Raw genomic sequence first — 110815 nt, forward strand, 5'->3', positions numbered from 1 at the left:
ACCGACGGGCTCGATGGCCTCGCGACGATGCCGGTCATCATCGCCAGCGTCGCGCTGATGGTTATCGTCTATCTGGCCGGTAACGCGAGATTCGCGGATTATCTCGGCATCCAGCATGTGCCGGGTGCGGGTGAACTGGCGATCTTCTGCGGCGCGGTCGTGGGGGCGGGACTCGCCTTCCTGTGGTTCAATGCGCCCCCGGCTGCGGTGTTCATGGGCGACACCGGCAGCCTCGCGCTCGGCGGCGCGCTCGGTACCATCGCAGTGGTCGCGCATCACGAGATCGTGCTGGGCATCATCGGCGGCCTGTTCGTGGTCGAGGCGCTGAGCGTCATCATCCAGGTGTTCTTCTACAAGCGCACCGGTCGCCGCGTGTTCCGCATGGCGCCGATCCACCATCATTTCGAACAGCTCGGCTGGTCGGAACCCACTGTGGTGATCCGCTTCTGGATCATCGCCTTCGTGCTGGCGCTGGCCGGCCTGTCGACGTTGAAGCTGCGGTGATCGTCGCAGGAGAATGGGCGGGCCGTCGCTATGCGGTGCTGGGGCTGGCAAGGTCCGGCGCGGCGACGGTCGCCGCCCTCGAAGCAGGCGGGGCCGAGGTGACGGCGTGGGATGCCGACGAGGCGCGACGCCAGCCGTTCCTGCGTGAGACGGTGGACGCGGGCACGCTGACGCTTGCCCCGCTCGATGACCTGACGGGTTTCGACGCGCTGGTGGTATCGCCCGGGGTGCCGCTCAATACGCATCCGCTGGCGGACAAGGCGCGTGCGGCAGGGGTGCCGATCATCGGCGATATCGAACTGTTCGCGCAGGCCCGCGCGGATCTGCCGCCGCACAAGGTCGTCGGCATCACCGGCACCAACGGCAAGTCGACCACCACCGCGCTGGTGAAGCATCTGTGCGACACTGCCGGCATCCCGGCGCTGATGGGCGGCAATATCGGACTGCCGATCCTCGAACAGGCGCCGCTGCCGGCGGGTGGCGTCTATGTGCTGGAACTGTCCAGCTACCAGATCGACCTGACGCAGACGCTGGACTGCGATGTCGCGGTGCTGCTCAACGTCACGCCCGACCATCTCGACCGCTATGACGGGTTCGACGCCTATGCGGCATCTAAGGCGCGCCTGTTTTCCATGCAGTCGCCCGGCCACGATGCGGTGATCGGGATCGGCGACGCGCCCTCCGCCGCCATCGCCCGCTCGCTGTTTGCACGCGGGGAGCATCTGACGAAGATTGCGCCGGGCGTCTGCATGGACCAGCGCGGCTGGCCGTCGTTGCAGGGGCCGCACAACGCGCAGAACGCGCTCGCCGCCATCGCGGTCGCGCGCGTTCTGGGAATCGCGGAGGCGGATATCGATCGCGGCCTCGCCAGCTTCGCCGGGCTGCCGCACCGGATGGAGCGGGTCGCGACGATCGGCGGGGTCGCCTTCGTCAACGATTCCAAGGCGACCAACCCCGATAGCGTCGCTCCCGCGCTCGCGGCGTTCCCCCGCATCCACTGGATCGTAGGCGGCAAGCCCAAGGGCGACGACCTGAGCGCCTGCGCGCCACATTTCGATCATGTCATCCATACCTATACGATCGGGGAGGCGGGACCGCGCTTCGCCGAGATACTGGCCCCCCACATGCCCGTCGACACCCTCGATACGCTGGATGCCGCCGTGGCGGCGGCGGCGGCGGCGGCGAAGCCCGGAGAGGTGGTGCTGCTGTCCCCGGCCTGCGCCAGTTTCGACCAGTTCCGCGATTATGAGGAGCGTGGCGCCGCGTTCGTGCGCGCGGTGGAGGCGCTGGCATGACCGACATTCGCGCAGGTGCCGGACCGGCATCGGGCGGCAAGGGCGCCCGCCTGATCGCACAGGTGAAGAAGCGCGGCGGGCGCGGCGATCGCTCGCCACTCGGCACGTGGTTCTGGGATATCGACCGGATGCTGCTGCTGCTTACGCTGTTCCTGATCGCGATCGGGCTGATCGCGGTCGCGGCGGCCAGCCCGGCCTCGGCTGTCCGTTATTCGGGCGACAAGCACAAGATCGCACCGCTCTATTATTTCTGGCGGCAGCTGATGTGGGTCGGCGTGTCGTTGCCGGTGATGATCGGGGTGTCGATGCTGCCGGTCACCATGGCGCGGCGGCTGGCGGTGTCCGGCGCGATCTTCTTCCTCGGGCTGCTGGCACTGACGCCGCTGATCGGGGTGGAGAAGAACGGCGCGAAACGCTGGCTGGAATTCGGCATCTCGCAGGTGCAGCCGTCGGAGTTCCTGAAACCGCTGTTCATCGTGACGGTGGCATGGCTGTTGTCGCTGAAGGTCAAGGATCGCGAGCTGCCGACCGTTCTCATCACCGGCACGCTGACCGCGCTGATCGCGGTGATCCTGATGGCGCAGCCCGATTTCGGGCAGACGGTGGTGTTCTGCGCGGTGTGGATGGCGCTGCTGATGATCGCGGGCACGCCAACGAAGGTGCTGGTCGGGCTCGCCTCGCTTGCCCCCGCCGGGCTGATCGCGGGCTATCTGTTCTACAGCACCGCCCGCCAGCGAATCGACGCGTTCCTGTTTCCCGGTACCGATGGCGAGGGCGCGGCCGACCATTTCCAGGTCGATGCCGCGCACCGCACGCTGACCGCTGGCGGCTGGACCGGCACCGGGCCCGGCGCGGGCGCCGCGAAATTCGGCCTGCCGGAGGCGCATACCGATTACATCTTCTCCGTGATCGGCGAGGAATTCGGGCTGATCGCCTGCGCGGTGATCGCGGTGGTGTTTCTGGCGATCGTCGTGCGCGTGTTCGTCAAGTTGCTGGACGAACAGGACGAATTCAAGCTGCTCGCCGCCTCCGGTCTCGCCACCCAGTTCGGGATGCAGGCGTTCATCTCGATGGCGGTCAATACCGGCATGGCGCCGTCCAAGGGGATGACGCTGCCGTTCATCAGCTATGGCGGATCGTCGATGATCGCGCTGTCGATCGGCATGGGCTTGCTGCTGGCGTTCACCCGGCGCAATCCGTTCCTGACGCGGTCGCCTTATGTGGTCCGCTGGAGCGGCGAATGACGAAGCATTACGTATTGGCGGCGGGCGGCACCGGCGGACACATGGTCCCCGCCGCGGCGCTGGCGACGGAACTGACCCGGCGCGGCCATCATGTCGCGTTGGTGTCGGACGCGCGCGGGGTGCGCTTTCCCGGCCTGTTCGACGGCATCCAGACGCATGTCCTGCCCGCCGGGCGGTTCGCGGGCGGACCCCTCGGTTATGCCAAGGCGCTGCGCGAGATGTGGCGCGGGCGGGCGATGGCGCGGCAACTGTACCGCGACGCGCGTCCGGCGGCGGTGATCGGTTTCGGTGGCTATCCGGCGATGCCCGCACTGCTGGCGGCATTCGCGGCGGGCATCCCGACGGCGGTTCACGAGCAGAATGCGGTGCTGGGCCGGGTCAACCGCCTCGTCGCGCGCCGGGTCGATGCGATCGCGACCTCCTACGACCGGACCGAGCGCCTGCCCGAGCGGCTGATGGGCAAGACCCACCTCGTCGGCAATCCGGTGCGCGAGGCGGTGCTGGCGTTGCGCAGCCGCCCCTATCCGCTGCTGGAGGAGGACGGCATTTTCCGCGTCCTCGTCACCGGCGGCAGCCAGGGGGCGAGCATCCTGAGCAAGGTGGTGCCCGCCGGGCTCGCGATGCTGCCGCCCGCGTTCCGCCGCCGGTTGCAGGTGACGCATCAGGCGCGGATCGAGGATATCGATGCCGCCCGCGCGCTTTATGCCGAACACCAGATCGCCGCCGATCTTGCCACCTATCTGCCCGACATGCCCGAACAACTGGCTTGGGCGCATGTCGTGATCGGTCGCGCCGGCGCATCGACCATCGCCGAACTGACGGCGGCGGGCCGCCCCGCCATCCTCGTTCCCCTCGCCACCGCGACCGACGATCACCAGACCGCCAATGCGCGCGAGATGACCGCGATCGGCGGTGCGCGTACCATCCCGCAATCCCGCTTCACCGCGGTCGAACTGGCCAAGCAGATGCAGAAACTCGGGCTTGATCCCGTCGCCCTCGAAAACGCCGCCGGCCGCGCGCGCAGCATCGGCCGGCCCGATGCGGTCAGCGACCTCGCCGATCTGGTCGAAAGCCTCGATGCGCCGCCCGCCCGCCTGCCGGTACCGCGGCGCCAGCAGAAGGCGGCGTTCGCATGAAGGGGATGGGCGCATGAGGGGTGTGGCAACCGACATCGGCACGATCCACTTCGTCGGGATCGGCGGCATCGGCATGTCCGGGATCGCGGAGGTGATGAAGAACCTCGGCTACCGCGTGCAGGGGTCCGACGTGGCGGAGGGCTATGTCGTGCAGGGCCTGCGCGACAAGGGCATCCCGGTGGCGATCGGCCATGCCGCCGCGAACATCGGCGATGCCGCCGTGGTCGTCACCTCCACCGCGATCGTCCGCTCCAACCCGGAGGTGGAGGCCGCGCTGGAGCGGCGCGTCCCCGTCGTCCGCCGGGCGGAGATGCTGGCCGAACTGATGCGGCTGAAATCGACCGTCGCGGTGGCGGGCACCCATGGCAAGACGACGACGACCTCGATGATCGCCGCGCTGCTCGATGCCGGCGGGGTCGACCCCACCGTCATCAACGGCGGCATCATCAACAGCTATGGCTCCAACGCCCGGCTCGGCGCGTCCGACTGGATGGTGGTGGAGGCGGACGAGAGCGACGGCAGCTTCCTGCGCCTCGACGGCACGATCGCGGTCGTGACCAACATCGATCCCGAGCATCTCGATCATTACGGATCGTTCGACGCGGTGAAGGACGCCTTCGTCGAATTCGTCGAGAATGTGCCCTTCTACGGCGCGGCGCTGCTGTGCCTCGATCACCCCGAGGTGCAGAACATCCTGCCGCGCGTGCGCGACCGCCGCGTGGTCACCTATGGCTTTTCCGCGCAGGCGGACGTGCGCGGCGTGAACGTCACGCCGGTACCGGGCGGCAACCGTTTCGAATGCATCGTCCGTGCCCGTGACGGCGCGACCCGGTCGATCGAGGGGATCGAACTGCCGATGCCAGGACGGCACAACGTTCAGAACGCGCTCGCCGCGATCGGCGTGGCGCTGGAGATGGGCATCCCCGATGCGGTGATCCAGCAGGGTTTCGGTCAGTTCGGCGGGGTCAAGCGTCGCTTCACCAACGTCGGCACCGTCGCGGTGGACGGCGGCCATGCCACGGTGATCGACGATTACGGCCACCACCCGGTCGAGATCCGCGCGGTGCTGGCCGCCGCGCGCGAGGGGGTGGAGAACCGGGTGATCGCGGTCGTCCAGCCGCATCGCTATTCGCGGCTCGGCAACCTGATGGAGGAGTTCCAGACCGCGTTCAACGATGCCGATCGCGTGCTGGTGACCCCGGTCTATGCGGCGGGCGAAACGCCCGTCGAGGGCGTCGATGCCGAGGCGCTGGTCGCCGGATTGAAGCGGCGCGGCCATCGCCATGCCGGCGTCGTCGCCGATGCCGATGCGCTGGCCGACGAACTGGCCGGCACGATCGCGGCGGGCGACATGATCGTCTGCCTCGGCGCGGGCGATATCACCAGATGGGCCGCCGGCCTCGCGCAGGCGATCGCAGACAGACGGCAAGAGGGAGCATCATTATGAGCGACTGGTTCAAGGCGTCGATCGACCTTCAGAAGCAGATGCTCGATGCGCAGAAGCAGGCGCTCGATTTCGGCAGTCAGGCGACCAAGGCCGGCGATGCGATGGTGCAGGCGCAGGAGGCATCGCGCAAGGCGGCGGAGGCCAACCTCGCCGCGTGGCAGGCATGGACGCGACTATGGGGCGTCGGTCCTTGGTGAGCGGGGGCGATGCGCCAATGCCGCCGGTCCGCGGCCGGCTGACCCGATCCGCGCCGCTTGCACCGCTGGTGTGGTTCAAGGCGGGTGGCCCGGCGGAATGGCTGTTCGAACCGGCGGATGCGGACGACCTGTCGGCGTTCCTCGCGGCGCTCGACCCGGCGGTGCCGGTGATGGCGCTGGGCCTCGGCTCCAACCTGATCGTGCGCGACGGCGGCGTGGCGGGGGTGGTGATCCGCCTCGGCAAGCCGTTCGCCTTCGCCCGCGCGGATGGCGACACGATGACCTGCGGCGGCGGCACCTCCGGTATCCTCGCCGCCTCCACCGCGCGCGACGCCGGGGTCGCGGGGATCGAGTTCCTGCGCAGCATCCCCGGCACCGTCGGCGGTTTCGTGCGGATGAACGGCGGCGCCTATGGCCGTGAGGTCGCCGACATCCTCGTCTCCTGCACCGTCGTCGGGCGCGACGGCACCGTCACGCGGATGGCGGCGGCCGATCTCGACTACACCTATCGCCACTCCGCCTTACCGGACGGCGCGATCGTGATCGAGGCGACGGTCCGGGGCACCCCCGGCGATCCCGCCGCGATCCAGGCGGAGATGGATCGCATCGCCGCCGCGCGCGAGGCATCGCAGCCGCTGCGCGCGAAGACCGGCGGCTCGACCTACAAGAACCCGCCCGGCCACAAGGCATGGGCGCTGATCGACGCCGCCGGCTGTCGCGGTCTGACCCGTGGCGATGCGCAGGTGTCGGAGAAGCATTGCAATTTCCTGCTGAATCTCGGTCACGCGACCAGCGCCGATATTGAGGCGCTGGGCGAGGATGTGCGGGCGCGGGTGAAGGCGGACAGCGGCGTGACGCTGGAATGGGAAATCCGGCGGGTGGGCATGGCATGACGGAGTTTGGTGTGGCTGACGCGGTGTCCTCTCCCCTTCACATCGTGGTGCTGATGGGCGGCTGGTCCGCCGAGCGGTCGGTCTCGCTGCAATCGGGCGCGGGCGTCGCCGACGCGCTGGAGTCGCGTGGCCACCGCGTCACCCGGATCGACATGGACCGCGACGTCGCCGCGCGGCTGGCGACGGCACAGCCCGACCTCGTCTTCAACGCGCTGCACGGCACGCCGGGGGAAGATGGCAGCGTGCAGGGCATGATGGACCTGATGGGCCTGCGCTATACGCATAGCGGCCTCGCCACCTCGGTCATCGCGATCGACAAGGTGCTGACCAAGCAGGCGCTGGTGCCGCACGGCGTGCCGATGCCCGGCGGCCGCATCGTCCGCTCCGCCCACCTGTTCGATCGCGATCCGCTGCCGCGCCCTTATGTGCTGAAACCCGTCAACGAGGGCTCGTCGGTCGGCGTCGCGATCGTGACGGCGGACGGTAACCTGGGCGACCCCATCTCCCCCGATGCCGCCGGCCCCTGGCAGGAGTTCGACGAGCTGCTCGCCGAACCGTACATCCGTGGCCGCGAGTTGACGACGGCGGTGCTGGGCAACCGCGCACTGGGCGTCACCGAGTTGATCCCGAAGAACGGCTGGTACGATTTCGACGCGAAATATACCGATGGCCTGACCGAACATGTTTGCCCTGCGCGCATCCCGGACGAGATCGCCGATGCGTGCAAGGCGCTGGCGCTGGAGGCGCATCGTCTGCTCGGGTGTCAGGGCGCCAGCCGGTCCGACTTCCGCTGGGACGACGAGCGCGGCGTCGACGGGCTGTTCCTGCTGGAGGTGAATACCCAGCCCGGCATGACCCCGCTCAGCCTCGTGCCCGAACAGGCGCGTCATGTCGGCATGGATTACGCCACACTGGTACAGGCGATCGTCGACGAGGCGATGGCGGGTGTCGAGGTGGGCGCGGGATGAGCCGCACGATCAAGCGCGGCGCCCCGCCCAAGCGCCCCGCGCCGCGCCGCAAGCAGCCGGTGAAAAAGGTGCCGCTGCTCGACCGGATCGTCGCACGCCTGCCGGTCAGCGAACAGACGCTGCGCCGCGTCGTCACCTGGGCGATCACCGGCACCACCGGCGCGGTCGTGGTCGCGGCGGCGGTGTGGATCGGCATCCCCGGCATGGTCGGCGCCGCGCTGGCCGAGACGGCGGGGCAGGCGGGCTTCCGCGTCGAGCAGATCGAGATCACCGGTCTGCGCCGGATGGACCGGATGACCGTCTATGCCGTCGCGCTCGACCAGCGCAGCCGGGCGATGCCGCTGGTCGATCTGGAAGGGGTGCGGCAGAACCTGCTGCGGTACGGCTGGATCGCGGACGCGCATGTCTCGCGCCGGCTGCCCGATACGCTGCTGGTCGACATCGTCGAGCGGACGCCGGCGGCGGTGTGGCAGGATCGCGGACAGCTGATGCTGATCGATGCACAGGGCGTGATGCTGGAACCGGTGCGGCCCGATGCCGTGCCGGCATTGCCGCTGGTGATCGGGCCGGGGGCGGACCGGCAGGAGGCGAGCTATCAGGCACTGTTGGCCGCCGCACCCTCGCTAAAACCCCGTATCCGCGCCGCCACCTGGATCGGCAACCGCCGCTGGGACCTGACCTTCGACAGCGGCGAGGTGCTGGCCCTGCCGGAGGATGACGCCGCCCGCGCGCTGGTCCGTTTCGCCGATCTCGACGGGGCCCGGCCATTGCTGGGGCGCGGCTGGCTGCGCTTCGACATGCGCGACCCCGCGAAGCTGGTTGCGCGAAAGCCCGGGATGAATCAGAACCATGCGCTGGCCGAACCGGCCCGGATCGGCGGTGGGGCCGATCCGGGTGCCGGCAACGGGGCCATGCCCGCCCCGGCTGGCGGCGCGGCCGAAATGGATGGCGACACGGACGGCGACACGGGCGGCGTTGGGGGCTAGGGTGTCGATACGGTTGGGGGTTTGAGGCAATGGCGAAGGTGGCACCGGACGGACTGATAACCGCACTCGACATCGGATCGTCGAAGGTGTCGGCGATGATCGCGAAAAAGGGCGATGGCGGCGAACTGATCGTGCTCGGCACCGGCCAGCGTGAAAGCCGCGGCGTGAAGCGCGGCTACATCGCCGACATGGCCGCGACCGAGGCGGCGGTGCGCGAGGCGGTGGAGCAGGCGGAGCGGATCGCCGGCCTCAATATCGAGGATGTCTGGGTCGGCTTCTCCGCCGGTGGTCTCGTGTCCGACGTGGCGGAGGTGGAGTTCGAGCTGGGCGGCCACCGCGTCGAACAGGGCGATATCGATGCGCTGCTGACCGCGGGCCGCCAGTCGATCGATCCGCAAGGGCGGATGGTGCTGCATGCGCAGCCCGCGCTCTATACGTTGGACGGGCTGACCGGGGTGAAGAAGCCGCTCGGCCTCCATGCCGACCGGCTGGGCGTGCATATCCATGTCGTCGCCGCCGACGGATCGCCGGTCCGCAACCTAGACCTGTGCGTGCGCTCGGCGCATCTGGAGGTGCGCTCGATCATCGCCGCGCCCGTCGCCACCGGCCTCGCCTGCCTGTCCGAAGAGGAGCGCGAACTGGGCGTCGCGCTGGTCGAGATGGGGGCGGGGATCACCAACGTGTCGCTGTTCGCCGGCGGAATGTTGGTCGGGCTGCATTCGCTGCCGATGGGCGCGAACGACATCACCGACGATATCGCCTCCGCCTTCGGAACTCGCCGGCAGCAGGCGGAGCGGATGAAATGCTTCCACGGCTCCGCCAACGCATCCCCGCGCGACAATCACGACATGATCCCGGTCATGCCGATCGCGGCGGAGGACGACGAACATGCCGGGGTGCAGATCACCAAGGCGCAGTTGATCGGCGTGATCCGCCAGCGGCTGGATTACCAGATGGGCGAGGTGCGCAAGGCGCTGACCCAGTTGAAGTTCGAGGGGCCGGTCGGCCGGCAGGTGGTGTTGACCGGCGGCGGCGCGGAACTGAAGGGTATCGCGGATTACGCGCAGCAGGCGCTTGGCCGGTCGGTGCGGCTGGGTCGGCCGCGCGGGCTGACGGGCCTGCCCGAAGCGCATGGCGGCCCGGCCTTCGCGACGCTGGCGGGCCTCGCTTTCTATGCAGCGGCCGATCCGGTCGATCTGCGGACTGTCGCTCCGGCGGGGCAGACCGTCCACCGGCCCAGCGGCATGGGGCTGTTCCGCAAACTGATACAAGCGGCGCGTGCCAATTATTGACCTTTTGTGGTGGCGGGCCGTGTCACATTTCGGCTAATGAAAGAGTTCAATTCCCGTTTTGGCGCATCTGTGGCGGGAGTGGCGGAGATATTTTGGCGATGAGCATCGAATTCCTGGCCCCAGAAGTGGACGAACTGACGCCGCGCATCGCGGTGATCGGGGTCGGCGGCGCGGGCGGCAACGCTATCGCGAACATGATGCGCGCCGATGTGCAGGGGGTCGATTTCCTCGTCGCCAACACCGATGCGCAGGCGCTGAAGTCGTCGGTTGCGCCGCAGCGTATCCAGCTGGGTGCGAAGATCACCCAGGGGCTGGGCGCCGGCAGCCGGCCCGAGATCGGCCGCGCCGCCGCGGAAGAGACGATCGACGATCTCGCCAAGCTGCTCGAAGGTGCGCACATGTGCTTCATCGCCGCCGGCATGGGCGGTGGCACCGGCACCGGCGCCGCGCCCGTCATCGCCAAGGCCGCGCGCGACATGGGCATCCTGACCGTAGGTGTCGTCACCAAGCCATTCAGTTTCGAGGGTAATCGCCGCGCCAAGGCCGCCGATGGCGGGATCGAGGAACTGCAGAAATACGTCGATACGCTGATCGTCATCCCCAACCAGAACCTGTTCCTGATCGCCAACGCCAACACGACCTTCAAGGAAGCGTTCGAGATGGCGGACGAGGTGCTGCAACAGGGCGTGCGCGGCATCACCGACCTGATGGTGATGCCCGGCCTCATCAACCTCGACTTCGCCGACGTGCGTTCGGTGATGCAGGAGATGGGCAAGGCGATGATGGGCACCGGCGAAGCGTCGGGCGACAACCGCGCGCTGGAAGCCGCGCAGAAGGCGATCGCCAACCCGCTGCTCGACGGCGTGTCGATGCAGGGCGCCAAGGGCGTCATCATCTCGATCACCGGTGGTGACGACATGCGTCTGCTGGAAGTGGACGAGGCCGCGAATCACATCCGCGATCTGGTCGATCCCGATGCGAACATCATCTGGGGTTCCGCATTCAATCCCGAACTGGAAGGCAAGATTCGCGTCTCCGTGGTCGCCACCGGGATCGAGGCAGTGGAGCGTCCCGTCGCCCCCGCGGCGCCGGCGGCCTCCACCTCGTTCAGCTTCGGCGGCACCCGTCGCAGCGACGAGACGCCGTCGTTCCGCCCCAGCGCCGATCAGGCCCCGCGCGCGACTGCCCCGGCTGCTGCCGCGCCGACGGCATCGATCCCGGCCGCACCGCCTGCACCGGCACCGGCCCCCGTCGCCGCTGCGACGCCACCGGCCGAAAGCGACGAACTGGTGCTGGGCGCGGATGCCGTGGTGACGCCGCCGGCGCCGCGCGCCGCGCCGGTGCAGCAGCCCGCACCCGCGCCGCAGCCGGTCGCCCCGCGTATGGCGCCCCCCACCGCCGTCACGCAACCCGGCGTGCCGACCCCCGCCGCCGACGAGGGCGGGATGCGCCGTCGCTGGATCGCTCCCGGTGCAGAGGCGGCCAGCCCGGTCGAGCCGACCCCCGGTCCCCGGGTGAAGCTGGGTGGCACCCTGTTCGAGCGCATGTCCAACGCCGCTCGCGGCGCACCGCGTGACGAGGAAGAGAAGCCTGCCGAGCCGCTGGATATTCCGCGCTTCCTCCATCGCCAGAACAACCAGTAAGCCGGTTCTCCCCGCGTCCGGATCAACCGGACGCGGGGGTCCGCCCCGTGATGCGTTCGCCGCCGGTCCGCCCCGCTTCGTCGTACTCGGGAAAAAGGACCATTGCCGGTTGATCCGTGCTGGTCTGTAGCGAGCATCGTTCCATGACCCGCTTCATTCCCCTTACCGTCGCCGCCCCGCTTGCGCTGGCTGCCCTGTCCTTGCCGGTCATGTCCATGCCGGCCGGCGCGCAGCAGATGGTGCAGTCGCTGGCATCCACCGATGCCGATCTGCTTGCCGCGCAGATGCGCCAGCTTGCCGCCAATCCCCGCGATGTGAACGCACTGGCGACCGCCGGCGAATTGTCGCTGAAGCTCGGCGATCTCAGCGCCGCCGCCTCATTGTTCGCGCGCGCCGACAAGGTCGATTCGGGCAATGGTCGGGTGAAGGCGGGCATGGCGGCGATCCTCGTCCGCTCGGAACGCCCGGGTGAGGCGCTGCGATTCTACGAACAGGCGGAGCGATCCGGACTGCCGACGGTCCGCTACGCCGCGGATCGTGGCCTCGCCTATGATCTGGTCGGCGAGCAGGAGCGGGCGCAGCGGGATTACCGCGCCGCACTCGCCGTATCGCGCGATGACGAGACGGTGCGCCGCTACGCGCTGTCGCTGGGTATTTCGGGGCGGCAGGCGCAGGCCTTGGAGCAGCTCGACCCCCTGATCCGCCGTCAGGACCGGGCGGGCTGGCGCGCGCAGGCATTCGTGCTGGCGATGAACGGCGATACCGCGGCGGCGACGAAGATCGTCACGGCGATGATGCCCGGCAATCTGGCGCAGGGGCTTGCCGCCTTTTTCCAGCGCTTGCCGTCGCTGTCGCCGGTCGATCGCGCCTTCGCGGTGCATTTCGGTGAGATCCAGCCCACGCCCGAACGGATCGCCGATGCCCGGCTGACCCCGAAACTGCCGCCGCTCGCCGGCAGTCCGCCGGTGCAGGTTGCCGCCGTAGCACCGGCCACGGTCACCCGGCCGGTCGCACGCGATACGCGCCGGACCCGGACCGCCGCCCCCATCCAGACCCCGCCAGCCCGGAACGTGCCGGTGCAGCGCACCCCGGTTCAGAACCTGCCGACCCAGGCCCCGCCGGTGCAGGTCGCTGCGGTGCCGACCCCGGCGGCATCGTCGCCCCCGGTCGTCTGGGCCGCACCCCGCGCGGTGGTACAGCCGCTGCCACCCACACCCGAGGTCGCGGCGCCGGTCGCGGTCGCCGCCGCACCGGTCGCGCCGGTCCAGTCGAGCGCGGCGACGCAGCGCGCCGATTCGGTCCTCGCGCGTATCGTCGCCAACCTGTCGATCCCGGCCGAGGAGCTGGGGGTCGTCGAACCCACGCCGGCCGCGTCGCGCGCGCCGCTGCCGGTCAAGCTGGCCGCCGCCCCGGCCTCGGCCGCCGGTCGCCGGGTGGTGGCGGAGGCATCGGCCAAGGAGGCGCGCGACACCGCCGTTCGCCGCGTCGTCGCCGCCCGCCTGACCGGCAACGCCGCCGCCGACGATGCCGCCATACCCCTGACCCGCGCCCAGCAGCGTGCCGCCGACCGCAAGGCCGCCATGGTGGATGCGAAGGGCAAGCCGCTGACCGCCGCGCAACGTCGCGCCGCTGCGCGCAAGCCAGCCATCGAAGACGCCACCGCCGTCGCGGCCGTCGAGGACGAAAAACCGCTGACCCCGGCGCAAAAGCGTGCCGCCGCCCGCAAGGCCGCCGCCGAGGAAAAGGCGATGACCCCCGCCGAAAAGCGCGCCGCCGCGCGTAAGGAAGCGGCCGAGACAAAGAAAGCTACCGATCGCAAGGCACTGGCCGACAAGGCCGCCGCCGACAAGAAGGCGGCGCGCAGCAACCCGGCGCGCATCTGGGTGCAGGTCGCCAGCGGTGCGAACGACGCCTATCTCGGTCAGGCCTGGAAGACGATCACGGCCAAGGCGCCACAGGCGTTTCGCGGCAAGGCGGGTTATACCCAGTCGGTCCGGGCCACCAACCGGGTGATGACCGGCCCGTTCAAGACGGATGCGGAGGCGCGCGCCTTCGTGAACCAGTTGGCGAAACAGGGTGTGCCGGCCTATTCGGTCAGCACCGACGCCGGTGAACCGGTCGCGAAGCTGCCCGCCAGGTGACGATCATCCCGCGCGCGCCCTATGCGGCGGACCCGGCGGCCAGTCGTGGCCGGCTGCACGACGAAAGCGGCGGCGGCGTGCGGGGGCCGCGCGACGCATTCCAGCGCGACCGCGACCGGGTAATCCATTCGATCAGCTTCCGTCGCCTCCGTCACAAGACGCAGGTGTTCATGGCGCCGGATGGCGACCATTTTCGCGTTCGCCTGACCCACAGCATCGAGGTCGCGCAGATCGGCCGGGCGATCGCGCGCGCGCTGGGCCTGAACGAGGACCTGACCGAGGCATTGTGCCTGGCGCACGATATCGGCCACCCGCCCTTCGGCCATGCCGGCGAGGATGCGCTGAAGGCGGCGATGAAGGGGGCGGGCGGCTTCGATCACAACGGCCACACGCTGCGCACCCTGACCGAGATCGAACGGCCCTATCCGCTGTGGAACGGGTTGAACCTGACCTGGGAGACGCTGGAGGGGCTGGCCAAGCATAACGGCCCCGTTCGCCACCCCGGCTGGGCGCTGCAGGCCGCCGATGCGGCGTTTCCGCTCGATCTGGGCGAGTGGCCGACGCTGGAGGCGCAGGTCGCCGCGCTGGCGGACGATATAGCCTATGACAATCACGACATCGACGATGGCCTGCGCGCCGGGTTGCTGACGCTCGACCAGTTGATGGCCGAACCGCTGGTGGCGCGGACATGGGCCACCGTGCGCGCGCGCTATCCTGATACCGGCGAGACGCGGCTGGCGCGGGAACTGGTACGCAGCCAGATCGGCGAGATGGTGACCGACCTGATCGACGAGACGCGGGCACGGATCGCCGACAGCGGCGTCGCCAGCGTGGCGGATGTCCGCGCGGCGGGGCGGGCGCTGGTCGGTTTCTCGGATCGGTTGCGGATCGAGGAGCGCGACCTGAAACGATTCATGTACGCCAACCTCTACCACCATCCCCGTCAGCTGGAGGCGGCGGCGGCGGCGCATGGCGTGGTCGACGGCTTGTTCGCCGCCTACAGCGCGGACCCGGCAACGATCCCGCCCGAATGGCGGGAACGCCTACCATCGACGGAACCAGACCGCAGCCGGCACATCGCCGATTTCATCGCGGGGATGACCGATCGCTATGCGATCGCCCGTTACCGCGAACTGGTCGGGCCGATCGATCTGCCCGAAGGCTTCTGATCGGCCCGAACGGGTATCAGCGGCTGATCGCGGTCATGCCGCCGGCGGCGCCGCGGGCCTGCGCGGTGTCGAACGCGACGTTCGCATTGCCCGACGTACCCGTGACCCGGTGGCCCTTCACGACCAGATTGAATGGTGCGCGATCCGGCAGGCGATGGCCCGAAATCAGCTTGGCGCCCTTGGCGGTCTCGGTCGTCTTGTAGACATAGGTGTAGCCGTCATGCTGGAAGCTCTGCTCGCCTTCGGCCGCCGTGGCGGGGGCGGCGATGGTGAACCAGGCGGCGGCGGCGACGAGAAAAATGGCAGTGCGCATGATCGTGTTCCTCGCGAAAGAGCGTGGCGCTCGATCAGGTCCTCTTTATGTTGTATGTCGCAAGGATATTGCGGTGCAGCATGGGCGGCAACTGCAAAGGCCCCGACTGCGATTGCGCGGGACGCAATCACGTGACGGCGATGGTTTGAGCTGGCGCGGTTTTCCGCTAGACGAACCCCATCTCGATCATCGGACCAGTCATGACGCTTTACACCCGCTTCGCCACCCATCTCGATGCGGCGCTTGATACGCTGACGGCGAATGGCGTCCTGCCGGCGGGGCTGGACCGGCGCAACGTCACCGTGGAACCGCCGCGCGACACCACGCACGGTGATCTCGCCACTAATGCGGCGATGGTGCTCGCCAAGCCGGCGGGGGTGAAGCCGCGCGACCTGGCCGTCGCGCTCGCCGCCGAGCTGGAGAAGATCGCCGATGTCGCGCGGGTCGACGTGGCCGGGCCGGGTTTCATCAACATGATGCTGACCGACGACAGCTGGCGCAGCGAACTGACCGGCATTCACGCCGCCGCCGACGATTACGGCCGGTCGACGACGGGAGAGGGGATCACCGTCAACATCGAATATGTCTCGGCCAACCCGACCGGGCCGATGCATATGGGCCATTGCCGCGGCGCGGTGGTGGGCGATGCACTAGCCAGCCTGCTCGAATTCGCCGGACACAAGGTCATCCGCGAATATTACGTCAACGATGCCGGCGGGCAGGTCGACGTGCTGGGCCGCTCGGTCCACCTGCGTTACCGCGAGGCGCTGGGCGAGAGCGTGACGATCCCGGAAGGGCTGTATCCCGGCGACTATCTGGTCCCGATCGGGCAGGAACTCGCCGCCGAATTCGGCGACCGCTATGTCGCCGCGCCGGAGGAGGAATGGCTGGCGTTGTTCCGCACCCGTGCGGTCGCCGCGATGCTGGTCCTCATCAAGGCCGATCTGGCGCTGCTCGGTATCCATCACGACCTGTTCGCCTCCGAGGCGGAATTGCAGGCCGCCGGCAAGCCCGAGGCGGCCGAGGCGGAACTGCGGTCGCGCGACCTAGTCTATGACGGCGTGCTGGAGGCGCCGAAGGGCGAGACGCCGGATGACTGGGAGCCGGTGGTCCTGCCGTTGTTCCGCTCCACGCAGTTCGGCGACGATCAGGATCGCCCGATCCGCAAGTCGACCGGACAATGGACCTATTTCGGCGCGGATCTCGCCTATCACTATCAGAAGGCGCAATCCGCCGACCAGTTGATCGACATCTGGGGTGCCGACCATGCCGGCACCGTCAAACGGATCGTCGCCGCCGTCGCGGCGCTGACCGGCGGCAAGACCCGGTTCGACGTGAAGCTGATCCAGATGGTCCGCCTGCTGCGCGGTGGCGAGCCGGTGAAGATGTCGAAGCGCGCGGGCAATTTCGTGACGCTGGCCGATGTGGTGCGCGAGGTCGGGCGCGACGTGGTGCGCTTCACGATGCTGACCCGCCGCGCCGACGCGCAGATGGACTTCGACTTCGCCAGGGTGGTGGAGGCGTCGAAGGACAATCCGGTCTTCTACGTGCAATATGCCCATGCCCGTATCGCCTCGCTCCACCGTCGCGCGGACGAGGCGGGGATCGCGGCCGGCACCGCCGATCTGTCGCGGCTCGATGCGGACGAACTGGCGCTGGTCAAGCTGCTGGCGCAGTTCCCGCGCACCGTCGAGACGGCGGCGGCGACGCGTGAGCCGCATCGCATCGCCTTCTATCTCGGTGATGTCGCCGCCGCGTTCCACGCGCTGTGGAACGTCGGCAACGACCGGCCCGACCGCCGCTTCCTGATCGTCGACGATGCGGCGGCGACGCGGGCGCGGCTTTACCTGGCTGATGGCGCGGCGCAGATCATCCGCAACGGTCTGGCGATCATGGGCGTAGAGGCCGTGACGGAGATGAACTGATGATCGACGATCGGTATCGGCGCGACGAGGACCGGCTGCCCTGGCTGGAGACGATCGGTCCCGATGAGGATCGCGATCCGCCGTCGTTCATCCGCTTCCTGGCACTGACGCTGGTCGCGCTCGCCGTGCTGGCGGTGGTAGCGTTCGCGGTGTTGAAATACCGGTCGTCTGACCCGTCGGGCACCGGGCAGCTGATCCCCGCCCCGGCCGAGCCGTACAAGGTCCGTCCCGAAGAGCCGGGCGGCCTGAAGGTGGAGGGGGAGGGCGATGCCGCGATCGCCACCAGCGACGGCAAGGCCCCCGGCACCGGCGCGATCGACCTGACCGCGGTGCCCGAGGCACCCGTCGATACCAGCCGCGCCCCCGCCGCCGGCCCGACCCCCGACGCCGCCGGCCGCAGCGCCGTCGCCGATGTGCCTGCCGCGCGTGGTCGTCTGGTCGCCGCGGCGCCGATCGCGTCCGGCCGGCCGGCGCCGGGCAACGCCACTGGCAGTGGCGCGCTGGTCCAGCTGGGCGCCTATCCCAGCGAGGCTGGTGCCAATGCCGCCTGGGTGCGCTTCACCAAACGCTTCGCCTATCTCGCGTCGCTGGAGAAACTGGTCCAGCCGGTCGCGCGTGAGGGCAAGACGCTGTTCCGCCTGCGCGTGAACGCCGGCAGCGCCGCCGCCGCGGCCGATCTGTGCGGTCGCCTGCGCGTGGCGGGCGAGGAATGTTTCCTCGCGAGTTGACGGGCGGATGACACCGATCGTCGCCGGCATCGCCGGCCCCGTGCTGACCGCCGACGAGGCGGATGTGCTGGCGCGGATCGGGCCGGCGGGGATCATCCTGTTCACCCGCAACGTCGTTGATCCGGTGCAACTCCATGCGCTCACCGATTCGCTGCGCGACTGCACCGGCCGTGCCGACCTTGCGATACTGATCGATCAGGAAGGCGGCCCCGTCGCCCGGCTGCGTCCGCCGCACTGGCCCGATTTCCCCGCCGCCGCCCGTTTCGCCGCCGCCTATGATGTCGCACCGGCGACGGCGATCCGGGCGATGCACGCGCAGGGGCAGGCGATCGGACACATCTTGGCGGTCGCCGGCATCACGATGAACTGTGCGCCGCTGCTCGATATCGGCCATGCCGACACCGATCCCGCGCTGCTCCCCAGACTGGCGGGGCACGACCCGTTCCGTGTCGCGGCATTGGGCCGGGCCATGCTGGACGGTATGGCGGGGGCGGGGGTGACGGGCATCGTCAAGCATCTGCCGGGGCTTGGGCGTGCGACGGTCGATCCACATCATGCTCTGCCGGTCGTGAAGGTCGGCGCCGAGGCGCTGGCGATCGACGCGCAACCGTTCCGCGCGCTCGCCCATGCCCGCGCCGGTATGACCGCGCATGTCGTCTATGCCGCCTGGGATGCCGCCCGGCCCGCCACGCTGTCGCCGGTGGTGATCGACCGCGTGATCCGCGGCATGATCGGATTCGAGGGGCTGCTCGTCACCGACGATCTCCACATGGGGGCATTGTCGGGCGATCTGGTCGGCCGGGCGATCGCGGCGATCGCGGCGGGATGCGATCTGGCCCTGTGCTGTCACGCCACGTCCGCCGAATTGCTGGCCTTGGCGACCGCGCTGCCAGCCCTGTCGATCGCGGGGCATGACCGGCTGGCACGGGCGTATCCGGTTGCGCCGGCATCGTCCGGCGACGTCGCTGCGTCCCTTTCGCGTCGCGATGCGTATCTGGCAGCGACGGGCGCGGTTCGGCTGGCAATATCCGGCAAGACCGACTAGATCACGGCCCAGTCTCAGGAGTAAGCGCCATGGGCAGTTTCAGCCCGATTCACCTGCTCGTCCTCGCCGTCGTCGCCATCCTGCTGCTGGGTGGCGGGCGTTTCTCCAGCCTGATGGGCGATGTCGCCAAGGGTGTGAAGAACTTCAAGAAGGGCATGGCCGAGGAGGATTCGTCGCCCAAGCCATCGAAGCAGATCGAGGCGCAGACCCGTGCCGAGCCGGCGTTCGACCGTGACGGCGACCGCGTCGGCGACCGCGTGCGCGACGACCGCTGATTTTCCCCTCCCGCTGAGGCGCGGCCCGCATGTTCGATATCGCGCCGACCGAGCTGTTGCTGGTCGCGTTCGTGGCGCTCGTCGTCATCGGCCCCAAGGATCTGCCGAAGGCGATGCGCGTCGTCGGCTATTGGGTCGGCCGCGCCCGCGGTGTCGCGCGCCAGTTCCGCTCCGGCTTCGACACGATGGTGCGCGAGGCCGAACTGGAGGAGATGGAGAAGCGTTGGGCCGCCGAGAACGAGCGGATCATGCGTGAGCACCCCGCCCCTACGGCCGAGACGACCGACGCCAGCCATACCCGTCCCCCTCATGATTCCATTACCTATGGATCCGAGGACACGACGCAGGCCGCGGTGATGGTCGAGCGCCCGCATGTCGATCCTGCGCCAGCGGTCGAATCGGTACCCGTCGACCCTGAGCCAATCGACCCCAAGCCAGCTGAGCCCGAACCGGTCGGATCGGCCCATGCCCATGGCGATGCCACCCCGCCGCTCGATCGTCCCGGCCGGACGGAAGGAGCGGCATCGTGAGCGAGATCGACGAAAGCCGCGCGCCCCTGCTCGATCACCTGATCGAGCTGCGCCGTCGCCTGCTCTACTGCATCGCCGCGCTCCTGCTGGCGTTCGCGGTCGCCTTTTACTTCTCCGAGACGATCTTCGCCTTTCTGGTCCAGCCCTTGCTCAGGGCCGGGCAGGGAACGGTGATCTATACCGAGATATTCGAGGCGTTCTTCGTCCAGGTGAAGGTCGCGTTCTTCGCGGCGATGATGATCGCGTTCCCGGTGATCGCCAACCAGTTGTGGCAGTTCGTCGCCCCCGGCCTGTACCGCAAGGAGAAGAAGGCGCTGTTGCCCTTCCTGCTCGCGACGCCGCTGCTGTTCCTGCTCGGCGCGGCGATGGCCTATTACGTCGCGATCCCGATGGCGTTGCACTTCCTGCTCGGTTTCGACGGCGTGGTGGGCGGAGTAAAGCGAGAGGCATTGCCGGCGATCGGCAACTACCTGTCGTTCATCATGCAGTTCCTGTTCGGGTTCGGGCTGGCCTTCCTGCTGCCGGTGCTGCTCATGCTGCTCGAACGTGCCGGTATCGTCACCCGCCAGCAGTTGAAGAGCGCGCGACGCTACGCCATCGTCGGCGCCTTCGCGATCGCCGCGGTACTGACCCCGCCAGACGTGGGCTCGCAACTGCTGCTCGCGATCCCGCTGTGCATCCTCTACGAATTCGCGTTGATCGGTATCTGGTTCACCGAACGTCGCCGTGCCCGCGAGGCGGAGGCCAACGAGGAACCGGCCTGATTGCCGGCATATGAGTCACGACGTCTGCTCCACCATCATTGCGAGCATAGCGAAGCGATCAAGGGTCCGGTCACGGGATGCGCTGGATCGCCGTGCGAAACGCCCGATCAGGAATAGGCCAAGCCAGTCTTATCATGCCCTGGTGATCGGTCTGGCCGCCGACGATACTCGTTTCCGTGGGACGCAGCATGATCCACGGGATGACAGAAAAAAGCCCCCGGTTCGCCCGGCACCTTAATCATCATGAACCACAAGCCGATCAAACGAAAACGGCCGGCGCGAGGTATACCCGCACCGGCCGTTCGTTCGTTGGGACGACGTGCTTACTTGATGTCGTTCGCGGTCTTGGAGACGGCTTTCCCCGCAGAGCTCACATCGCGGCCGGCACCTTCGACGGTGTTGCAAGCCGACACCAGCAACGCACTGGCCACGAACGCGAGACCAACCAACTTACGCATGGGATACCTCCTCAAGGCTGAACTGCCGAACAGGCAATGTTCCTGTGGGGGGATCGTTCCCGATTTGCATCGATTGCAGCCCGAAAACGTTAAAGGCCCGAAATCATCACCAGGGGGGGGAGGGTGATGGTTCCGGGCCTATGTCGTGGACCGCGATAGCGGGGGGGGCACAAGGTCGCGATCCGAAATGGAAAACGGGCAAGGGGACGGCTGGTTCCCGGCGTCGTTTCAAAAATCGAAGAAAAAGCGAAGGCCCTCCAAAAAGGTCATCAACACCGGATCAGTCGCGACCCAGCACCGCGATCGCGATCTCATACGCCCCCGCCAATGGGTCGTGATGCAGCTTGGAACGCAGCTGACGCGACAGTCCCTCCATCACCCGGCCATAACGATGCGTGGCGAGATCGCGCAACGTATCGCCATCGACCAATGCGCGGGACACGACACGCAGCACGGCGCGCTCGGCCACGTCGGCGGCCTTCAGCGATACCTTTATCTGGGCGGCGCCGTCGCACCCGCCGGCCAGTTCGACGATCTCGGTGACCAGGAACGCGACCGCGACCGCGACGTCCTGGTTCACCAGAAAGGCATCGACGTCCAGCGTGATGCCCACCGCCTGCGACCGTTCTGATGCGGTGGCCCGGATGTTGGACGCCAGTTCGCCGATCATCGTCCGCATGTTCAGCCCGCGATGTTCCTCCAGCTCGGCGAAATGGTGGCGATGTACCACCGCCAGCGCATCGACGCGCCGCTGGATCGAGGCATAGGCCGCGGTGGCATCGGCGCTGCGTGCGCTGCGGGCATGGAACGCGATCAGGCTGGCGATCACCTGCAGATTGTTCTTCACCCGGTGATGCACCTCGCGCGTCAGCTTGGTCTGACGGCGCAGGCCCTCTTCCAGTCCTGCCTCATGCGTCGCCACCGTCTGGCTGATGGTGCGGAACGTCTCGCCCAGTTCGCGAATCTCTTGCGCGGGCAGGCTGGTCGCGTGCGAATCGATCACCTCGCCCGGCGTATAGGCAGCAACACTCGCGCGCAGCTGGCGTAAGGGGCGAAGCAGCAGCCGGTCGACCACGAACCACGCGATCCCCGCTGCCGCCACCCACATCAGCAGCGGCAGCATCATCGCGATCACCAGCGACGACGTGATCGGCGCGCTGCTGACCGCGGTGGCGAGTACCAGCCCACCGATCCCCAATTCGGTGCGCAGCGACTCCATCCGGCGCAATATCCCGTCTCCGGGTACCGGTTCCAGTTCCAGTTGCTGGTCGTCGAGCAACAGGACGCTGGAGAAGGTGTTGGCGCGGCTGCTGGGCCGGCCCAACCGGCGCAGGAAATCCTCGGGGAAAAAGGCACGGGCGGTAATGTCGGACCGCGCCTCGGCGATCGACAGGACCACGCCCTGATCGGGCACGATCGCCGCCGCAATCGGTGCATCCGAATCCGCAGGCGTCGCACTCGGCAACGGCACGCCGCACAACAGGCGGCCGCGCCGGTCGGTGATCGCGAACCGCGCACCGGCGGAGGCTTGCTGCGCGAACACGCCTTGCGCACGGGCGCAACTGGGGGCGTCGGCGGCGTCGCTGCCCAGCGCCTGCACCGCCACGCGCAACGCGGTCATGTCGCCGACCAGTTCGATGGCGATCGCCCGCGCGCTCTCGGTGGCGGCGATGCGCAGCCGCGCACGGGATTCCGCGTCGGCCAGCCGCGTGGTCTGGAGGGTGGCGAACACCGCGATGATCGCCAGTGGCAATAGCGCTGCGCTCAGGATCAGGAACAGCTTGGCGCCCGTCGTCAATCGCGACAGCGAGAAGGAACGTGTCGTGAGGGTAGCAGGCGTAGAAGGCGGGGGAGCCGGGGTGTCGGACGCCGGGGTATCGGGCATGGTGCCCGCGATCAGGTAAGTTTGCCGAGGAGGTCGAGCAGATCGTCGGGAACCTGCTCGCTCACCGTGTTCTCATAGACCGAGCGCAGTGCCGAACCCATGTCGCGATCACGATTGGCGGCATCCCGGGCCGGGCGCATGTCGCCATCGGCCTTGAGAGCCCCAGTGACCTGCGCCGTATCGTTCTTATCCTGACCCAAGCTGAACGTCTTTCCCCCTGATGCCGCGCCAACGTCGCGGCCCGCAGTGAACCACGAATATAGCGCGGTCCGATTGTGGCGATGAAACCAAAAATCGTCTCGATGGTTCCCGCCATGGCACGAAAAACACGGACTCGCCTTGCGGGAGCCCGATACCGTCGTTTCGCGTTGGATCAATACCGGCCTTAGCGCGTAAGCGGGGCGGATCGTTTTCAGGGAGTTTTCATCGCACATGTCGCTCGGACAGCAACTCGCCCCGCATCTTCCTTTCCTGCGGCGCTACGGCCGGGCACTTACCGGTAGCCAGGTGCATGGGGACAAGTATGTCCGTGCCACGCTGGAGGCGATCGTCGCCGCACCGGACCAGTTCCCCCGTGACGTCGATCCGCGTCTCGGCCTGTACCGGATGTTCCAGGGCATCTGGAATTCCGCCAATTACGACGAGATGGAAGACAGTCTCGGCAGCGAACTCGCGGGGGCGGAGGCGGTCACGCGCGCCCGGTTGTCACGGATGACGCCGCTGTCGCGTCAGGCGCTGCTGCTGACCGCGATGGAGGGCTTCACCCCCGAAGACGCCGGTTACCTGATCGACGTCGACGCCGACGAGGTCGACCGGCTGGTCGCCGAGGCCCTGTCCGAGATCGAGAACCAGACCCGCGCCCGCGTGCTCATCATCGAGGACGAGCCGATCATCGCGATGGATATCGAGACGATCGTTCGCGATCTGGGTCACGACGTCACCGGCGTCGCCGTCACCCGCGACGAGGCGGTCGGGCTGGCGATGGAGGATCGGCCCGGTCTGGTGCTCGCCGATATCCAGCTGGCCGACGACAGTTCGGGGATCGATGCGGTGAAGGATATCCTCGCCCGGTTCGAGGTGCCGGTGATCTTCATCACCGCCTTCCCGGAACGCCTGCTGACCGGCGAGCGGCCCGAGCCGACCTTCCTCATCACCAAGCCGTTCCAGCGGTCGACGGTGAAGGCGGCGATCAGCCAGGCGCTGTTCTTCGACCAGAGCACCGTGCCGGGCGAATGATCGGACGCGGCAGGATGTTGCGGACCCAAAACGAACCCCGGAGGTTTACCCGTCATGGACAGTCCCGAAAAACCCACCCGCCTGTCGGGTGAAGAGGCCCGTGCCGGGGCGACCCCGCACATGACGCGCTACATCCTGCCGATCTCGCTGACGCTCATCATCGTGATCTTCGCCATCATGGTCTTTCGCTGAACGGCGGTCCATGGAACGGCCCGTTACCAACGGGTTGGAATAGGGCGCGTCCGCGCCTATCTTGGGGCGGCGCGACACACGCGTCGCCCCTCACGATCGGATAAGAATGACCCAGCCCGTGCTGCGTGACGACGACGTCGAGGAGCAGGCCGATGCTCCCGTTGAACATGTCTCGTTGTCTGATCCAGAGTTCAAGACACAGCTGGCACAGGTGATTCCGCACCTGCGCGCCTTTGGTCGTTCACTGTCCGGCAGCCGCGATCTGGCGGATGATCTGGTGCAGGAAACGCTGCTGAAGGCATGGGCTGCCCGCAAGCGTTTCCAGGCCGGCACCAACATGCGTGCATGGACCTTCATCATCCTGCGCAACCTCTATCTGTCGCAGATGCGTCGTGCCCGGTTCAAGGGCGAGTGGGACGATCTGGTGGCCGACCGTATCCTCGCGGCTCCCGCCAGTCAGGACCGTCACGTCGAACTGGGCGATATGCAGCGTGCCCTGATGCACCTGCCGCAACCGCAGCGCGAGGCGTTGATCCTCGTCGGCGCGGGCGGGTTTGCCTATGAGGAAGCAGCGGAAATCTGTCAGGTCGCCGTCGGTACGATCAAGAGCCGGGTCGCCCGGGGTCGTGTCGCGCTGGAGGCGCTGCTGACCGACGGTGCCGCGCTGCCCTCACGTCGCGATCACGAAGTCGACACCAGCAAGACCGCGCTCGATTCGATCATGGGCGACGTGGATATGCTCAGCCGCGGCCGTTGATGCCGCGGTCGGTGTCGCGTTCGTCCCGATCAGTGATGGCGGCGCGATACTTGGTCGATATCACGCAACAACGACTCCCATTGGGGCGGGATACCGGCACCTTCGCCGTAAACGCTCCGCAGTGAGTGACCGATTGCGTCGGTCGCACGGGGCATGCGAACGACCTGCTCGCCATTGTCGCGCTGGATCACAAGGCTGGTGGCGAAGGTCATAATCGGTAAAACGTTCGGATCGGCCATTCGTTTCGTTTGGCTGGCATGGATGTGACGGGATGATGACGGTGCCCTCTGCGACCAGCGATCTGGTCGATGCGCTCGACCGTGCGATCCGCTGGTCGCCGTTCCTCGCAATGGTGGCCGCGCGTGAGCCAGGTATCGTCGCCGCGGTGGAGGCGGGACGGCTCGACCTGTCGCCCGTGATTGATCCCGACCTGCCCGTCGCTACCCGCCTGCGCCGGCAGCGCCGTGCCCTCGCGCTCACCGTTGCGCTGGGCGACCTGTCGGGGCGGCTCGACCTTACCGCCGTCACCGCCGCGCTGACCGGCTTTGCCGATCAGGCGCTCGACACCGCGATCCGCACCGCCATCGCCGAACGGTATCCGGGCGAGGAACCGCGCGGTTTCACCGCCATCGCGCTGGGCAAGCAGGGCTCGTTCGAACTCAACTACTCCTCCGACATCGATCCCATCCTGCTGTTCGATCCCGCCACCCTGCCGCGGCGCGCCAGAGAGGAGCCAGAGGAGGCGGCGGTCCGCATCGCCCGCCGCGTCGTCGAGTTGCTGCAGGCGCGCGACGGCGACGGTTATGTCCTGCGCGTCGATCTGCGGCTGCGTCCCTCGGCGGAGGTCACGCCGATCGCGCTGCCGGTGGATGGCGCCATCGCCTATTATGAAAGCCAGGCACTGGCATGGGAGCGCGCCGCCTTCATCCGCGCCCGCGCCGCTGCTGGCGACATCGCGCTGGGGCAGCGGTTCCTTGCCGCAATCCGGCCGTTCGTGTGGCGGCGCACGCTCGATTTCGGGGCGGTCGGGGAGATCAGGGCGCTGTCGGTGCGTATCCGCGATCATCATGCGCAGGGGCAGGCGTTCGGCCCGGGCTACGACCTGAAGCGGGGGCGGGGCGGCATCCGCGAGGTCGAGTTCTTCGCGCAGATCCACCAGTTGATCCACGGCGGTCGTGATGCGGTGGTGCGGGCGCCCGCCACCCGCGATGCCCTGGTCGAACTGGCGATCGGCAGCTGGATCGACGTCGGCGACGCCGCCGCGCTGGGTGACGCCTATACGCTGCTGCGCACGATCGAGCACCGGGTGCAGATGATCGACGATCGTCAGACGCACGCCTTGCCCGCCATCGCCGATGCGCTCGACCGGGTGGCGCGGTTGCACGGGCTGGGCGAGGGGGCGGACCTGCTCGCACTGTTGCGGCCGCACGTCGCGCGGGTCGGCGAAGTCTATGATGCGCTGGACGATCGCCGTCGCCCGGCGTTGTCGCGCGATCCGGAAACGCTGGCGGCAACGCTGGCGGCGGGCGGGTTCGACCCCGACTTCGCGGTCCGCCGCATCGCCGCGTGGCGCACCGGCACCTATCCCGCATTGCGCAGTCCCGCCGCGCGCGACGCGCTGGAGGCTGTGCTGCCGACGCTGGTCGAGGCGCTGGGCACCGCCCCCGACCGCGATCAGGCGCTGCGTCGGCTCGACGCGATGCTCGAATCGATGCCCAGCGCGATCAACATCTTTCGCCTGCTGGAGGCGCGACCGGGGTTGGCCGACCTGCTCGTCCGCCTGCTCGCCCATGCGCCGGTGCTGGCGGACGAGCTGGCCCGGCGGCCGGCGTTGCTCGACGGGCTGATCGATGCGACCGCGCTCGACGGCGTCGGCGATCTGCCCATGCTGGTCGCGGCGATGCGCGGCGGCGATGCCGGGGATTACGGCGCGCGCCTCGATCACGTCCGCCGGCTGGTGGGCGAGGCGCGGTTCGCGCTGGGGGCGCAGATCGTCGCCGGCACCGCCGATCCGCTGGCCGTCGCCGCCGGCTATGCCCGTGTCGCCGAAGCCGCGGTCACCGTGCTGACCGATGCCACCGTCGCCGAATTCGCCGCCGCGCATGGCCGGGTGCCGGACAGCGAACTGGTGATCCTGGCACTCGGCCGGTTCGGCGGCGGTGCGCTGACCCACGCCTCCGACCTCGATCTCGTCTATCTGTTCACCGGCGATTTCCGCGCCGAATCGGATGGCCCTCGGCCATTGGGGGCCACGCTTTATTACAACCGTCTCGTCAGCCGGATCACCGCCGCGCTGTCGGTGGCGACGGCGGCGGGGCCGCTCTATCCGGTCGACACGCGATTGCGTCCGTCGGGCGCCCAGGGGCCGCTGGCGGTGTCGCTCGACAGCTTCGCCCGCTATCAGCGCGAGGAGGCATGGACGTGGGAGCATATGGCCCTGACCCGCGCCCGCACCGTTCATGGCTCGCCGGCGGCGCGCGCCGCCACCGATGCGGTCGTCGCCGCGGTGCTGGCGGGCGACCGGTCGACGCGCGATATCGTCGCCGATGCGCGGACGATGCGGGCCGACATGGCCCGGCACAAGCCGCCGCGCGGCGGGATCGATGCCAAGCTGTTGCCCGGCGGCCTCGTCGATCTCGAATTCCTCGTCCATGTCCTGCAACTCACCCGCCGTACCGGCTTCGCGCCCGATCTGGGTGCCGCGATCGATGCGCTGGCGGCGGCGGGGCTGGTCTCGCCGTCGCTGCGCGGCGCACATGACGCGCTGACCCGGTTGCTGGTCACGATGCGCCTCGTCGCGCCCGATGCGGAGCCACCCCCGGCGGCGGCGACGCGCGCGCTGGTCGCCGCCGCGCTGGGCGTACCGGACTGGCCGGCGGTGGTTGCCAGCCTGGCGACGGCGCGGCAGGAAGTGGCAACGGCGTGGGACGCGCTGATGCAGGAGCAGGCGGCATGAACGAAGGCGATGTCATCCCCCCGGTCGGTGTCACCGGTGCGGACGGCGGGACGATCGATCTTGCCACGTTGCCACGCCCGCTGGTCGTCTATTTCTATCCCAAGGACGATACCGCCGGCTGCACGCGCGAGGCGCAGGATTTCACCGCACTGGCGCCCGATTTCGCGGCGGCGGGCGCGTATGTGCTCGGCGTGTCCAAGGATACGCCGGCCGCCCATGCGAAGTTCACGGCGAAGCACTCGCTGGGCATCGCCCTCGCCAGCGATCTCGATGGCACCGCGTGCGCGGCGTTCGGCGTCTGGGTCGAGAAGAACATGTACGGCCGCACATATATGGGCATCGAACGGGCGACCTTCCTGTTCGGGGCGGACGGCACACTGATGCGGGCATGGCGCAAGGTGAAGGTGCCCGGCCACGCCCCCGCTGTACTGGCCGCCATACTGGCTGCCGTGCCAGATGCGGGGCGGCCGCGCTGATCCGCCGCCCGTGGTCGACTGACGATCGATTGCACCATCGGTTCCCTGTTTTCGGACGTGGTTAATCTGCGGTTCAACGACTCGCCGCGCCCCGGTGCCGGTCTGACGCGGGAAGAGGGTGGCGCTATTGCCCCGATAAGACATGTTCGACCACACACCATCGTGTTGACGCGCGGTGGGGCTGCGAATCAGCTTTTGGATTGATCGGTTCGGTCCCGGCTACGGGATCGGCGCTCTGATGCGGGGTTCGATGAACAAGCATTTCGTTGCAGCCGTGGTGGCTCTGGTATCGATCACCGGCATGGCGCACGCGGCGGATCGGCCCGGCACGCCGGTTCCCGCTTCCGCTACCGGCGGCGAATATATCCCGGTTCCCAGCGCGGAGGCGACGGCCGACCTCAACGCCGATCGCCAGTTCAAATCGCTGTTCCAGACCTGGAAAAGCTTCGATGCCTCCGCCGGTCTCGGCCGCGGCGCGATCGCCATCCCCTCGGTCCAGCCAGTCGCCAAGCTTCAGTTCACCAGCAATTTCGGCATTCGTTCCGATCCGTTCCGCGGCACCGCCGCGATGCATGCCGGGGTTGATATTCCCGGCCCGATCGGCACCCCCATCTATGCCACCGCCGACGGCATCGTCGCGCATGCCGATCGTCAGGGCGGTTACGGTAACCTCGTCGAGATCAACCACGGCAAGGGTATCGCCACCCGCTACGGTCATCTGTCGAAGATCCTCGTCAGCGACGGTACCCGCGTTCATCGCGGCCAGTTGATCGCGCTGATGGGTTCCACCGGCCGGTCGACCGGTTCGCACCTCCATTACGAGGTCCGGATGGACGGACACGCCGTCAACCCGATCCCCTTCCTGACCAACGCCGATTATCTGCTCGCCGCGCAGGACCGCGCCGTGAAGCTGATCCCGGTCAGCAGCGACGGCCCCGCCGCGCTCGACTGATCTTTTTCGGGCCGATTTCTTCCCGTCGTTCCGCCAATCCGGCACCATCGATTGCCGCCACCCGCCGCCGTCCCTAAGGGGATGGCATGGGTGTGACCACCATGGCGGGCCGGCGTGACCCAGACTGACGTTCTCCCCCGGCGATCCCGCCGCCGCCTGGCCCTCGCCGCGGCGCTGCTGCTATCCGCCGGGATCGGCTCGGTCTGGCTGCTTCGCCAGCCCATCGTCACCCATTTCGTCGACCGGGAACTGGATCGCCGCGGTGTCGCCGCGCGCTACCGGGTCGAGGATCTGGGGCTCGGCCGTCAGCGACTGACCGATGTCGTCATCGGCGACCCCCGCCATCCCGATCTGACCGCCGACTGGATCGAGACGCAGACCGGTATCGGGCTTGGCGGCCCCTATCTGGTCGGTGTGAAGGCGGGCCATGTCCGCCTGAACGCGCGGCTGGCGGGGGGGCGTGTGTCGCTGGGTGCGATCGACCGGCTGTTGCCGCCGCCCTCGGGGAAGCCGTTCGCCTTGCCGGCGCTGACCGTTGCCGTAAAGGAGGCCCGCGTTCGCCTTGCCACGCCGTTTGGCCCCGCGCTGCTGCGGATCGCCGGGCAGGGGCGGCTGAACGATGGTTTTGCCGGCACGATCCGCGCTCATGCCCCGCAACTGGCGGCGGGTGGTTGCCGGATCGGCGCGGCGCGGGCGATGCTGCGGATCGCCATCACCGCGGCGCGCCCGCAGGTCGACGGCCCGGTCGCGGCGGATCGGCTGGAGTGCGACGACGGACTTCGGGTCGCCGCGCCGCGCGCCGATCTGGAAGCCCGGCTGTCGGCGGCGCTCGATCGCTGGCAGGGCAAGGCGAGCGTCACCACCACAGCGGCGTCACGCGGCACGATCCGCCTTGCCGCGATGGCGGCCACGCTCGATATCGCCGGCTCGGCGAAGCGGAGCGAGGGGCATGTCACCGCTACCGTCCGCCGTCTCCGCTTGCCGCAGGGCCTCGCCGATGCCGCCCGGATCGACGGCAACTATGCGATCGACCGTCGCATCGCCTTCACCGGCCGGGTGCATCTGGACCGTGCCGCTTTGGCCCCCGCGCTGTCGGGTCAGGTGGCCCCCCTGCGCACCGCCGCCGCCGGTACGCCGCTTGCCGCGATCACCGCACGCATCGGGCAGGCGCTGGTCGCCGCCGGCCGGATGCTCGACGCGGATGCCCATCTGGATATCGGCGAGGATATCGCCGTGTCCCGTATCGCGGTCGACGCGGCAAGCGGTGCCCGCCTGACGCTGGACGGCCGCCTCGTGATCGCGGACGGTGCGATGCGGCTGCCGCCCCGGCTGAAGCTGGTGGCGGGCGGGGGCGGGTTGCCGCGCTTCGCGCTTTCCCTGTCGCGTGCGACCGCGACCGCGCCGATCCGGGGGCGTGCCACGATCGATCCCTATGCCGCCGGCACCGCCCGCCTCGCGCTGACGCCGGTGGCGTTCGTGGTCAGCCCCGACGGCGCCTGGCGCGCGACGACGCAGGCCACGCTGTCGGGTCCGCTCGGCGATGGTCGGGTGGAGGGGCTGGTCCTGCCGCTGACGCTTGCCGGCGCCGGCGACCGCCTCACGGTCAACCCGTCCTGCACCCCCGTCGCTGTCGATCGCCTCGCCATCGCCGGCCTGACGCTCGATCCCGCCCGCCTCGCGCTCTGCCCGACCGGCGGCGCGTTGGTGACGGTAGCGGGTGGTCGGATCACCGGCGGTGCCCGGCTGGGGGCGACGCGGCTGGCGGGCCGGCTCGGCACCACGCCGCTCACGCTCGCCGCCACGGGCGCGACGCTCCGCCTGGGCGATCGCGGCTTCGCGGTCGAGGGGGTGGAGGCATTGCTGGGGGCGCCCGATCGCCAATCCCGCCTCACCGTCGCCGGCCTGACCGGCACGATCGCCGGGGGGGCGGTCACGGGTCGTTTCACCGATACCGGGGGGCGGATCGGCAACGTGCCGCTGGTCCTGTCCGCCGCCGCCGGCGACTGGTCGCTCGATCGCGGTATCCTCTCGCTCACCGGCGCGCTGACCGTCAGCGACGCCGCGTCGTCCGCCCGTTTCCGCCCGGTCGCCGCGCGCGAGGTCGCGTTCCGCCTCGCCGGGGGAGATATCGCCGCGACCGGCGTCCTGCACGAACCGACCACCGGCACCCGCGTCGCCACCGTCGCGATCGCGCACCGGCTGGCGGATGGCAGCGGCCATGCCGACCTGGCGGTGCCGTCGCTGCCGTTCGGGGAGGGGTTCCAGCCCGAACTGCTCACCCCGCTGACGTTCGGTGTCGTCGCCGATGTGCGCGGCACCGTCGATGGTCGCGCCCGCATCGCGTGGACCGGGCAGGGGGTCACCAGCACCGGCGACTTCGGCACCGCCGCGATCGATCTTGCCGCCGCCTTCGGTCCCGTCACCGGGCTGGCCACCCGCGTCCGGTTCGACGATCTGCTCGCGCTGCATACCCCGCCGGGGCAGGTCGCCACCGTCCGCACCGTCAACCCCGGCATCGCGGTACAGGACGGCACGATCCGCTATCAGATCCTGAACACCACACAGGTGCAGGTGGAGGGCGCGCGCTGGCCGTTCGCGGGCGGTGCGCTCACGCTGGACCCCTCGCGCCTCGATTTCGGGGAGCGGGGCGAACGGCGGCTCACCTTCCGCGTCGCCGCCGCCCGCGCCGACCAATTTCTCCAGCAGTTCGACTTCGCGAACATGAATGCCACCGGGGTGTTCGACGGCGTGCTGCCCATGATCTTCGACGATGCCGGCGGCCGCATCGAGAACGGCCGGCTGACGATGCGTGAGGGCGGCGGCACCATCGCCTATGTCGGGGCGCTGGGGCAGGAACAGCTGGGCCTATGGGGCGATCTCGCCTTCCAGGCGCTCCGGTCGCTGCGGTATCGCAGTCTCGATGTCACGCTCAACGGCTCGCTTGGCGGCGAGATGGTCACCGATGTCCGCTTCGCCGGGATCAGTCAGGGCGTCGGGGCGAAATCGAACTTCCTCGTCCGGCGCCTGCAACGCCTGCCGTTGGTGTTCAACGTGCGGATCAAGGCACCGTTTCGCGGGCTGCTCGATTCGGCGCAGTCCTTCTACGATCCCCGCCGCCTGATCCAGCGCAACCTGCCCGCGCTGCTCGAACAGCAGAACCGCGCCGGGCGCCCGGCCGGTGCCGCGCCCGCCCCGCCCCCCATTCAGCCTAGCGCAAGCGAGAATAAGCGATGAACCGTTCCTGGTTGACGATGATGCGACGAATCACGACCTTGGCCCTGTCGGGGGCGATCGCGGCGACCACCGGTTGCGTCAACGTGACCGCACCGGACAAGCCGATCGTCATCAACCTCAACATCAACGTCACGCAGGAAGTGGTGTACCGCCTCGATAGTGAGGCCAAGTCGCTGATCCAGCAGAATCCGGGGATTTTCTGATGAAGGCCAGGACATTCGTCGCCGCCGCCGCGCTCATGGCCGGCCTCGCCGTCGCGGGCGCCGCCTGGGCGCAGCGCGACCCCGCCTACGCCGCCGCCCGTGCTGCGGGGCAGGTGGGCGAGCAGCCGGACGGCTATCTCGGCGTGGTAGGCGGTGGCTCCGCGGACCTGCGCGCACTGGTGTCCAGCATCAACATCCAGCGCAAGGCCGCCTATACCCAAAAGGCGCAGGCCAGCGGCGCCACGGTCGAACAACTCGCCTTCACCAGCGGCTGCAACCTGATCGCGCAGACCAATCCGGGGGAGAAATACCGCACCCCCGACGGCGGTTGGGCCACCCGCACCGCCGCCGCCCCCACCCGCGATCCCCGCTGCGTGTGATTCGCGGGAGCGGCAGGATTGCCGATCGACGCCGCGCCATGCGTCTACATCATGGCGAGCGACCGTAACGGCACGCTTTATGTCGGCTCGACCATCGATCTGGCGAGGCGGGCATGGGAACATCGCACCGGCGTCGTGCCGGGCTTCACCCGACGATACCATTGCCATCTGCTGGTCTGGTTCGAGGCTTGCCCGGATTGGGAAGCGGCCCGGCGGCGTGAAAAGCAGATGAAGGAATGGCGTCGGGCATGGAAGATACAGGAAATCGAGGGATTGAACCCCGAATGGGGCGACCTGTACGATCAGATCGCCAACGCCTGATCGTCATCGCGCATTTTTTCCTTTCTTCCCCGGCGGACGCCGGGGCCCAGTTGGCAAGTCGATGGTGACGGTCACTGGCCTTCAACCGACTGGACCCCGGCGTCCGCCGGGGAGGGTGCAACCCGTATGTCTCTATCGTTCTGTATGTCTCTACCGTTCGACCGGGATTGGCTGAACGACAGGCCGTGCCCCAGCGCGGTTGACTTGGGCGGCCCCCCTTTCTAAACGGACGGCGCCTTGGCGGGGTCGCTCGCCGTTCACGCGTCACTATCCCGGCACGGCCAATCAGTTGGTCAGGGGATGGCGCGTGGCGGATGACGGTTCCGGACAGGACTTCGGCGATGCGGAGGACCCGCGGCTGACCGCGCTCGATGAGCGGCTGCGTCAGGCGCGAGAGACCGAGGCGACGCGATCGGGGGCGAAGATCGATACGGACCGGGGTTACTCCCAGGGCAATCGTGTCATTTCCGCCCTGATCGGAAGTCTCGTCGGCAGCGCGCTGATCGGCTGGCTGATAGACCGCTGGTTCGGCGCGACGCCCTGGGGGCTGATCGTGATGTTGTTCCTCGGAATAGCGGTCGCGTTCAGGCAGATCATTAGGATTTCAGGCGAGCGCCCGGAGTAACGCCGGGCGTTTGTCATACGTGGAGCGCAAGCGTGGCGGCGGCAGAAGGCAGCAAGATCGACCCGATGCACCAGTTCCTGATCGAGCCGGTGATGGGCTCGCATTGGGTGGTGGGCGGCTACGACCTGTCGTTCACCAATTCCGCATTGTGGATGGTGGTGACGCTGGCGTCGCTGTGGCTGTTCATGCTGGGCGGCATGAAGCGGCAGCTGGTCCCAGGCCGCTGGCAGGCCGCCGTCGAGGGGTTCACCGGCTTCGTGTCGGGGATGCTGACCTCGAACGTCGGCCCGGAGGGCAAGCGCTTCGTCCCCTATGTCTTCTCGCTGTTCATGTTCATCCTGTTCGCCAACATCCTGGGGCTGCTGCCCTTCGGCGTGATCCCCGGCGTGCATCCCTTCACCGTGACCAGCCATCTGACCGTCACCGGCGTGCTGGCGATCATCTCGTTCGCGATCGTGCTGATCGTCGGGTTCGGGCGTCACGGCTTCCACTTCTTCTCGCTGTTCGTGCCACACGGCACGCCGGTGGTGATGATCCCGCTGATCTTCGTGGTCGAGCTGATGAGCTTCCTCGTGCGCCCCTTCTCGCTGGGTCTGCGATTGTTCGTCGCGATGACCGCGGGGCACATCCTGCTCAAGGTGCTGGCCGCGTTCGTCATCAACGGCATCAACATGGGGCCGGGCTATGCCGCGATCGTGACGCTGCCCAGCTTCGTGCTGATGATCGGCATCACCCTGCTGGAACTGCTGGTCGCGGCGATCCAGGCATATGTCTTCGCGTTGCTGACGAGCGTGTATCTGAACGACGCGGTGAACCTCCACTGATCCGCGCATGCGGGCCTGTAGGATGTGACTTTCAAGACTTTCCGATGTGACTTTCCAACCTGATAATTGACTGGAGTGACTACCATGGACGCAGAAGCCGCAAAGATGATCGGCGCCGGTCTGGCCGCGATCGGCATGGGCCTCGCCTCGCTCGGCGTGGGCAACGTGTTCGCCAAGTTCCTCGAAGGCGCGCTGCGCAATCCGGGCGCCGCGGACAGCCAGCAGGGCCGTCTGTTCATCGGTTTCGCGGGCGCGGAGCTGCTCGGCCTGCTCGCCTTCGTGACGATGATCATCCTGCTGTTCGTCGCCTGAACCGACCGGTATCGGGCCGGGCGCCATGCGCGTCCGGCCGGTATCTAAAGGACGCACATGCCCCAGATTTCCCAGATCGCCGCTACCTATGCCTCGCAGATCTTCTGGCTGCTGATCACCTTCGGCCTGCTGTATTTCGTGGTGGGTCGCGGGATGGTGACGAAGATCGTCGCCACCGTCGACGCGCGCGAGGCGCGGGTCACGGGTGATCTCGCCGCCGCCGAAGCCGCACGGCTTCAGGCGGATGCGACCGAGGAGGCATGGCGCGTCGAGATGGACGCCGCCCGCACCGCTGCCGCCGCCGAAACGGCCGCGGCCAAGGCGCAGGCGGCCAAATCGGCCGAGGTGCAGGTAAAGGCGGCGGATGCCGACCTCGCCGAGCGCGCGGGCCATCACGATCTCGCGATCGCCAACGCCAAGGCGGAGGCGCTCGCCAATCTCGACTCCGTCGCGGCGGAGGCGGCGCAACAGCTCGTCGCCAAGCTGGCGGGTCTCCAGATCACCGCCGATCAGGCGGCGCACGCGGTCCGCGAGGTGAGGGCACATGGCTAATCCGACCGTCAACGGCAGCAGCATCGTCGCCGAGAACCTGACCGACGCCACGCAGGCGACCGGGCTGGCTCCGGTGCCCGTGAAGGAAGGCGACGGCGTTCACGAGACGACCGCCACCACCGAACATCATGCGCCATCGCCCACCGCGCTAGGCTTCGATTCGACCGGCTGGGTCGCGATCGCCGCGCTCGTCGTCGTCGCCATCATGCTGTGGAAGAAGGTCCCGGCGATGATCGGCGGGATGCTCGACGCCCGCATCGCCGCGATCCGCACCCAGCTAGACGAGGCCGCCGCGCTGCGCGCCGACGCCGAGGCGCTTCGTGCCGAGTATGAGGCCAAGGCGAAGTCGGCCCATGCCGATGCCGAACAGATGCGCGAACACGCCCGTGCCGAGGCGCACGGCATCATCGTCAAGGCCAAGGCGGATGCCGAGGCGCTGATGGATCGCCGCGCCAGGATGGCGGAGGACAAGATCGCCGCCGCCGAACGCGCCGCCATCGCCGAAGTCCGGGCCCGCGCCGCTGACGCCGCCGCCCGCGCCGCTGGCCTGCTGATCGCCGAACATCACGACGCCGTCGCCGATCGCACGATGATCGACCGCACCATCGCCGGGCTCGGCCGGCCCAACTGAAATGGGGCCGGACGCGGGGTCCGGCTTTTCCTTTTTCCTCTTCACCTGGCTGTGCATCGCCGGACTCGGCAATCCTGTCGGGATCGCGGTGGGGATCGGTTCGGGGCTGGTGATGCAGCGCTGGTGGACCGCCGGGATGGCCGGGTTCGTCGCCTTGCTAACCGTGGAATCCATACTCGGACATGATTGGTCGGCGGGCCGCGGGGCATTCAACGAATTGACGCTCGGCATGTCGATTGCGGCGGCGATATGGGCAATCGTCGTGCGATCCATCCGGCACGTCACCCGCTCCGATGATCGGCTTTGACCCACCGGATTTGATCGTGGCCCCGGTCACCCTAAATGGGGTGAATGTCGACGCCCACCACCGACCGGTTCAACGAAGAGAAATCCACCTACACGCTGCGCGGATCGGAGACGCCCGATCTGGAGGCCGGCGTGGCGGCGATCCGCAACGTGTTGCAAACCCTGCCGCAACGCTCCGGCGTCTACCGGATGCAGGATGCCCGCGGCGACGTGCTGTACATCGGCAAGGCGCGGTCGCTGAAGCAACGCGTCGCCAACTACACCCAGATCAACGGCCTGCCCAAACGGCTCCAGCGCATGGTGTCGCAGACCCGGTCGATGACGATCGTCACCACCAACAACGAGGCGGAGGCGCTGCTGCTCGAAGCGCAGCTCATCAAGCGGTACCGTCCCGCGTACAACGTGCTGCTGCGCGACGACAAGAGCTTCCCCTTCATCCTGCTGCGCGCCGACAGCGACTTCCCCCGCGTCCAGAAGCATCGCGGCGCCCGCCGCGCGGTCGGCAATTACTACGGCCCGTTCGCCAGTGCCGGCAGCGTCAACAACACGCTCAACGCCCTCCAGAAGCTGTTCCTGCTCCGCTCCTGCACCGATGGTTTCTTCAAGACGCGCGATCGGCCGTGCCTGCTCTACCAGATCAAGCGATGCTCGGCGCCGTGCGTCGGCCGGATCGACAAGGCGGGCTATGCCGAACTGGTCGGCGACGCGAAGGACTTCCTCGCCGGCAAGTCGACGCAGGTGCAGGCCAAGCTGGGCGCGCAGATGCAGGCAGCGGCGGAGAACATGGATTTCGAACTGGCCGCGTTGCTGCGCGATCGGTTGAAGGCGCTCACCTTCGTGCAGGGTACGCAGGCGATCAACGCCGAGGGGGTCGGCGACGCCGATGTCTTCGCGCTGGCGTCGAAGGAGGGGGTGATGGGCGTGCAGGCGTTCTTCATCCGCGGCGGCCAGAACTGGGGACATCGCAGCTTCTTCCCCTCGCACACCGCCGATGTGCCGGAGGATGAGGTGCTGACCAGTTTTCTGACCCAGTTCTACGAGGAGGTGCCGCCCGCCCGCACGATCCTGCTCGACCGCGACCTGCCCGAGGGCGAGTTGCTGGCGCACGCGCTGGGCGAGGCGGCCGGCTACAAGGTCGCCCTGTCGATGCCGCAGCGTGGCGACCGCCGCCGGCTGATGGATCAGGCCAAGCGTAACGCGATCGAGGCGCTGGAACGCCGCCTCGCCGAATCGACCACGCAGGCGAAGCTGCTGCGCGAGGTCGCCGAGCTGTTCGACCTGTCCGAACCACCCGACCGGATCGAGGTCTACGACAACAGTCATATCCAGGGCACCAACGCGCTGGGCGCGATGGTCGTCGCCGGGCCGGAGGGGTTCCGCAAGGGCCAGTACCGCAAGTTCAACATCAAGGGGAACGAGGCGGCGACCGACGATGATTTCGGCATGATGCGCGAGGTGTTCCGCCGCCGCTTCGCCCGCCAGCTGGAGGAGAACCCCGATCGCGACGCCGATACCTGGCCCGATCTCGTCCTGATCGATGGCGGCAAGGGCCAGTTGAACGCCGCGCGGGCGGTGATGGAGGATCTCGGCATCGAGGACGTGACGATGGTCGGCGTCGCCAAGGGGCCGCATCACGGTCGCGACGGGCGCGAGGTGTTCCATATGCTCGACGGGCGGGAGTTCCAGTTGCCGGTCAACGCGCCGGTGCTGTTTTACCTCCAGCGGCTGCGCGACGAGGTCCACCGCTTCGCGATCGGCGCGCATCGGGAAAAACGGGCAAAGGCGATCGGCGCGTCGCCGCTTGACGAGGTGCCCGGCATCGGCCCGGCCCGCAAGAAGGCGCTATTGATGCATTTCGGTACGGGCCGCGCGGTCCGCAACGCCAGCCTCGACGATCTGAAAAAGGCCCCCGGCGTCTCGGCCGGCGTCGCGCAACAGGTGTACGACTTCTATCACGCACGCTGACGTTTTTCCGCGTTGCCCGCGCCCCGGCCCTCGCTACACAGGTGATCGGGGTTTGTTTTCGGGGGGTATCATGCGGCGCTGGCCGATCTTCTTCGTGTTGCTGGCATCGGCTGGGGCGGCTTGGGCCGGCGACACGCCACTTTATGGACCGGTACCCGGCTGGGTGGTGCCCGCGCCGGCGATCGCGACGAACAAGCTGAACGACGCTTCGCCGCAGGTGTTGGTATTCGATAACCAGCAGCGGCTGGAAGGGGATTCGGTCACCGTCTATTTCGATGTCGCGAACCGCGCCACGACGACGCAGGCACTGAACGAGATGGGCACGCTGATGTTGCCCTGGTCCCCCGACAAGGGCGATCTGACGATCCACCGTGTCGAGATCCTGCGCGGCGCCGAGACGATCGACGTCCTCAAATCCGGTGACCGCTTTACCGTGCTGCGCCGCGAGGAGGGCATGGAGCGGATGATGCTGACCGGGCAGCTGACCGCGACGATGGCGGTGAAGGGCCTGCAACTCGGTGATACGCTGCGCGTCGCTTTCTCGATGACGATGAACGAACCCGTGCTGAAAGGGCATGGCCAGGCCGTGGGGATGACCCCGGCCAGCCCGTTCCGCACGCAGTTCGGCCGGTTACGGCTGTTATGGCCGACGGGACGGAAAGTGGCCTGGAAAGGGTATTCCGACGGGATCAAGCCGGTCTTCGCCAAGGTCGGCGGGGATGACGAGATGACGATCCCGTTGCCGCTCGCCAAGCAGCCGGAGGCACCGGGCAACCTGCCCGATCGCTATGCGAAGCCGCCGATCGTCGAGGTGTCCAGCTTCGCCGACTGGCCCGAGGTGTCGCGCACCTTGGCGCCGCTCTATGCAACCGATGGCCTGATCGCCCCCGGCAGCTCGCTCGCGGCCGAGGTGACGAAGCTGAAGGCGGTCGCCGATCCGCTGGCGCGCACCGAACGCGCGCTGGAACTGGTACAGGACAAGATCCGCTACCTCGCGGTTGCGATGGACGGTGGCAACCTGACCCCGCAGACCCCCGCGAAGACGTGGGAACTGCGATATGGCGACTGCAAGGCGAAGACGCTGCTGTTGCTGGCGCTGCTCCACGGCGCGGGTATCGAGGCGGAGGCGGTGACCGCCAGCATGCAGACCCGCGGCTTCGTCGCCGCACGGCTGCCCGGACCGGCGGCGTTCGATCATGTGCTAGTCCGCGCGAGCGTGAACGGCCGCTCGCTGTGGCTGGACGGCACCGGGGCCGGGGCCCGCCTCGCGGATATCGGCGACGTACCTGGTTATGGCCAGGTGCTGCCGCTGCGGGCGGTGGGGGCGGCGTTGATGCCGGTCGCCTATGTCGCCGATCAGCGGCCCCGGCGTAATGTCGCGATCATGCTGGATCAGAGCGCAGGCGTCGATTTCCCAGCGCTGTGGCGCGCCACGGTCACGATCCGCGGCGCGGCGGCGCAGGGGCTGAATGCTGCGGTCGGCCAAGCCGATGCCCGGCAGAAAGCGGCACTGATCCAGTCGGTCGTTTCTGGCGAGCTGGGCGATGTGCAGATGAGCAGCTACGCCATCGCCTATGATCCCGACACCGCGACCGCCACCGTCACCGCCGCAGGGCTGGGGACCACGCGCTGGCAACGCGACGATCGGCGCTGGCGCCAGTCGCTCGACCGCGCGATCGGCTCGATCGCGTTCGCGCCGGATCGATCGCGTGCGGCATGGCGCGACATTCCCGTCGCGACCGGCGTGCCCGACAGCGCGCTGACCCGCACCGTCGTGAAACTGCCCGCCGGCGTCACCGGCTACACGTTGGAGGGTGACCAGACGCTGGCCGGCACGATCGCCGGGCGGCGATTGTCGCGGACGACCGCGATGGCCGGCGACACCGTCACCATTGAGGACCGGGTCGACCTGATCGAACCGGAGATCGCCCCCGCCGCGATCGCCGCGGAGCGCGCGAAGCTGGCGGCGGCGCAGGGCCGGCTGTTGCGGATCGTGGCGCCCGCGACGCTGCCAAGCCGGGTCGAAACGGTGCGCACCGGTCGCAAGGCAGGGCGCTTCACGCCGATCGAAACCGCCTTTGCGCAGGCGATCGCCGCGGCGGCGGATGATCCGGAGGATATGAGCGGCTATGTCAGCCGTGCCAGTTTCCGTGCCGGCATCTATGATTATGCAGGCGCGATCGCCGATGTCAGCAAGGCGATCGCCACGCAGGAGACAGCCGAACTGCTCGGCCGGCGCGCCTGGTATCACGCCGCGCTGGGCGCCCGGGCCAAGGCCGTCGCCGATTATGCCGCCGCCTATGGTCTGGATCCGTCGCAGGAGTTCGCGCTGACCCAGCAAGCCGATCTGATGGCGATGGACGGGGACAGCGTCGGCGCGCTGAAGCTGCTCGACGCACGGATCGATACCGGCGGCGAGGAGCGCTTCAAGGCGATCGCGGAAAAGGCGTTCATCCAGCGAAACGCCGGCGATACCGTCGCCGCCATCGCCACGATCGATGCCGCCGTCGTGGAAAAGCCCGCCGATCCGTATCTGCTCAACATGCGCTGCTGGGTAAAAGGGACGGGCAACCATGCCCTTGATTCGGCGCTGGCCGATTGCACCCGCGCGATCGAACTCGGCAACGGCGCAGGCGCGCTCGACAGCCGCTCGCTGGTGTTCTTCCGGCTTGGCCGACTGGCGGAGGCGCTGGTCGATGCCGATGCCGCCTTGGCGGTCTGGCCCAGTTCACCCGGATCGTTGTTCCTGCGCGGCATCATCAAGGCGAAGATGGGCAAGGCCGCGGCCGCGGCGATCGACCTCGGCGATGCGCGGCTGATCCAGCCCAGCATCGATGCCGAATTCAAACGCTATGGCATCACCGCCTGATCGGCCCCGCAATGCGGCGGCGGTGCGACGATGCACCTGAACGCCCCCGCCATCCTGCTGTCCGCCCGCCCGCATGGCGAGCATGGCAGCATCGTGCGGGCACTGACCCGCGACGATGGCGTGCAGCCCGGTTATGTCCGGGGGGGGCGGTCGAGGCTGCTGCGGCCGGTGTTGCAGGCGGGTAACCGCGTCGTCGGCGAATGGCGCGCGCGCACGGCGGAACAACTGCCCGCGCTGACGCTGGAGCTGACCGAGAGCGCTGCGATGTTGCACGGGGAACCCCTCGCCGCCGCCGCGCTGGACTGGATCACCGCGCTTACCGCCGCCTCCCTGCCCGAGGCGCAGCCCTATCCGCAGTTGTACGACGGGCTGGACGGTGTCCTCGCTGCGCTGCTCGCCGCGCCGGGCGCGCGGGGGTGGTCGGTGGCGGTGGTGCGATACGAACTGCTGTTGCTGGGGCAGCTCGGCTTCGGGCTCGATCTGGATCGCTGCACCGTCACCGGCGCGACCGCCGACCTTGCCTGGGTCAGTCCCCGGAGCGGTGCGGCGGTCAGTGTCGGGGCGGCGAAGGGCTATGAGGAGCGGCTGTTGCCGATGCCCGCGTTTCTGGACGGCGGCGGCGCGATGCCCGGCTGGCCCGATCTGCTCGACGGGCTGCGCCTGACCGGCCATTTCATCGCGCGCGACATCCTGGTCGATCGCGCCGCCGCACCGCTTGCGGCACGCGAGCGACTGGTCGACCGGATCAAGAGAGCGGTTGCGTGACGCCGCCTCGCCCGGCAAGGGCGGCACCATGACCCTGATCGCTATTCTCGCCGGCGACGGCATCGGCCCTGAAGTCACCGCACAGGCGCGTCGCGTGCTGACCGCGCTCGCCCCCGACCTGATGTTCGAGGAGGGGCTGGTCGGCGGTGCCGCCTATCGCGCACAGGGCCACCCGCTGCCGCCCGAGACGCTGGCGCTGGCCAGGCGATCGGACGCGGTGCTGTTCGGCGCGGTCGGTGATCCCGCCTTCGACGCGCTGGAACGGGCGATGCGGCCGGAACAGGCGATTCTGGGCCTGCGCAAGGGGCTGGGCCTGTTCGCCAACCTGCGGCCCGCCAAGCTGTTCGCGGGGCTGGAGGACGCCTCCGCGCTGAAGCCGGAGATCGCGCGGCGCATCGATCTCGTCATCGTCCGCGAACTGACCGGCGACGTCTATTTCGGTGACAAGGGCCGCCGCCTGACCAGCACCGGCCTGCGCGAGGGCCACGACCTGATGCGGTATGACGAGGTGGAGGTCGCCCGCATCGCCCGCGTCGGGTTCGAGACCGCGCGTACCCGTCGTGGCAAGCTGCTGTCGGTGGACAAGGCCAATGTGCTCGAAACCTCGCAAGTGTGGCGCGACGTGGTCAACGAGGTCGCACGCGATTTCCGCGATGTCGAACTCGGCCACATGTATGTCGACAACGCCGCGATGCAGCTGGTGCGCGATCCCGGCCAGTTCGACACGATCGTGACCGGCAATCTGTTCGGTGACATCCTGTCGGATCAGGCGTCGATGTGCGCCGGATCGATCGGGATGCTGCCTTCCGCCGCGTTGGGTAGCGGCACGCTGGGCATGTACGAACCGATCCACGGCTCCGCCCCCGATATCGCCGGGCAGGGCAAGGCGAACCCATGCGCCGCGATCCTGTCGGCGGCGATGCTGCTGCGTCATTCGCTCGCCCGGCCCGAACCCGCCGACCGGATCGAAGCCGCTGTCGCCGCCGCAATCCTCGCCGGCGCCCGCACCGCCGATCTGGGCGGGACGATGTCGACCGAGGCGATGGGCGACGCGATCATGGCGCAACTGGGCTAGGCGTCACGCCCAGCCGGGCAACCACATCCACCGCGTGAACGCGCGCGGGCCGGACAGCGCGGCGGCGGACAGGATCGGGTAGAAGTGGACGAACAGTCCCGCCACCAGCAACAGATACGCCTCGTCCCATCCCGCCACCCGCGCGCGCCAATGGTCGAACGCGACCGCGATCGCGATGCACAGCCAGATGCTGGGTAGATAATAATAATAGAAGAAGCCCAGCGATTTCGGGATGATCGCCCAGATCACGAAGCCCGCGATCCACAGCATCGCCGCCGCGCCCAGCCGAACGTCGCGCGTCCGTAGCCAGCCGATCGCGCATGCCGCCACCGCGAGCAGCCCGCCCCACAGCACCGCCGGATTGCCGATCATCAGCACCCCGCGCTGCGCACCGTCGACAGGTTCGTACAGATACCAGATCGGCCGCAGGTCGAGCGGCCAGCTCCACCATGACGACTGATAGGTATGCGCCGGCAGCACCTGCGTCTGCTGTCCGTACATATAGAGCTGGAACGGCAGGATCGTCGCCAGCGTCAGTGGCTCGTGCGTATAGAAGAACGCCGGCGCGAAGGTGGCGAAATAGGTCGCGACGCTCACCCCGCCCAGCAGCAGCAGCGCCGGGATCGTCGCCATCCCCCGCCATCGGTCGGGGCGCCCGCGCTTCAGCAGGATCAGCGCGATGCCGGCGAACGCGACATAGGGCGCCGCCGTCCACTTGCACCCCGTCGCCAGCCCCAGCAGCACCGCGCCCGCGATCCATCGCCGCCGCACCTGCGCGGGGCGACCGTGCATCGCCCATAACAGGCATGCCGCCCCCGTCACGACGAACGCCGCCATATACCCGTCGAGCATCGCGATCCGTGCCTGCACGAAGACGGTGAAGCCCAGCAGCGCGCACAGCGCCCCCGTCACCGCCGGCCGCAATCGCCGCGTACCCAGCCACAGCAGCGCGAACACGCCCGTCACCACCGCGGTCGCCGCCAGGGTCGAGAACAGACGCCAGCCCAGCGCATTGTCGCCGAACAGCGCGATCCCGCCTGCGATCAGCATCTTGGCGAACAGCGGGTGTTCGACGTTCGCCGGCCCGTCCAGCGCCAGCAGCCGCCGCGCGGCGGGCACGTAATGGATCTCGTCGAACATCAGGATGCCGGGCACGGTCAGCCGCCACAGGAACAGGATCTGCGCCACGATCGCGATCGACAGCGCGACGGGCAGCGGGCGGCGGAGAAAGGCGAGCATCGGCCCGCGTTGTCGCCGCTCCGTCCGCCGCTGGCAAGCGACCCCGGCCCGCCGGCCAGCACCCCGGCCCGCTTGCAACAGACCCCCGCAGGGGGCAAAGCGCGGGGCATGAAGCGCAAGACCGGCCAGGACCGCACCATCACCTCCACCTGGAAGCCCGCGACGCAGGCGATCCGTGGCGGCACCGCCCGTTCCGAATGGGGCGAAACGTCGGAGGCGTTGTTCCTCACCTCCGGCTATGCCTATGACTGTGCGGGCGATGCCGCCGCGCGCTTCGCGGGCGAACAGGCGGGTATGACCTATTCCCGGCTCCAGAACCCCACCGTGCAGATGCTGGAGGAACGCATCGCCCTGCTCGAAGGGGCGGAGGCATGCCGGACGATGGCGAGCGGCATGGCGGCGATGACCGCGGCGCTGCTGTGCCAGTTGCAGGCGGGGGACCATCTGGTCGGCGGGCGCGCCGCCTTCGGGTCGTGCCGCTGGCTGACCGATACGCTGCTGCCCAAGTTCGGGATCGCCACCACCGTCGTCGATGCCCGCGATCCGCAGGCGTTCGTCGATGCGCTGAAGCCCGAAACCAAGGTCTTCTTCTTCGAAACCCCCGCCAATCCGACGATGGACGTGGTCGATCTGGCGGCGGTTTGCGCGATCGCGCGCGAACGCGGCATCGTGACCGTGGTCGACAACGCCTTCGCCACCCCCGCGCTGCAACGCCCGATGGATTTCGGCGCGGACGTGGTCGCCTATTCCGCCACCAAGATGATGGACGGGCAGGGGCGGGTGCTCGCCGGTGCGGTGTGCGGATCGCAGGACTGGATCGACAACACGCTGCTGCCCTTCACCCGCAACACCGGGCCGACGTTGTCGCCGTTCAATGCGTGGGTGGTGCTGAAGGGGCTGGAGACGCTGGACCTGCGCATCCGCCGCCAGTCAGAGAATGCGGTGAAGGTCGGCACCTTCCTCGAAGGCCGCGTGCCGCGGGTGATCCACCCCGGCCTGCCCAGCCACCCGCAGCACGAACTGGCGATGCGTCAGATGGCCGCCGCCGGGGCGATCTTCGCACTGGAACTGGATGGCGGCCGCGAACAGGCGCATGGCCTGCTTGACGGGCTGGAACTGGTCGATATCTCGAACAACATCGGCGATTCGCGCTCGCTGATGACGCACCCCGCCTCCACCACCCATGCCGGCGTCAGCGCCGAGGTGCGTGAGACGATGGGCATCGGCGAGGGGATGCTGCGCCTGAACGTCGGGCTGGAAGACCCGGACGACGTGATCGCCGATCTCGATCAGGCGCTGCGCCGGGTCGGCCTTTGATGAAGGCGCTGTTCCCCCACGCGGCGACCACGCACGGGGTGACGGTGCGCGTCTCGGTCAGCTACCTGCCCGAACAGTCGGAGCCGGCGCGTGGCCGCTGGTTCTGGGCCTATCATATCCGGCTGGAGAATGAGGGCACGCAGGCGGTGCAGCTGCTTACCCGGCACTGGGTCATCACCGACGGGCGCGGCGCGCGCCATTCGGTGGAGGGTGAGGGCGTGGTTGGCGAACAGCCGCTGATCGAGCCGGGCGGCAGCTTCGATTACGTGTCGGGTTGTCCCCTCTCCACGCCGACCGGCGCGATGCAGGGCAGCTACCGGATGATCGCGGCGGATGGCGAAACCTTCGACGCGGACATCCCCCGTTTCCCGCTCCACGCACCGGCGGTGACGTCATGAAACGGACCCATCTGCCGCTGAACGGCCTGCGCGTGCTCGATGCCGCCGCACGCCATCTGTCCTTCACCCGCGCCGCCGACGAACTCGCCGTCACCCCGGCTGCGGTGGGCCAGCAGATTCGCGCGCTGGAGGATACGCTGGGCGTTGTCCTGTTCCGCCGCACCACCCGTGGCCTCGAACTGACGCCGGAGGGCGAGGCGGGCCTTGCGCCGCTTCGCGACGGGTTCCTCCAGTTCGAGGAAGCGGTGCGCGCGATGCAGGCGGGTCAGTCGTCCAAGTCGCTGACCATCGCCGCCCCGCGCGATCTGACCGAGAAATGGTTGATGCCCCGCCTTGCGAAGATCGCGGCGGCGGACGGCGAACTCCGCTTCGTGTTGCTCGGCACCGAGGAAGGGGTCGATTTCACTCAGGCCAATCTCGACCTCGCGATCCGCTGGGGCGAGGGGCCGGGCGAGCATGAGGGCGAGGCGCTGGAATCGGATGGCATGGTGACGGTCGCCGCCCCCGGCGATCCATCGCCCGCGACGATCGTCTGGGTTGGTGGCCCCGCCACCGACATCACACCGGATATCATTACCGTCCGCGTCGCCGATGCCGGCCTCGCGCTTGATGCCGCCGCCGCCGGCCTGGGCCGTGCCACGGTGCCCGAACTGCTGGCCGCCACCGACCTCGCCACCGGCCGCGTCATCGCGATCGGCGATCCGCTGCCGTCACGACAAGGTTACTGGCTGGTCGCGCCGACCCCCCAATGGCGGCAGAAGAAGGTACGGCTGCTGGTCGAGGCGCTGGCGGGATAACGATATATTGGCCTGGTCAGGGGCACCGGCCCTCCGGGAGGTGCCAGCGCAGTGGCGGGCGGCGTTCATAGTCCTGTGGTTCGGGACAGAGCATATAGCCGCGCTCGGCCACCATCGACGACACCACAGTGCGCCCGATCGGCGATGCCGCCATCGCCATGACGAGACCCGCCGCGGCGATACCCAGCATGATGGTGGCTGCCCGCCATGTCTTCGCTGCCGCCTCCCGCTGTCGACGATCGCGCGTCCGCTCCTGCGGCACCGGCATCAGGCACATGGCGGCAAAGGCGAACATCGATATCGCGATGGGCAGGGGGATCAAGTCGGATGGCCGGAACGACACCAGCCGTGCGCCGTCGCTTAGCGATCGGAAGAACGGCATTACCCCACTGAGTCCCAGCCAGAGGGCAAGACATCCGGCCGCCGCGAACGCCCCGGCGACCGCCAGCACTTTCCATCGCATCGCTGGGGCCAGATCGCCGCGGATCACCAGAGTTGCGCCAGCGCGCCGCGTACCTGATCGCCTTTTCGCGCGACGCGTTCGGCCAGCCAGTCGATGTTGCGGTCCAGATCATGGACGAACTGGCTGCGTGCGAGTTGCTGATACCGAGCCTCCGCCTCGTCGCCCAATGCGTCCCAGACTTCCGCCAGACGGGCCAGACCGGCGTCATATGCCCGGCCAAGTTTGTCGGCGAGGCTGAACCGGTTGTCGATCGCGCTCAGCGCCATTCCAGCCAATACGCCCACCGCAAAGGCCACGAGCATCGGGCCGAGCGCGAACGATCCGATGACCAGTGCCGTCCCCATCGCGGTGCCCGCAAAGGCCGAACCCGCCGCCGCACCGATCGCGGAGGCGAGAATCACCCCGGGGATATCCACCGTCAGCGCCCCCAGCAGGCTGCCCAACGTCGCCTTGTCGCGCAGCACATAATCGGCGATGTCCACGGCGACGACCAGCCACAGCCCGAACTTGGCGGAATCCTTTGCTGCGGCGCGAAGGCCCGGCTTGCCGATCTGCAATTCGATCATCTTGGGATGATCGACGCGATATCGGGTGCCGGTAATGAGCTTGCGGCCACGCGGCCAGCCCTTGAAGGTGACCAGTACATGGCCTGCCGGGGTCTTGGCGAACGAAACCCTTGCCCCTTTCCATGAGGCGAAGTCCCGGGCGATCTTGTAGACCAGCTTGCCGCTGCCGGCGGCATCCTTGATCGGGCTGATCCAGTTCTTCGCGCCGCTACCGGCATCGCGGATCAGTTGATCCGCCTCCGCCGGTGTCATCTCGCGCCGGGTAACCTTTTCATCGGCCCATAGGCGCAACATGTTCCTTTCGTCGACGACGAGCGCGCGGTCGCGGATCGGGGCGGGTGTGCCGGACCGCGGTCTGGCCGAACGTACAGGTTTGGAGCCGGTTGGGGCGGGACGGGACGAACGCGGTTTCCATGCGGAATTGGTCGATGCAGGCAATGTCCGGCCCTTTCGAACAGCGTTGATTATTCAGCGCAATCATGTCGCATCGTTCGAAACGATGCGCAATCGTGTGGTCAGGTTCCTCAGTTCTTCAGCCGCCACCCGCGCCGCAGCAGCGTGTAGCACAGCAGGCCCAGCACCACGTCGATCGCCAGCACGACGATCGCACCGGACCACACCGGCGAATCGGCCACGCCGAGGAAGCCGTAGCGGAACCCGGAGATGATGTAGAAGAACGGGTTGGCATGGCTGATCGCACGCCACACCGGCGCCAGCGAATCGACCGAATAGAAGGTGCCCGACAGCAGCGACAGCGGCGCGACGACGAAGTTGGTCACGGCGGCGGCATGGTCGAATTTCTCCGCCCAGATCGAGGTCAGGACGCCGAGCAGCGCGAGGAACGCCGATCCGCCGATCCCGAACCACAGGATCGCCAGCGGCGCATGCGGGGTCACATGCACGCCCGGCCACAACGCCATTGCCAGCGATACCGCGCAACCGACCAGCACCGCCCGCGTCACCGCGCCGCCGACCAGGGCCGCCAACAGTTCGGCGGTCGACAGCGGCGGCATCAGATAATCGACGATGGTGCCCTGTATCTTGCCGACCAGCAGCGAGAAGCTGGCATTGGCGAACGCGTTCTGCAGCATCCCCATCACGATCAGCCCCGGCGCGATGAAATCGGCAAACGGTATCTCCATCCCGCCGACCCACACCGCATGGCGCCCGCCCAGCGCGACGGAAAATATCACGAGGAACAACAAGGTCGTGATCGCCGGCGCCCAGATCGTCTGGAGCTGGACCTTGAAGAACCGGCGCACCTCCTTGATATAGAGCGTGCGTAGGCCGCCCCAGTTGATGCTCCGGATGACGGGCACGCCCGGGGCATTCCGAACCAAGGATTGAATTTCGCCGATTGGGGGCTGGCTGCTCATGGCCCGAGCGGTTACTCGCTGCCGCTGCCGCCCGCAACCGGCCGTATTGCGAAGGAACGACCAATGTCCTGGACCGACGAGCGTATCCAGACGCTCAAGACGATGTGGGAAGGTGGGCAGACCGCCAGCCAGATCGCCGAAGCGCTTGGCGAGGTCAGCCGTAATGCGGTGATCGGCAAGGCGCACCGCTTGGGGCTGCAGGCACGCCCCTCGCCGGTGAAGAGCCATAGCGAGGCTACGGTCGTCGCCGATCCGGCGCCTGCTCTGGCTCCCGTGCCGGTCGTGGCTGCGCCCGAACCCGTCACGATCGTGCCTGAGCCTGTCGTGGCTGCCGCCCCGTCGCCTCCGGCGCCCCCCGCGCCTGAACCGGCCCCTGTGCCGGTAGAGGCGGAAAGCGACGACGAGGAAGAGGAGGAGGTTGCCGCGGCGCCTGCTCCCGCGCGTCCGCCCCAGCCGATCCTGCGCTCCGTCGGTCCCGGTGGCTTCCTGCGTCAGGCGCCCGGCGAGCAGCAGCCGCCGATCGCGCCCGCCCCGCCGCGCCGGCTGGTCCCTGCCAAGCCGTCGGCGGAAATCGCCGGCAAGACCGGGCTGCTCGATCTGAACGATCGCATCTGCAAATGGCCGCTCGGTCATCCTGGCGAGCCGGATTTCCACTTTTGCGGCGACAAGGTGAACCCCGGCTTCCCCTATTGCGTCGATCATTGCGGCCACGCCTATCAGGCACAGCTGCCCCGTCGTGATCGTCGCCCACCGCCGCCGCTGCCGTTCGGCGGCCCGCGCGTCCGCTAAGGTCGGAACGGGAAGTGTGCCGATCGGATCAATCGACCGGTTGACCCGGTCGGCGCACTGCCGGTATCAGGCGCTTCGGGCGGTCCCGGTGGGCCGCCTTTTCTCGTTGTAAGGAAGCCGCGATGTCCACGCCCGCGCTCATGCCCGTCTACCCACGGTGCGGGGTGCGTCCGGTGCGAGGCGAGGGGGCATACCTGTTCGGCGAGGATGGCGAGCGCTATCTCGATTTCGCCAGCGGCATCGCGGTCAACGCGCTGGGCCATGGCCATCCCGCGCTGGTGAAGGCGATCGCCGATCAGGCGGCGACGCTGATGCACGTGTCGAACCTGTACGGCAGCCCGCAGGGCGAGGCGCTGGCGCAGCGGCTGGTCGATGCGACCTTCGCCGACACGGTGTTCTTCACCAATTCGGGCGCGGAAGCGGTGGAATGCGCGATCAAGACCGCGCGCCGGTTCCACCATGCGGAGGGCAATCCGCAGCGCCACGACCTGATCTGTTTCAACAACGCGTTCCATGGTCGCACGCTCGGCACTATCTCCGCCACCAATCAGGCGAAGATGCGCGACGGATTCGAACCGCTGCTGCCGGGATTCAAATATGCCGATTTCAACGATCTGGACGGCGCGCTCGCGCTGATCGACGACAACACCGCCGGTTTCCTGGTAGAGCCGATCCAGGGCGAGGGCGGGTTGATGACCGGCACCGACGAATTTCTGAAGGGATTGCGGGCCGCCTGTGACCAGCACGGCCTGTTGCTGGTGCTGGACGAGGTGCAGTGCGGCTATGGCCGGACCGGCAAGTTCTTCGCACATGAACTCTACGGCATCGTGCCCGACATCATGGCGGTGGCGAAGGGGATCGGCGGCGGCTTCCCGCTCGGTGCCTGTCTGGCGACGGAGCATGCCGCCAAGGGCATGGTGTTCGGCACCCATGGCTCCACCTATGGCGGCAATCCGCTGGCGATGGCGGCAGGGACGGCGGTGCTGGACGTGATGCAGGGCGAGGGCTTCCTCGATCACGTCGCCGCGATGGGCGAGCGGCTGCGGTCGTCGCTGGAGCAGATGATTCCCAACCACGACCATCTGTTCCACGAGGTGCGCGGACGCGGGCTGATGCTGGGGCTGAAGCTGAAGAGCGACAGCCGCCGCTTCGTCGCACATTGCCGCGACAACCACGGGCTGCTGACGGTGGCGGCGGGCGACAATGTCGTCCGCATCCTGCCGCCGCTGGTGATCGACGAGAGCCATATCGCCGAATTCACCCAGAAGCTAAGCGAGGCGGCACGGGTGTACGTGCCGGTCGCCGACGATTGACGACGATCCTCCCCGGCACGGGGAGGGAAACCATGCGATGCATGGTGGAGGGGGACCGAAGATGCGCCATTTCCTGAACCTGTCGGATGCCGGAGCGGACGGGATCGCCGCGATGCTGGCCGATGCGATCGACCGCAAGGCGGCGCGCGCCGGCTGGGCAAAGGGCCGGGTCGATGCCGATGCCCCGCTTGCCGGCCACGCGCTGGCGATGGTGTTCGAGAAGAATTCGACCCGCACCCGCGTGTCGTTCGACATGGCGATCCGCCAGCTTGGCGGCAGTTCGATCGTGATGGACGCCGGCACGATGCAGTTGGGGCGCGGCGAGAGCGTGGCGGATACCGCACGGGTGCTGTCGGGCTATGCCGATGCGATCATGATCCGCACCGACGATCACGCCAAGGTGGAGGAGATGGCGCATTACGCCTCCGTCCCCGTCATCAACGGCCTGACCGATGCATCGCATCCCTGCCAGATCATGGCCGACCTGCTGACCATCATCGAAGCCGGCAAGCCGCTGCCCGGCCTGAAGGTGGCATGGCTGGGCGACGGCAACAACGTCCTCGCCTCGATCGTCGAGGCGGCGGCCCTGATGAAGTTCGACGTGATCGCCGCCTGTCCGCAGGGGTTCGCGCCGGAAGAAGAGGCGATCGTCGCCGCCTCCGGCCGCGCCCGCGTCGTCGCCGACCCGCGCGAGGCGGCGGAGGGCGCCGACATCATCGTCACCGATACGTGGATATCCATGGGACAGGCCCATGCCGACACCAAGCTGGCCGCGCTCGGCCCCTATCAGGTCACGCCCGACCTGATGGCACTGGCCAAGCCCGATGCGAAGTTCCTCCACTGCCTGCCCGCCCACCGGGGCGAGGAAGTGGCGACCGCGGTGATCGATGGCCCGCAGTCGCTGATCTGGCAGGAGGCGGAAAACCGGCTCCACGCGCAGAAATCGGTGCTGCGCTGGTGCTTCGGTCAGATCGGTTGAGGTCGGCGGGCGTCGTTCCCATATCCGTCGTCCCGGCGGTCGCCGGGATCTCCTTTCCCTCCGCGCCTGCGCGGGTATTGAGGCTCCGGCACCAGCCGGGGTGACGGACCGGCATGAACGACCCTGACACCATCATCGATCTGGACCGTGCGCTCGGTTTCACGATTCCCGCCCGCAGCGCGCGGGGCCGCATCGTGCGTGTCGGCCCGGCACTCGATGCGATCCTGTCCGCCCATGCCTATCCTCCCGCGATCGAGGCGCTGCTGGCGGAGGCGCTGACGCTGTGCGCGCTGATGGGATCGACGCTGAAGGACGAGGCGGGGCAGCTGACCATCCAGACCCGCACCGAATCGGGCGTCGTCGAACTGCTGGTGTGCGACTATCGCGGCGGCGAGCTGCGTGGCTATGTCCAGTACGACGCGGACCGGCTGGCCGAGGCGCCGGAAAACCCGACGCTGTTCGCGCTGTTCGGCAAGGGATATCTCGCGATCACCTTCGACCTCGCCACCACCGGCGAACGCTATCAGGGCATCGTGCCGCTCGACGGCGATCGGCTGGCGGAGGCGGCGCAGAGCTATTTCGTCCAGTCCGAGCAGATACCGACGCTGGTGCGGGTCGGCCTGGGCCGGGATGCCGAGGGCCGTCGGGTTGCGGGTGGGCTGTTGCTGCAGCATCTGCCCGAAGGCGAGGTGGGACGGGAACGGCTGCACACCCGACTCGACCATCCCGAATGGGAGCATGTCGCCGCGTTGGGCAACACGATGGGGGCGGACGAACTGGCCGATCCCGCATTGCCGCTGGAGACATTAGTGTGGCGGCTGTTCAACGAGGAAAGCGAGGTGCGCGTGCTGGGCGCTACCCCGCTGTCGCGTGGCTGTCGCTGCACGCCCGAACACATCATGGGCGTGCTCGCCAAGTTCCCGATCGAGGACCGGCGCGAGATGGCGGACGAGGCGGGGGTGATCGCGGTCGATTGCGCCTTCTGCTCGACCAAGTTTCCGGTGCTGGCCGAAGACCTCACCCCGGTTCGTTAACCATTTCTTCACCGCTGCGCGGGTAGAGGGGATGTGTGCCGTCGTTCAGCACGTTTTCTCCCCTTCGATGGGTTACCCCCATCAACCTTCGGGCCGTGCGGTATCGCGCGGCCCTTTCTTTTTGGCCGTGTCTGGCGTAGCAGCCGGGGGATCATGACCACTTCGTCCTTTGCGGTGGCGCTCGTTTCGGGCGGCCTCGACTCGATGGTGTCCGCCGCGCTCGCGCGGGAGGCGGGCTACCGGCTGCTCGCGCTGTCGATCGATTATAATCAGCGGCATCGCGTCGAACTGGCGGCGGCGCGGCGCATCGCGCACGAACTGGGTGCGGAACGCCATGTCGTGTTGCCGATGGATCTGTCCGCGTTCGGTGGATCGGCGCTGACCGACGATATCGCGGTACCCAAGGACGGGGCCGGCACCGACAATGCCGGCGGCATCCCGGTCACCTATGTCCCGGCGCGTAACACGATCTTCCTCAGTCTCGCGCTGGGATGGGCGGAGGCGGCGGGCGCCCGCGACCTGTTCATCGGGGTCAATGCGCTCGACTATTCGGGCTATCCCGACTGCCGCCCCGAATTCATCGCCGCGTTCGAGGGGTTGGCCGAGATCGCGACGAAGGCCGGGGTGGAGGGCGAACCCTTCCGCATCCGTGCGCCGCTCCAGCACATGACCAAGGCCGATATCGTCCGCGAGGGCGCACGGCTCGGGCTGGACATGGGGCTTAGCTGGTCGTGCTATGATCCGGCACCGGGTGGCCTGCACTGCGGCCTGTGCGACAGTTGCCGGCTGCGGTCCAAGGGGTTCGACGACGCCGGCGTGGCCGATCCTACCCGCTACGCCGCGCACGCCTGACGCGATGAGCTATGCCGTCAAGGAGATGTTCCTGACCCTGCAGGGGGAGGGGGTCCATGCCGGTCGCCGGGCGGTATTCGTGCGGTTCGCCGGCTGCAACCTGTGGTCGGGGCGCGAGCAGGATCGCGCGACCGCCGTGTGCCGGTTCTGCGATACCGATTTCGTCGGCACCGATGGTGCGGGCGGTGGCAAGTTCGCCGATGCGGCCATGCTGGTCGCTGCGGTCGAGGAATTCTGGGGCCCGGACCGCGCCCGCCGCTTCGTCGTGCTCACGGGGGGCGAGCCGATGTTGCAGGTCGACGACGCGCTGGTCGATGCGCTGCACGCCGCCGGGTTCGTCATCGCGATCGAGAGCAACGGCACGCTGCCGACGCATCCCGGTATCGACTGGGTCTGCATCAGCCCCAAGGCGGGCAGCGAGGTGGTACAGCGCCGTGGCAGCGAACTGAAACTGGTCTGGCCGCAGGCGGGGATCGATCCGGTGCCGCTGGAGGACTGGGCGTTCGACCACCATCTGCTCCAGCCGCTCGACGACCCACGCGCCGCAGCCAATCAGCAGGCATGCATCGATCTGGTGCTGGCGCGGCCGGCATGGCGGCTGTCGTTGCAAGCGCACAAGACGCTGGGGCTGCGGTAGGGCAATTGCACCGTCCGTTCTGTTTGAATCGGCCTGACGTGAAACCTACTCTTGCGTCATTGCGAGCGTAGCGAAGCAATCCAGGGCGTCACGCGCCGGGTTCTGGATTGCTTCGCTACGCTCGCAACGACGGGGTAGCGGGGGGCAAGCCAATGTTATCAGCCCGGCTCAGGGTAAACGGATCACGCGAAACGTCACGCATCCAGCGCCTCTTCATCCAGCCGCGCCGCATTCTCCTGGATGAACGCGAACCGGTGCGCCGGATTGGTGCCCATCAGCCGGTCGACCAGATCCTTCACCCCTGCGCGTTCTTCATATTCCTGCGGCAGGGTGATCCGGATCATCGATCGGCTGGCGGGGTCCATCGTGGTTTCGCGCAACTGCATCGGGTTCATTTCGCCCAGCCCCTTGAAGCGTGCGACCTCCACCTTCTTGCCCTTGAAGGCGGTGCGCTCCAGTTCCGCGCGATGGGCGTCGTCACGCGCATAGCGCGATTTGGCGCCCGCCGTGAGGCGATAGAGCGGTGGTTGTGCCAGATACAGATGCCCGCGCCGGACCAGATCGGGCATCTCCTGAAAGAAGAACGTCATCAGCAGCGTCGCGATATGCGCGCCGTCGACATCGGCGTCGGTCATGATGACGACACGCTCGTAACGGAGATTGTCCGCCACGCAGTCCTTGCGCGTGCCGCAGCCCAGCGCCTGGATCAGGTCGGCGATCTCCTGATTGGCGACGATCTTGGCGCTGGTGGCCGATGCGACGTTCAGGATCTTGCCACGGATCGGCAGGATCGCCTGCGTCTTGCGATCACGCGCCTGCTTTGCCGAACCGCCGGCCGAATCACCCTCGACGATGAACAGTTCGGTGCCGGCGGGGTCGTTGGCGGAGCAGTCGGTCAGCTTGCCCGGCAGGCGCAGCTTGCGCGCCGAAGTCGCGGTCTTGCGCTTGACGTCGCGTTCCGCCTTGCGCCGCAATCGCTCGTCCATCCGGTCGAGCACATAACCGAGCAGCGCCTTGCCCCGGTCCATGTTGTGGCCGAGCCAATGATCGAAATGGTCGCGCATCGCCCGTTCGACGAGACCGGCGGCCTCCGGGCTGGTCAGCCGGTCCTTGGTCTGGCTCTGGAACTGCGGCTCGCGGATGAAGACGGACAGCATCAGTTCGCTGCCGACCATCAGGTCGTCGGCGGTGATGTCCTTCGCCTTCTTCTGGTTCACCAGTTCGCCGAAATGGCGCAGCCCCCGGACCAGCGCCTGCCGCAGCCCCTGTTCATGCGTGCCGCCATCGGGGGTAGGGATGGTGTTGCAATACCAGCTGAAGCTGCCGTCGCTCCACACCGGCCACGCCACCGCCCATTCGACCCGACCCTGTTCGCCGGGGAAATCCTGCGACCCGGCAAAGAAATCCGCAGTCGCGCATTCGCGGTCGCCCAGCTGCTCGCGCAGATGATCGGCCAGGCCGCCGGGAAACTGGAACACCGCCTCGGCCGGAATATCGGTGCCCGCGACCAGATCAGGCGAACACCGCCAGCGGATTTCGACGCCCGCGAACAGATACGCTTTCGATCGCGCGAGCTTGTAGAGCCGCGCCGGCTTGAACCCCAGTTCGGGGCCGAAGATTTCAGTATCCGGGGTAAAGGCGATCGACGTACCCCGCCGGTTCGGCGCGGCGCCGACCTGTTCCAGCGGCCCCAGCGTCTGCCCGCGCGCGAATCGCTGCCGATAGAGCAGCCGGTCGCGCGCGACCTCGACCACCGTGTCCGACGACAGGGCATTGACCACCGACACGCCGACGCCGTGCAGACCGCCCGAGGTGGCATAGGCCTTGCCCGAAAACTTGCCGCCCGAATGAAGCGTCGACAGGATCACCTCCAGCGCCGACTTGTCGGGAAACTTGGGGTGCGGGTCGACCGGGATGCCGCGACCATTGTCGACGATCGTCAGACGGTTGCCGGGTTCCAGCATCACCTCGATCCGGGTGGCATGGCCCGCCACCGCCTCGTCCATCGCATTGTCGAGCACCTCGGCGGCGAGGTGATGAAGCGCGCGTTCGTCGGTGCCGCCGACATACATGCCCGGGCGGCGGCGGACCGGTTCCAGCCCCTCCAGTACCTCGATCGAGGAGGCGTCGTAACTCTCCGGAACAGGCGGGGCCGCGAACAGATCCTTGGACATAGGAAGAACATAGGCCGACAATCGTCGCGTTACCAGCGCCGGTCCGGCATTCCAGATGTTGCGTGCATGCAACAGTCGTCATCAACCTGCATCGCCAGTGGATATCTCTCCCGACCCGGCCGTTCCTGTAGTTCCCTTCAAAATTCCGGAGCCTTCATGTTCAAACTCTCCGCCGGCCTCGTCGGTCTGGCTTCCGTCGCGATGATCGCCTCGCCCGCCTTCGCGCAGGAAACGACCGAAGATCGTCCCTTCTCGGGCATCTATGTCGGTGCGGCAGGCGGTTACGATGTGCAGCCCAATGACGTCGGGTCGAGCGTCCTGTTCGATCGCAACCTTGACGGCCGCTTCGGCGACACCGTGCTGTCGGGCAATCCGGCAGGCAACGCGTTCGGCGCCGGCGGCTTCTGCAACGGTCGTGCGGTCAACACCGCCGCGGGCACCGCGACGGCGGGTCGCGGCCCGCAGAACGGTGGTCTGGGCTGCCGCAACGACAAGGATGGCTGGGCCTATTACGGTCGGGTCGGTTTCGACACACAGCGCGGCAACATCGTGGTCGGTGCGGTTGGCGAGTTCGGCAAGACCGAGATCAACGACAGCGTCAGCGCCTTCTCCGGCACCCCCGCCAATTACGTCATGACCCGCAGCGTGAAGTGGGAATCATCGATCCGTGGCCGCGCCGGCTACGCGGCCGACACGACGCTGTTCTACGGTACGTTCGGTGCAGGCTATGCCCGGATCGATCGCTCGTTCTCGTCGTCGCAGAGCACCAACACCTTCACCGGTCGCGGCGATCGCAACCAGTGGGGCATCCTGGGTGGCGGCGGCATCGAGCAGAAGCTCGGTCGCAACTTCTCGGTGGGCATGGAATACATGTACCACCAGTATCAGGACAATGATTACCGCGTCCGCGTCGCCGGTCCGGCTGGTACCCCGTTCACCAACGCCACTAATGGCGGCACGGCGACGGGTACCGATCTGCGTCGTAGCGACGACAAGTTCCGCTGGCACAGCCTGCGCGCCACGGCGGCGTTCCGCTTCTGAACGAAAACGGGGTGCGACGACCGTCGCACCCCGCCGATATCCCATCATGCCGGCGGACGATCGATCGTCCGCCGGCATGATGCTGTCAGGTGATCTTACTGCGACGCCATCGCCGAATTGCCCGACGGCGGCCATGCGATCGTACCGCACTTCTTGACCTGCCACTCCGCCTTCTTGTTGAAGCAGATCGCGTCGAGCCGGGGCACGGTGACGGCATTGTAGCCGATATATCGGGCGAACCGCTGTTCGCCGTACGGGATCAGGCTGTTGCGCAATTCGCGCATCCGCGACTGCGCGATCGTCGCCAGTTCGCCACGCGGTGCGAACAATACGTCACGCCCGATCGAATGGGCGGTCCGGCAGAAACCATATTGCGACGCGACCGTCGCGAAACTGGAATAGGTGCGCGTTCCGAACCGGTCGAGCGTCGCCTGCCCTTCCTTGGGGGTCTTGGCGGTACGGATGAAATATTTGCTCAGCCGATCCCAGCTCGTCTTCAATTCGTCCTTATGGTCGAGCAGCATCGCGTTGTAGTTGCCCACCGCCAGCAGGGTCGGTTCGAACTGACACTGCAACGCCGCGACGTTGAGCGCGGAACGCATCGTCCACACCAGCGCCGCCTTGGTCTCGTCCGCCGTAGCGCCGGGCAGGGCCTCGGACAGGGGCATGGTCGTCGCCGCCGGCCCGGTGCCCGCATAATCATAATTCTGAAGGAAAAACTGCGCGGATGCGGGGGATGCCGCCATCCCCGCCATCATCACGCTTCCTGCGAAAGCTGCACGCCACCCCGTCATCACGTCACCGGCTCCCCGAAATTCATATCGGCGGAACTAAAGCATTTCCACGAGTTGCACACGGGGTTTCGCGAGGGATGGAAGACCAACCGTTGATCGGATGCGGCCAACCGTCCGTCGCAGGCGCAACGATCACATAACGGAGGCAAGGGCGGCCGATCCCAACGAAAAGGGCCGCCCGGTTGCCCGGGCGGCCCTGATCCATCACGTAATCCCGAAGGAATTACATCATGTTGTTGGTCATCATGGTGTCGTTCGACATCATCGTGTCGTTCGCCATCATGGTGTCGTTGGCCATCATGCCACCGTTCATGGTGCCGTCGACGGCAGTCATGTTGTCGGTCATCGTGTCCATGCCCTCAGCGGAGTTCATGTCGGTGACCATGGTGTTGTCGGTCGTCGTCTCGGTCTTGGGACCGCAGGCCGCAACGGCGAGTGCCGCGCTGGCGATCATCGAACCGGTCAGAATCTTGGAGATGAGTGCACGCATTGGAAGCTCCCTAGATAGCGGATTTGGTTGGCTTGCTCGCCGTTAACACCCAAATCGACGTAGACATTAAACGGATAACCCACACCCCTCAAGTGCCGTTTTGCCGGTTACAAGAAAGACTTTCGAGAAACCCTCGACGGGTCAACGCGAGCGCGGCGTCGAAAGTTTCCATGTCCGTGCCGTGATTTAGCGCCGCGAGGCTGGTCACCGGATAGTCCGGTAACCCGCATGGCACGATCCCGCCGAAATGGGACATATCCGGCGCGACGTTGACCGAGAAGCCGTGCAGCGTCACCCAGCGCCGTACCCGAACGCCGATCGCGCCGATCTTGGCTTCCCGTCCGGCGGCGTCATGCGTCCATATTCCGACGCGGCCGGGTGCGCGGAACGATGACAGTCCGACCTGTTCCAGCGCCGCGATCACCCATCCCTCCAGCGCATGGACGAAGCAGCGCACGTCACGACCGCGCATGTTAAGATCGAGCATCGTATAGCCGACCCGCTGCCCCGGACCGTGATAGGTGTAGCGTCCGCCCCGCCCGGCGGGCACCACGGGAAAACGCGGATCGACCAGTTCCGCCGGATCGGCACTGGTGCCGGCGGTGTAGACGGACGGATGTTCGAGCAGCCAGATCAACTCGTCCGCCTGCCGCGCGGCGATCGCGGTCGCGCGTGCCTCCATCGCCGCCAATGCCTCGTCATAAGGGGTCAGGCCGGGCGACAGGCGCCATTCGGGCATGATGCCGTCAGCAACGGGGGAGGGGGCGGCAGGGGATCGGGGCATGGTCACATACCTCATCTGGCGGCTTGGCTTCGCACGTGCAACCTGATGCCGGGTGATGTCGTCTGATCGGGACGTGCCCCTTGGCGCGGATGCCCTCACTCGGCTATCGCGAACGCCGGCGAAACGGGGAAATGCGATCATGGTCAGGATTGGGACGGTCTGGGACCGCACGGTAGAGGTACTGAAGGGGCGGGCGAACATCCTGGTGCCGATCGCGGTGGCATCGCTGTTCCTCCCGTCGGTCGCCAACACCGCGCTGGCCGCATTCGGCCCGACCGGATCGGGGGCGATCGCGCTGCTGGGTGTGGCGGTCGCACTGGCGGTGCTGCTGGCGAACATCTGGGGCCAGCTGGCGATGCTGGCGGTGGCGACGCATCCCGCCACGACCCGCGCGGATGCCGGGCGACAGGCGACGGCGCGGCTGCTGCCGGCGCTGGGGGTGATCCTGGCGATGGCTGTGCTGTTCGCGCTGGCGCTGGTGCCACCGGTGGTCGTGATGATGAACGCCGGGATCGACCTGACGCGCGGCAACGTCGCGGTGCAATCGCTGCCGGCGGGCGTGTCGGGCTTTATCGGCCTGTATTCGATGGTGCTGGTGGTCGTGGCCTTCGTGGTGGGCGCGCGCCTGATCCTGCTCAACCCGGTGATCCTGAACGAACGCCGCGGGCTGGGCGCGGTGATGCGCTCGTTCCGGCTGACGCGGGGGCTGACGCTCAAGATCGTCGGGGTGATGATCCTGTTCGCGATCGTGCTGCTGGTGCCGATGCTGGCGGTCCAGACGGCGGTCGGGCTGGTCGCGCGGCTGATCCTGGGGGCGGATGCGTTGCCCACCATCGGTTTCCTCGCCGGCGTGGCGAGCGCGGCGGTGACCAGCCTGTTCTCGGTGGTGGCCGCGGCCTTTACCGCGCAGCTTTATGTCGCGGTGGTGGACGACCGCGAGGGCTGAGCGAGCATCGGGATCTGCGGCGCGGCGTCGGCGGGCAGGATCCCGGACACGCGGGGATCGGCGAACGTCTCCACCGTCCGCGCGACCGGGATAAAGCCGTGCCGGCGATAGAAGCCGAGCGCGGCGGGGTGATCAAGCGTACAGGTATGGACCCAGACGCGGGTAATCCCCTTGGTCCAGGCGCGCGCCAGCGCCTCTGCCATCAGCCAGTCCCCATGGCCCTTGCCCGCCAGTTCGGGAATCAGCCCGACATAGGACAGTTCGCAGGTGCCGGCTGTACGGGCATCCAGTTCGAGCATGCCGATCTCGATCCCGGCCCGGTCGACCGCCGCGAACACCGCGATCCCCGGATCGTCGAGGATCGCCCGCAACGCAGCATCCGGCATCACCAATCGTGAAAACCACAGCCAGCGCGCGCCGATCCGGCGGAACAGCGCCCGATAGCGCTCGGTATCCGGCCGTGCCCAGCGCACCAGCCGGAATGGCGATGCGGGCATCGGGCGAAGCGGCGGGCGGGTGCGTATCTCCAGCGTGGTGACGATCGTCGCCAGCTGATCCGGGGCGACGGCGGTCAGCGCCATCTATGCGCCTCCGATATCCCGCCAGCGGCTGGACGACGAAAGTTTTCCGCGGGAAACTCCGGGATCAATCCCATGTCGCGACCGGCGGCAGGCTCATCAGGATCGCATCGACGTTGCCGCCCGTCTTCAGCCCGAACAGCGTGCCGCGATCGTGGACGAGGTTGAATTCGGCATAGCGCCCGCGCCACGCGCGTTGCACCGCCATGTCGGCATCGGTGAAGGGCATCGCCATTCGCCGCCGCACGATGCGGGGATAGACGTCGAGGAACGCCTCGCCGACGCCGCGGGTGAAGGCGAAGGCGCGATCGAACGCGGCCCCGTCGTCCCCCGTTTCCAAATGGTCGTAGAAGATGCCGCCGACGCCGCGATGGACCTGACGATGGGGGATGTAGAAATATTCGTCCGCCCATGCCTTGTACCGGGCATGGCAATCGGGATCGTGGCGATCGCACGCGGCCTTCAGCGCGGCGTGGAAGTCCTCGGTATCCTCGGCGATCGGCAGTGGCGGGTTGAGATCGGCACCGCCGCCGAACCAGCGTTTCGTGGTGACCAGGAACCGCGTGTTCATATGGACCGCGGGCACATGCGGATTGGCCATGTGCGCGACCAGGCTGATGCCGGTGGCGAAGAAACGCGGGTCCTCGCCCGCGCCGTTGATGGTGCGCGCGAAGTCGCCTTCGAACGTGCCCGCGACGGTGGAGACGTTGACGCCCACCTTCTCGAACACCCGGCCCTTCATCACCCCGCGCACCCCGCCGCCACCGGGTTCGCCCGACGGATCGGTGCGGTCCCACGCGATGTAATCGAAGGCGGCGTCCGATCCCGCTTCCCGCTCGATATCCTCGAACGCCGTGCAGATGCGGGTGCGGAGATGTTCGAACCAGTGGCGGGCCTGGGTCTGTTCGTCGTCGAGCGGCTGCATCAGCGGCCCTGTAGCGGCGGGCAAGGCCGCACGTCGAGGCGGCAAAATGTCCCGATAGCCGCGATCATGGCCGCGATCCCGGCCAGCCGCCGGTCTGGCGCAGCGCCTCCGCCAGCACGATTGCGGCGGAAACCGACAGGTTGAGCGAGCGTAGCGGCGGCGCCATCGGGATCACCACGCGGGCATCGGCGCGGGTATGGACCTCATCGGGTACGCCCGCGCTCTCTCGCCCGAACAGCAGGACATCGTCGGGTGCAAAGGCGAAATCGTGGAGCGGCGTCGCGCCGCGCGTCGTCAGCAGCACCAGTCGCCCGGTCGCCTGCGCGGCAAAGGCCGGCCAGTCGACATGGCGGGTCAGGGCGACGTGATCGATGTAATCCATGCCCGCCCGCGCAACGCGCCGGTCGTCCCACTGGAATCCCATCGGCTCGATCAGGTCGACACCGGCTCCCAGACAGGCGGCGGTGCGCAGAACCGCGCCGACATTGCCGGCGATATCGGGTTGATAAAGGGCGATCCTCATGGGGCCTGTCCCTAGCGGCTTTGGCGGCGCGGCAAAATGCTGTTGGCAAAGCGGCGGCGCGGCGGCTAACACAGGTGACGGCCAGCCGTGGGGACGGAACAGAAGGCTGGCGGGCGGGCGCCGTTTCATGGCGCCGATCCGCGATACAGGTGAGGGTTACACTGCATGGCGATTGTCGAAGACCAGCTTCCCCCGGGCGAAGACCCGGCGCTTCTTCACGAAGAGGTCCACGATCCGCGCCGTCGCGACTTCATCAACATCGCCGCGGTATCGTTCGCCGGAGTCGGCGCGATCGCGATCGTGCTGCCGCTGGTCAACCAGATGAACCCGTCGGCCGACGTGCTGGCGCAGGCATCGACCGAGATCGACATCTCGAAGATCGCGCCCGGTCAGGCGATCAAGTCCTCGTTCCGCAAGCAACCGCTGTTCGTGCGCAACCTGACGCCCGCGGAGATCGCGGCGGCGGATGCGGTGTCGCTGAACGAACTGCGCGATCCCCAGTCGCTGGAGGAACGGACCAAGGCGGGCAAGAAGAACTGGCTCATCACGCTGGGCGTCTGCACCCATCTCGGCTGCGTGCCGCTGGGCGCGGGCGAGGGCGAGAACAAGGGGCCGTTCGGCGGCTATTTTTGCCCGTGCCATGGCTCGGCCTACGACACCGCCGGGCGCATCCGGCAGGGACCGGCGCCGACCAACCTGCACGTTCCCGAATACACGTTCAATTCCGACACCGTCGTGACGGTGGGTTGAGGTAGCCGCACATGAGCTTTCCCTGGGCCAAGCATTATGAGCCGAAGCAGCCGCTGATGCGGTGGCTGGACGAGAAGCTTCCCGTCCCGCGCCTTGTCTACAACGCGGTCGGCGCCGGTTATCCGGTGCCACGCAACCTCAACTATTTCTGGAACTTCGGCGTGCTTGCGGGCGCAGCGCTGGGCATCCAGATCATCACCGGCATCGTGCTGGCAATGCATTATGCCGCCAATGCCGGCGTCGCCTTCGGCTCGGTCGAAAGCATCATGCGTGACGTGAACGCCGGCTGGTTCCTGCGCTATGCGCACGCCAACGGCGCGTCGATGTTTCTGCTGGTCGTCTATATCCATATCGGGCGCGGCCTGTATTACGGGTCGTACAAGGCGCCGCGGGAGATGGTGTGGCTGCTCGGCGTGGTCATCTTCCTGCTGATGATGGCGACCGCGTTCATGGGCTATGTCCTCCCCTGGGGGCAGATGAGCTTCTGGGGGGCGCAGGTCATCACCGGCTTCTTCTCGGCGATACCTTTGGTGGGCGAGACGATCCGGGTCTGGCTGCTGGGCGGCTTCGCGCCGGACAACGCCGCGCTCAACCGCTTCTTCTCGCTGCATTATCTGCTGCCGTTCGTGACTGCGGGCGTCATCATCCTGCACATCTGGGCGCTGCACATCCCCGGCTCGAACAACCCGACCGGTGTCGACGTGAAGGGCGAACAGGACACGGTGCCGTTCCATCCCTATTACACCGCCAAGGATGCGGTGGGGCTGGGCGTATTCCTGCTGATCTTCGCGGCGCTGATCTTCTTCAGCCCGAACCTGCTCGGCCATCCGGACAATTACATCGAGGCGAACCCGCTCTCGACGCCGGCGCACATCGTCCCCGAATGGTACTTCCTGCCCTTCTACGCGATTCTGAAGAGCTTCACCGCGGACTTCATCATCCCGGCCAAGCTGTGGGGCGTGCTGGCGATGTTCGGGTCGATCCTGCTGCTGTTCTTCCTGCCGTGGCTCGACAGTTCGCCGGTGCGCTCGTCCAACTTCCGGCCGAAATACCGGGCGTTCCTGATCGTCCTGCTCTTCGACGTGCTGCTGCTCGGCTATGTCGGCGGAGCGGAGGCGAATGCACGCAACGTCGTGCTGGGACAGATCGCATCGGCCTATTACTTCCTCCACTTCCTCGTGATCCTGCCGCTGGTATCGCGGTCGGAACGGCCGCGCGCGCTGCCGGGGTCGATCACCGAGGCGGTGCTGACCAAGCACGGGGGCACCAGCCCCGCCCAGACCGCGCTGGCGAACTGACAAGGGACGGATACGCAACATGGTTCGTTTCATCGCAATGCTGGTCGGCGCGGCCTTCACGTTCGTGCTGGCGCTGGCGCTCTGGGGGACGGTGTCCACCGCGATCACCGATCCCGCGCCCGAAAGCGCGGAGCATGAGTTCCACCTGCATCCGAAGGATGCGGAGCTTTCGTCGGCCGGCTTCTTCGGCAAGTTCGACCGCCGTCAGCTTCAGCGTGGCTTTCAGGTCTACAAGGAAGTGTGCGCCGCCTGCCACAGCCTGAAATATGTCGCCTTCCGCGATCTGGAAGAGATCGGCTATTCCGAGCCCGAGGTGAAGGCGATCGCCAACCAGTGGGTGATCGAAACGCCGTCGGTGAACCCCGATACGGGTGAGGCGACGACGCGCAAGAATGTGCCCAGCGATCACTTCCCGTCGCCCTTCGCCAACGAGGTCGCGGCCCGGGCTGCCAACAACAATGCGCTGCCGCCCGACCTGTCGCTTATCACCAAGGCGCGGCATGACGGGCCTAACTATCTCTATTCGCTGATCGGGCCGGGTGCCTATCGCAACCAGCCGGCCGAGTTGGTGAAGGAGTTCCCCGGATCGAAGACGCCGCCGGGGCTGCACTACAATCCGTATTTCGCGAACCTGAACATCGCGATGCCGCCGCCGCTGACCGCGGACGGGCAGGTGACGTATACCGACGGCACCCGCGCGACGCATGAACAGATGTCGCGTGACGTTGCGGCATTCCTGACCTGGACCGCCGAGCCCAAGCTGGAATCGCGCCACGCCGCCGGCTTTGCCTCGGTCGTGTTCCTGCTGATCTTCTGCTTCCTCGCCTGGGGCGCGTATCAAAACGTCTGGCGCGACATCAAGCACTGACAGCCACGTCACGCAGCGACGTTCAAGGGCGGCGGGGGAAACTCCAGCCGCCCTTTTTTCGTCCCGCTTCAACCCTGGTTCAGCCATGTACCGTCAGAGAACGTCAGGGGAACGAAGGCCGGTATAGCCACGTTGGTCCCTGTCGACAGCGCTTATCCTGCTGTTACCCGTCGTATGGGAGAGATGTGATGTTCGCACGGACGTTCGGATTGCTGGGCCTGCTGGTCGGTATCGGTGCGGGACTGGGTGGATGTACCGATGGCTATGGCTATTCGGGCGTCAATGTCGGTTACGGATCGACGGGCTATTACGATCCCTATGGTCCGGATTACGGCTATGCAGGGTTGGCCGGCGGTTATGCGTCACCCTATTATGGCTGGTACGGCGACTATTATTATCCGGGTACGGGCGTCTATGTGTATGATCGCCAGCGTCGTCGCCAAGTCTGGAACGACGGGCAGCGCCGCTATTGGGAGGGGCGCCGCGGTGGTTATCGCAACGGTCAGGTCCGGAACAACTGGGCCGACTTCCGACGTGACGTACGGCAGGAACGGCGTGATTATCGCGGCGATGTTCGCGAAGTTCGGCAAGCCCGCCGCAATGGCGTGATCGACCGGAATCAGGCCCGTGCCGGTAGGCAGCAGGCGCAACGCGAGTATCGTGGGGACGTGCGCCGTGCGTGGCGCGAAACCCGTCAGGAAAATCGCGCGGTGCGGCAGGGAGGCCGTGGCGGCGATCGTCCGTTCCGCGGTGGCGGGCAGGGGCCACGTGGCGGTGTTCGCCCGGCCCCCAACATCCCCTGATCGCCCGATCGGCGCGAACGGTCAGCCCGCCGTTCGCGTCGCGATCATGCTGTTCGATATGAAACCCATCACCGCCACATCGTCCTGATTGTAGACCGTCATCCGGCTGCGATAGATGCCCATGGCCGGTCGACTGGCCGAACGTCGCTTCTCCAGCACTTCGCTTTCGCAACGCAACCGGTCGCCCGGGTAGACGGGCTTCAGCCAGCGCAGTTCGTCGATCCCCGGCGATCCCAGCCCCGCCTCGCCGTGCCGTTCGAGTTGTTCGACGATCATCGCCATCGTCATCGCGCAGGTGTGCCAGCCGGAGGCGGACAACCGCCCGAAATGTGTCGCCGCCGCCGCCTCGTCGGACAGGTGAAAAGGTTGCGGATCGTAGCGGCGGGCAAAGTCGATCACCTCGTCGCGGGTGACGGCATAATCCCCGAAGCCCGCCGTGCTGCCGACCTCCACATCCTCGAAATAGCGCATTCTATCTTCTCCTGGGCTGCAATGTTGTCGGCCGATGTCGCCGTTTGTCCAGCCCGGAGGTCCGCGGGCGCTTGTGCCGTAGCCGGACACGGACACCTTGGTTGCTGATGGATGGTACGTTCCCATTGCGGTACGCTGCACCCGACGAGCGCGTTCAGCGGGGGCAAAATCGTCGGGGGAACGGATCATGGCAAGGGGAAACAGCCCGACAGGCACGTCCGCGAGCCGGGACGCGTCGCTTGATGTTGGCCGCTACCTGCTGCTTGTCGGGGTGATCGCACTGCACCTGATGGCGCTGGTACCAGCTGATCGATTCGGCTGGTGGTCTATCGCCGTGCTGAACCTCTCGCATATCGCTGTACCCGTTTATCTGATCGTGGCGGGCTACTTCCTGTCGTGGCGGACGCGCAGCTATCGCCGGTGCGTGACTCAACCGATCATCCGTCTGGTGCCGCTTCACCTGTTCTGGCTGGGCATCTACATCGTCCATTACGAAGTGACGATGCGGTTCGCCTGGGATTGGGGGCCGCAGATCCTGTTCAATGGTGGTCCGGCCTACCACCTGTGGTTTCTGCCTGCCCTGCTGGTCGCGCTGATCCTGGTCGCCGTGACCAGCAGGGTGGCGGGATTATGGGGTGCCCTGCTGGTCTGTGCCATCCTGGCGGCGATCGGTCTGTCGCGGGGCGCGTTCCACGACATGCTCGGTATGCCGGGTACGGCACAGCGAGCGGGTATCCTGATGGCACCGATGTTCGTCTGGATGGGCGCCGCGATGCGTGCCTTCTTCCCCGACCGGGTAGACCGTCGGATGATATGGGCAATCGTCGCGGTCCTGATCGTCATGCAGGCCGTCGAGAATGCTGTGTTCAGCCATTTGTCGGCCGGACACGTCATGATCGTGCGCGCCTTTCCCCTCACCATGTTCGCAACCGGCGCTGCCGTCTTCCTCGCGATTCGGTCGATACCGGCGTCGCTGTGGCCGCAATGGCTGGTTGAGCAGAGCCGGTGTACGCTCGGCGTCTATGCGGTGCATCTGCTCGTGATCTATTCGATCGGCGGTTGGATCGTGCCGACCGGGCCGGTCAGCCTGTTGCTGCTAGTGGCGATCGTGTTGGCCATCTCGTCACTGATTGCCCGCGCGATGACGATGATCCGCCCCCTGCAACGATTCGTGATCTGATCGCCAAGCCGATCAGGCGATCACGTCGATCCAGTCGGGCAGGTCTGCCAGCCGTGTCAGGCGGCGGAAGCGGGGATGGTCCGCCGGGGTATCCGCCTGTTCGTGGCTCCATGCCAGCGGCTGGGGGATATGCGCGGCCCAGCCGCCGGCCGCCAGCGTCGGTAATATATCCGACCGCATCGAATCGCCCGCCATTACCGCCTCATGGGGCGCAACGCCGTGCCGGTCGAACAGGCGGCGGAAGACATCGGGTGTCTTGTCGCTGACGATCTCGACGCCGGCAAACCGGTCGCCCAAGCCAGAGGCGGCAAGCTTGGCCTCCTGATGGAGCAGGTCGCCCTTGGTCACCAGCACGAGCGCGGCACGGCGGCCAAGCGCATCCAGCGTATCGGCGATCCCGTCCAGCAATTCGACCGGATGCGCCATCAGCCGGCGACCCGCTGCGAGGATGTCGGCGATCACCGCCACCGGCAGCCGGTCACCGCCCAGTTCGATCGCCGTTTCGATCATCGACAGGGTGAAACCCTTGGCGCCGTAGCCATAATGCGGGAGGTTACGGATTTCGCACGCCGCTAGCGCCGCCCGTGCGGCGGGTTCGTCGGCGAACGGCGCCAGCATCGCCGCCAGTGCGCTCTGCGTCCCGTCGAAGAAGCGCATGTTGTGCCACAGCGTATCGTCCGCATCGAGGCAGATCAGCCGGATCGTCATGCGCCGCGCGCCTCCCGCTTCCGGCCGGTCAGACGTTGAAGCGGAACAGCATCACGTCGCCGTCCTGCACGACATATTCCTTGCCTTCCTGCCGCAGCTTGCCCGCATCGCGCGCACCGGTTTCGCCCTTGCAGGCGATATAGTCGTCGAACGCGGTCGTCTCGGCGCGGATGAAGCCGCGTTCGAAATCGGTGTGGATCGCGCCGGCCGCCTGCGGGGCCTTCGCGCCGACATCGACGGTCCATGCGCGGGCCTCCTTCGGCCCGACCGTGAAGAAGGTGAGCAGGTGGAGCAGCTTGTAGCCGGCGCGGATCACCCGGGCGAGGCCGGTTTCGGTCAGGCCCAACTCGCCTAGGAACTCGCCCCGTTCCTCCGGCGGCATGGTCGCGATCTCCGCCTCGATCGCGGCGGAGACGACGACCGCCTCTGCTCCTTCGGCCTTCGCCTTGGCGAAGACGCGTGCGGAAAACGCGTTGCCGTCCGCCGCATTCGCCTCGTCGACGTTGCAGACGTAGAGCACGGGCTTGGCGGTGAGCAGTTGCGCCTGCGCGAACGCCTTTTCCTCATCGGCATCGGCGGGCACGGTCAATCGTGCCGGCTTACCCTCACGCAGCAGGTCAAGCGCGCGGCCCAGCACGACGGCGGCGGACTTGGCCTCCTTGTCGCCCTGCTGGCCCTTCTTGACGAGGTTCGGCACCCGCTTTTCGAGGCTTTCGAGGTCAGACAGCATCAGTTCGGTCTCGACCGTCTCGGCATCGGCGATCGGATCGACCTTGCCTTCGACATGGGTGATGTCGCCATCCTCGAAACACCGCAGCACGTGGACGATCGCGTCCACCTCGCGGATGTTACCGAGGAACTGGTTGCCCAGCCCTTCGCCCTTCGACGCGCCGCGCACCAGCCCGGCGATGTCGACGAAGGCGAGCTGGGTTTCGATGATCTTCGCGGAGCCCGCGATCGCGGCGAGTTGTTCCAGCCGGGGGTCGGGCACCGCGACGTTGCCGACGTTCGGCTCGATCGTGCAGAACGGATAATTAGCGGCCTGCGCCGCCGCCGTCTCGGTCAGGGCGTTGAAAAGGGTGGACTTGCCCACATTGGGCAGGCCCACGATGCCGCAGCGGAAACCCATGGTCGTTCCTGATGGTAAGGGGGAGTTGACCTCCCTCTAGCGCGGCGACGCATGATGCTCAATGTCGGGACGACGGGTCCCGACGCGGCGTCAGCGATAGTTGAAGCTGACGCTGATGCGTTCGCCCTTGGCGGCGTTGGTGACGACCTCGTGGCGCAGCCAGCTTTCCCACAACAGCACGGTACCCGGTTCGGGCCGCACGGTCTGGAACGTCGCCATCCCCGCTGGCGCATCGGCACGGCGGGGCGGTGCGGCCATCAACATCGGCAGGCGAGGGTCTTCCAGCTTCAACCCGCCCGCGCCATCGGGCATCGTCACGTACAGCGTGCCGGAGACGACGCTGTGCGGATGCAGGTGCGCGCCGTGATGCCCGCCGGGTTTCAGGAAATTGACCCACAGGCTGTCCAGTTTCAGCCGCTTGCCACCCAGATCGAACGCACAGGCATCTGCGAAACGCGCGACGTGACGGTCGAGCAGGCGTTTCAGGTCAGCAAACACGGGGTCGCGGATCGGCAGATCGTTGAGCGATGCGTAGGAAGTGTAGCCGCGATACCCATGCTCGCGACACCAGCGGCGGCCGGCCCCGTCCTCGGCGGCCAGCATGCGGATCGAATGCTCCAAATCGGCGATCAGCGTATCGTCGCCAAGCCGGTCTTCGTAGAGGAGCGTAGGGAAAAGCTGTCGTACCGTCATGCACCCCGGCGTGCGGCGCATGACGGGGTGGTGTCAACCGTCGAGGATCACCCCAGCCGGACCGCCGCGCGGACCATCGCCGACACCAGGGCACCGGCTTCGTCGCCGACCAGTGCGGCGGCGGCACCGCGGGCCGGGGCGATCCGGTCGTCACGGACCAGACGCCACAGCGCGATCACCACCGCTTCGGTTTCCTCGACGGTGGAATGGCAGGGCCGCTGGAACACCAGTGTCTCGGTCGATTCGCGATCGAGCACCCGCATGGCCGTATCGAATGCAGCGGCGGCATCGGCACCGCCATGCTCAGCGAATCCGCCCGCCGTCATCGTTTCGGGTGATCCGGCCAGCGTCAGCGCGTGGACCCAGGCGCGGGTGGCATCGAGCAGGAACCGCTCGAACGGCGGCAGATCGGCGACGGGACGGTCGATCAGGTCATACATCAGGCGTGCTCTACCCGCTAATGAGAATGCCTCTCACTATGCTGTTTGCGGGTCAGGGTCAATCGAAACCGCATGCACAAGCAAACACCCGCCGTACCGGACGACCGGTTCGGCGGGTGTTCGCATCGATAGGACAGTACTTCCTGCCGGAGCAGGCGCAGACGGGATCAGCCGGCGACGGCGGCCTTCAGTTGATCGACCAGATCAGTCTTTTCCCAGGTGAACAGATCACCCTCAGGATCGCGGCCGAAATGACCATAGGCGGCCGACTTGACGTAGATCGGCGCGTTCAGCTTCAGATGCTGACGGATGCCCTTGGGCGTCAGGCGGACGAGCTGAGGCAGCACCCGCTCCAGCGTCGCTTCATCGACCGTACCGGTGCCATGCGTGTCGACATAGACCGACAGCGGCTCGGCGATGCCGATCGCATAGGACAGCTGGATCGTGCAACGCTTGGCGAGGCCGGCGGCGACGACGTTCTTCGCCAGATAGCGTGCGACATAGGCGGCGGACCGGTCGACCTTGGTCGGGTCCTTGCCGCTGAATGCGCCGCCGCCATGGGGGGCGGCACCGCCATAGGTGTCGACGATGATCTTGCGCCCGGTCAGCCCGGCGTCGCCGTCCGGCCCGCCGATCTCGAACGCGCCGGTCGGGTTGATGTAGATTTTGGTTGCGTCGGTTATGAAGCCGGCGGGCAGGGTGCTGGTCAGCACGCCGGTGACATAGGATTTCAGCTCGTCGTATTTCGCCGCATCGGCATTCTGCCCCTGCAGGCAATATCCCGCCTTGTGCTGGGTCGACACCACCAGCGCGACCGCGCCGACCGGCACGCCGTTTTCGTATTGCAGCGTCACCTGGCTCTTGGCGTCGGGCTCCAGGAACGGCGCCTTGCCGGAATGGCGATCGGCAGCCATCGTCTCCAGGATCTTGTGGCTGTAATAGAGCGTCGCCGGCATCAGGCCGGGCGTCTCGTCGGTGGCATAACCGAACATGATGCCTTGGTCGCCGGCACCCTCGTCCTTGTTCGAGCCTTCGTCGACGCCCATCGCGATTTCGGCGGACTGGCCGTGAAGGTTGTTCTCGAACGTGAAGGTTTCCCAGTGGAAGCCGGACTGCTCGTAGCCGATGCGGCGGACCGTCGCGCGCACGGCGGCTTCGATCTCGGCCAGCGCGCCCTCTGCCCACTCGCCATTCTCGTAAACGCCCTTACAGCGGATTTCACCGGCGAGGACGACGAGGTTGGTCGTCGTCAGCGTCTCGCACGCGATCCGCGCCTCGGCATCCTTGGACAGGAACAGGTCGACGATCGTGTCGCTGATCTGGTCCGCGACCTTGTCGGGATGACCTTCCGAAACCGATTCGGACGTAAAGATATATGAAGAGCGCATGAGGGCCTCATAAAGATATAAAGATAGCTTTATATTGGCTTTATCGTTCCCGGCGCCGAATGGCAACGCCGACGGTGACCAGCAACAGCACGACGAGGGCGGCCAGCGCGTTGCCGATCCGGGCGAACGGGGTCGGGATCAGGGCGGGGGGGATCGGTGCCTCGATCGCACCTGCCGTCTCGTGCGGGACGGTGGCGAGCAGGCGGCCATCGGCGGCGATGATCGCGGAAATGCCGGTGGGGGTGGCGCGGACGATGGGCAGACCCTCCTCGATCGCACGCATCCGCGCCTGCGCCAGATGCTGCGGCGGGCCCCAGCGGCCGAACCACGCATCGTTGGAGGGGTTGAAGATCAGGCGGGGGCGCAGGGCCGGGTCGACGACCTCACCCGAAAAGATGATCTCGTAGCATATCTGGATACCGACCGCGCCGAACCCCGGCCATGTCAGCGCGTGCGGCCCCGGCCCCGGCGAGAAATCGATGCTGCCGGGCACCAGCCGCGCCAGACCCAGCGGCTTCAACAGCCATGGCATCGGCAGATACTCGCCATAGGGCACCAGATGCGCCTTGTCGTACCGTCCGACGATGCGCGCATCGGGGCCGATCGCCAGCACCGAATTGGCGGCGCCGACAATATTGCCGTCCGCGTCGAAGGCGAGTCGCGGCGCATTGGTCATCACCCTGTCGCGTGGCCCCAGCACGTCGGCGATGCGGGTCCGCAGCCAGAAGGGGCGGCGGCCCAGATAGGCATAGTCGGGATAGCCGCTTTCCAGCATGTCCTGCACCAGCCCTTCCGGCCAGACGATCAACCGCTGCACCGGCCCCGGCTTCCCCGACAGGCGGATGAGTGCGGCCAGCGACTTTTCGCCGGCGCCCTCGCGTTCCTCGTTGCCGATATTGGGCTGGACGATGCGGATGAGCGGTGTGCCGGGCGACGCATCGGGCGCATTGGTCCACAACGCCGACAGGGCGGCGAGGCCGGTCGCGGGCACGACGATCGTCGGCAACAGCCATCGCCGCCGCGCCAGTTGCAACAGCGCCCCGGCGACGACGATCGTCAGCCCGGACAGCGCATAGGTGCCGATCCATGCCGACAGCCGCGCGACCCCGATCACCGGCAGCCACACGACGCCCAGCGGGTCCCACGCATAGCCGGTGAACAACACCGCGCGCAGATACTCGGTCGCGATCCAGGCGGCGGCGAAGAACATTACATAGGCGATGTCCGGCATCCCTCCGCGAAACCGCCAGGCGAACCCTGCCGCCGCCATCGGAAACATCGCGAGATACAGCGCCAACGCGACCGCGGCGAAATAACCCAGCACCGGCGGCATCGCGTCCTGAAAGTCGAACGCGTGCTGGAACCAGTTGTTGTTGACGGTGAAGTGGCCCAGCCCGAACAGCCAGCCGCGCGACAGGGCGGTACGGAACGTCGGCGCGGCATGAACCAGCGCCATCCAGATCGCCAGACAGGCAATCGTCAACAGCCACAGATCAAGCGGCGCGAAACCGCAGGCGGCGACGGTGCCGAGCAGAATGCAGGCGAGGGCAGGGAAGCGGACCATCGCGCTGCCTATGGGTGGGCCGCCGTCACATCGCAATCCTCGGCATGGCCGCAAAACTGGCTCTTTCCGCCGGCACGCGGGATGGGTAGCGTTGCACGATGACCCTGCGCCCGTTCCATCTCGCCTTTCCCGTCCACGATCTTGCCGCGGCGCGAGCCTTTTACGGCGGGGTGCTTGGCTGTGCGGAGGGTCGGTCGAGCGATCAGTGGATCGATTTCGATCTGCACGGCCATCAGATCGTCGCGCATCTCGATCCGGCGGCGAAGCCCGTCGCGGTGGCGAATCCAGTCGATAGCCATCATGTGCCGGTCCCGCATTTCGGCGTGGTGCTGACGATGGCGGACTGGGACGCGATGGCGTCGCGGGTGCGGGCCGCGGGCGTGACGTTCGGGATCGAACCCCATGTCCGCTTCAAGGGGCAACCGGGCGAGCAGGCGACGATGTTCTTTTCCGACCCCAGCGGCAACGCGCTGGAATTCAAGGCGTTCGGTGACGACGCCGCCATTTTCGCCAAGGATTGACCATGGGCCAGCCCATTGCCCTCGATATTCCCCATCGCCTCGGCAAGGACGGCGTTCGCCAGCGCCTCGACGGTGGGATCGGCCGGATCACCGAAAAGATTCCGGGCGGCGGCACCGTCCAGCATCGCTGGGAGGGGGATGTACTGCACTTCACCGTCACCGCGCTGGGGCAGACGATCGGGTCGACCGTCACGATCTTCGAGGAAAAGGTCCATGCGGTCGTCGACCTGCCGGGGTTCCTGGGCCTGTTCGCCGGCAAGGTGCGGGACGCGATCGCGAAAGAGGCACCCAAACTTCTGAAGTAACGGGGACTATTTCCTCTGCCTGCCAAAATCCGTTCGTGCTGAGCGAAGTCGAAGCACCGGTTCGAGCGTGGCCGATGATATGTGGCGCGTGACGCCTCGACTATATTCGGCAATGCCCTTCGACTTCGCTCAGGGCGAACGGTAATTCGGTGACGTGCGTCTACGGCAATTGGGTCGCGCTGACGTACCGTCATGGGGGTGGCGCTCGCTACCTAGATGCCCCCCCCGCACATATGACAATGCCGGCCGCGACCATCGTCGCGACCGGCGTTGTCTTGGCCATGCGGCGTCGCGGTTACGCGGCGGCAGGCTCGAAATGGCCGCACCAGTCGCTGGCCTCGACCTTCGGCCAGACGCCGGCGGTGTCGCCGCTGGGCTGGCTGATCGGCGGGTTGTAGCGGCACAGGCCAAGCGACTCGGACGATGCTTCGGTGTCGAAAAAGCGGCACTTGGCACATGCTGCGGCGCCGGCGGTGGTGAGGGCCATGGAAGTTCTCCGTTACGGCAATTGTTGTTGTCTGAAACCCGAATAACCGGGCAAGGTTCCGTCGACAACAACAATCAACTATTGCGATGAACTCTCACTCGGGTTGCGAATAAGTCTCAATCGACTATTCTTACTTGCGAACAACTATCATTTACAGGTCGGCCAATCGCAAGGCGACATCGTTCATGAAACGCACCGCGTCGCCTTCCGCCAGCCAGCGGGCTTCCGCCGCAACCGCACCCAAGGTGGCAGATAGCGGGTCGATCTCCACCTTGGCGAAATTGCCCAGCACATGGCCCGTCACGCGGTCCTTGTGCCCCGGATGGCCGATGCCCAGCCGGACACGGCGATAGTCCTGCCCCAGGTGCTGGTCGGTGGAGCGCAGGCCGTTATGCCCGGCCGCGCCGCCGCCGGTCTTCACCTTCACCTTGAACGCCGCCAGATCGAGTTCGTCGTGGAACACGGTCAGCGCGTTTGTATCCAGCTTGTAGAAGCGCAGCGCCTCACCGATCGAACGGCCGCTGTCGTTCATGAAGGTGGCAGGCTTCAACAGCAGGATTTTCGCCGCGCCGATTCGCCCTTCCTGCGTCCAGCCCTGGAACTGCTTCTTCACCGGGCCGAAACCATGCAGCGCGGCGATCGAATCGACCGCCATGAAGCCGATATTGTGCCGCTGCATGGCGTATTGCGCACCGGGATTGCCCAGCCCTGCCCAGATCTGCATCTTGGTATCCCTTCAACGAAAAAGGGCAGGGGGAGCCTGCGCCCACCCTGCCCCGATCGATACGTCGCCGTGGCGACGCAGCCGACGTCAGTCCTTCTTTTGAGGAGTGATCTTGTCGTCGTCGTTGTCGTCGTCGTTCGGCTCGGCGGCAGCGGCTTCCGCCTCGGCCGACTGTGCCTCGGCTACCTCGGCCTCCAGCTGCTCGTCTTCCGCGGTCGGTACGGTCGGCGGCACGATCGTGGCGATCGCGAAGTCGCGGTCGTCGATCGCGGGCGTCGCGCCCTTTGGCAGCGTCACGTCGCTGATGTGGATCGAGTCGCCGATCTCGCGACCCTTGAGCGAGATGGTGATCTCGCTGGGGATGTCGGCGGCGTCGACGATCAGCTCGATCTCGTGGCGGGTGATGTTCAGCACGCCGTTGCCGCGCTTGATGCCGGGGGCGTCATCCTCGTCGGTGAACACGATCGGCACCGCGACGGTGACGGTGGTGTGCTCGCCGATGCGCAGGAAGTCGACATGGATCGGTCGGTCGGTGACCGGATGGAACGCCACGTCCTTGGGCAGGGTGCGCTGGCCGCCGACCATCACGACCGAGTTCATGAAGTGGCCGGTCATCAGCGCCTTCGTCAGCGCCTTTTCTTCCAGATGAACCGAGGTCGGTTCCTTGTTCTGGCCATAGATCACGGCGGGGACGCGGCCGTCACGACGCAGCGCCCGGGAGGCTCCCTTGCCAACCCGGTCGCGCGTCTCGGCTGCGAGCGTAATGGTGTCGCTCATGCAGAAATACCTTTTCGATGAAAACCTGTGCGAATCCCGTCCACGCCTCCAGGGATGACCATGGACGGAAGCGGGCGCGCATAGCGGGAAGGCGACCGAATGGCAAGGTGGCGGGGGCGGTCAATAGGCGACGCGCCGTGCCTTCACCCCCGCTTTCGACAGTTGCGCCTGTACCGAATCGCTCCCGGCAAGATGGCCTGCGCCCACCGCGACGAACACCGTACCCGGCTTCGCCATCCGCTGCCTGATCCACGATGCCCAGCGCTTGTTGCGGTCGACCAGCAGGACCGTCGCAACCTCCGGTGAATCCTTCAGGCTTTCGTTCATGTCCTTGGCCAGTCGGTCGGGCCTGCCCGCCGCCCAGTCGTCCACCATCTGCCTCATCGTGTTCGCCGCGGTCGGCAATTCGTCCATCGTGCTGGTCAGGAAGCTGATCTGCGCGGCATCCGACAGGCCGCTGAAATAGCCCAGCTGTTGCTCCGCCGTCTCCAGCCCGGTCAGCGGCTTGCCTGCCACCTTCGCTGCGGCGGTGATGACCTGTTCGGGACCGTTGGTCGCATCATAGCCCAGTTTCGACAGCGGCGCGATCGACAGCTGTGTCGCTGCCAGCCACGGCTTGTACTTGTCGAGCGCATCGGCGGGCAAGCCGGCATCGACCACCGCCTTGGTGAACGCGGCGCGCTTTGCCACTGGCAGGCGTTCGGTCAGCGGCGGTGTGCCGGGCGGCGCGACACCCGTCGACTGGACCAGCCCCTGCATCGTGGCGGGGTCGGGCATCACCAGTTCCAGCTTTACCTCGTCAGACCGGTCGAACGCCGTCTTCACCGCATCGTCGAACCACGTCATGCCGGGTTTCAGGACGTGGATGGTGCCGAACAGATAAATGGTGGTGTCCACATCCTTCACCACCCAGAGCGCGGGATCGGCATCCTTCGCCGCGGCGGCCGGGGCAGGTGCCTCCTTCGCACAGGCGGGCAGCGGCAGGGCGAGGGCGAGGGCCATGAGGGCGATGCGAAAGGGCGAGGTCATCGGGGCGGGATGTAGGCGGGCCGCCGCCTTCTTGCCAGAGTGGCCCCCATCCGTCACAGGCTTGGCCCGCCATGACCCAACCCGCTGCTTCCCAACCTCCTGTTTCCTCGCCCCTGTCGTTCCAGAAGATGATCCTGACGCTCCACGATTACTGGAGCGACCGGGGTTGCCTGATCCTTCAGCCGTACGACATGGAGATGGGCGCGGGCACGTTTCACCCCGCCACGACGCTGCGCGCGCTGGGACCGGAGACGTGGAACGCCGCCTTCGTTCAGCCCTGCCGCCGCCCGACCGACGGCCGGTATGGCGAGAACCCCAACCGGCTCCAGCATTACTATCAGTATCAGGTCATCCTGAAACCCAGCCCGCCGGACCTGCAGGACCTGTATCTCGGCAGCCTCGCCGCGATCGGCATCGACACGTGGCTGCATGACATCCGCTTCGTCGAGGACGACTGGGAATCGCCGACGCTGGGCGCATGGGGGCTGGGCTGGGAGGTCTGGTGCGACGGGATGGAGGTGACGCAGTTCACCTATTTCCAGCAGATGGGCGGGTTCGACATGAAGCCGGTCGCGGGTGAGCTGACCTACGGGCTCGAACGGCTGGCGATGTACATCCAGAACGTCGACAATGTGTATGATCTGCGCTTCAACGACGCGGGCGTCAGCTACGGCGACGTGTTCCTTGAAAACGAGCGGCAGATGTCGACGTGGAACTTCGAGGTCGCCGATACCGACACGCTGTTCGACCAGTTTCGCAAGGCGGCGGCCGAATGCGAGAACTGCCTGTCCCGCGATCTGCCGATCCCGGCCTATGAACAGGCGATCAAGGCCAGCCACACCTTCAACCTTCTCCAGGCGCGTGGCGTGATCTCGGTCGCGGAGCGGCAGGCGTATATCGGTCGCGTCCGCGATCTGGCGAAGGGCGCGTGCGGCGCATGGATGACGAAGAACGGGTGGACGGCGTGACAAATCCGATGACCGACTTCCTTCTCGAACTTCGTTCCGAAGAAATTCCCGCGCGGATGCAGGACAAGGCGCGCGACGACCTCGCCCGTCTGTTCGCCGCCGAACTGGCGAAGGCGGGCCTCGTTGCCGACGCGATCGTCACCTATGCTACCCCCCGCCGCCTCGCGCTGATCGCGCGCGGCCTGCCTGCGCAGACCGAAGCGGTGTCGGAGGAGGTGAAGGGGCCGAAGACTGCGGCTCCCCCGCAGGCGCTGGAAGGTTTCCTTCGCAAGACCGGACTGACCCGCGAACAACTGACAGAGCGTGACGGCGTGTTCTTCGCGGTCACTGCGCGCCCCGGTCGCGCCACGACGGCAGTGCTGGCGGAGGTGATCCCGGCGATCGTCCGCGCCTTTCCGTGGCCGAAGTCGATGCGCTGGGGCGCCGCCTCCACCTCGACCGAATCGATGCGCTGGGTCCGCCCGCTGCACGGCATCGTTGCACTGTGGGGCGAGGAGATCGTACCGGTGGAGATCGCCGGCATCACCAGCAGCGCGACCACCTATGGCCACCGTTTCCACCATCCCGGCTCGATCACGATCGGTTCGGCCGCCGATTATGTCGAGAAGCTGCGTGCCTGCCACGTCGTCGTCGATCAGGACGAACGCCGCTCGATCATCGCGCTGGGCGCGACGATGGCGGCATCGAAGGCCGGGCTGACGCTGGTCCGCGACGAGGGGTTGCTGACCGAGAATGCCGGCCTGACCGAATGGCCGGTGCCGCTGCTGGGCCGGTTCGACACGGCGTTCCTATCGGTCCCGCCCGAGGTGATCCAGCTGACCGCGCGGGTGAACCAGAAATATTTCGTGTGCCGCGACGGGGCCGGCGCGCTGGCCGACGCCTTCGTCTGCACTGCCAATATCGACGCGAGCGACGGCGGCGTCCGCATCGTCGACGGCAACCGCAAGGTGCTGGCCGCCCGCCTGTCCGACGCGCGCTTCTTCTACGACACCGACCTGAAGGTGCCGCTCGACGATCTGCGGCCGAAGCTGGAAAAGATCGTCTTCCACGACAAGCTCGGCACCGTCGCCGACAAGGTCGACCGTATCGCCAAGCTGGCGCGGTGGCTGGTGGAAGAGGGGATCGTCGGGGGAGCGAGTCCCGGCGGGACTGCGGCGCTGGCCGATCTTGCCGAACGGGCGGCGCGACTTGCCAAGGCGGACCTCGTCACCGGCATGGTCGGCGAATTCCCCGAACTACAGGGCCTGATGGGCGGCTATTACGCCGCCGCGCAGGGCGAAGACCCGGCGGTCGCCGCCGCCATTCGCGATCATTACAAACCGGTCGGGCAGGGCGACGACGTGCCGGTCGATCCGGTAACGGTAGCGGTGTCGCTGGCGGACAAGCTGGATACCGTCGCGGCCTTTTTCGCGATCGGTGAGCTGCCGACCGGATCGAAGGACCCGTTCGCGCTGCGCCGCGCCGCGCTCGGCATCCTGCTGACGATCCAGCGGTCGGGGCTGCGCCTCCGTCTGCGCGAGGCGTTCGACTTCGCAGTGGGTGAGGTCGCGCAGTCGTTCGGCTACACCATCGCGATGCGGATCGGCGGCGATCTCGCCACGGTGTTCGACAAGTCGGCGCGTAACCTCGCCAGCACGCGCGACCTGATCCAGAGCCTGCTGCATGACGAGCGTGTCGGCGTCCATGCCGACAATCCGGTCGTCTCCGCGTTCCTCGAATCATCGGGTCGGGCGACGCCGGCGCTGCTGGCGTTCTTCGCCGACCGGTTGAAGGTCCAGCAACGCGAGGCGGGCGTCCGCCACGACCTGATCGATGCGGTGTTCGCGCTGGGGGACGAGGACGATCTGGTCAGCCTGCTCGCCCGCGTCGGGGCGCTGCAATCCTTCGTCACGACGGCGGACGGCACCAATCTGCTGGCCGGGTACAAGCGGGCCGCCAACATTCTGAAGAAGGAAGCGGCATCGCTGCCGACGGGCGAGGGGGCGGCCTATGCGCCCGAACCGGCCGAGGCGGCGCTGATCGCTGCGCTCGATAAGGCGGAGCCGGCGGCAGCGGCGGCGGTGGCGCGCGAGGATTTCGAGGCAGCGATGGCCGCGCTCGCCAGCCTGCGCGCGCCGATCGACGCATTCTTCGATACGGTGACCGTCAACGACACCGATCCCGCCAAACGCACCGCTCGTCTCGTGCTGCTGATGCGGGTCCGGGCGGCGGTCCACGCAGTCGCCGACTTTTCCAAAATCGAGGGCTGACTAGGGCGTTTAACTTGTTTAACAGGGCGCCATGATCTTCCCCTGCGGGGGCAATGAGGGAACCGGGCATGACGCAGTATGTCTATCGATTCGGCGGCGGGGTTTCGGACGGCGGGTCGGGCGACCGCAACCTGCTCGGCGGCAAGGGCGCGAACCTTGCCGAAATGGCCTCGATCGGCCTGCCCGTGCCCCCCGGTTTCACCATCTCGACCGAGATGTGCACGCGCTATTACGAAGAGGGCGAGCAGTTTCCGCAAAGCGTTCGGGACGAGGTCGCGGGTGGCATCGCGCATATCGAGGGGATCACCGGCAAGACATTCGGCGACGCCGCCGATCCGTTGCTGGTTTCGGTCCGCTCGGGCGCGCGCGTGTCGATGCCCGGCATGATGGACACCGTCCTCAACCTCGGCCTTAACGACGAGACCGTCGTCGGGCTGGCCAAGGCGGCGGACGACGAGCGGTTCGCGTGGGACAGCTATCGCCGCTTCATCCAGATGTATGCCGACGTCGTCCTCGAACTGGATCACGGCGCGTTCGAGGAAGCGCTGGAGATCGCCAAGGAAGACAATGGCTTCACGCTTGACACCGAACTGTCTGCCGATCACCTGAAGGCGCTGGTCGCCGAATATAAGGGGCTGGTGGAAAAAGAGTGGGGCAAGCCCTTCCCGCAGGACGTGCATGACCAGCTATGGGGCGCGGTCGGCGCGGTGTTCGGATCGTGGCAGTCGGAGCGCGCCAAGGTTTATCGCCGCCTAAACGACATTCCTGCCACCTGGGGCACCGCCGTCAACGTGCAGGCAATGGTGTTCGGCAACATGGGCGACACGTCGGCCACCGGCGTCGCCTTCACCCGCGATCCGTCGAAGGGCGACCGCGCCTATTACGGCGAGTTCCTTATCAACGCGCAAGGTGAGGACGTCGTCGCCGGCATCCGCACGCCGCAATATCTGACCAAGGTCGCGCGCGAGGAAGCAGGCGCCAAGCCCGCCTCGATGGAAGAGGCAATGCCGGAGGTGTACGGCGAACTGGCGGCGGTGTTCGATACGCTCGAAAACCATTACCGCGACATGCAGGACATCGAGTTCACGGTCGAGCGCACCAAGCTGTGGATGCTCCAGACCCGCAGCGGCAAGCGCACCGCCAAGGCGGCGCTGAAGATCGCGGTCGACATGGCGAACGAGGGCCTCATCACGCACGAGGAGGCGATCCTGCGCGTCGAGCCGATGGCGCTCGACCAGTTGCTTCACCCCACGCTCGACCCCAGCGCGCATCGCGACGTGATCGCCAAGGGGCTGCCGGCATCGCCCGGCGCGGCATCCGGTGCGGCGGTATTCGACGCGGATACCGCCGAACGCTGGGCGGCGGAAAGCAAGGCGGTGATCCTGATCCGCACCGAAACCAGCCCGGAGGACATTCACGGGATGCACGCGGCCAAGGGCATCCTGACCGCGCGCGGCGGCATGACCAGCCACGCCGCCGTGGTGGCACGCGGTATGGGCCGCCCCTGCGTCTCCGGCGCAGGCGGCATCTCCATCTCCGCCAAGGACAAGGTGATGCGCGTCGCCGGGCGTGAGGTGCGCGAGGGCGACCTGCTGACGCTGGACGGTACCACCGGTGAGGTGATGGCGGGGTTGGTCGCGACCGTGCAGCCCGAACTGGCGGGCGATTTCGGCACGCTGATGGTGTGGGCGGACGAGGTGCGCCGGCTGAAGGTGCGCGCCAATGCCGAAACCCCGCAGGACTGCCGCACCGCACGCGAATTCGGCGCGGAGGGCGTCGGCCTGTGCCGTACCGAGCATATGTTCTTCGAGGGTGCGCGTATCACGCTGGTCCGTCAGATGATCCTCGCTTCGGACGAGAAGGGACGCCGTGCCGCGCTCGACAAACTGCTGCCCGAACAGCGCAGCGACTTCGCCGAAATCTTCGAGGTGATGGCGGGGCTGCCCGTCACCGTCCGCCTGCTCGATCCGCCGCTGCACGAATTCCTGCCGCATGAGGAGAACGAGTTCGCGGAGGTCGCCGAGGCGGCCGGGATCGATATCGACACGCTGAAAGCACGGGCGGCCGAACTCCACGAGTTCAATCCGATGCTCGGTCATCGCGGTTGCCGGCTGGGCGTGACTTATCCGGAAATCTACGAGATGCAGGCACGTGCCATCTTCGAGGCGGCGATCGACGTGGCGGAAAAGTCTGGCGACGCACCGATCCCCGAAGTCATGATCCCGCTGGTCGCCACCAAGCGCGAGCTGGACCTGATGAAGGCAGTCGTCGACAAGGCGGCGAAGACCGTGTTCGAGGAACGCGGCCGGACGCTGAAATATCTGGTTGGCACGATGATCGAACTGCCGCGTGCCGCGCTGAAGGCGGGCGAGATCGCGGAAAGCGGCGAGTTCTTCTCGTTCGGTACCAACGACCTGACACAGACGACACTGGGCGTCAGCCGCGACGACGCGGCGCGCTTCCTGGGCGCCTATGTCGAACAAGGCATCTATCCCAAGGACCCGTTCGTCAGCATCGATGTCGAGGGTGTCGGCGAACTGATCGAACTGGCGGTGGAGCGTGGCCGCGCCACCCGGCCCGACATCAAGCTGGGCATCTGCGGCGAGCATGGCGGCGATCCGGCCAGCATCGCCTTCTGCGAGAAGGTCGGGCTGGATTACGTATCGGCCTCTCCCTACCGCGTGCCGATCGCCCGGTTGGCGGCGGCGCAGGCGGCATTGAGGGCGCAGTAACGTCCATAACTTGCCTCCCCTTCCGATGCTTCATGTCGGCAGGGGAGGCAGAGTGTATTTACCGCACCGTCGTCCGACGGTTGTCCCAGTCGAACCAGCCACGACGGTCGCCGGTGGGATAGGCCGGGCGGGCGGCGTTCAAGGCTGCGGGCCGTGTCGTCGCCGTCTCGGTCCGCGTGCCCACCGCCATATCGCGTTCGATCACCGGTGCTGCCCGGACGCGTTCCGCCTCCGTCACGCGGGAGTCGGCGGCGGCGATACGCGTATCGGCATCGCGGCGCGTGGCGGCATGCGCCTCGCGCTCGGCGGCATAACGGTCCTTCCACTTGCGGCCACCGGGGTGACTGGCCAGCCCCAGCAGCCAGCCGGCGATCAGTACCAGTACCAATACCGCAAACTGGGTCGGGGTGGAAAACAGCATCGAATCTCTCCTGTTACGGAGGATCAACGATTTTCCGCGCCGCTTAGTTTCCGCTGAGCATCGCATCCTTGATCGAGCAGGCCGCCGGCCCCAGGATCACGACGAACAGCACCGGCAGGATGAAGCAGATCAACGGCACCGTCATGATCGCCGGCAGCCGCGCGGCCTTTTCCTCGGCCCGCATCATTCGCTCGTTACGGAATTCCGCCGACAGCACGCGGAGCGCGGAGGCGAGGGGGGTGCCGTATTTTTCGGTCTGGACCATGGTGGTGGTGACGCCCTTCACCGCATCCAGCGCGACGCGTGTAGCCAGGTTTTCGAACGCCTGCCGCCGGTCGGTCAGGAACCCTAGTTCGATCGCGGTCAGCGTGAATTCCTCACCCAGTTCGGGATAGGCACGGCCCAGTTCGCGCGCGACGCGGTGGAAGGCAGCGTCCACCGTCAGTCCCGCCTCCGCGCAGATGACGAGCAGGTCGAGCGCGTCGGGCAACCCCTTGCGGATCGCGTCGGACCGTTTCTGAATCTTGTTCTTCAGGAAGATGTCGGGCGCCTTGTACGACAGGATCAGGGTGCCCGCGACCAGCCCGTATTTCTTCAGCGCCGACCATTCGATGAAGCCGTCGGTGCCATAGACCCAGAAGGCCATGAAGCCGCCGAACACGATCGGCAGCGCCAGTCGGCCGAAGATCACCGCAACGGCCCATTCCTTCGAGCGGATGCCCGCCTGAAGCAGCTTCAGTTGCGCGTCCTTCAACTGGCTGTCCTGCAGCATCTTCATCGAGCCGAGGAAACTGCGCAGCCGGTCGGTCGTCTCGTTGCGCTGGACCAGCTTGGCGCGACGCTTCGTGGAAGCGGTGATGCCGGCCTTCAGCTGCTCGCGTCGTTCGTTCAGCGCGCGCACGCGCCGCGCCATCGGATCGCGCACCGTGGTGACGGCATAGATCGCGGTCATCACCGCCAGCGCGGTGACCCCCGACAGGATCGTCGCCACCCAGATCACGTCGACGCCCAGCAGCGTCGGCCCAGCGGTTGCGCCCATGGCCCCGTTCTCCCTCAGATCTCGAAGCTGATCATCTTGGACATGATGAACGCGCCGATGCTCATCCACAGCACCCCGCCCATGCCGGTCACCATCAACCGCTCGTCGACGAAGAACTTGCCGATATAGTCGCCGTTGACGAACCAGATCAGCGCGAACACGATGAAGGGCAGCGAACCGATGATATAGGCCGACGCCTTGGATTCGGACGACATCGCCCGGATTTTCAGCTTCATCTGCGCGCGCTTGCGCAGCACATCGGCCAGATTGGCGAGCGTTTCGGCCAGATTGCCACCGGTTTCGCGCTGGATGGCGATGGTGATGACGAAGAACTGGAACTCGGGGGTGCCCAGCCGGTCGGCGGTGTCCTGCAATGCGGCATCCATCGTTCGGCCGATCTTCATCTTGTCGGCGATGGTGCGGAACTCCTCCCCGATCGAGCCTTCCAGTTCCTGGCCGACGAGACCGATCGTCTCGCTGATCGGCAGACCGGAGCGCAGACCACGGACGAGCAGTTCGATCGCATCCGGGAACCGCGTCGTGAACTTGCCCACCCGGCGCGATATCGTCCGCCCGACGACCATGTGCGGCAGGCCCGCCCCGATCGCCAGTGCCAGCATCGTCGCCATCACGACCGGCAGGCCGATCACGATCAGTCCGATCAGCAACGTCACGATCAGTCCGGCGGTGGCGATGCCGTACTGGCCGACCGTCCAGGTCTTGCCCGTCATCGCCAGCCGCTTGGCGAGAAGTTCGCGGTTGGGCAGGATTCGGCCGAACGCAAGGTCCATACGGGTATCGCGCACGTTGGCGATACCCCGGCTCGGACCGCTCACGATCAGCGCCGCAGCGCCGTGGCGTTCCCGCAAGGCCGCGATGCGTCGCGACTGGGCGCGCGACGCGGATGGACCGGACAGCGCGAACACCATCATCGCCAGCGTGGCGGCGGATCCCAGCAGGATGAGGACGAGCAGCAGCATCGGCGGACCTACTTCGCCTTCGCCTTGGGCATGCGCTTCGCAAGCAGGCCCTTCAATTCGCCCAGCCTGCCGACCAGCGAACCCGGCCTGGGCATCTTGTCGTCGCCCCCTGCGGCGACGGCGCCCACGACCATATTCATCAGGTCGATCAGCGGTGCGACCGTCTTGCCGCCGCGCCCCGCCTCGGCCATCGGCTTGCCCAATTTGGCCGCGAGGCAGGCGAGTTTCGGATCGAACGGCACTGCATGGTCGATGCGATGCTCGATCGAGCTTTCCAGATCCTTGCGGTTGATCTCCGGCTGGCCTGCCGCGGTGATCCGGTTGGCGACGACATGGACCAGCGCCTGCGGGGCATGGGTCTTCATCCACGACAGCAGGCGGATGGTGTCACGCGCCGCCGCCAGCGTCAGTTCGGTAACGATCACCACCGCCTGCACATCGGCCATCAACTGCGGATATTGCACCAGCATGCCGCGCGGCAGATCGATCACGGTGCATTCGAAGCTGGCGCGCATTTCCTCCTGCAACTGGCAGAAGGCGCTGCCGTCGGTGACAAGCGGCGCGTTGATCGGCGTTTCCGCAGACAGAACCGACAGCTTCTCGGACGCCTTGACCATCGCGCGTTCGATGAACAGACCGTCGATCCGGCTTGGATTCTCGATCGCGTCGGTCAGGCCGCGTCCTGGCTCCAGATCAAGGGCCAGCGCGCCGGTGCCGAAATGGACGTCCAGATCGAGCAGCGCGGTCGATCTCTTGTCCTGTTCGGCGAGCAGCCATGCCAGCGACGATGCGATGGTCGAGGCGCCTACGCCGCCGCGCGCGCCCACCACCGCCACCGAGCAATGCGGCCGTTCCGCCGCGTGATCGACGACCTTGGGAGCATGGAACATCGCCTGCGCCTGCGCGAAGGCATCGCGCAGCATATCGGGGTTCAGCGGTTTCAGCAGATAATCGTGAATGCCGCTGGCGATCAGGTTGCGGTACAGCCGCACATCGTTGATCTGGCCGGTGGCGATCACCACCGTACCGGGTTCGCACACCTCGGCCAGCGCGTTGATATCGGTCAGCGGATCGCCTGATTCGGCAAGGTCGACGAACAGGATCTGCGGGCTGGCAGAGACGGACAGTGTCTGGATGCCGCTGCGCAGCCCCCCCTTGTGGACCTTGTCCGCGGTCCAGCCCATCGACGTGACGACGGGGCGCAGGGCATCGGCGGTGGCATCGTCGCAGACATAGGCGACGAACGGGTCCCGTACGGCAGAGCCGGCAGGTTTCCAGGGAGCGTTCATCTCACTTGCCTCCGGCGGATTCGGATTGGACGGTCTGGCCGCCGCCGCCGCCGGGTGCGGCCTTGCGATAGCTGTCGATCGCCTTGAACACCGTGGCGGGATCGTTCAGCCCGTTGCCGCTGGCACCGCGGATCAGATCGCGCGGGTTGGCGACCATCGCGGCGAGGTTGCCGTTGACCGAACAGCCGTAGAAGGACGAGGTGTTCTGGGCGTAATCGACCGAACTGTCGCGCGACCAGTCGTTGCAGCCGGGGACCCGCGCAGTCGCACGGCTGACGACGACGCGGACCCTGTCGTTCGGGGTGGCGGCGGCGATGGCCGGGCCACCATCCGCCAGCAACAGGCCATAGCCGGCGATCATCGCGGCGATGGTATCGCGCGTGTCGGCATCCGCCGTGTCGTCGATCGCGATCCGGTCGCCATAGCCGACCTGCAGCCCCGCCAGCCAGCCGGCCAGTCGCTGCGGCTCGCCCATCGCGAGCCGCCCGCCCGGCGCATCGAGAGCGAGAACGTGGTCGGTCCTGGTCACCACCGGCTGGTGGATCGACTCGACGCCGGCGTTCTGCGCACCCCCACAACCGGCGAGGACGAGCGCAGGGATCAGGCAGGCGAGTAGCATGGGTCGCTTGGTCATGGCGACGGTTCCTCGGGCGGGGGTCATCGGGGGAGCGCCGGGCTGGTGGTGCGTGGCGAGGTGGGAGCCGTCGATACAGGGGGCGCTATAGTCGGGATGGGGCGTTTTTCCCCGGTTTTGCCGCTGCCGAGCTTTCCGAGCAGGATGCGTTCGGCATCTGTGGGGGTGTGGATACCGTCGATCGGCATCGCGACCTGCGCGGGGCTGTTCATCGGTTTCACCAGATAGGGGGTGATGATGATGACGAGTTCGGTCTCGTTGCGTTGCCAGCCGTTGGAGCGGAACAGCGCACCCAGGATAGGGATGTCCCCCAGGAACGGTGTCTTGTCGATCGAGTTGTTGCGCGTGTTCTGAAGCAACCCGGCGATCATCATGCTTTCGCCCGACCCCAGTTCGATCGTCGTCTCCGCCCGGCGCGAACTGATACCCGGGACGCGCGTGCCGGACAGCGTGACTGCGTTGGAGTAATCGAGTTGCGATACCTCCGGCTTCACGTGCAGCGAGATACGGCCATCGGCCAGTACCGTGGGGGTATAGCCCAGGCTGATGCCGTATTGCTTGAACTCGACCGACACGGTGCCGAACCCCTGCGCGAGCGGAATGGGGATTTCACCACCCGCCAGAAAGCTGCCGGTCTCTCCCGACAGGGCGGTCAGGTTCGGATTGGCGAGCGTCGTGACCTGCCCGAGCGTTTCGCCCAGATCGATCGCGCTCAGGATGTCGAGCCCCAGCAGGCGACCGGCCAGCCCGATTGCCGCGCTGGTTCCGGATGCAGTGACGAGCGAACCGTTGGGGGGCGCGCTGGTGAAGCCGACGCCAAGCGGTCCGCCCGGCGTATATTGCGATCCGGCTCCACGACCGCGGGTGATACCGAACTTAAGTCCGCTGGTTGAATCCGCAGAGGCCAGATTGACGCCGATATTCTTGGAAAAACCCCGCGTCACTTCCGCGAACCGTACCTGCAGGTTCACCTGCATCGGCGTGGCGGTGCGCAGGCGGCTCAGGACCTTGGTGCCGTCGCCGACGAACAACTGCACCAGCCGTTCGGCTTCGGCCGCGTCGGCGGGGGCGGCGACGGTGCCGGTCAGCAGCATCATGCCATTCATCGGCGTCGCGACGATCTTCGCCTCCGGCATCGTCAGCGCCAGCATATCGCCGACCGACCCCAGATTGTTGCCGACCCGCACGGTGGTGGTGAACACCACCTGACCACCCTTGGCGGTGGCGGACACGGTCGTCTCCCCGGTCTTCTTGCCGAAGATATATAACTGGGTAGGCGAGCGGACCTGCACGTCGGCGATGCCGTCGTCGGCGATGAACAGATCGCTCATCGGCTGCGGCAGCGTCACCAGCCGGCCACGACCGGTGTTGACCTGCACCACCGCCCCGACCGGGACGGGCGCGGGGGCAGGGGCTGCTGCTGCCGGTGCCCTGGCGGGGATCGGTTCGGCGGCCAGCGGTGTGCCGGCACCCGCCAGCATCAGGGCGATCATCGAACGGCGCATGTCACTTCCCCCCGACCGCGACGGCGGTCACGTTGTTGCCGCGGGCGACCCGGACGAGCGGCCCGGTGGATACGGGCGCGGGGATGCTGCCGGCCGGCACGTTGGCGACCACATTCATCGGTCCGTTGCCGACCATGCCCGGTCCGGTATCCAGCCCCCGGCCGGGGACGGTGCGTCGCTGGTAGCGGGAGACGTCGGCACCGGTAGTGGAACTGGTGGCGCCCGACTGGGGCTGTCCGGCGAGTCGCAGCAGCATCGCCTTTTCCATGCGGGGATCACCGTCCGGCACCTTGACCGCACCGCTGGCGATCGCCTCCTCCAGCTCGCCCGAATTGTCCGCGATCGACCGCAGCGACAACGACAGGCTGCCGAGCGTCTGCGCGACCGCCATCTGCTCGGCGATCTTCGGCGTCGCCTCGACCGTCACGGTGGAGAAGGTGCGGACCACGGTCTTGCCATCCTCGCCGACCAGATTGTCGGTGCGCTGGTCGGTGGCGAGGACGCGCAGGTTGCGCAGGATCGTCTCCGACACGTGCAGCGGCTGGCCGTCGCCACCGCCCGCCACCGACTGGGTCAGGACGAGATCGATGCGATCCCCCGGAAACACGAAGCCGGCGACGGCGGCCTGTGCCGATACGGGCACCGTCACTGCACGCATCCCCGGCCCCAGCGCGGCGGCCAGGAAACCGCGATCCCCCGGCTTCACCAGTGCGCCCTGCGTCACCGGCTGGCCGGCGGTGATTGGGTTGCGCACCACCGTGCCCTGCAGCTTCGCCAGATTGGTCTGCGCTTTCAGGTAGTAGGCGCCATCGACCAGCTCCTTGGGCCAGGGCTGGAATTTCAGGGCGGAGGCGTCGAGGATCGTGCCGATCGGCAGCGCGCGGGTGGCGACCAGCACCTCCGGCCCGTCGATCACCGGTACCGGCGGGCCGGCGGCGGCGGCAGGGGCGGCGCTGCCTGCAATCAGCGACCGGGCCATGACGGCGGTGATGATCGCCACCATCAGCGCGCCGATCAGCAGAATGACCTTGCGACTATCCATTGCTCGTTCTTGCGCCTTTTGCCGAATCGCGTGGTAGATCAGGTATTAATCATGACCCGAACTGGTTAAGGATGGGTTCGCGCAGCGTGAGGATGCCGGCGATCGCGATCGCCACGCCATACGGCACCTCGACCGGGTCGGCGTGGCGGCGGCAGCGCTTGTCGACCAGCATCGCCAGCGTCACCACGCCGCCCGCCAGCGACATCGTCACCAGCATCCCCATCAGCAGCATCGGCGGCAGCCACAGCGACAAGGCCGCGATCAGCTTCACATCGCCGCCGCCCATCGCGCCGACATGGAACGCCGCAGCGAAGACGCCGAACGTCACGATCGCCAGCGCCAGCTGCATCGCCACCCCCGGCCATAGCGAGGCGCCGTTGGCCCACCACCACAGCGGTGCGAGCAGCACCAGCGCCACGCTTTTGCGATTGGCGATCAGCCTCGTGCGGGCATCCTCGATTCCCGCCGACAGCAACAGCGCCACCGCGGCAAGCGCGAGGCCGATACGCATCATGTCCCATTCCATCGCTGGACGTTGTAAGGAGCATGACTTGCAAAACCGTAACCGCCGGACATGATGACCCGACCCTTTCTCCTGCGCCGTGTGCCGGCATGACCGATATGCCCCGGTTCGATGTCGCGATCGTCGGTGGCGGCATCGCCGGTGCCAGCCTTGCCGCCGCGCTTGCTCCCCATGCCTGCGTGGTGATGCTGGAGGCGGAGGCGATGCCGGGCCTGCACGCGACCGGTCGCTCGGCGGCGTTCTGGTCGGAAACCTATGGTGGCCCGGCGATCCAGCCGCTTACCACCGCCTCGGGAGCGGCGCTGCGCGACGGGGGTTTCCTGGAACCGCTGGGCTCGCTGCATATCGGCCGGCAGGAGGACGCGGCGGCGGCGGATGCCTTCCTTGCCGAATTCGCGGACAGCGCGGTGGAACTGGTGCCGATCGATCCGGCCAGCCGTATTCCGGGATTGCGATCCGAATGGACGATCGGCGTGATGGAGCCGAGCTGCGCCTATATCGATGTCGCCGCGCTGCATGGCCACTATTTGAAGTCGGCACGTACCGGTGGCGCGACGATCGTGACCGATGCCGGTATCCGATCGGCGGTGCGGCGGGATGGCGTCTGGCGGATCGAAACGCCTGCCGGCCCCTTCGCGGCAACCGTGCTGGTGAATGCGGCAGGGGCCTGGGCGGACGAGGTGGCGATCCGATGCGGGGTGCGGCCGATCGGCATCCGCCCCTATCGCCGGACGATGGTGCAATTGCGCACCGATCCGTCCGTGCCGGCCGGGCTGCCGCATGTCGCCGATATCGCCGGCCGTTTCTACTTCAAGCCGGAGGCGGGCGGACGGCTATGGCTGTCGCCGCATGACGAGATCCCGACCGACCCGTGCGACGCCGCGCCGGAGGAGATCGACGTGGCGGTGGCGATCGACCGGTTCGAACAGGCGGTCGACTGGCGGGTCGCAGCGGTCGAGCGGCGCTGGGCCGGCCTGCGCAGCTTCGCGCTCGATCGCCTGCCGGTCTATGGCTTTGCGGAACCAGGCTTCTTCTGGTGCGCCGGCCAGGGCGGCTTCGGCATCCAGACCGCCCCGGCGGCGGCGGCGATGGCGGCGGCGCTGGTGCTGGGACAGGTCCCGGATGTAGCGGGAGTTGATGTCGGGCGCTATGCGCCGGGGCGGCTTGGGTAGGCTTGATAGCGCTGACGGTTCGGACATCGCGACAGCGGCCTGCAGAAAATGGGCAACTCGGACGATGTAAATACGGCGCCGATCCGATCTCGTCCGTCATTCAATTCGGTGTACAGGCCGTTGTGGAGCGCGCACCTCGTATAAGTGTCTGAATTCGCCCAGTTGCAGACATGATGGTCACGCCTCTTCGTCTGGCGGTGCGGTCCACTTTCGCTCAAACGACTGCTTTTCCCTACGGATCGTTGAACCGATCGGAAGAGCTTCAAGCTCTAATATCCACTTGATGAACTCGGGGATGACCGCGCCTTCAATAAAGGCCTTCGCACTCGCACGAGCCGAAGCTGGCACGGCATGGGATGTAATTGTAAGAAGTTCGTCTTGGTTTTTAAAGTAGCGACCTGCCGGATAGAAGTGCGCCCGGAATAGAACTTTGCTCTCTAACCAGCCGGGACGCCACTGATACAGGAGAGTCTCTGTCTGGACTGCCCCGGCTGTAAGAGCATCTTCGAGTATCGACGGCTTCAATGCGTAGCTTTGCCCCGAGGGCAGCGCGTTTTTGACAATCCTCATTGCGGTATGATGCGACAGTCAGGCATGCGCCGCAACTTCCGCTTTCCACCAGTTATCGCCGTCCTATCTAGACCGAAATCAGGCTGTGTCCTTACCGCCCCGCCACCACCGCCGCATCGCTCGCCAGCTTGTCCACCCGCTCATTATCCGGGTGGCCGGCATGGCCCTTTACCCATTTCCAGTCGATCTTGTGCGGCTTGGCCGCCGCCAGCAGGGCCTGCCACAGTTCGGCATTCTTCACCGGTTGCCGGCTCGCGGTGCGCCAGCCGTTCTTCTGCCAGCCGTGAATCCACTTCGTCAGGCCGTCCATCACATAGCGGCTGTCGGTCGACAGCGTGACCTGACAGGGGCGGGTGAGGGCGTTCAGCGCCTCGATCGCCGCCATCAGTTCCATGCGGTTGTTGGTGGTGAGCTTCTCGCCGCCCGACAGTTCCTTCTCTTGGCCACCGGCGCGGATCAGCGCACCCCAGCCGCCGGGGCCGGGATTGCCCTTGCACGCCCCGTCCGTTGCAATCTCAACCGGCGTCAAATCCGTCGCTCCGCTCATACCAGTCCAGCCGGCGCGCATAGGCCAAGGGGTCCTTGCGTGTCACCAGCGCATCGGCCGGGGTGTTCAGCCAGTCCCATGCCCGCGTCAGCAGGAAGCGCAGGCAGGCGCCCCGCGCCAGCACCGGCAGCGCCGCCCGTTCCGCCGCAGACAGGCCGAACGCGCCGTCATACCCCGCCACGAGCGCCCGCCCGACCGCAGGGTCGAGCGGCTCGCCCGCCGGATCGAACGCCCATGCCGAATGCATCACCGCCAGATCATAGGCGCGGATATCGGTGCAGGCGAAATAGAAATCGATCAACCCGGTGACGCGGTCATCCAGCATCAGCACATTGTCGGGAAACAGGTCGGCATGGATGACGCTTACGGCCAGGTCACGGGGCCAGTCCCGCTCCACCGCTGCCAGCGCGGTGTCGACGCGGTCGAACAGTCCCGCCTGGATCGTGTCGAGCGACCGGCCGCACCGGTTGAGCAACGGCCGCCAGTCGTCCACCCCCAGCGTGTTGGCGCGCTGGCTGGTAAAGTTGGCGAGGCTGTGGTGCATCCGCCCCATCGCGGCGGCGGCGGCGTGTGCCTGTGACGGGGTCGGTCGCGTCACCGACACGCCCGACAGGAACTCGATCAGGCAGGCGGGGCGGCCCTCCAGTTCCTGAATGACGCGGCCGTCGCGGTCGGCGAAGGCGCGCGGCACGAGGTTGCCGTCCGCCGCGACATGATCCAGCATCGCCATGAAGAACGGCAGGTCGCCCGCCGCCACGCGCCGCTCGTACAAGGTTAGGATGTAGCGGCCGGCGGTGGTGTCGACCATGTAGTTGCTGTTCTCGACCCCTTCCGCGATCCCTTTGGCGGAGACGAGCGCGCCGTGATCGTACCGGGCGAGGAAATCGGTCAGCGCCTCGGCGGACACCTGCGTGTAGACGGCCATGGGGGTGCCTCAGGCCGCCGCGTCGAGCTCGCGTGGCAGCTTGAAGGCGATCGTCTCGCGCGTGGTTTCCTCCTCGCGCTCGGTCACCGTGAAACGTTCCGACAGCCGGTCGACCAGTTCGCGGACGAGCAGTTCGGGAGCGGAGGCACCGGCGGTCAGCCCCAGCGTTCCGACCCCGGTCAGGAAATCCCAGTCGAGATCGATAGCGCGCTGGATCAGCCGTGCCGGCACCCCCTCGCGCTCCGCCACCTCGACCAGCCGGACCGAGTTCGACGAATTGGGCGCGCCGATCACCAGGATCGCGTCGCATTGCGCGGCGATCGCCTTCACCGCCGCCTGCCGGTTGGAGGTGGCGTAGCAGATGTCCTCGCCGCGCGGCGGCTGCATCAGCGGGAACCGTCGCTGCAAGGTCGCAACCACCGCGGCGGTATCGTCGACCGACAGCGTCGTCTGGGTCAGGAAGGCGAGGTTGGCGGGATCGGGCGGCACGAAGCTTTCTGCATCCTCGACCGTCTCGATCAGCGACATCGCGCCGGCCGGCACCTGCCCGAAAGTGCCGATCACTTCCGGATGGCCGGTGTGGCCGATGAACACGATGTGGCGACCGGCGGCGACCAGCCGTTCGGCCTGGCGATGGACCTTCGACACCAGCGGGCAGGTGGCGTCCAGATAATCGAGCCCGCGATCCTGTGCCGCTGCGGGCACCGATTTAGGTACGCCGTGCGCGGAGAAGACGACGGGCGCGCCGTCCGGCACCTCGTCCAGTTCCTCGACGAAGATCGCCCCCTGCGCCTTCAGGCTGTCGACCACGAACTTGTTGTGGACGATCTCGTGCCGGACATAGACGGGCGCACCGTGCTTCTCGATCGCGAGTTCGACGATGCGGATCGCCCGGTCGACCCCGGCACAGAAGCCGCGCGGTGCGGCGATCAGGAGGTCGAGCGGCGGCTTCTGGGCTACGGCATGCATGGGCGGTCCTGTACGCGATTGCTTGCACGTCTCCAACCCGGTTCCTATGGCAGGGCGGTATTCCCGCGGGCTTGCCGCGGCATGGCAAAAGGTATGCGTCGCCCGTGAAAGCCCCGATCCGTCTCGCCGCCCCTGCCGCGCTCGTCCTCGCCACCGCGCTTGCGGGTTGCGCCAGCACGGGTGAAATCGACGCGACCGGCGGTGTTTCTGCCGTCCGTTCCGCCTGCCCGGTGGTGGGCGTGCCGGCCGGCACCGGCGACGTCACGTTGTTCGATCCGCCGACCAGCCAGGCGGAAACCGCGATCGATCTGGTCGCCGCGATGACCAACGTGCGCGGCACCTGCAACGACGTGGGCAGCGACATCGCCACCACCGTCACCTTCGACGTGCAGGCGCGGCGGCAGCGCAGCGAGGCGGCGCGCGACGTGCAGGTGCCGTATTTCATCACCGTCGTGCGCGGCGGCAACAATGTGGTGGCCAAGCGGGTCGGTATGATCGCGCTCCATTTCGATGCGGGGCAGGCGCGCGCGCAGGCCAGCGGTACCGCCACGACCAGCGTCTTGCGCAGCGCCGCGACGCTGCCGCAGGAAATCCGCGACCGGCTGACCCGGCGCCGCAAGGCCGGCGACGACGACGCCGCGATCGATCCGCTTGCCCAGCCCGAAGTGCGCAAAGCGGTGCTGGCCGCCAGCTTCGAGGCGCTGGTCGGGTTCCAGCTGAACGAGGCCCAGTTGCGGTACAACGTGACGCGCTAAGGGCGCCGTTGCGCGAAGCGGAAACCTAAATCGTTCGGGCGTCGCGATCGTCGATTGACTAAGCCCGCGGGGCTGGCCACAGCTTGGCGCGTCGAAGCCCCGCGCGGGAGAGACCCTTGGGGAAAACCGGGGGCGCCGAAGGAGCAACCGCCCCGGAATCTCTCAGGCACCAGGGACCGCGCGAGGATATACGACACTCTGGAAAGCGCCCATGACCTTGCAGGTCGCCGGGCCACCGAAGGGGTAAGCCGCGCATTCATCCATCGATGGATCGGGGCGAAAGCTCTCAGGTTCCGTGACAGAGGGGGTTCGGATCGACCAAGCGGGCTCGCCTGCCGTCGATCGTCCTTTTCGAAAGGCGGACCATGACCGACGCGACCCTGAATCCTGCACCGGCAGACCTGAACGTCGAAGACGCCCCCGAAGGGCATGACGAACCGCAGCTGCTGCCGCTCGACGCCTGGCATCGTGCCCGTGGCGGACGGATGGTGGCGTTCGCCGGGTACCAGATGCCGGTCCAGTATGACGGCATCATGGCCGAACATCTGTGGACGCGCGAGAACGCCGGCCTGTTCGACGTCAGCCATATGGGCCAGCTGGTCCTGACCGCCGACGCCGGCATCGATGCGGTGGCGAAGGCGCTGGAGGCGGTGCTGCCGGGCGATATCGCCGGCCTGGCCGAAAACCGGAACCGGTATTCGCTGCTGCTGAACGACGATGGCGGCATCCTCGACGACCTGATGGTAACGCGGCGGCGCAATGCGGCGGGCGAGGACGAACTCTATCTGGTCGTCAACGGCGCGACCAAATACGACGATATCGGCTATCTGCTCGATGTGTTGCCCGACGACGTCACGATCAACCTGCAGGACGAACAGGCACTGCTGGCGGTGCAGGGACCCAGGGCGGTCGACGCGGTGGCGCGGCTGGTGCCGGGCGTGACGGCGCTGGTGTTCATGACCGCCGGGGCGTTCGAATGGCAGGGCACGCCGCTGTGGATCAGCCGGTCGGGCTATACGGGTGAGGATGGGTTCGAGGTGTCGATCCCTGCCGAGGCCGCCGCCGCCTTTGCCGATGCGCTGTGCGCCGAACCTGAAGTGAAGCCGATCGGGCTGGGCGCGCGCGATTCGCTGCGGCTGGAGGCGGGGTTGCCGCTGTACGGCCACGATCTTGATCCGGAGACCACTCTGGTGATGGCCGATCTCGGCTTCGCCCTGGCGAAGCGGCGACGCGAGGCGGGCGATTTCGTTGGCGCGGAGCGCATTCTGGCCGAACGGGCGGACGGCCCGGCGGCCAAGCGGGTCGGCCTGATCGTGACCGGCCGCCAGCCGGTGCGCGAAGGCGCGTCGGTGGTCGCGGAGGATGGTGCGGTGATCGGCCGCGTCACCAGCGGCGGCTTTGCCCCCACGCTCGGCGCGCCGATCGCCATGGCCTATGTCCCCACCGCGCTGGCGATCGTCGGCACTGCGGTCCGGCTGGTCCAGCGCGGCAAAATCCACGAGGCGACCGTTGCGGCGATGCCGTTCGTTCCCCATCGCTATGTCCGCCAATCCACTATGACGGGAGCTTGAAGAATGCGCTATTTCACCGAAGATCATGAGTGGATCGATGTCGAAGGCTCGATCGGCACGGTCGGTATCTCCGAATATGCCCAGGGCCAGCTGGGCGACATCGTGTTCGTCGACGTGCCCGCCGATGGCCGCGAGCTGAGCAAGGGCGATGAGGCCGCCGTGGTCGAATCGGTCAAGGCCGCCTCCGACGTTTATTCGCCGGTGTCGGGCACGGTGCTGGAAGGCAACACCGCGCTGACCGACTCCCCCGATCTGGTCAATTCCGATGCCGAGGGTGAGGGCTGGTTCTTCCGCATCACCCTGTCGGACGAGAGCGAACTGGACGATCTGATGGAAGAAGCCGCGTACGAGGCGTTCGTCGCGAAGCTGTGATCCACCTATCCCCTCTCGCTTCGGCGGGAGGGGACGGGAATGGGTGAGCGCCCGCGATACGGCATCGACCGGACGGACGTATCCCATTCTCCACGACGCGACCCAACCCCAACCCCGCCCACCCATGGGAGGGGAGGAGCAACAGATGCGCTACCTGCCGCTTACCCAGCCCGATCGCGAGGCGATGCTGTCCGTCATCGGGGCCGATTCCATCGACGCGCTGTTCGTCGACGTGCCCGAGGCGGCACGGCTGGACGGCCCCGTCCACGACCTGCCGAACCACGCGTCCGAATTGTCGGTGGAGCGGCACATGACCGCGCTGGCGCGGCGCAACACCGTGGCGGGCGAAGTACCGTTCTTCCTGGGGTGCGGCGCATACCGGCATCACGTGCCCGCGTCGGTCGATCACCTGATCCAGCGCGGCGAATTCCTGACCGCCTATACGCCGTACCAGCCGGAAATCGCGCAGGGCACGCTGCAGATGCTGTTCGAGTTCCAGACGCAGGTAGCGCGCTTGCTGGGAACGGACGTGGCGAACGCATCGATGTACGACGGGTCGACTGCCTGCTGGGAAGCGATCGGCATGGCGCGGCGGATCACCCGGCGCGGCAAGGCGATCCTGTCCTCCGGCCTGCACCCGCATTACGTCTCGGTTGCGAAGACGATGGCGAAGTACACCGGCGACGTGCTGGATACGACATCGCCCACGCTGGTCGCGGACATGGATCTGGACGCGCTGATCGCGAAGATCGACGACGATACATCATGCGTGGTGGTGCAGTATCCTGATATTCTCGGCCGGATCGCCGACCTGACGCCGCTGGCCGACGCCTGCCACGCGAAGAAGGCCCTGCTGATCGCCGTCGTTACCGAGCCGGTGGCGCTGGGCGCGATCCTTTCGCCCGGTGAGATGGACGCCGATATCGTCGTGGGCGAGGGGCAGTCGCTGGGCGTCGGACTCCAGTTCGGCGGTCCCTATGTCGGCCTGTTCGGTTGCAAGGATAAATATGTCCGCCAGATGCCGGGCCGGCTGTGTGGCGAGACGGTGGATGCCGATGGCCGTCGCGGTTTCGTGCTGACGCTGTCGACGCGCGAACAGCATATCCGCCGCGAAAAGGCGACGAGCAACATCTGCACCAATTCCGGGCTCTGCGCGCTGGCCTTCTCGATTCACATGACGTTGCTGGGCGAGGCCGGGCTGCGGGCGCTGGCGACGGTGAACCACGCCGGCGCGGTCGCGGCGGCGGAACGGCTGGCGCAGGTGCCGGGCGTCGAACTGGTCAACGACGTGTTCTTCAACGAATTCACGCTGAAGCTGTCGCAGGAGGCGCGGCCGGTGGTCCGCACGCTGGCCGATCGCGGCATCTTGGCCGGGGTGTCGCTGGGGCGGCTGTATCCGGATCAGGACGGATTGGCCAACGGGCTGGTGGTCGCGGTGACCGAGACGACCACCGCAGAGGATGTCGAGGCGCTGGCCGCCGCACTTGAGGAGGTACTGGCATGAGCATCAATGCAAGCGGCTGGCGGCCGGAGATGGCCGGCAAGGGCAATGCCGATGGCGCGGCCCCGACCTTCACCGGTAACAAGGCATTGATGCTGGAAGAGGCGCTGATCTTCGAGATTGGCGATACCACGACGACGGGCGTCGACATCGCGCCGGCGCAGGAGGGCAAGAGCCGGCTCGGCGACCTTGCCCGTGACACGACCATCGGTCTGCCGGGGTTGTCGGAGCCGGAGACGGTGCGGCACTATACCCGCCTCAGCCGCCAGAACTATGCGATCGACCTGGGCCTGTTCCCGCTCGGCTCGTGCACGATGAAGCACAATCCGCGCCTCAACGAAAAGATGGCGCGGTTGCCCGGCTTCGCGGACGTACATCCGCTCCAGCCGGTCGATACGGTGCAGGGCGCGCTGGAGGTCATCAACGAACTGGCGGTTTGGCTCATCAAGCTGACCGGTATGCATGGCGTTGCGATGAGCCCGAAGGCGGGCGCGCATGGCGAGCTTTGCGGCATTTTGTGCATCAAGGCCGCACTGGAGAAGCGCGGCGAGGGGCATCGCAAGGTCGTGCTGGTGCCCGAAAGCGCGCACGGCACCAACCCCGCCACCGCCGCCTTTGCGGGCTTCAAGGTGGAGGATATTCCCGCCACCGCGGAAGGCCGCGTCGACACCGCGGCGCTGAAGGCGCGTCTGGGACCGGACGTTGCGGCGGTGATGATCACCAACCCCAACACGTGCGGCCTGTTCGAACGCGATCTGAAGGAGATTTCGGACGCGGTCCATGCGGCGGGCGGGTACGTCTATTGCGACGGTGCCAATTTCAACGCGATCGTCGGCCGGGTGCGGCCCGGCGACCTTGGCGTCGACGCGATGCACATCAACCTGCACAAGACCTTCTCCACCCCGCATGGTGGTGGCGGTCCCGGTTCCGGCCCGGTCGTGCTGTCGGAGGCCTTGGCGCCGTTCGGCCCGCTGCCCTTCACCGCACGCTACGAAGACGGACATATCGCGCTGATCGAGGAGGAAACGGCGGGCGACGACCATCCCGACACGTTCGGGCGGATGACCGCGTTCCATGGCCAGATGGGCATGTTCACCCGCGCGCTGACCTACATCCTCAGCCATGGCGCCGATGGCTTGCGGCAAGTGGCCGAGGACGCGGTGCTGAACGCGAACTACGTCCTGCGCTCGCTGGAAGGCGTGCTCGACGCGCCCTTCGCCGGGGCCGGACCGTGCATGCACGAAGCGCTGTTCTCCGACGCCAACCTCGCCGACGGGTTCTCGACACTCGATGTGGCCAAGGGGCTGATCGACGAGGGATATCATCCGATGACGGTGTATTTTCCGCTGGTCGTCCACGGTGCGATGCTGGTCGAGCCGACCGAAACCGAGTCCAAGGCGGCGCTCGATCAGTTCATCGGCGCGCTGCGTTCGGTGGCGGAACGCGCCAAGGCGGGTGATCCGGCGTTGAAGACCGCACCGCATTTCGCCCCGCGCAGTCGGCTGGACGAAACCCAGGCCGCGCGGCGGCCGGTGCTGGCGTGGAAAGACCCGGCACCGATGGCCGCCGCTGCGGAATAGGCGGACCGCCAACGGCGGTACTGGACGCGGGCTGCGTGGCGGGACATCCTGCCCGCCATGCAGCCCGGTCAGAACAGCGTCGTCACCTATGCGATCACCGTGATCGTCATCGGCATCGTCATGGCGTTCAGATGGCGTCGTATGAGCCGGCCGGTGCCGCTCAGGATCGGGCGGCTGTGGATCGTGCCGGCCGTCTATGCGCTGGTGGTGACCGCTATGTATGTGCGGTTTCCCCCGACGGGATGGAACTGGGTATGGTGCCTGATCGCGCTGATGATCGGTGCGGCATTGGGCTGGCAGCGCGGACGGACGATGCGGATCGCGATCGATCCCGCGACTCATGCGATCAGCCAGACCTCGTCCCCGGCGGCCTTGCTGTTCGTCGTCGCGATCATCCTGTTGCGTCAGGGCGCGCAGGCGGGATCCGGATGGCTCCATCTCGACGTGATGGCCGTGACCGACATGGCGATGGCGATGGCACTCGGGTTGTTCGCGGCGCAGCGGCTGGAGATGTGTCTGCGCGCGCGTAGACTGTTGCTGGCGGCGCGGGCTATTCCGGCGTGATCGCCGCCGGTGTCGCCTCCTGCCGGCGCCGATGTTCGCGCCAGACGATGTAGAGGCCGCTGGCGACGATCACCGGCGCCCCGATCCACGTCGTCTCCCCCGGCAAACTGCCGAACAACAGCCAGCCATAGGCGGTGGCCCAGAGCAGCGACGTATAGTCGAACGGCACGACCAGCGACACCGCGCCGCGCCGCAATGACGCGGTCATCGCCAGCTGTGCGCCCCCACCGACCAGCCCGACCGACATCAGGATCAGCCACGTCGTCGGCGGATGTGGCTGTATCGACAGCAGGAACACGATGCTCAGCGGCAACAGCGACAGGACCGAGAACCACCAGACGGTGGTCTGCGCCCGTTCCGTCCGGCCGATCTGGCGTAACTGGATGAATACCGTCGCGGTCAGCATCGCCGCAGCCAGCCCGCAGGCCGCGCCGTATAGCGGGATGGCATGGCCCCCCGGCTGCATCACGATCAGCACGCCGACGAAGCCGAGCCCGACCGCGCACCAGCGCCGCCACCCGGTCGGCTCACCCAGTACCAACGCACCCAGGATCGTCGCGAAGATCGGTGTGGAGAAGGCGATCGTGGTGGCTTCCGCCAGCGGCAGTGCCAGCAGGGCGGCAAAGGTGAACGCCATGCTGATGACCCCGACGACGCAACGCAGCACATGCGCGCCGATCCGCTGGGTCCGGATCGTGGCGAGGCCGGGACCGGCGGCGATCACGGTCGTGACCAGTACCGCAGCCCCGGCCTGACGAAAGAACAGGATTTCGCCCAGCGCCGCGCCATGCGCCTCGGCCAGTTTGATGCAGGCGTTCATCGTCGCGAACAGCCCGACCGACATCAGGCGCAGGCCGATAGCAGGCAGCAGGCGGTCGCTGGCGGGGGCAGAGGTCATACGGGCAGGCTGTAGGTGATCGGGGCAGGCGGGCAAGCATTAAGCGGTAACCAGCCCCTCCCCGCACAGGGAAGGGGCTGTACGGGCTTACCGGGCCGATGCCTCGCGCTTGCCATCGAGACGGCGGGCAATGGCCCATGGATTGGCGTCGTCCAGTGCCGGTGGCAGCAGCGACGTGGCGAGGTTCTGGAAGCAGACCGGGCGCAGGAAGCGCTCGATCGCCGCCGTCCCGACCGAGGTCGTGCGGCCGTCGCTGGTGGCAGGGAAGGGGCCACCATGAACCATCGCGGGGGCGACCTCCACACCGGTCGGCCAGCCATTGGCCAGGATGCGACCGACCCGGCGGGCGATCACGGGGATCATCGTCGCGGCATCCGCCTCGTCCGCCGGGTCCATGTGCAGCGTGGCGGTGAGCTGCCCTTCGAGCGAGGCGATCACGGTCGAAACCTCGGCAAGGTCACGACAACGGACGACGACCGAGGACGACCCGAACACCTCATGCCCCAGCGCACGGTCGGCCAGGAAGCTGGCCGCGTCCGTCTCGAAGATCGCGCCGACGGCCTGGTTGACACCCTCGCCGGTCACGCCCCGCGCGACGCTGCGCACGGCACGATGGCTGGCGAGCGCATCGACACCCTTTTCGAAGCTGGCATGGATGCCCGGCGACAGCATCGTCGCCGGCTGGCTGTCGGTCATCGCGGCCGCGGCGGTGGCGATGAACGCGTCGAGATCGGGACCGTCCACGGCCAGCACCAGACCGGGATTGGTGCAGAACTGGCCGGCGCCCATCGTCAGCGACTGGACGAAGGCACTGCCCAGTGCCTCGCCCCGTGCCGCCAGCGCGGCGGGGAACAGGATGACGGGGTTGATGCTCGACATCTCGGCATAGACCTGGATCGGCTCGTCACGCTGCGCGGCGATCCGCACCAGTGCCAGCCCGCCGGCGCGCGAGCCGGTGAACCCGACCGCACGGATACGGGCATCGGCGACCAGCGCGCCACCCAGTTCGTTGGTTTCGCCCGGCAGATACGAGAAGACGCCGGCCGGCAGGCCGCTTGCCGTCACTGCCTCGGCGATCGCGCGCGCCACCAGTTCGCCGGTGCCCGGATGGGCCGGATGGCCCTTCACCACCACCGGGCAGCCCGCCGCCAGCGCGGAGGCGGTATCGCCACCCGCCACCGAGAAGGCGAGCGGGAAGTTCGACGCACCGAACACCGCGACCGGACCGATCGCCACGTTGACGCGGCGAAGATCGGGCCGGGGCAGCGGCGCGCGATCGGGCAGGGCGGGGTCGATCGTCGCATCCAGCCAGTCGCCCTGCCTGACGACCTGCGCGAACATCTTGAGCTGGCCGACGGTACGACCCCGCTCGCCTTCCAGCCGTGCGCGGGGCAGGCCGCTTTCCGCCATGGCACGGACGATCAGGTCATCGCCGATCGCCATGATATTGGCGGCGATGGCCTCCAGAAATGCCGCGCGGTTTTCCGGATCGGTGGCGGCGTAGGTCGGGAATGCGGCTTCGGCGAGCGCGCATGCCTCATCGACCGCAGCGGCATCGGCCGAGGAGAAGTCGGGGGTCAGGCTGTTGCCCGTCGCCGGCTCGACCGCGGTGAAGCGGGCCGGGGCCTGGCGTGCGTCGCCGCCGATCAACATGGCTCCGTCGATCATCATCGTCATTCCTTCAAGGGGGGGATCGTTCCCCCGCATATAGTCGCTGCCGACGGAAAGCCTAGTCGGACTATTGCCGCGACATGCCGGCACGTCCGATCGGGAACGAGGCGGGGCGGATCGCCGTTGACCGGATATCTTGACCGAAGGGACAGTACAGCATGACCGTCAAACGCAATAAGCAGAAGCAACAGCCCAAGACGCTGGGCGTGTCGATGATCGCAGCGGGCACCGCAGCCATCGGGCTGGGTGCGGCGGCGGTGGCATTGCTCTTCTCCTCGCGTCGGCGCGGCAATCCGGCCGAACATGCGGCCCCCGACCTCGCCGCCGATGCGCCGCCGGTGGATATCCACACTCGCGCGCCTGATGCCTTCCGCCCCGATCCCACGGCGCCGGTACCACCCGAACTGCGCGAATCGCTGCGTCCGGCCACGGGGCCGGCACCAAGTCTCGCTACCGATCGTGGAACGGCGGCGGCGACGGGCGGTCAGTGACGGCGGTCGGCCGTCGTCCGTTTCCTGAACGGACCGGGCGACGTTGCGACAATCCATGACAGTTTTGGCGGGTTTGCGGGACATGGTCGTTACACACCACCCCCATCTTGGTCGTCGAGGCCAGCAACGGCCCCGTCATTCACAAAGGAGCTTCACCATGAAGATCATCGCCATCACCGCCGCAGCACTCAGCCTCGTTGCCGCTGCCACCCCGGTCGCCGCCAGTGCGCAGGCCGGCTGGCGCCCGATCGCGCAGCGGCAGGCGGTGCTGGACCGGCGGATCGATCAGGGCATCCGCAGCGGTCGTCTGAACCGCCCGGAGGCGCGGCGCATCCAGACCGAACTGCGCCAGCTCGATCGTCTTGAAGCCCAGTATCGTCGTTCGAACGGCCTCAGTGCCGGGGAGCGTCGCGACCTCGACCGTCGCTACGATGCACTTGCGGCACGGGTCCGGTACGAGAAGAACGACCGTCAGAACGATCGCCGCTATCGCTGATTGCTCCTAACTCCGCCGTCCCTCAAGGGCGGCGGAGTGTCGGCGTATCCAGATCCAGCGCCGCTTCCGGGATTAGCTCGACCGAAGGGTAAAGGCGGCGCAACGGTTCGATGAACGCCTTTGCATCGCCGACCACGACGATGCTGGCGACGCCTGGATCGAGCAGCGCAACTGCGGCGGCCTGGACCGTCGCCGGATCGACCCCCTCGATGCGGGATGCGTACAGGGCGATCTCCTTCAGAGGTACATTCTGTACGACATAGTCCCCGACGATGTCGGCGATGCCATCCGTCGTTTCGATCGCGCGACCGAACCCGCCGATCAGTACTGCCTTGCGCGCGTCCAGTTCGGCGGCAGGCACCGGTTCGCGGCCCATCCGCGTCATTTCTGCCGCGATCAACTGCACGGTTTCGGTGGCCGATGGGTTCTTGGTCTGGGTCTGCGCGGCGACGCTCCCACCCATTCGACGGGCGGCAATGCTGCTGCCCGCAGTATAGGCAAGCCCACGCTTGATCCGGATTTCCTGGCTCAACCGCGACGAGAAGCCGCCGCCCAACACGGTGTTGCCGACGCTGAGCGGATAATAACGCGGATCGGTGCGCGCGATGCCGGCGCGGGCCACCACGACTCCCGCCTGTCCGGCCGATGGCATATCGACGACGATCACCCGCGGTGCGGCGGCGGTAACCGGGGGAAGGACAGGTGCTGTCGATGCCTTGCCTTGCCACGCACCGAACCGGGCCGTCGCCAAGGCGGTGGCGGCCGCCGGCGTGATGTCACCCACCATCACCAGCGTGGTGCGTGCCGGCGCCCATGTGCCGGCATAGGAGCGAGTGATATCGGCCGGCGTGATCGCCTTCAGCGACGAGGGCGTGCCCGCTAGTGGCGCGGCATAGGGGCCGGTACCGAACACGGCACGGCCGGCGACCATTGCCGCCAGTTCACCAGGGCTTTTCATCGCCACCGTCACCGCATCGATCGACTGCGCGCGTGCCCGTTCGATTTCCTCCGCCGCGAAGGCGGGGTGCATCGCGACATCGGCCAGGATCGGCATGGCAGTGTCCAGCTGATCCGATTTCACCGTCAGCGTCACCGATGCGCCGTCACGATCCGCGCCACTGGCGATCGCCCCGCCCAATGCCTCGACCTGCCGGGCGATATCCGTTGCGGACCGGGTGGCGGTCCCCTTGGTCAGCAGCGTCGCGGTCAGGTCCGCGACTCCGGCGCGTGCAACCGGGTCTGTGGCGCCGCCACCGGTCGCGATCAGCGCGGCGGTAACCAGCGGCAGCGTGTGCCGCTCCACGGTAACGACGCGCAGGCCGTTTGACAGTCTCGTCTCCACCGGCTGCGGCAAGGTGGCCGCGATCGGCGCGGCGGGCGGCGGCGGCAGCAGGCGGGCGGCTCCGGTTGCGGGCTTCACGACCGCGATGTTCGCGGGCGGCGCGAGCGGTACGGTCCGCACCGTCGGGGCGACCGCGATCGTGTCACCGCCGGTCGCCGGGCGCGCGCTGTCGGGCAGGTAGCGGATCGTGACGGACTGGTTCACGCCCAGATAGCGCCGGGCGACCCGTTGCACATCGGCGGCGGTCACCGTCGCGATTGCGGCCAGTTGCCGGTCCGCGGCATGGGGATCGCCATCGACGATCACGGACGAGGCGATCAACTGCGCCTTGCCCTCGGCCGTCTCGCGGCTTCTGATCGCGGCGGTGAGGATCTGGTTCTTGGCCTCGGCCAGTTCGGCCGTCGATACGGGTGCATCGCGGAAGCGGGCGACCTCGCGCGTCAATGCCGCCTCTCCTGCCGCCACCGTCTTGCCGCTGGCGAGGATCGCATAGACGATCAGATTACCGGTGCCCTGTTTGGTATCGAGGAACGCGGCGGCATCCTGCGCCAGTTGCTCGCGATAGACGACGTTCTCGTACAGGCGCGAGCTTTCGCCGGCTGCCAGCACCGTCTGCAACACCGACAGCGCCGGTGTATCGGCGGCGTTGTCCGGTGGAACGTGCCAACTCATCATGACGGCGGGCAGGGGCGTATTGGCTTCGTAGACGGTACGGACGACCGGTGCGGTGCGCGGCGGCTCGACGGTGGTTACGCGCGGGATAGGGCCGGCGGGGCGCTTGATCGGCGCGAAATAGCGGTCGATCCACGCATCAAGTTGTGTGGGATCGAAGTTGCCCGATACGACGAGGATCGCATTGTCGGGCCGGTAATAGGTCGCGTGAAAGGCGCGGACATCGTCGATCGAGGCGGCCTGCAATTCGTCGATGCTGCCGATCGTCGAGCGGGCATAGGGATGCACCGCATAGGATGCCGCCGACATATAGGTGGAGAACAATTTGCCATAGGGACGCGCCAGCGTGGAGCGGCGCAATTCCTCCTTCACCACTTCGCGTTCGGAGGCGAAGCTGGTGGGTTCGACCACCAGGCTGGCCATCCGGTCCGCCTCCGCGAACAACAGGCGTTGCAGGTGGTTGGCGGGGACCAGTTCATAGTAGTTCGTATAGTCGTCGCTGGTCGACGCGTTGTTGTAGCCGCCGACATCCTCGGTCAGCCGGTCCATTTGTTCCGGGGCCAGGTTGCGCGTCGCCTTGAACATCAGATGTTCGAACATGTGCGCGAAGCCGGACCGGCCCCTGGGATCGTCCTTCGATCCGACATCGTACCACACCTGCACCGATACGTTGGGGGTGGTGGTATCGCGCAACGCATAGACGCGCAGGCCGTTGGGCAGCGTGCGGGTGGTGAACGCGATCGGCTGCACCGTCGTCACAGGGGCGACCGGGGCAGGTGCCGGCCCCGCCTGCGCTGCGACCGTGGTGGGGATGGCGGTCGCGAGCAGCAAAGCGAGGCGGCGGGTCATTCAGCGATCCTTGCGGGTGCGGCCGGCGAACAGCACCGCCGCCGCAACGGCGGCGGAACCTATGCCTACTCCCAGGCCGATCTTGGCAAGTGGCCATGCCTTCGCCTTGTCCTTCAGGGCGGCGGCCGCGGCTTCCGCCTGCTGCTTGGCTTCCGCGGCGGCAGCGAGGATTTCGTTGGGCTGGTCTTCGGTGGTGTCGGTCACTTGTTCTCTCCTGCTTGCTGGTATCGCGCCCGAAAATCGTCGGCGAAGGCGGTCAGCCCGCCGGCCGTGATCGCCACGCGCAGATCCGCCATCAACGTCTCGTAGAACCAGATGTTGTGTTCCGTCATCAACATCGCCCCCAGAATCTCGCCGGCCCGGACGAGGTGGTGGAGATAGGCACGGCTCCACGTCGCGCAAACGGGGCAGGGACAGGCAGGGTCGATCGGTCCCTGATCCTCGGCATGGCGGGCGTTGCGGATGTTGACCGGGCCCTGGCGCGTGAACGCCTGACCGGTGCGGCCCGACCGTGTCGGCAACACGCAATCGAACATGTCGATGCCGCGCTCCACCGCACCGACGATATCGGTCGGCTTGCCGACGCCCATCAGGTACCGTGGCTTGTCCGCCGGCAACTGGCCGGGCGCGAAGTCGAGGCAGCCGAACATCGCCTCCTGCCCCTCACCGACCGCGAGACCGCCGACCGCATAGCCGTCGAAGCCGATATCGATCAGCGCATCCGCCGATGCCTTGCGCAGGCCCTCGTCCAGCGCACCCTGCTGAATGCCGAACAGCGCCGCACCCTCCGCGTGTGCGCCACCGGCATCGAACCCGTCGCGCGATCGCTTCGCCCAGCGCATCGACCGTTCCATCGCCGCCGCCTGCACCTCGCGCGTCGAGGTGGTCGGCACCAGTTCATCGAACGCCATGACGATGTCGGAGCCGAGCAGCCGCTGGATTTCCATCGAGCGTTCGGGGCTGAGCAGGTGGCGGGTGCCGTCGAGATGGCTTTTGAACGACACGCCTTCCTCGGACCGCTTGGTCAGATCGGCGAGGCTCATCACCTGATAGCCGCCGCTGTCGGTCAGGATCGGGCGCTTCCAGCCCATGAAGCCGTGCAGCCCCCCCAGCCGTGCGACCCGTTCCGCGCCGGGGCGCAGCATCAGGTGATAGGTGTTGCCCAGGATGATGTCCGCACCCGCCGCCTCGACATCGCCGGGCTTCATCGCCTTCACGGTGGCGGCGGTGCCGACCGGCATGAAGGCGGGGGTACGGATCGTGCCACGCCGCATCGCGATGCTGCCGGTGCGGGCGCGCCCATCGGTGGCGGCGATGGTGAAGGCGAAACGGGTCATCGTGGCTTGCGTCCCTCGGGGCGATCGGCGGGGGCGGGCTTGCCGTCCTTGCCCCTTTTGGGAAGGCCGGGCCTGGTCGGGCCGTTGGCATCGACCGGGCCGGTGCGGAAGGTGAGCAGATCGGCACGGGTGATCCCGGCGCCGCTGCGGTGGAAACGCGAATAGAGCTTCTGGAACTGCGCCTGCAATTCGTCCAGCGACACCATGTTGTCGCCGTCCTTGTCGGCATCGAACGGGCTGGGCAGCGCATTGCGATCGCCCAGATACCGCAGCGCCCAGTCGGCGAAGGCGAAGTAGCGCAGCTTGCCCGTCTTCGCGGTGTCGATCGCCTCGAACGACCGCTGCACGCACGGCGTCAGTTCATAGCGTTCTGTCAGTCCGTCGCCGTCCGCGTCGCAGGCGGCCACGAACATCGCGACCGGTTCCACCACCATCGTCGCCGGCGTCTGTGCGGAAGGGCGGGCAGGGCCGGGCACGATGATCTCGGGCGGTTCCTGCGCGACCGCCGTCTGGAGCAACAGGGCGAGCAGGA

General features: G+C 67.3%; 114 protein-coding genes and 1 riboswitch (2 of these 115 only partly in view). Of the genes, 69 read left to right on the forward strand and 45 right to left on the reverse strand.

Features of this window, described 5'->3' with window-relative positions:
* From mraY to ABD719_RS04360, 13 genes are all read left to right on the forward strand, one after another.
* A protein-coding gene (gene mraY, locus ABD719_RS04300) for a phospho-N-acetylmuramoyl-pentapeptide-transferase (protein WP_344692155.1) crosses the window boundary here: on the forward strand, window positions 1–504 show its end. Its footprint begins 567 nt before the window's first position; 504 of the gene's 1071 nt are visible here — the last part of the coding sequence; its start codon lies off the left edge, out of view; its stop codon occupies window positions 502–504.
* A complete protein-coding gene (gene murD / locus ABD719_RS04305) occupies window positions 501–1799 on the forward strand; it encodes a UDP-N-acetylmuramoyl-L-alanine--D-glutamate ligase (RefSeq protein WP_344692156.1) in 1299 nt (432 codons plus the stop codon). The genes mraY and murD overlap by 4 nt, the downstream gene beginning before the upstream one ends.
* Window positions 1796–3043, forward strand: a complete 1248-nt coding sequence (locus ABD719_RS04310) for an FtsW/RodA/SpoVE family cell cycle protein (protein ID WP_344692157.1) — start codon at window positions 1796–1798, stop codon at window positions 3041–3043. Before murD ends, ABD719_RS04310 begins: the two co-directional genes overlap by 4 nt.
* Window positions 3040–4179, forward strand: coding sequence for an undecaprenyldiphospho-muramoylpentapeptide beta-N-acetylglucosaminyltransferase (murG, locus tag ABD719_RS04315; protein ID WP_344692158.1), 1140 nt, complete (start codon window positions 3040–3042; stop codon window positions 4177–4179). The genes ABD719_RS04310 and murG overlap by 4 nt, the downstream gene beginning before the upstream one ends.
* Before the next feature lie 13 nt (window positions 4180–4192).
* Window positions 4193–5626 (forward strand): UDP-N-acetylmuramate--L-alanine ligase, encoded by a 1434-nt coding sequence (gene murC, locus ABD719_RS04320; RefSeq protein WP_344692160.1) that lies wholly within the window; start codon window positions 4193–4195, stop codon window positions 5624–5626.
* Window positions 5623–5823 (forward strand): hypothetical protein, encoded by a 201-nt coding sequence (locus ABD719_RS04325; RefSeq protein ID WP_192125367.1) that lies wholly within the window; start codon window positions 5623–5625, stop codon window positions 5821–5823. The genes murC and ABD719_RS04325 overlap by 4 nt, the downstream gene beginning before the upstream one ends.
* A 17-nt stretch (window positions 5824–5840) precedes the next feature.
* Window positions 5841–6716 carry a UDP-N-acetylmuramate dehydrogenase gene (gene murB / locus ABD719_RS04330; RefSeq protein ID WP_344692161.1) on the forward strand — a complete coding sequence of 292 codons (876 nt, stop codon included), beginning with the start codon at window positions 5841–5843 and terminating at the stop codon, window positions 6714–6716.
* Entirely contained in the window at window positions 6713–7684 is a 972-nt protein-coding gene (locus ABD719_RS04335; protein ID WP_425567106.1) for a D-alanine--D-alanine ligase, read from the forward strand. Before murB ends, ABD719_RS04335 begins: the two co-directional genes overlap by 4 nt.
* The gene (locus ABD719_RS04340) at window positions 7681–8670 is read left to right on the forward strand and encodes a cell division protein FtsQ/DivIB (protein ID WP_344692162.1); all 990 of its coding nucleotides are present in this window, start codon (window positions 7681–7683) and stop codon (window positions 8668–8670) included. Before ABD719_RS04335 ends, ABD719_RS04340 begins: the two co-directional genes overlap by 4 nt.
* Before the next feature lie 29 nt (window positions 8671–8699).
* A complete protein-coding gene (gene ftsA / locus ABD719_RS04345) occupies window positions 8700–9962 on the forward strand; it encodes a cell division protein FtsA (protein ID WP_344692163.1) in 1263 nt (420 codons plus the stop codon).
* Between the two features lie 98 nt (window positions 9963–10060).
* Window positions 10061–11605 (forward strand): cell division protein FtsZ, encoded by a 1545-nt coding sequence (gene ftsZ, locus ABD719_RS04350; RefSeq protein WP_344692164.1) that lies wholly within the window; start codon window positions 10061–10063, stop codon window positions 11603–11605.
* A gap of 143 nt (window positions 11606–11748) precedes the next feature.
* Entirely contained in the window at window positions 11749–13746 is a 1998-nt protein-coding gene (locus ABD719_RS04355) for an SPOR domain-containing protein (protein WP_344692165.1), read from the forward strand.
* 2 nt (window positions 13747–13748) lie between these two features.
* Window positions 13749–14915, forward strand: a complete 1167-nt coding sequence (locus tag ABD719_RS04360; protein WP_425567120.1) for a deoxyguanosinetriphosphate triphosphohydrolase — start codon at window positions 13749–13751, stop codon at window positions 14913–14915.
* 16 nt (window positions 14916–14931) lie between these two features.
* Here ABD719_RS04360 and ABD719_RS04365 read toward each other — a convergent pair whose 3' ends face one another.
* The gene (locus ABD719_RS04365; RefSeq protein ID WP_344692167.1) at window positions 14932–15228 is read right to left on the reverse strand and encodes a hypothetical protein; all 297 of its coding nucleotides are present in this window, start codon (window positions 15226–15228) and stop codon (window positions 14932–14934) included.
* 200 nt (window positions 15229–15428) lie between these two features.
* Here ABD719_RS04365 and argS point away from each other — a divergent pair, with 200 nt between their 5' ends.
* From argS to tatC, 6 genes are read left to right on the forward strand one after another with little or no spacing between them, the layout of a single operon-like run.
* Window positions 15429–17153 carry an arginine--tRNA ligase gene (argS, locus tag ABD719_RS04370; protein ID WP_344692168.1) on the forward strand — a complete coding sequence of 575 codons (1725 nt, stop codon included), beginning with the start codon at window positions 15429–15431 and terminating at the stop codon, window positions 17151–17153.
* Window positions 17153–17881: an SPOR domain-containing protein gene (locus tag ABD719_RS04375; protein WP_344692169.1), complete on the forward strand. Its 729-nt coding sequence runs from the start codon at window positions 17153–17155 to the stop codon at window positions 17879–17881. The genes argS and ABD719_RS04375 overlap by 1 nt, the downstream gene beginning before the upstream one ends.
* Window positions 17882–17888: 7 nt before the next feature.
* A complete protein-coding gene (locus ABD719_RS04380) occupies window positions 17889–18926 on the forward strand; it encodes a glycoside hydrolase family 3 N-terminal domain-containing protein (RefSeq protein ID WP_344692170.1) in 1038 nt (345 codons plus the stop codon).
* 29 nt (window positions 18927–18955) lie between these two features.
* Window positions 18956–19201 (forward strand): twin-arginine translocase TatA/TatE family subunit, encoded by a 246-nt coding sequence (locus ABD719_RS04385; protein ID WP_192125378.1) that lies wholly within the window; start codon window positions 18956–18958, stop codon window positions 19199–19201.
* Between the two features lie 29 nt (window positions 19202–19230).
* Window positions 19231–19731, forward strand: a complete 501-nt coding sequence (gene tatB / locus ABD719_RS04390) for a Sec-independent protein translocase protein TatB (protein WP_344692171.1) — start codon at window positions 19231–19233, stop codon at window positions 19729–19731.
* Window positions 19728–20495 carry a twin-arginine translocase subunit TatC gene (gene tatC / locus ABD719_RS04395; protein ID WP_344692172.1) on the forward strand — a complete coding sequence of 256 codons (768 nt, stop codon included), beginning with the start codon at window positions 19728–19730 and terminating at the stop codon, window positions 20493–20495. Before tatB ends, tatC begins: the two co-directional genes overlap by 4 nt.
* A 323-nt stretch (window positions 20496–20818) precedes the next feature.
* Here tatC and ABD719_RS04400 read toward each other — a convergent pair whose 3' ends face one another.
* From ABD719_RS04400 to ABD719_RS04410, 3 genes are all read right to left on the reverse strand, one after another.
* The gene (locus ABD719_RS04400; protein ID WP_344692173.1) at window positions 20819–20953 is read right to left on the reverse strand and encodes an entericidin A/B family lipoprotein; all 135 of its coding nucleotides are present in this window, start codon (window positions 20951–20953) and stop codon (window positions 20819–20821) included.
* Window positions 20954–21233: 280 nt separating this feature from the next.
* A complete protein-coding gene (locus tag ABD719_RS04405; RefSeq protein ID WP_344692174.1) occupies window positions 21234–22838 on the reverse strand; it encodes a sensor histidine kinase in 1605 nt (534 codons plus the stop codon).
* An 11-nt stretch (window positions 22839–22849) separates the two neighbouring features.
* Complete coding sequence (locus ABD719_RS04410) at window positions 22850–23038, reverse strand: NepR family anti-sigma factor (RefSeq protein ID WP_344692175.1); 189 nt, start codon at window positions 23036–23038, stop codon at window positions 22850–22852.
* Between the two features lie 232 nt (window positions 23039–23270).
* Between ABD719_RS04410 and ABD719_RS04415 the strand changes: the two genes are divergently transcribed.
* From ABD719_RS04415 to ABD719_RS04425, 3 genes are all read left to right on the forward strand, one after another.
* Window positions 23271–24074: a response regulator gene (locus ABD719_RS04415; RefSeq protein ID WP_344692176.1), complete on the forward strand. Its 804-nt coding sequence runs from the start codon at window positions 23271–23273 to the stop codon at window positions 24072–24074.
* Between the two features lie 54 nt (window positions 24075–24128).
* Window positions 24129–24266: a hypothetical protein gene (locus ABD719_RS04420; protein ID WP_192125384.1), complete on the forward strand. Its 138-nt coding sequence runs from the start codon at window positions 24129–24131 to the stop codon at window positions 24264–24266.
* 106 nt (window positions 24267–24372) lie between these two features.
* Window positions 24373–25023, forward strand: coding sequence for a sigma-70 family RNA polymerase sigma factor (locus ABD719_RS04425; protein ID WP_344692177.1), 651 nt, complete (start codon window positions 24373–24375; stop codon window positions 25021–25023).
* 29 nt (window positions 25024–25052) lie between these two features.
* Here the strand turns inward: ABD719_RS04425 and ABD719_RS04430 are convergent, their stop codons facing one another.
* Window positions 25053–25262 (reverse strand): hypothetical protein, encoded by a 210-nt coding sequence (locus tag ABD719_RS04430; protein WP_344692178.1) that lies wholly within the window; start codon window positions 25260–25262, stop codon window positions 25053–25055.
* A 35-nt stretch (window positions 25263–25297) separates the two neighbouring features.
* On the opposite strand from ABD719_RS04430, the gene ABD719_RS04435 reads away from it, so the two are divergent.
* The 17 genes from ABD719_RS04435 (at window position 25298) to leuB (ending at window position 43469) form a co-directional block, all read left to right on the forward strand.
* Complete coding sequence (locus ABD719_RS04435; protein WP_344692573.1) at window positions 25298–27979, forward strand: [protein-PII] uridylyltransferase family protein; 2682 nt, start codon at window positions 25298–25300, stop codon at window positions 27977–27979.
* Window positions 27976–28455, forward strand: a complete 480-nt coding sequence (locus ABD719_RS04440; protein ID WP_344692179.1) for a peroxiredoxin — start codon at window positions 27976–27978, stop codon at window positions 28453–28455. The genes ABD719_RS04435 and ABD719_RS04440 overlap by 4 nt, the downstream gene beginning before the upstream one ends.
* A 238-nt stretch (window positions 28456–28693) precedes the next feature.
* Window positions 28694–29407, forward strand: a complete 714-nt coding sequence (locus tag ABD719_RS04445; protein WP_344692180.1) for a M23 family metallopeptidase — start codon at window positions 28694–28696, stop codon at window positions 29405–29407.
* Between the two features lie 114 nt (window positions 29408–29521).
* Window positions 29522–32641, forward strand: a complete 3120-nt coding sequence (locus tag ABD719_RS04450; RefSeq protein WP_344692181.1) for an intermembrane phospholipid transport YdbH family protein — start codon at window positions 29522–29524, stop codon at window positions 32639–32641.
* Window positions 32638–32844, forward strand: a complete 207-nt coding sequence (locus ABD719_RS04455; protein ID WP_344692182.1) for a YnbE family lipoprotein — start codon at window positions 32638–32640, stop codon at window positions 32842–32844. The genes ABD719_RS04450 and ABD719_RS04455 overlap by 4 nt, the downstream gene beginning before the upstream one ends.
* A complete protein-coding gene (locus ABD719_RS04460; RefSeq protein WP_344692183.1) occupies window positions 32844–33224 on the forward strand; it encodes a YdbL family probable chaperone protein in 381 nt (126 codons plus the stop codon). The genes ABD719_RS04455 and ABD719_RS04460 overlap by 1 nt, the downstream gene beginning before the upstream one ends.
* 18 nt (window positions 33225–33242) lie before the next feature.
* Window positions 33243–33545 carry a GIY-YIG nuclease family protein gene (locus tag ABD719_RS04465; RefSeq protein ID WP_344692184.1) on the forward strand — a complete coding sequence of 101 codons (303 nt, stop codon included), beginning with the start codon at window positions 33243–33245 and terminating at the stop codon, window positions 33543–33545.
* Window positions 33546–33852: 307 nt separating this feature from the next.
* Window positions 33853–34170 carry an AtpZ/AtpI family protein gene (locus ABD719_RS04470; RefSeq protein WP_342355060.1) on the forward strand — a complete coding sequence of 106 codons (318 nt, stop codon included), beginning with the start codon at window positions 33853–33855 and terminating at the stop codon, window positions 34168–34170.
* Window positions 34171–34202: 32 nt separating this feature from the next.
* A complete protein-coding gene (locus ABD719_RS04475) occupies window positions 34203–34994 on the forward strand; it encodes a F0F1 ATP synthase subunit A (RefSeq protein WP_342355061.1) in 792 nt (263 codons plus the stop codon).
* 84 nt (window positions 34995–35078) lie between these two features.
* Window positions 35079–35306 (forward strand): F0F1 ATP synthase subunit C, encoded by a 228-nt coding sequence (locus ABD719_RS04480; protein ID WP_038662560.1) that lies wholly within the window; start codon window positions 35079–35081, stop codon window positions 35304–35306.
* Between the two features lie 57 nt (window positions 35307–35363).
* Complete coding sequence (locus ABD719_RS04485; protein ID WP_344692185.1) at window positions 35364–35858, forward strand: F0F1 ATP synthase subunit B family protein; 495 nt, start codon at window positions 35364–35366, stop codon at window positions 35856–35858.
* Complete coding sequence (locus ABD719_RS04490; RefSeq protein ID WP_344692186.1) at window positions 35851–36489, forward strand: F0F1 ATP synthase subunit B; 639 nt, start codon at window positions 35851–35853, stop codon at window positions 36487–36489. The genes ABD719_RS04485 and ABD719_RS04490 overlap by 8 nt, the downstream gene beginning before the upstream one ends.
* Window positions 36490–36601: 112 nt before the next feature.
* Window positions 36602–36796 (forward strand): hypothetical protein, encoded by a 195-nt coding sequence (locus ABD719_RS04495; protein ID WP_344692187.1) that lies wholly within the window; start codon window positions 36602–36604, stop codon window positions 36794–36796.
* Window positions 36797–36840: 44 nt separating this feature from the next.
* Window positions 36841–38760: an excinuclease ABC subunit UvrC gene (gene uvrC / locus ABD719_RS04500; protein ID WP_344692188.1), complete on the forward strand. Its 1920-nt coding sequence runs from the start codon at window positions 36841–36843 to the stop codon at window positions 38758–38760.
* 70 nt (window positions 38761–38830) lie between these two features.
* A complete protein-coding gene (locus ABD719_RS04505) occupies window positions 38831–41629 on the forward strand; it encodes a DUF3857 domain-containing protein (RefSeq protein ID WP_344692189.1) in 2799 nt (932 codons plus the stop codon).
* A 30-nt stretch (window positions 41630–41659) separates the two neighbouring features.
* Window positions 41660–42394, forward strand: a complete 735-nt coding sequence (gene recO / locus ABD719_RS04510) for a DNA repair protein RecO (RefSeq protein WP_344692191.1) — start codon at window positions 41660–41662, stop codon at window positions 42392–42394.
* Window positions 42395–42422: 28 nt separating this feature from the next.
* Window positions 42423–43469: a 3-isopropylmalate dehydrogenase gene (leuB, locus tag ABD719_RS04515; protein ID WP_344692574.1), complete on the forward strand. Its 1047-nt coding sequence runs from the start codon at window positions 42423–42425 to the stop codon at window positions 43467–43469.
* Between the two features lie 3 nt (window positions 43470–43472).
* Here leuB and ABD719_RS04520 read toward each other — a convergent pair whose 3' ends face one another.
* Window positions 43473–44708 carry a phospholipid carrier-dependent glycosyltransferase gene (locus ABD719_RS04520; protein ID WP_344692192.1) on the reverse strand — a complete coding sequence of 412 codons (1236 nt, stop codon included), beginning with the start codon at window positions 44706–44708 and terminating at the stop codon, window positions 43473–43475.
* 108 nt (window positions 44709–44816) lie between these two features.
* Here ABD719_RS04520 and ABD719_RS04525 point away from each other — a divergent pair, with 108 nt between their 5' ends.
* From ABD719_RS04525 to ABD719_RS04535, 3 genes are read left to right on the forward strand one after another with little or no spacing between them, the layout of a single operon-like run.
* The gene (locus ABD719_RS04525; protein ID WP_344692193.1) at window positions 44817–46025 is read left to right on the forward strand and encodes a trans-sulfuration enzyme family protein; all 1209 of its coding nucleotides are present in this window, start codon (window positions 44817–44819) and stop codon (window positions 46023–46025) included.
* On the forward strand, window positions 46025–46423 hold the full coding sequence (apaG, locus tag ABD719_RS04530; RefSeq protein ID WP_192125400.1) for a Co2+/Mg2+ efflux protein ApaG: 399 nt from the start codon (window positions 46025–46027) through the stop codon (window positions 46421–46423). The genes ABD719_RS04525 and apaG overlap by 1 nt, the downstream gene beginning before the upstream one ends.
* On the forward strand, window positions 46420–47220 hold the full coding sequence (locus ABD719_RS04535) for a LysR family transcriptional regulator (protein WP_344692194.1): 801 nt from the start codon (window positions 46420–46422) through the stop codon (window positions 47218–47220). The genes apaG and ABD719_RS04535 overlap by 4 nt, the downstream gene beginning before the upstream one ends.
* Before the next feature lie 16 nt (window positions 47221–47236).
* Here ABD719_RS04535 and ABD719_RS04540 read toward each other — a convergent pair whose 3' ends face one another.
* The 3 genes from ABD719_RS04540 to ABD719_RS04550 all read right to left on the reverse strand — a co-directional run bounded on the left by ABD719_RS04540 (window position 47237) and on the right by ABD719_RS04550 (window position 49625).
* The gene (locus ABD719_RS04540) at window positions 47237–47710 is read right to left on the reverse strand and encodes a hypothetical protein (RefSeq protein ID WP_344692195.1); all 474 of its coding nucleotides are present in this window, start codon (window positions 47708–47710) and stop codon (window positions 47237–47239) included.
* Entirely contained in the window at window positions 47707–48543 is an 837-nt protein-coding gene (locus tag ABD719_RS04545; protein ID WP_344692197.1) for a hypothetical protein, read from the reverse strand. Before ABD719_RS04545 ends, ABD719_RS04540 begins: the two co-directional genes overlap by 4 nt.
* Before the next feature lie 230 nt (window positions 48544–48773).
* On the reverse strand, window positions 48774–49625 hold the full coding sequence (locus ABD719_RS04550) for an ABC transporter permease (RefSeq protein WP_344692198.1): 852 nt from the start codon (window positions 49623–49625) through the stop codon (window positions 48774–48776).
* A 63-nt stretch (window positions 49626–49688) separates the two neighbouring features.
* Here ABD719_RS04550 and ABD719_RS04555 point away from each other — a divergent pair, with 63 nt between their 5' ends.
* From ABD719_RS04555 to queE, 6 genes are all read left to right on the forward strand, one after another.
* The gene (locus ABD719_RS04555; RefSeq protein WP_344692200.1) at window positions 49689–50414 is read left to right on the forward strand and encodes a GcrA family cell cycle regulator; all 726 of its coding nucleotides are present in this window, start codon (window positions 49689–49691) and stop codon (window positions 50412–50414) included.
* A gap of 122 nt (window positions 50415–50536) precedes the next feature.
* Entirely contained in the window at window positions 50537–51727 is a 1191-nt protein-coding gene (locus ABD719_RS04560) for an aspartate aminotransferase family protein (protein WP_344692202.1), read from the forward strand.
* Between the two features lie 61 nt (window positions 51728–51788).
* Entirely contained in the window at window positions 51789–52706 is a 918-nt protein-coding gene (argF, locus tag ABD719_RS04565; protein ID WP_344692204.1) for an ornithine carbamoyltransferase, read from the forward strand.
* Between the two features lie 113 nt (window positions 52707–52819).
* Entirely contained in the window at window positions 52820–53740 is a 921-nt protein-coding gene (hslO, locus tag ABD719_RS04570; protein ID WP_344692205.1) for an Hsp33 family molecular chaperone HslO, read from the forward strand.
* 153 nt (window positions 53741–53893) lie between these two features.
* Complete coding sequence (queC, locus tag ABD719_RS04575; RefSeq protein WP_344692206.1) at window positions 53894–54592, forward strand: 7-cyano-7-deazaguanine synthase QueC; 699 nt, start codon at window positions 53894–53896, stop codon at window positions 54590–54592.
* Between the two features lie 4 nt (window positions 54593–54596).
* Entirely contained in the window at window positions 54597–55229 is a 633-nt protein-coding gene (queE, locus tag ABD719_RS04580) for a 7-carboxy-7-deazaguanine synthase (RefSeq protein ID WP_344692207.1), read from the forward strand.
* 194 nt (window positions 55230–55423) lie between these two features.
* Here queE and parE read toward each other — a convergent pair whose 3' ends face one another.
* Entirely contained in the window at window positions 55424–57403 is a 1980-nt protein-coding gene (parE, locus tag ABD719_RS04585) for a DNA topoisomerase IV subunit B (RefSeq protein ID WP_344692208.1), read from the reverse strand.
* A 156-nt stretch (window positions 57404–57559) separates the two neighbouring features.
* On the opposite strand from parE, the gene ABD719_RS04590 reads away from it, so the two are divergent.
* Window positions 57560–58444: an outer membrane protein gene (locus tag ABD719_RS04590; RefSeq protein WP_344692209.1), complete on the forward strand. Its 885-nt coding sequence runs from the start codon at window positions 57560–57562 to the stop codon at window positions 58442–58444.
* Window positions 58445–58539: 95 nt separating this feature from the next.
* Here ABD719_RS04590 and ABD719_RS04595 read toward each other — a convergent pair whose 3' ends face one another.
* The 3 genes from ABD719_RS04595 to lipB form a co-directional block, all read right to left on the reverse strand.
* On the reverse strand, window positions 58540–59202 hold the full coding sequence (locus tag ABD719_RS04595; RefSeq protein WP_344692210.1) for a hypothetical protein: 663 nt from the start codon (window positions 59200–59202) through the stop codon (window positions 58540–58542).
* Window positions 59203–59461: 259 nt separating this feature from the next.
* Window positions 59462–59728: a hypothetical protein gene (locus ABD719_RS04600; RefSeq protein ID WP_192125413.1), complete on the reverse strand. Its 267-nt coding sequence runs from the start codon at window positions 59726–59728 to the stop codon at window positions 59462–59464.
* Between the two features lie 88 nt (window positions 59729–59816).
* The gene (lipB, locus tag ABD719_RS04605; protein ID WP_344692211.1) at window positions 59817–60512 is read right to left on the reverse strand and encodes a lipoyl(octanoyl) transferase LipB; all 696 of its coding nucleotides are present in this window, start codon (window positions 60510–60512) and stop codon (window positions 59817–59819) included.
* A 139-nt stretch (window positions 60513–60651) separates the two neighbouring features.
* Between lipB and ABD719_RS04610 the strand changes: the two genes are divergently transcribed.
* Window positions 60652–61458 (forward strand): hypothetical protein, encoded by an 807-nt coding sequence (locus ABD719_RS04610; RefSeq protein WP_344692212.1) that lies wholly within the window; start codon window positions 60652–60654, stop codon window positions 61456–61458.
* Here ABD719_RS04610 and ABD719_RS04615 read toward each other — a convergent pair.
* The 3 genes from ABD719_RS04615 to ABD719_RS04625 all read right to left on the reverse strand — a co-directional run bounded on the left by ABD719_RS04615 (window position 61425) and on the right by ABD719_RS04625 (window position 63484).
* Window positions 61425–62039 carry a GNAT family N-acetyltransferase gene (locus tag ABD719_RS04615; RefSeq protein ID WP_344692213.1) on the reverse strand — a complete coding sequence of 205 codons (615 nt, stop codon included), beginning with the start codon at window positions 62037–62039 and terminating at the stop codon, window positions 61425–61427. The genes ABD719_RS04610 and ABD719_RS04615 overlap by 34 nt on opposite strands.
* A 64-nt stretch (window positions 62040–62103) precedes the next feature.
* Window positions 62104–62961, reverse strand: a complete 858-nt coding sequence (gene hemF, locus ABD719_RS04620) for an oxygen-dependent coproporphyrinogen oxidase (protein WP_344692214.1) — start codon at window positions 62959–62961, stop codon at window positions 62104–62106.
* A gap of 64 nt (window positions 62962–63025) precedes the next feature.
* Window positions 63026–63484 carry a tRNA (cytidine(34)-2'-O)-methyltransferase gene (locus tag ABD719_RS04625; RefSeq protein WP_344692215.1) on the reverse strand — a complete coding sequence of 153 codons (459 nt, stop codon included), beginning with the start codon at window positions 63482–63484 and terminating at the stop codon, window positions 63026–63028.
* A gap of 165 nt (window positions 63485–63649) precedes the next feature.
* Between ABD719_RS04625 and petA the strand changes: the two genes are divergently transcribed.
* From petA to ABD719_RS04645, 4 genes are all read left to right on the forward strand, one after another.
* Window positions 63650–64234, forward strand: a complete 585-nt coding sequence (petA, locus tag ABD719_RS04630) for a ubiquinol-cytochrome c reductase iron-sulfur subunit (protein ID WP_192125419.1) — start codon at window positions 63650–63652, stop codon at window positions 64232–64234.
* An 11-nt stretch (window positions 64235–64245) separates the two neighbouring features.
* Window positions 64246–65532 carry a cytochrome b gene (locus tag ABD719_RS04635; RefSeq protein ID WP_192125420.1) on the forward strand — a complete coding sequence of 429 codons (1287 nt, stop codon included), beginning with the start codon at window positions 64246–64248 and terminating at the stop codon, window positions 65530–65532.
* 19 nt (window positions 65533–65551) lie between these two features.
* A complete protein-coding gene (locus ABD719_RS04640) occupies window positions 65552–66400 on the forward strand; it encodes a cytochrome c1 (protein ID WP_344692216.1) in 849 nt (282 codons plus the stop codon).
* A gap of 188 nt (window positions 66401–66588) precedes the next feature.
* Complete coding sequence (locus ABD719_RS04645) at window positions 66589–67203, forward strand: peptidase (RefSeq protein WP_344692217.1); 615 nt, start codon at window positions 66589–66591, stop codon at window positions 67201–67203.
* Between the two features lie 21 nt (window positions 67204–67224).
* Here ABD719_RS04645 and ABD719_RS04650 read toward each other — a convergent pair whose 3' ends face one another.
* The gene (locus ABD719_RS04650; protein WP_344692218.1) at window positions 67225–67674 is read right to left on the reverse strand and encodes a MaoC family dehydratase; all 450 of its coding nucleotides are present in this window, start codon (window positions 67672–67674) and stop codon (window positions 67225–67227) included.
* 187 nt (window positions 67675–67861) lie between these two features.
* On the opposite strand from ABD719_RS04650, the gene ABD719_RS04655 reads away from it, so the two are divergent.
* Window positions 67862–68854 (forward strand): acyltransferase family protein, encoded by a 993-nt coding sequence (locus ABD719_RS04655; RefSeq protein ID WP_344692219.1) that lies wholly within the window; start codon window positions 67862–67864, stop codon window positions 68852–68854.
* 12 nt (window positions 68855–68866) lie between these two features.
* Here the strand turns inward: ABD719_RS04655 and ABD719_RS04660 are convergent, their stop codons facing one another.
* The 6 genes from ABD719_RS04660 to lnt all read right to left on the reverse strand — a co-directional run bounded on the left by ABD719_RS04660 (window position 68867) and on the right by lnt (window position 74776).
* Complete coding sequence (locus ABD719_RS04660; protein WP_344692220.1) at window positions 68867–69562, reverse strand: HAD family hydrolase; 696 nt, start codon at window positions 69560–69562, stop codon at window positions 68867–68869.
* A 28-nt stretch (window positions 69563–69590) separates the two neighbouring features.
* The gene (ychF, locus tag ABD719_RS04665; protein ID WP_344692221.1) at window positions 69591–70691 is read right to left on the reverse strand and encodes a redox-regulated ATPase YchF; all 1101 of its coding nucleotides are present in this window, start codon (window positions 70689–70691) and stop codon (window positions 69591–69593) included.
* A gap of 90 nt (window positions 70692–70781) precedes the next feature.
* Window positions 70782–71384 carry a TIGR02466 family protein gene (locus ABD719_RS04670; RefSeq protein WP_344692222.1) on the reverse strand — a complete coding sequence of 201 codons (603 nt, stop codon included), beginning with the start codon at window positions 71382–71384 and terminating at the stop codon, window positions 70782–70784.
* A gap of 47 nt (window positions 71385–71431) precedes the next feature.
* Complete coding sequence (locus ABD719_RS04675) at window positions 71432–71824, reverse strand: hypothetical protein (protein WP_344692223.1); 393 nt, start codon at window positions 71822–71824, stop codon at window positions 71432–71434.
* A 167-nt stretch (window positions 71825–71991) separates the two neighbouring features.
* Window positions 71992–73212, reverse strand: coding sequence for a methionine adenosyltransferase (gene metK, locus ABD719_RS04680; RefSeq protein WP_344692225.1), 1221 nt, complete (start codon window positions 73210–73212; stop codon window positions 71992–71994).
* A 40-nt stretch (window positions 73213–73252) separates the two neighbouring features.
* Window positions 73253–74776: an apolipoprotein N-acyltransferase gene (gene lnt, locus ABD719_RS04685; RefSeq protein ID WP_344692226.1), complete on the reverse strand. Its 1524-nt coding sequence runs from the start codon at window positions 74774–74776 to the stop codon at window positions 73253–73255.
* A 98-nt stretch (window positions 74777–74874) separates the two neighbouring features.
* On the opposite strand from lnt, the gene ABD719_RS04690 reads away from it, so the two are divergent.
* Together ABD719_RS04690 and ABD719_RS04695 are read left to right on the forward strand one after the other, a co-directional pair.
* A complete protein-coding gene (locus ABD719_RS04690; RefSeq protein WP_344692227.1) occupies window positions 74875–75297 on the forward strand; it encodes a VOC family protein in 423 nt (140 codons plus the stop codon).
* 2 nt (window positions 75298–75299) lie between these two features.
* Window positions 75300–75602 (forward strand): polyhydroxyalkanoic acid system family protein, encoded by a 303-nt coding sequence (locus ABD719_RS04695; RefSeq protein WP_344692228.1) that lies wholly within the window; start codon window positions 75300–75302, stop codon window positions 75600–75602.
* A gap of 295 nt (window positions 75603–75897) precedes the next feature.
* Here ABD719_RS04695 and ABD719_RS04700 read toward each other — a convergent pair whose 3' ends face one another.
* The 4 genes from ABD719_RS04700 to ABD719_RS04715 form a co-directional block, all read right to left on the reverse strand.
* Window positions 75898–76089: a hypothetical protein gene (locus ABD719_RS04700; RefSeq protein ID WP_344692229.1), complete on the reverse strand. Its 192-nt coding sequence runs from the start codon at window positions 76087–76089 to the stop codon at window positions 75898–75900.
* A gap of 151 nt (window positions 76090–76240) precedes the next feature.
* Window positions 76241–76813, reverse strand: a complete 573-nt coding sequence (gene pth / locus ABD719_RS04705) for an aminoacyl-tRNA hydrolase (RefSeq protein ID WP_344692230.1) — start codon at window positions 76811–76813, stop codon at window positions 76241–76243.
* An 87-nt stretch (window positions 76814–76900) separates the two neighbouring features.
* Window positions 76901–77590 carry a 50S ribosomal protein L25/general stress protein Ctc gene (locus tag ABD719_RS04710; RefSeq protein ID WP_344692231.1) on the reverse strand — a complete coding sequence of 230 codons (690 nt, stop codon included), beginning with the start codon at window positions 77588–77590 and terminating at the stop codon, window positions 76901–76903.
* A 120-nt stretch (window positions 77591–77710) separates the two neighbouring features.
* Window positions 77711–78592, reverse strand: coding sequence for a TraB/GumN family protein (locus ABD719_RS04715; protein ID WP_344692232.1), 882 nt, complete (start codon window positions 78590–78592; stop codon window positions 77711–77713).
* Between the two features lie 98 nt (window positions 78593–78690).
* Here ABD719_RS04715 and ABD719_RS04720 point away from each other — a divergent pair, with 98 nt between their 5' ends.
* The 3 genes from ABD719_RS04720 to ppdK all read left to right on the forward strand — a co-directional run bounded on the left by ABD719_RS04720 (window position 78691) and on the right by ppdK (window position 84568).
* Window positions 78691–79587 (forward strand): glycine--tRNA ligase subunit alpha, encoded by an 897-nt coding sequence (locus ABD719_RS04720; RefSeq protein ID WP_344692233.1) that lies wholly within the window; start codon window positions 78691–78693, stop codon window positions 79585–79587.
* Window positions 79588–79595: 8 nt separating this feature from the next.
* Complete coding sequence (glyS, locus tag ABD719_RS04725; protein WP_344692575.1) at window positions 79596–81836, forward strand: glycine--tRNA ligase subunit beta; 2241 nt, start codon at window positions 79596–79598, stop codon at window positions 81834–81836.
* A 68-nt stretch (window positions 81837–81904) separates the two neighbouring features.
* Window positions 81905–84568, forward strand: a complete 2664-nt coding sequence (ppdK, locus tag ABD719_RS04730) for a pyruvate, phosphate dikinase (protein ID WP_344692234.1) — start codon at window positions 81905–81907, stop codon at window positions 84566–84568.
* Between the two features lie 58 nt (window positions 84569–84626).
* Here ppdK and ABD719_RS04735 read toward each other — a convergent pair whose 3' ends face one another.
* From ABD719_RS04735 to ABD719_RS04770, 8 genes are read right to left on the reverse strand one after another with little or no spacing between them, the layout of a single operon-like run.
* Window positions 84627–84989, reverse strand: a complete 363-nt coding sequence (locus ABD719_RS04735) for a hypothetical protein (RefSeq protein ID WP_344692235.1) — start codon at window positions 84987–84989, stop codon at window positions 84627–84629.
* A 43-nt stretch (window positions 84990–85032) separates the two neighbouring features.
* Window positions 85033–86028: a type II secretion system F family protein gene (locus ABD719_RS04740; protein ID WP_344692236.1), complete on the reverse strand. Its 996-nt coding sequence runs from the start codon at window positions 86026–86028 to the stop codon at window positions 85033–85035.
* 14 nt (window positions 86029–86042) lie between these two features.
* Window positions 86043–87008 (reverse strand): type II secretion system F family protein, encoded by a 966-nt coding sequence (locus ABD719_RS04745; RefSeq protein ID WP_344692237.1) that lies wholly within the window; start codon window positions 87006–87008, stop codon window positions 86043–86045.
* 8 nt (window positions 87009–87016) lie between these two features.
* A complete protein-coding gene (locus tag ABD719_RS04750; protein ID WP_344692238.1) occupies window positions 87017–88297 on the reverse strand; it encodes a CpaE/TadZ family protein in 1281 nt (426 codons plus the stop codon).
* A gap of 1 nt (window position 88298) precedes the next feature.
* Window positions 88299–88931, reverse strand: a complete 633-nt coding sequence (locus tag ABD719_RS04755; protein WP_344692239.1) for a CpaD family pilus assembly lipoprotein — start codon at window positions 88929–88931, stop codon at window positions 88299–88301.
* A gap of 23 nt (window positions 88932–88954) precedes the next feature.
* A complete protein-coding gene (locus tag ABD719_RS04760) occupies window positions 88955–90436 on the reverse strand; it encodes a type II and III secretion system protein family protein (RefSeq protein ID WP_344692240.1) in 1482 nt (493 codons plus the stop codon).
* A 1-nt stretch (window position 90437) separates the two neighbouring features.
* A complete protein-coding gene (gene cpaB / locus ABD719_RS04765; RefSeq protein ID WP_344692241.1) occupies window positions 90438–91478 on the reverse strand; it encodes a Flp pilus assembly protein CpaB in 1041 nt (346 codons plus the stop codon).
* Window positions 91479–91527: 49 nt separating this feature from the next.
* Window positions 91528–91992 (reverse strand): A24 family peptidase, encoded by a 465-nt coding sequence (locus ABD719_RS04770; RefSeq protein WP_344692242.1) that lies wholly within the window; start codon window positions 91990–91992, stop codon window positions 91528–91530.
* A 107-nt stretch (window positions 91993–92099) separates the two neighbouring features.
* On the opposite strand from ABD719_RS04770, the gene ABD719_RS04775 reads away from it, so the two are divergent.
* On the forward strand, window positions 92100–93173 hold the full coding sequence (locus tag ABD719_RS04775) for an NAD(P)/FAD-dependent oxidoreductase (protein WP_344692576.1): 1074 nt from the start codon (window positions 92100–92102) through the stop codon (window positions 93171–93173).
* Window positions 93174–93350: 177 nt separating this feature from the next.
* Here ABD719_RS04775 and ABD719_RS04780 read toward each other — a convergent pair whose 3' ends face one another.
* The 4 genes from ABD719_RS04780 to ispH all read right to left on the reverse strand — a co-directional run bounded on the left by ABD719_RS04780 (window position 93351) and on the right by ispH (window position 96184).
* Complete coding sequence (locus ABD719_RS04780; protein WP_344692243.1) at window positions 93351–93743, reverse strand: hypothetical protein; 393 nt, start codon at window positions 93741–93743, stop codon at window positions 93351–93353.
* A 91-nt stretch (window positions 93744–93834) separates the two neighbouring features.
* Window positions 93835–94290 carry a ribonuclease HI gene (gene rnhA, locus ABD719_RS04785; RefSeq protein ID WP_192125448.1) on the reverse strand — a complete coding sequence of 152 codons (456 nt, stop codon included), beginning with the start codon at window positions 94288–94290 and terminating at the stop codon, window positions 93835–93837.
* Window positions 94259–95215, reverse strand: coding sequence for a homoserine kinase (gene thrB, locus ABD719_RS04790; protein ID WP_344692244.1), 957 nt, complete (start codon window positions 95213–95215; stop codon window positions 94259–94261). The genes rnhA and thrB overlap by 32 nt, the downstream gene beginning before the upstream one ends.
* A gap of 9 nt (window positions 95216–95224) precedes the next feature.
* Window positions 95225–96184, reverse strand: a complete 960-nt coding sequence (ispH, locus tag ABD719_RS04795) for a 4-hydroxy-3-methylbut-2-enyl diphosphate reductase (protein WP_344692245.1) — start codon at window positions 96182–96184, stop codon at window positions 95225–95227.
* A gap of 104 nt (window positions 96185–96288) precedes the next feature.
* Here ispH and ABD719_RS04800 point away from each other — a divergent pair, with 104 nt between their 5' ends.
* The 6 genes from ABD719_RS04800 (at window position 96289) to ABD719_RS04825 (ending at window position 102527) form a co-directional block, all read left to right on the forward strand.
* Window positions 96289–96939, forward strand: a complete 651-nt coding sequence (locus ABD719_RS04800) for a hypothetical protein (RefSeq protein WP_344692246.1) — start codon at window positions 96289–96291, stop codon at window positions 96937–96939.
* A gap of 94 nt (window positions 96940–97033) precedes the next feature.
* Window positions 97034–97128, forward strand: a riboswitch (glycine riboswitch).
* Window positions 97129–97304: 176 nt separating this feature from the next.
* Window positions 97305–98510 carry a glycine cleavage system aminomethyltransferase GcvT gene (gene gcvT / locus ABD719_RS04805; protein ID WP_344692247.1) on the forward strand — a complete coding sequence of 402 codons (1206 nt, stop codon included), beginning with the start codon at window positions 97305–97307 and terminating at the stop codon, window positions 98508–98510.
* Window positions 98511–98513: 3 nt separating this feature from the next.
* A complete protein-coding gene (gcvH, locus tag ABD719_RS04810) occupies window positions 98514–98882 on the forward strand; it encodes a glycine cleavage system protein GcvH (protein ID WP_192125452.1) in 369 nt (122 codons plus the stop codon).
* Window positions 98883–99027: 145 nt separating this feature from the next.
* The gene (gene gcvPA / locus ABD719_RS04815) at window positions 99028–100386 is read left to right on the forward strand and encodes an aminomethyl-transferring glycine dehydrogenase subunit GcvPA (protein ID WP_344692248.1); all 1359 of its coding nucleotides are present in this window, start codon (window positions 99028–99030) and stop codon (window positions 100384–100386) included.
* Complete coding sequence (gene gcvPB / locus ABD719_RS04820; RefSeq protein ID WP_344692249.1) at window positions 100383–101963, forward strand: aminomethyl-transferring glycine dehydrogenase subunit GcvPB; 1581 nt, start codon at window positions 100383–100385, stop codon at window positions 101961–101963. Before gcvPA ends, gcvPB begins: the two co-directional genes overlap by 4 nt.
* Window positions 101964–102020: 57 nt before the next feature.
* Complete coding sequence (locus tag ABD719_RS04825) at window positions 102021–102527, forward strand: CcdC protein domain-containing protein (protein WP_344692250.1); 507 nt, start codon at window positions 102021–102023, stop codon at window positions 102525–102527.
* Here the strand turns inward: ABD719_RS04825 and ABD719_RS04830 are convergent.
* Window positions 102514–103425: a DMT family transporter gene (locus ABD719_RS04830; protein WP_344692251.1), complete on the reverse strand. Its 912-nt coding sequence runs from the start codon at window positions 103423–103425 to the stop codon at window positions 102514–102516. The two genes, ABD719_RS04825 and ABD719_RS04830, sit on opposite strands and share 14 nt — an antisense overlap.
* 87 nt (window positions 103426–103512) lie before the next feature.
* Window positions 103513–105093, reverse strand: coding sequence for an aldehyde dehydrogenase (NADP(+)) (locus tag ABD719_RS04835; protein ID WP_344692577.1), 1581 nt, complete (start codon window positions 105091–105093; stop codon window positions 103513–103515).
* A gap of 161 nt (window positions 105094–105254) precedes the next feature.
* Between ABD719_RS04835 and ABD719_RS04840 the strand changes: the two genes are divergently transcribed.
* Both ABD719_RS04840 and ABD719_RS04845 read left to right on the forward strand, forming a co-directional pair.
* A complete protein-coding gene (locus ABD719_RS04840) occupies window positions 105255–105587 on the forward strand; it encodes a hypothetical protein (protein WP_344692252.1) in 333 nt (110 codons plus the stop codon).
* Between the two features lie 157 nt (window positions 105588–105744).
* Window positions 105745–106083: a hypothetical protein gene (locus ABD719_RS04845; protein WP_344692253.1), complete on the forward strand. Its 339-nt coding sequence runs from the start codon at window positions 105745–105747 to the stop codon at window positions 106081–106083.
* A gap of 22 nt (window positions 106084–106105) precedes the next feature.
* Here the strand turns inward: ABD719_RS04845 and ABD719_RS04850 are convergent, their stop codons facing one another.
* The 4 genes in view from ABD719_RS04850 to ABD719_RS04865 are tightly spaced (each overlapping or abutting the next) and all read right to left on the reverse strand, a layout consistent with a single transcriptional unit that may run on beyond the window.
* Window positions 106106–108946, reverse strand: coding sequence for a M16 family metallopeptidase (locus ABD719_RS04850; protein WP_344692254.1), 2841 nt, complete (start codon window positions 108944–108946; stop codon window positions 106106–106108).
* Complete coding sequence (locus ABD719_RS04855; RefSeq protein WP_344692255.1) at window positions 108947–109150, reverse strand: hypothetical protein; 204 nt, start codon at window positions 109148–109150, stop codon at window positions 108947–108949.
* A complete protein-coding gene (tgt, locus tag ABD719_RS04860; RefSeq protein ID WP_344692256.1) occupies window positions 109147–110283 on the reverse strand; it encodes a tRNA guanosine(34) transglycosylase Tgt in 1137 nt (378 codons plus the stop codon). Before tgt ends, ABD719_RS04855 begins: the two co-directional genes overlap by 4 nt.
* On the reverse strand, window positions 110280–110815 hold the 3' portion of the coding sequence (locus ABD719_RS04865; protein ID WP_344692257.1) for an EF-hand domain-containing protein. 4 nt of this gene lie beyond the right edge of the window; the window shows 536 of its 540 coding nt (coding positions 5–540); the start codon falls outside the window, past its right edge; the stop codon is at window positions 110280–110282. The genes tgt and ABD719_RS04865 overlap by 4 nt, the downstream gene beginning before the upstream one ends.

The sequence above is a fragment of the Sphingomonas cynarae genome, assembly GCF_039537815.1.
GTDB classification, from domain to species: Bacteria; Pseudomonadota; Alphaproteobacteria; order Sphingomonadales; family Sphingomonadaceae; genus Sphingomonas; species Sphingomonas cynarae.

What these genes read in the sequence shown, in the direction of transcription:
- ABD719_RS04310 (WP_344692157.1), top strand. Translation starts at nt 1,796, where the DNA reads ATGACCGACATTCGCGCAGGTGCCGGACCGGCATCGGGCGGCAAGGGC.
- murG (WP_344692158.1), top strand. Translation starts at nt 3,040, where the DNA reads ATGACGAAGCATTACGTATTGGCGGCGGGCGGCACCGGCGGACACATG.
- murC (WP_344692160.1), top strand. Translation starts at nt 4,193, where the DNA reads ATGAGGGGTGTGGCAACCGACATCGGCACGATCCACTTCGTCGGGATC.
- ABD719_RS04325 (WP_192125367.1), top strand. Translation starts at nt 5,623, where the DNA reads ATGAGCGACTGGTTCAAGGCGTCGATCGACCTTCAGAAGCAGATGCTC.
- murB (WP_344692161.1), top strand. Translation starts at nt 5,841, where the DNA reads ATGCCGCCGGTCCGCGGCCGGCTGACCCGATCCGCGCCGCTTGCACCG.
- ABD719_RS04335 (WP_425567106.1), top strand. Translation starts at nt 6,713, where the DNA reads ATGACGGAGTTTGGTGTGGCTGACGCGGTGTCCTCTCCCCTTCACATC.
- ABD719_RS04340 (WP_344692162.1), top strand. Translation starts at nt 7,681, where the DNA reads ATGAGCCGCACGATCAAGCGCGGCGCCCCGCCCAAGCGCCCCGCGCCG.
- ftsA (WP_344692163.1), top strand. Translation starts at nt 8,700, where the DNA reads ATGGCGAAGGTGGCACCGGACGGACTGATAACCGCACTCGACATCGGA.
- ftsZ (WP_344692164.1), top strand. Translation starts at nt 10,061, where the DNA reads ATGAGCATCGAATTCCTGGCCCCAGAAGTGGACGAACTGACGCCGCGC.
- ABD719_RS04355 (WP_344692165.1), top strand. Translation starts at nt 11,749, where the DNA reads ATGACCCGCTTCATTCCCCTTACCGTCGCCGCCCCGCTTGCGCTGGCT.
- ABD719_RS04365 (WP_344692167.1), bottom strand. Translation starts at nt 15,228, where the DNA reads ATGCGCACTGCCATTTTTCTCGTCGCCGCCGCCGCCTGGTTCACCATC.
- argS (WP_344692168.1), top strand. Translation starts at nt 15,429, where the DNA reads ATGACGCTTTACACCCGCTTCGCCACCCATCTCGATGCGGCGCTTGAT.
- ABD719_RS04375 (WP_344692169.1), top strand. Translation starts at nt 17,153, where the DNA reads ATGATCGACGATCGGTATCGGCGCGACGAGGACCGGCTGCCCTGGCTG.
- ABD719_RS04380 (WP_344692170.1), top strand. Translation starts at nt 17,889, where the DNA reads ATGACACCGATCGTCGCCGGCATCGCCGGCCCCGTGCTGACCGCCGAC.
- ABD719_RS04385 (WP_192125378.1), top strand. Translation starts at nt 18,956, where the DNA reads ATGGGCAGTTTCAGCCCGATTCACCTGCTCGTCCTCGCCGTCGTCGCC.
- tatB (WP_344692171.1), top strand. Translation starts at nt 19,231, where the DNA reads ATGTTCGATATCGCGCCGACCGAGCTGTTGCTGGTCGCGTTCGTGGCG.
- ABD719_RS04400 (WP_344692173.1), bottom strand. Translation starts at nt 20,953, where the DNA reads ATGCGTAAGTTGGTTGGTCTCGCGTTCGTGGCCAGTGCGTTGCTGGTG.
- ABD719_RS04405 (WP_344692174.1), bottom strand. Translation starts at nt 22,838, where the DNA reads ATGCCCGATACCCCGGCGTCCGACACCCCGGCTCCCCCGCCTTCTACG.
- ABD719_RS04415 (WP_344692176.1), top strand. Translation starts at nt 23,271, where the DNA reads ATGTCGCTCGGACAGCAACTCGCCCCGCATCTTCCTTTCCTGCGGCGC.
- ABD719_RS04420 (WP_192125384.1), top strand. Translation starts at nt 24,129, where the DNA reads ATGGACAGTCCCGAAAAACCCACCCGCCTGTCGGGTGAAGAGGCCCGT.
- ABD719_RS04425 (WP_344692177.1), top strand. Translation starts at nt 24,373, where the DNA reads ATGACCCAGCCCGTGCTGCGTGACGACGACGTCGAGGAGCAGGCCGAT.
- ABD719_RS04430 (WP_344692178.1), bottom strand. Translation starts at nt 25,262, where the DNA reads ATGGCCGATCCGAACGTTTTACCGATTATGACCTTCGCCACCAGCCTT.
- ABD719_RS04435 (WP_344692573.1), top strand. Translation starts at nt 25,298, where the DNA reads ATGACGGTGCCCTCTGCGACCAGCGATCTGGTCGATGCGCTCGACCGT.
- ABD719_RS04440 (WP_344692179.1), top strand. Translation starts at nt 27,976, where the DNA reads ATGAACGAAGGCGATGTCATCCCCCCGGTCGGTGTCACCGGTGCGGAC.
- ABD719_RS04445 (WP_344692180.1), top strand. Translation starts at nt 28,694, where the DNA reads ATGCGGGGTTCGATGAACAAGCATTTCGTTGCAGCCGTGGTGGCTCTG.
- ABD719_RS04455 (WP_344692182.1), top strand. Translation starts at nt 32,638, where the DNA reads ATGAACCGTTCCTGGTTGACGATGATGCGACGAATCACGACCTTGGCC.
- ABD719_RS04460 (WP_344692183.1), top strand. Translation starts at nt 32,844, where the DNA reads ATGAAGGCCAGGACATTCGTCGCCGCCGCCGCGCTCATGGCCGGCCTC.
- ABD719_RS04480 (WP_038662560.1), top strand. Translation starts at nt 35,079, where the DNA reads ATGGACGCAGAAGCCGCAAAGATGATCGGCGCCGGTCTGGCCGCGATC.
- ABD719_RS04485 (WP_344692185.1), top strand. Translation starts at nt 35,364, where the DNA reads ATGCCCCAGATTTCCCAGATCGCCGCTACCTATGCCTCGCAGATCTTC.
- ABD719_RS04490 (WP_344692186.1), top strand. Translation starts at nt 35,851, where the DNA reads ATGGCTAATCCGACCGTCAACGGCAGCAGCATCGTCGCCGAGAACCTG.
- ABD719_RS04495 (WP_344692187.1), top strand. Translation starts at nt 36,602, where the DNA reads ATGCAGCGCTGGTGGACCGCCGGGATGGCCGGGTTCGTCGCCTTGCTA.
- uvrC (WP_344692188.1), top strand. Translation starts at nt 36,841, where the DNA reads ATGTCGACGCCCACCACCGACCGGTTCAACGAAGAGAAATCCACCTAC.
- ABD719_RS04505 (WP_344692189.1), top strand. Translation starts at nt 38,831, where the DNA reads ATGCGGCGCTGGCCGATCTTCTTCGTGTTGCTGGCATCGGCTGGGGCG.
- recO (WP_344692191.1), top strand. Translation starts at nt 41,660, where the DNA reads ATGCACCTGAACGCCCCCGCCATCCTGCTGTCCGCCCGCCCGCATGGC.
- leuB (WP_344692574.1), top strand. Translation starts at nt 42,423, where the DNA reads ATGACCCTGATCGCTATTCTCGCCGGCGACGGCATCGGCCCTGAAGTC.
- ABD719_RS04520 (WP_344692192.1), bottom strand. Translation starts at nt 44,708, where the DNA reads ATGCTCGCCTTTCTCCGCCGCCCGCTGCCCGTCGCGCTGTCGATCGCG.
- ABD719_RS04525 (WP_344692193.1), top strand. Translation starts at nt 44,817, where the DNA reads ATGAAGCGCAAGACCGGCCAGGACCGCACCATCACCTCCACCTGGAAG.
- apaG (WP_192125400.1), top strand. Translation starts at nt 46,025, where the DNA reads ATGAAGGCGCTGTTCCCCCACGCGGCGACCACGCACGGGGTGACGGTG.
- ABD719_RS04535 (WP_344692194.1), top strand. Translation starts at nt 46,420, where the DNA reads ATGAAACGGACCCATCTGCCGCTGAACGGCCTGCGCGTGCTCGATGCC.
- ABD719_RS04545 (WP_344692197.1), bottom strand. Translation starts at nt 48,543, where the DNA reads ATGTTGCGCCTATGGGCCGATGAAAAGGTTACCCGGCGCGAGATGACA.
- ABD719_RS04550 (WP_344692198.1), bottom strand. Translation starts at nt 49,625, where the DNA reads ATGAGCAGCCAGCCCCCAATCGGCGAAATTCAATCCTTGGTTCGGAAT.
- ABD719_RS04555 (WP_344692200.1), top strand. Translation starts at nt 49,689, where the DNA reads ATGTCCTGGACCGACGAGCGTATCCAGACGCTCAAGACGATGTGGGAA.
- ABD719_RS04560 (WP_344692202.1), top strand. Translation starts at nt 50,537, where the DNA reads ATGTCCACGCCCGCGCTCATGCCCGTCTACCCACGGTGCGGGGTGCGT.
- argF (WP_344692204.1), top strand. Translation starts at nt 51,789, where the DNA reads ATGCGCCATTTCCTGAACCTGTCGGATGCCGGAGCGGACGGGATCGCC.
- hslO (WP_344692205.1), top strand. Translation starts at nt 52,820, where the DNA reads ATGAACGACCCTGACACCATCATCGATCTGGACCGTGCGCTCGGTTTC.
- queC (WP_344692206.1), top strand. Translation starts at nt 53,894, where the DNA reads ATGACCACTTCGTCCTTTGCGGTGGCGCTCGTTTCGGGCGGCCTCGAC.
- queE (WP_344692207.1), top strand. Translation starts at nt 54,597, where the DNA reads ATGAGCTATGCCGTCAAGGAGATGTTCCTGACCCTGCAGGGGGAGGGG.
- parE (WP_344692208.1), bottom strand. Translation starts at nt 57,403, where the DNA reads ATGTCCAAGGATCTGTTCGCGGCCCCGCCTGTTCCGGAGAGTTACGAC.
- ABD719_RS04590 (WP_344692209.1), top strand. Translation starts at nt 57,560, where the DNA reads ATGTTCAAACTCTCCGCCGGCCTCGTCGGTCTGGCTTCCGTCGCGATG.
- ABD719_RS04595 (WP_344692210.1), bottom strand. Translation starts at nt 59,202, where the DNA reads ATGATGGCGGGGATGGCGGCATCCCCCGCATCCGCGCAGTTTTTCCTT.
- ABD719_RS04600 (WP_192125413.1), bottom strand. Translation starts at nt 59,728, where the DNA reads ATGCGTGCACTCATCTCCAAGATTCTGACCGGTTCGATGATCGCCAGC.
- lipB (WP_344692211.1), bottom strand. Translation starts at nt 60,512, where the DNA reads ATGCCCCGATCCCCTGCCGCCCCCTCCCCCGTTGCTGACGGCATCATG.
- ABD719_RS04610 (WP_344692212.1), top strand. Translation starts at nt 60,652, where the DNA reads ATGGTCAGGATTGGGACGGTCTGGGACCGCACGGTAGAGGTACTGAAG.
- ABD719_RS04615 (WP_344692213.1), bottom strand. Translation starts at nt 62,039, where the DNA reads ATGGCGCTGACCGCCGTCGCCCCGGATCAGCTGGCGACGATCGTCACC.
- hemF (WP_344692214.1), bottom strand. Translation starts at nt 62,961, where the DNA reads ATGCAGCCGCTCGACGACGAACAGACCCAGGCCCGCCACTGGTTCGAA.
- ABD719_RS04625 (WP_344692215.1), bottom strand. Translation starts at nt 63,484, where the DNA reads ATGAGGATCGCCCTTTATCAACCCGATATCGCCGGCAATGTCGGCGCG.
- petA (WP_192125419.1), top strand. Translation starts at nt 63,650, where the DNA reads ATGGCGATTGTCGAAGACCAGCTTCCCCCGGGCGAAGACCCGGCGCTT.
- ABD719_RS04635 (WP_192125420.1), top strand. Translation starts at nt 64,246, where the DNA reads ATGAGCTTTCCCTGGGCCAAGCATTATGAGCCGAAGCAGCCGCTGATG.
- ABD719_RS04640 (WP_344692216.1), top strand. Translation starts at nt 65,552, where the DNA reads ATGGTTCGTTTCATCGCAATGCTGGTCGGCGCGGCCTTCACGTTCGTG.
- ABD719_RS04645 (WP_344692217.1), top strand. Translation starts at nt 66,589, where the DNA reads ATGTTCGCACGGACGTTCGGATTGCTGGGCCTGCTGGTCGGTATCGGT.
- ABD719_RS04650 (WP_344692218.1), bottom strand. Translation starts at nt 67,674, where the DNA reads ATGCGCTATTTCGAGGATGTGGAGGTCGGCAGCACGGCGGGCTTCGGG.
- ABD719_RS04655 (WP_344692219.1), top strand. Translation starts at nt 67,862, where the DNA reads ATGGCAAGGGGAAACAGCCCGACAGGCACGTCCGCGAGCCGGGACGCG.
- ABD719_RS04660 (WP_344692220.1), bottom strand. Translation starts at nt 69,562, where the DNA reads ATGACGATCCGGCTGATCTGCCTCGATGCGGACGATACGCTGTGGCAC.
- ychF (WP_344692221.1), bottom strand. Translation starts at nt 70,691, where the DNA reads ATGGGTTTCCGCTGCGGCATCGTGGGCCTGCCCAATGTGGGCAAGTCC.
- ABD719_RS04670 (WP_344692222.1), bottom strand. Translation starts at nt 71,384, where the DNA reads ATGACGGTACGACAGCTTTTCCCTACGCTCCTCTACGAAGACCGGCTT.
- ABD719_RS04675 (WP_344692223.1), bottom strand. Translation starts at nt 71,824, where the DNA reads ATGTATGACCTGATCGACCGTCCCGTCGCCGATCTGCCGCCGTTCGAG.
- metK (WP_344692225.1), bottom strand. Translation starts at nt 73,212, where the DNA reads ATGCGCTCTTCATATATCTTTACGTCCGAATCGGTTTCGGAAGGTCAT.
- lnt (WP_344692226.1), bottom strand. Translation starts at nt 74,776, where the DNA reads ATGGTCCGCTTCCCTGCCCTCGCCTGCATTCTGCTCGGCACCGTCGCC.
- ABD719_RS04690 (WP_344692227.1), top strand. Translation starts at nt 74,875, where the DNA reads ATGACCCTGCGCCCGTTCCATCTCGCCTTTCCCGTCCACGATCTTGCC.
- ABD719_RS04695 (WP_344692228.1), top strand. Translation starts at nt 75,300, where the DNA reads ATGGGCCAGCCCATTGCCCTCGATATTCCCCATCGCCTCGGCAAGGAC.
- ABD719_RS04700 (WP_344692229.1), bottom strand. Translation starts at nt 76,089, where the DNA reads ATGGCCCTCACCACCGCCGGCGCCGCAGCATGTGCCAAGTGCCGCTTT.
- pth (WP_344692230.1), bottom strand. Translation starts at nt 76,813, where the DNA reads ATGCAGATCTGGGCAGGGCTGGGCAATCCCGGTGCGCAATACGCCATG.
- ABD719_RS04710 (WP_344692231.1), bottom strand. Translation starts at nt 77,590, where the DNA reads ATGAGCGACACCATTACGCTCGCAGCCGAGACGCGCGACCGGGTTGGC.
- ABD719_RS04715 (WP_344692232.1), bottom strand. Translation starts at nt 78,592, where the DNA reads ATGGCCCTCGCCCTCGCCCTGCCGCTGCCCGCCTGTGCGAAGGAGGCA.
- ABD719_RS04720 (WP_344692233.1), top strand. Translation starts at nt 78,691, where the DNA reads ATGACCCAACCCGCTGCTTCCCAACCTCCTGTTTCCTCGCCCCTGTCG.
- glyS (WP_344692575.1), top strand. Translation starts at nt 79,596, where the DNA reads ATGACCGACTTCCTTCTCGAACTTCGTTCCGAAGAAATTCCCGCGCGG.
- ppdK (WP_344692234.1), top strand. Translation starts at nt 81,905, where the DNA reads ATGACGCAGTATGTCTATCGATTCGGCGGCGGGGTTTCGGACGGCGGG.
- ABD719_RS04735 (WP_344692235.1), bottom strand. Translation starts at nt 84,989, where the DNA reads ATGCTGTTTTCCACCCCGACCCAGTTTGCGGTATTGGTACTGGTACTG.
- ABD719_RS04740 (WP_344692236.1), bottom strand. Translation starts at nt 86,028, where the DNA reads ATGGGCGCAACCGCTGGGCCGACGCTGCTGGGCGTCGACGTGATCTGG.
- ABD719_RS04745 (WP_344692237.1), bottom strand. Translation starts at nt 87,008, where the DNA reads ATGCTGCTGCTCGTCCTCATCCTGCTGGGATCCGCCGCCACGCTGGCG.
- ABD719_RS04750 (WP_344692238.1), bottom strand. Translation starts at nt 88,297, where the DNA reads ATGAACGCTCCCTGGAAACCTGCCGGCTCTGCCGTACGGGACCCGTTC.
- ABD719_RS04755 (WP_344692239.1), bottom strand. Translation starts at nt 88,931, where the DNA reads ATGACCAAGCGACCCATGCTACTCGCCTGCCTGATCCCTGCGCTCGTC.
- ABD719_RS04760 (WP_344692240.1), bottom strand. Translation starts at nt 90,436, where the DNA reads ATGCGCCGTTCGATGATCGCCCTGATGCTGGCGGGTGCCGGCACACCG.
- cpaB (WP_344692241.1), bottom strand. Translation starts at nt 91,478, where the DNA reads ATGGATAGTCGCAAGGTCATTCTGCTGATCGGCGCGCTGATGGTGGCG.
- ABD719_RS04770 (WP_344692242.1), bottom strand. Translation starts at nt 91,992, where the DNA reads ATGATGCGTATCGGCCTCGCGCTTGCCGCGGTGGCGCTGTTGCTGTCG.
- ABD719_RS04775 (WP_344692576.1), top strand. Translation starts at nt 92,100, where the DNA reads ATGCCCCGGTTCGATGTCGCGATCGTCGGTGGCGGCATCGCCGGTGCC.
- ABD719_RS04780 (WP_344692243.1), bottom strand. Translation starts at nt 93,743, where the DNA reads ATGAGGATTGTCAAAAACGCGCTGCCCTCGGGGCAAAGCTACGCATTG.
- rnhA (WP_192125448.1), bottom strand. Translation starts at nt 94,290, where the DNA reads ATGAGCGGAGCGACGGATTTGACGCCGGTTGAGATTGCAACGGACGGG.
- thrB (WP_344692244.1), bottom strand. Translation starts at nt 95,215, where the DNA reads ATGGCCGTCTACACGCAGGTGTCCGCCGAGGCGCTGACCGATTTCCTC.
- ispH (WP_344692245.1), bottom strand. Translation starts at nt 96,184, where the DNA reads ATGCATGCCGTAGCCCAGAAGCCGCCGCTCGACCTCCTGATCGCCGCA.
- gcvT (WP_344692247.1), top strand. Translation starts at nt 97,305, where the DNA reads ATGACCGACGCGACCCTGAATCCTGCACCGGCAGACCTGAACGTCGAA.
- gcvH (WP_192125452.1), top strand. Translation starts at nt 98,514, where the DNA reads ATGCGCTATTTCACCGAAGATCATGAGTGGATCGATGTCGAAGGCTCG.
- gcvPA (WP_344692248.1), top strand. Translation starts at nt 99,028, where the DNA reads ATGCGCTACCTGCCGCTTACCCAGCCCGATCGCGAGGCGATGCTGTCC.
- gcvPB (WP_344692249.1), top strand. Translation starts at nt 100,383, where the DNA reads ATGAGCATCAATGCAAGCGGCTGGCGGCCGGAGATGGCCGGCAAGGGC.
- ABD719_RS04825 (WP_344692250.1), top strand. Translation starts at nt 102,021, where the DNA reads ATGCAGCCCGGTCAGAACAGCGTCGTCACCTATGCGATCACCGTGATC.
- ABD719_RS04830 (WP_344692251.1), bottom strand. Translation starts at nt 103,425, where the DNA reads ATGACCTCTGCCCCCGCCAGCGACCGCCTGCTGCCTGCTATCGGCCTG.
- ABD719_RS04835 (WP_344692577.1), bottom strand. Translation starts at nt 105,093, where the DNA reads ATGATCGACGGAGCCATGTTGATCGGCGGCGACGCACGCCAGGCCCCG.
- ABD719_RS04840 (WP_344692252.1), top strand. Translation starts at nt 105,255, where the DNA reads ATGACCGTCAAACGCAATAAGCAGAAGCAACAGCCCAAGACGCTGGGC.
- ABD719_RS04845 (WP_344692253.1), top strand. Translation starts at nt 105,745, where the DNA reads ATGAAGATCATCGCCATCACCGCCGCAGCACTCAGCCTCGTTGCCGCT.
- ABD719_RS04850 (WP_344692254.1), bottom strand. Translation starts at nt 108,946, where the DNA reads ATGACCCGCCGCCTCGCTTTGCTGCTCGCGACCGCCATCCCCACCACG.
- tgt (WP_344692256.1), bottom strand. Translation starts at nt 110,283, where the DNA reads ATGACCCGTTTCGCCTTCACCATCGCCGCCACCGATGGGCGCGCCCGC.